Source organism: Paraglaciecola arctica BSs20135 (assembly GCF_000314995.1).
Lineage (GTDB): Bacteria > Pseudomonadota > Gammaproteobacteria > Enterobacterales > Alteromonadaceae > Paraglaciecola > Paraglaciecola arctica.
This window is the reverse complement of the sequence record NZ_BAEO01000062.1, coordinates 57672-173014: the sequence shown is the minus strand read 5'-3', so window position 1 is coordinate 173014 and position 115343 is coordinate 57672. Positions and strand designations below refer to the sequence as shown.

Annotated in this window: 99 protein-coding genes (2 of these 99 cut by a window edge); 35 read left to right on the top strand and 64 right to left on the bottom strand. The window is 40.2% G+C overall.

The genetic code is table 11. The features are described from left to right. The 5 genes from GARC_RS21045 to GARC_RS21025 all read right to left on the bottom strand — a co-directional run. On the bottom strand, window positions 1-370 hold the 5' portion of the coding sequence (locus tag GARC_RS21045) for a DUF1801 domain-containing protein (protein ID WP_007624177.1). 38 nt of this gene lie to the left of the window's left edge; the window shows 370 of its 408 coding nt (coding positions 1-370); its start codon is at window positions 368-370; the stop codon falls past the left edge of the window. A gap of 19 nt (window positions 371-389) precedes the next feature. Next, window positions 390-1586 (bottom strand): FAD-dependent monooxygenase, encoded by a 1197-nt coding sequence (locus tag GARC_RS21040; protein ID WP_007624175.1) that lies wholly within the window; start codon window positions 1584-1586, stop codon window positions 390-392. Between the two features lie 17 nt (window positions 1587-1603). Beyond that, entirely contained in the window at window positions 1604-3718 is a 2115-nt protein-coding gene (gene ovoA, locus GARC_RS21035; protein ID WP_007624170.1) for a 5-histidylcysteine sulfoxide synthase, read from the bottom strand. Between the two features lie 103 nt (window positions 3719-3821). Continuing rightward, entirely contained in the window at window positions 3822-4988 is a 1167-nt protein-coding gene (locus tag GARC_RS21030) for a hypothetical protein (RefSeq protein WP_226989262.1), read from the bottom strand. 12 nt (window positions 4989-5000) lie between these two features. Next, complete coding sequence (locus GARC_RS21025; RefSeq protein ID WP_007624165.1) at window positions 5001-5276, bottom strand: TIGR03643 family protein; 276 nt, start codon at window positions 5274-5276, stop codon at window positions 5001-5003. A gap of 116 nt (window positions 5277-5392) precedes the next feature. Here GARC_RS21025 and GARC_RS21020 point away from each other — a divergent pair, with 116 nt between their 5' ends. The 4 genes from GARC_RS21020 (at window position 5393) to GARC_RS26510 (ending at window position 10220) form a co-directional block, all read left to right on the top strand. After that, window positions 5393-6853, top strand: coding sequence for a cryptochrome/photolyase family protein (locus tag GARC_RS21020; protein WP_007624162.1), 1461 nt, complete (start codon window positions 5393-5395; stop codon window positions 6851-6853). Next, complete coding sequence (locus tag GARC_RS21015) at window positions 6850-8388, top strand: cryptochrome/photolyase family protein (protein WP_007624157.1); 1539 nt, start codon at window positions 6850-6852, stop codon at window positions 8386-8388. Before GARC_RS21020 ends, GARC_RS21015 begins: the two co-directional genes overlap by 4 nt. Then, on the top strand, window positions 8375-8506 hold the full coding sequence (locus GARC_RS26515) for a DUF2256 domain-containing protein (RefSeq protein WP_081587601.1): 132 nt from the start codon (window positions 8375-8377) through the stop codon (window positions 8504-8506). Before GARC_RS21015 ends, GARC_RS26515 begins: the two co-directional genes overlap by 14 nt. 127 nt (window positions 8507-8633) lie before the next feature. Further along, window positions 8634-10220: a substrate-binding periplasmic protein gene (locus tag GARC_RS26510; protein ID WP_153810987.1), complete on the top strand. Its 1587-nt coding sequence runs from the start codon at window positions 8634-8636 to the stop codon at window positions 10218-10220. A gap of 91 nt (window positions 10221-10311) precedes the next feature. Here GARC_RS26510 and GARC_RS21000 read toward each other — a convergent pair whose 3' ends face one another. Next, on the bottom strand, window positions 10312-14313 hold the full coding sequence (locus GARC_RS21000; protein ID WP_007624148.1) for a choice-of-anchor U domain-containing protein: 4002 nt from the start codon (window positions 14311-14313) through the stop codon (window positions 10312-10314). A 65-nt stretch (window positions 14314-14378) separates the two neighbouring features. Then, window positions 14379-14996 (bottom strand): hypothetical protein, encoded by a 618-nt coding sequence (locus tag GARC_RS20995; protein ID WP_039990192.1) that lies wholly within the window; start codon window positions 14994-14996, stop codon window positions 14379-14381. 176 nt (window positions 14997-15172) lie between these two features. Between GARC_RS20995 and GARC_RS20990 the strand changes: the two genes are divergently transcribed. After that, window positions 15173-15403, top strand: a complete 231-nt coding sequence (locus GARC_RS20990) for a DUF2789 domain-containing protein (protein ID WP_007624144.1) — start codon at window positions 15173-15175, stop codon at window positions 15401-15403. Between the two features lie 148 nt (window positions 15404-15551). On the opposite strand, the gene GARC_RS20985 is transcribed toward GARC_RS20990, so the two are convergent. The 9 genes from GARC_RS20985 to GARC_RS20955 all read right to left on the bottom strand — a co-directional run bounded on the left by GARC_RS20985 (window position 15552) and on the right by GARC_RS20955 (window position 26297). After that, complete coding sequence (locus GARC_RS20985) at window positions 15552-18656, bottom strand: efflux RND transporter permease subunit (RefSeq protein ID WP_007624142.1); 3105 nt, start codon at window positions 18654-18656, stop codon at window positions 15552-15554. After that, the gene (locus GARC_RS20980; protein WP_007624139.1) at window positions 18656-19744 is read right to left on the bottom strand and encodes an efflux RND transporter periplasmic adaptor subunit; all 1089 of its coding nucleotides are present in this window, start codon (window positions 19742-19744) and stop codon (window positions 18656-18658) included. The genes GARC_RS20985 and GARC_RS20980 overlap by 1 nt, the downstream gene beginning before the upstream one ends. A gap of 208 nt (window positions 19745-19952) precedes the next feature. Next, window positions 19953-22664, bottom strand: a complete 2712-nt coding sequence (gene acnA / locus GARC_RS20975; RefSeq protein WP_007624138.1) for an aconitate hydratase AcnA — start codon at window positions 22662-22664, stop codon at window positions 19953-19955. An 88-nt stretch (window positions 22665-22752) separates the two neighbouring features. Next, on the bottom strand, window positions 22753-22920 hold the full coding sequence (locus GARC_RS26830) for a hypothetical protein (RefSeq protein ID WP_007624136.1): 168 nt from the start codon (window positions 22918-22920) through the stop codon (window positions 22753-22755). A gap of 47 nt (window positions 22921-22967) precedes the next feature. Next, the gene (locus tag GARC_RS26825) at window positions 22968-23129 is read right to left on the bottom strand and encodes a hypothetical protein (RefSeq protein WP_153810986.1); all 162 of its coding nucleotides are present in this window, start codon (window positions 23127-23129) and stop codon (window positions 22968-22970) included. Next, entirely contained in the window at window positions 23126-23878 is a 753-nt protein-coding gene (locus GARC_RS20970; protein ID WP_007624132.1) for a gamma-glutamyl-gamma-aminobutyrate hydrolase family protein, read from the bottom strand. Before GARC_RS20970 ends, GARC_RS26825 begins: the two co-directional genes overlap by 4 nt. Window positions 23879-23887: 9 nt before the next feature. Next, window positions 23888-24835 carry a formate/nitrite transporter family protein gene (locus GARC_RS20965; protein WP_052151544.1) on the bottom strand — a complete coding sequence of 316 codons (948 nt, stop codon included), beginning with the start codon at window positions 24833-24835 and terminating at the stop codon, window positions 23888-23890. Window positions 24836-24879: 44 nt separating this feature from the next. Then, window positions 24880-25482, bottom strand: a complete 603-nt coding sequence (locus tag GARC_RS20960) for an acyloxyacyl hydrolase (RefSeq protein ID WP_007624128.1) — start codon at window positions 25480-25482, stop codon at window positions 24880-24882. A gap of 365 nt (window positions 25483-25847) precedes the next feature. Further along, window positions 25848-26297: a PA2169 family four-helix-bundle protein gene (locus tag GARC_RS20955; protein WP_007624115.1), complete on the bottom strand. Its 450-nt coding sequence runs from the start codon at window positions 26295-26297 to the stop codon at window positions 25848-25850. 349 nt (window positions 26298-26646) lie between these two features. Between GARC_RS20955 and GARC_RS20950 the strand changes: the two genes are divergently transcribed. From GARC_RS20950 to GARC_RS20930, 5 genes are read left to right on the top strand one after another with little or no spacing between them, the layout of a single operon-like run. Continuing rightward, on the top strand, window positions 26647-27975 hold the full coding sequence (locus tag GARC_RS20950; RefSeq protein WP_007624113.1) for a sigma-54-dependent transcriptional regulator: 1329 nt from the start codon (window positions 26647-26649) through the stop codon (window positions 27973-27975). A gap of 58 nt (window positions 27976-28033) precedes the next feature. After that, window positions 28034-28258 (top strand): hypothetical protein, encoded by a 225-nt coding sequence (locus tag GARC_RS20945; protein WP_007624112.1) that lies wholly within the window; start codon window positions 28034-28036, stop codon window positions 28256-28258. Beyond that, window positions 28251-29753, top strand: a complete 1503-nt coding sequence (locus GARC_RS20940; RefSeq protein WP_007624111.1) for a sensor histidine kinase — start codon at window positions 28251-28253, stop codon at window positions 29751-29753. Before GARC_RS20945 ends, GARC_RS20940 begins: the two co-directional genes overlap by 8 nt. After that, the gene (locus GARC_RS20935) at window positions 29746-30201 is read left to right on the top strand and encodes a response regulator (RefSeq protein ID WP_007624110.1); all 456 of its coding nucleotides are present in this window, start codon (window positions 29746-29748) and stop codon (window positions 30199-30201) included. Before GARC_RS20940 ends, GARC_RS20935 begins: the two co-directional genes overlap by 8 nt. Window positions 30202-30229: 28 nt before the next feature. Then, a complete protein-coding gene (locus GARC_RS20930) occupies window positions 30230-32200 on the top strand; it encodes a response regulator (RefSeq protein WP_007624109.1) in 1971 nt (656 codons plus the stop codon). Window positions 32201-32597: 397 nt separating this feature from the next. Here GARC_RS20930 and GARC_RS20925 read toward each other — a convergent pair whose 3' ends face one another. The 3 genes from GARC_RS20925 to GARC_RS20915 form a co-directional block, all read right to left on the bottom strand. Continuing rightward, complete coding sequence (locus GARC_RS20925; RefSeq protein ID WP_007624107.1) at window positions 32598-33563, bottom strand: GGDEF domain-containing response regulator; 966 nt, start codon at window positions 33561-33563, stop codon at window positions 32598-32600. Window positions 33564-33585: 22 nt separating this feature from the next. Then, window positions 33586-33780 (bottom strand): hypothetical protein, encoded by a 195-nt coding sequence (locus tag GARC_RS20920; protein WP_007624105.1) that lies wholly within the window; start codon window positions 33778-33780, stop codon window positions 33586-33588. Window positions 33781-33857: 77 nt separating this feature from the next. After that, window positions 33858-34424 (bottom strand): BON domain-containing protein, encoded by a 567-nt coding sequence (locus GARC_RS20915; protein ID WP_007624103.1) that lies wholly within the window; start codon window positions 34422-34424, stop codon window positions 33858-33860. Between the two features lie 341 nt (window positions 34425-34765). Between GARC_RS20915 and GARC_RS20910 the strand changes: the two genes are divergently transcribed. Then, window positions 34766-37108 carry a fatty acid cis/trans isomerase gene (locus GARC_RS20910; RefSeq protein ID WP_007624100.1) on the top strand — a complete coding sequence of 781 codons (2343 nt, stop codon included), beginning with the start codon at window positions 34766-34768 and terminating at the stop codon, window positions 37106-37108. A gap of 5 nt (window positions 37109-37113) precedes the next feature. On the opposite strand, the gene GARC_RS20905 is transcribed toward GARC_RS20910, so the two are convergent. The 5 genes from GARC_RS20905 to GARC_RS20885 all read right to left on the bottom strand — a co-directional run bounded on the left by GARC_RS20905 (window position 37114) and on the right by GARC_RS20885 (window position 40109). Next, window positions 37114-37473, bottom strand: coding sequence for a hypothetical protein (locus GARC_RS20905; protein WP_007624098.1), 360 nt, complete (start codon window positions 37471-37473; stop codon window positions 37114-37116). A gap of 402 nt (window positions 37474-37875) precedes the next feature. Continuing rightward, window positions 37876-38115 (bottom strand): hypothetical protein, encoded by a 240-nt coding sequence (locus GARC_RS20900; RefSeq protein ID WP_007624095.1) that lies wholly within the window; start codon window positions 38113-38115, stop codon window positions 37876-37878. A 37-nt stretch (window positions 38116-38152) separates the two neighbouring features. Continuing rightward, window positions 38153-38563: a hypothetical protein gene (locus tag GARC_RS20895; protein WP_039990188.1), complete on the bottom strand. Its 411-nt coding sequence runs from the start codon at window positions 38561-38563 to the stop codon at window positions 38153-38155. A gap of 10 nt (window positions 38564-38573) precedes the next feature. Further along, the gene (locus GARC_RS20890; RefSeq protein WP_007624093.1) at window positions 38574-38876 is read right to left on the bottom strand and encodes a hypothetical protein; all 303 of its coding nucleotides are present in this window, start codon (window positions 38874-38876) and stop codon (window positions 38574-38576) included. Between the two features lie 225 nt (window positions 38877-39101). Continuing rightward, the gene (locus tag GARC_RS20885; protein WP_039990184.1) at window positions 39102-40109 is read right to left on the bottom strand and encodes a mechanosensitive ion channel family protein; all 1008 of its coding nucleotides are present in this window, start codon (window positions 40107-40109) and stop codon (window positions 39102-39104) included. A gap of 162 nt (window positions 40110-40271) precedes the next feature. Between GARC_RS20885 and GARC_RS20880 the strand changes: the two genes are divergently transcribed. Then, a complete protein-coding gene (locus GARC_RS20880; RefSeq protein WP_007624089.1) occupies window positions 40272-41237 on the top strand; it encodes an endonuclease/exonuclease/phosphatase family protein in 966 nt (321 codons plus the stop codon). 1 nt (window position 41238) lies between these two features. Here GARC_RS20880 and GARC_RS20875 read toward each other — a convergent pair whose 3' ends face one another. Both GARC_RS20875 and GARC_RS26505 read right to left on the bottom strand, forming a co-directional pair. Further along, a complete protein-coding gene (locus tag GARC_RS20875; RefSeq protein WP_007624069.1) occupies window positions 41239-42423 on the bottom strand; it encodes a DUF748 domain-containing protein in 1185 nt (394 codons plus the stop codon). Further along, window positions 42423-42581 (bottom strand): YqaE/Pmp3 family membrane protein, encoded by a 159-nt coding sequence (locus GARC_RS26505; protein WP_007624067.1) that lies wholly within the window; start codon window positions 42579-42581, stop codon window positions 42423-42425. Before GARC_RS26505 ends, GARC_RS20875 begins: the two co-directional genes overlap by 1 nt. Window positions 42582-43024: 443 nt before the next feature. Here GARC_RS26505 and GARC_RS20865 point away from each other — a divergent pair, with 443 nt between their 5' ends. The 6 genes from GARC_RS20865 (at window position 43025) to GARC_RS20840 (ending at window position 49387) form a co-directional block, all read left to right on the top strand. Beyond that, entirely contained in the window at window positions 43025-43216 is a 192-nt protein-coding gene (locus GARC_RS20865) for a CsbD family protein (RefSeq protein ID WP_007624065.1), read from the top strand. A 65-nt stretch (window positions 43217-43281) separates the two neighbouring features. Further along, entirely contained in the window at window positions 43282-44268 is a 987-nt protein-coding gene (locus GARC_RS20860; protein WP_007624063.1) for a mechanosensitive ion channel family protein, read from the top strand. Window positions 44269-44410: 142 nt separating this feature from the next. After that, window positions 44411-45346 carry a YihY/virulence factor BrkB family protein gene (locus GARC_RS20855; RefSeq protein ID WP_007624062.1) on the top strand — a complete coding sequence of 312 codons (936 nt, stop codon included), beginning with the start codon at window positions 44411-44413 and terminating at the stop codon, window positions 45344-45346. 220 nt (window positions 45347-45566) lie between these two features. Then, complete coding sequence (locus tag GARC_RS20850) at window positions 45567-46091, top strand: CC0125/CC1285 family lipoprotein (RefSeq protein ID WP_007624061.1); 525 nt, start codon at window positions 45567-45569, stop codon at window positions 46089-46091. 10 nt (window positions 46092-46101) lie between these two features. After that, window positions 46102-46995: an MlaA family lipoprotein gene (locus GARC_RS20845; protein WP_007624060.1), complete on the top strand. Its 894-nt coding sequence runs from the start codon at window positions 46102-46104 to the stop codon at window positions 46993-46995. Then, window positions 46988-49387 (top strand): efflux RND transporter permease subunit, encoded by a 2400-nt coding sequence (locus GARC_RS20840; protein ID WP_007624059.1) that lies wholly within the window; start codon window positions 46988-46990, stop codon window positions 49385-49387. The genes GARC_RS20845 and GARC_RS20840 overlap by 8 nt, the downstream gene beginning before the upstream one ends. 75 nt (window positions 49388-49462) lie before the next feature. Here the strand turns inward: GARC_RS20840 and GARC_RS20835 are convergent, their stop codons facing one another. The 11 genes from GARC_RS20835 to GARC_RS27465 form a co-directional block, all read right to left on the bottom strand. After that, window positions 49463-50047 (bottom strand): DUF502 domain-containing protein, encoded by a 585-nt coding sequence (locus GARC_RS20835; protein ID WP_039990182.1) that lies wholly within the window; start codon window positions 50045-50047, stop codon window positions 49463-49465. Window positions 50048-50163: 116 nt separating this feature from the next. Next, entirely contained in the window at window positions 50164-50724 is a 561-nt protein-coding gene (locus GARC_RS20830) for a dihydrofolate reductase family protein (protein WP_007624055.1), read from the bottom strand. 178 nt (window positions 50725-50902) lie between these two features. Then, the gene (locus tag GARC_RS20825; protein ID WP_007624053.1) at window positions 50903-51283 is read right to left on the bottom strand and encodes a hypothetical protein; all 381 of its coding nucleotides are present in this window, start codon (window positions 51281-51283) and stop codon (window positions 50903-50905) included. 349 nt (window positions 51284-51632) lie between these two features. Continuing rightward, the gene (locus tag GARC_RS20820) at window positions 51633-52058 is read right to left on the bottom strand and encodes a lysozyme inhibitor LprI family protein (protein WP_007624049.1); all 426 of its coding nucleotides are present in this window, start codon (window positions 52056-52058) and stop codon (window positions 51633-51635) included. Between the two features lie 102 nt (window positions 52059-52160). After that, the gene (locus GARC_RS20815; RefSeq protein WP_007624047.1) at window positions 52161-52589 is read right to left on the bottom strand and encodes a hypothetical protein; all 429 of its coding nucleotides are present in this window, start codon (window positions 52587-52589) and stop codon (window positions 52161-52163) included. Then, the gene (locus tag GARC_RS27470; RefSeq protein ID WP_226989260.1) at window positions 52586-52822 is read right to left on the bottom strand and encodes a hypothetical protein; all 237 of its coding nucleotides are present in this window, start codon (window positions 52820-52822) and stop codon (window positions 52586-52588) included. The genes GARC_RS20815 and GARC_RS27470 overlap by 4 nt, the downstream gene beginning before the upstream one ends. A gap of 397 nt (window positions 52823-53219) precedes the next feature. After that, window positions 53220-54545 (bottom strand): DUF2254 domain-containing protein, encoded by a 1326-nt coding sequence (locus tag GARC_RS20810; protein ID WP_081587600.1) that lies wholly within the window; start codon window positions 54543-54545, stop codon window positions 53220-53222. Between the two features lie 395 nt (window positions 54546-54940). Continuing rightward, window positions 54941-55114 (bottom strand): hypothetical protein, encoded by a 174-nt coding sequence (locus GARC_RS27065; RefSeq protein ID WP_007624040.1) that lies wholly within the window; start codon window positions 55112-55114, stop codon window positions 54941-54943. Window positions 55115-55213: 99 nt separating this feature from the next. Beyond that, window positions 55214-55405 carry a hypothetical protein gene (locus GARC_RS20805; protein WP_007624038.1) on the bottom strand — a complete coding sequence of 64 codons (192 nt, stop codon included), beginning with the start codon at window positions 55403-55405 and terminating at the stop codon, window positions 55214-55216. Between the two features lie 56 nt (window positions 55406-55461). Continuing rightward, window positions 55462-55638 carry a DUF1328 domain-containing protein gene (locus tag GARC_RS26495; protein ID WP_007624036.1) on the bottom strand — a complete coding sequence of 59 codons (177 nt, stop codon included), beginning with the start codon at window positions 55636-55638 and terminating at the stop codon, window positions 55462-55464. Window positions 55639-55901: 263 nt separating this feature from the next. Continuing rightward, window positions 55902-56249, bottom strand: coding sequence for a hypothetical protein (locus GARC_RS27465; RefSeq protein WP_226989258.1), 348 nt, complete (start codon window positions 56247-56249; stop codon window positions 55902-55904). A 208-nt stretch (window positions 56250-56457) separates the two neighbouring features. Between GARC_RS27465 and GARC_RS20790 the strand changes: the two genes are divergently transcribed. From GARC_RS20790 to GARC_RS20750, 9 genes are all read left to right on the top strand, one after another. Continuing rightward, window positions 56458-57078, top strand: coding sequence for an MlaC/ttg2D family ABC transporter substrate-binding protein (locus GARC_RS20790; RefSeq protein WP_007624032.1), 621 nt, complete (start codon window positions 56458-56460; stop codon window positions 57076-57078). A 12-nt stretch (window positions 57079-57090) separates the two neighbouring features. Further along, window positions 57091-58071, top strand: a complete 981-nt coding sequence (locus tag GARC_RS20785) for a zinc transporter ZntB (protein WP_007624031.1) — start codon at window positions 57091-57093, stop codon at window positions 58069-58071. Next, entirely contained in the window at window positions 58053-58610 is a 558-nt protein-coding gene (locus GARC_RS20780) for a hypothetical protein (RefSeq protein WP_039990180.1), read from the top strand. Before GARC_RS20785 ends, GARC_RS20780 begins: the two co-directional genes overlap by 19 nt. A gap of 136 nt (window positions 58611-58746) precedes the next feature. Next, complete coding sequence (locus GARC_RS20775; RefSeq protein WP_007624029.1) at window positions 58747-59436, top strand: cupredoxin domain-containing protein; 690 nt, start codon at window positions 58747-58749, stop codon at window positions 59434-59436. After that, complete coding sequence (locus tag GARC_RS20770; protein WP_007624028.1) at window positions 59437-61758, top strand: sensor domain-containing phosphodiesterase; 2322 nt, start codon at window positions 59437-59439, stop codon at window positions 61756-61758. Between the two features lie 65 nt (window positions 61759-61823). After that, the gene (locus tag GARC_RS20765) at window positions 61824-62618 is read left to right on the top strand and encodes a DUF3034 family protein (protein WP_007624026.1); all 795 of its coding nucleotides are present in this window, start codon (window positions 61824-61826) and stop codon (window positions 62616-62618) included. A 4-nt stretch (window positions 62619-62622) separates the two neighbouring features. Further along, complete coding sequence (locus tag GARC_RS20760; RefSeq protein WP_007624025.1) at window positions 62623-63039, top strand: group I truncated hemoglobin; 417 nt, start codon at window positions 62623-62625, stop codon at window positions 63037-63039. A gap of 54 nt (window positions 63040-63093) precedes the next feature. Continuing rightward, entirely contained in the window at window positions 63094-63900 is an 807-nt protein-coding gene (locus tag GARC_RS20755; RefSeq protein ID WP_007624024.1) for an alpha/beta fold hydrolase, read from the top strand. Continuing rightward, the gene (locus GARC_RS20750) at window positions 63893-64816 is read left to right on the top strand and encodes a GGDEF domain-containing protein (protein WP_007624023.1); all 924 of its coding nucleotides are present in this window, start codon (window positions 63893-63895) and stop codon (window positions 64814-64816) included. Before GARC_RS20755 ends, GARC_RS20750 begins: the two co-directional genes overlap by 8 nt. On the opposite strand, the gene GARC_RS20745 is transcribed toward GARC_RS20750, so the two are convergent. The 5 genes from GARC_RS20745 to GARC_RS20725 form a co-directional block, all read right to left on the bottom strand. Continuing rightward, window positions 64817-65815: a phospholipase A gene (locus GARC_RS20745; protein WP_007624022.1), complete on the bottom strand. Its 999-nt coding sequence runs from the start codon at window positions 65813-65815 to the stop codon at window positions 64817-64819. It abuts the gene before it with no gap. A 130-nt stretch (window positions 65816-65945) separates the two neighbouring features. Next, window positions 65946-66974 carry an ACR3 family arsenite efflux transporter gene (gene arsB / locus GARC_RS20740; RefSeq protein WP_007624021.1) on the bottom strand — a complete coding sequence of 343 codons (1029 nt, stop codon included), beginning with the start codon at window positions 66972-66974 and terminating at the stop codon, window positions 65946-65948. Window positions 66975-66997: 23 nt separating this feature from the next. Further along, window positions 66998-67717, bottom strand: coding sequence for an arsenical resistance protein ArsH (gene arsH / locus GARC_RS20735; protein ID WP_007624020.1), 720 nt, complete (start codon window positions 67715-67717; stop codon window positions 66998-67000). Continuing rightward, complete coding sequence (locus GARC_RS20730) at window positions 67717-68187, bottom strand: arsenate reductase ArsC (protein ID WP_007624017.1); 471 nt, start codon at window positions 68185-68187, stop codon at window positions 67717-67719. Before GARC_RS20730 ends, arsH begins: the two co-directional genes overlap by 1 nt. 28 nt (window positions 68188-68215) lie before the next feature. Continuing rightward, entirely contained in the window at window positions 68216-68548 is a 333-nt protein-coding gene (locus tag GARC_RS20725; RefSeq protein WP_007624014.1) for a metalloregulator ArsR/SmtB family transcription factor, read from the bottom strand. Window positions 68549-68677: 129 nt separating this feature from the next. Here GARC_RS20725 and GARC_RS20720 point away from each other — a divergent pair, with 129 nt between their 5' ends. Both GARC_RS20720 and GARC_RS20715 read left to right on the top strand, forming a co-directional pair. After that, the gene (locus GARC_RS20720) at window positions 68678-69196 is read left to right on the top strand and encodes a M48 metallopeptidase family protein (RefSeq protein WP_007624012.1); all 519 of its coding nucleotides are present in this window, start codon (window positions 68678-68680) and stop codon (window positions 69194-69196) included. Window positions 69197-69252: 56 nt separating this feature from the next. After that, a complete protein-coding gene (locus GARC_RS20715; protein ID WP_007624009.1) occupies window positions 69253-69621 on the top strand; it encodes a YacL family protein in 369 nt (122 codons plus the stop codon). Between the two features lie 343 nt (window positions 69622-69964). On the opposite strand, the gene GARC_RS20710 is transcribed toward GARC_RS20715, so the two are convergent. Then, complete coding sequence (locus tag GARC_RS20710; protein ID WP_007624007.1) at window positions 69965-70471, bottom strand: hypothetical protein; 507 nt, start codon at window positions 70469-70471, stop codon at window positions 69965-69967. A 208-nt stretch (window positions 70472-70679) separates the two neighbouring features. On the opposite strand from GARC_RS20710, the gene GARC_RS20705 reads away from it, so the two are divergent. Next, window positions 70680-71336: an OmpW family outer membrane protein gene (locus tag GARC_RS20705; RefSeq protein WP_007624006.1), complete on the top strand. Its 657-nt coding sequence runs from the start codon at window positions 70680-70682 to the stop codon at window positions 71334-71336. A 92-nt stretch (window positions 71337-71428) separates the two neighbouring features. Here the strand turns inward: GARC_RS20705 and gnd are convergent, their stop codons facing one another. From gnd to GARC_RS20645, 12 genes are all read right to left on the bottom strand, one after another. Then, on the bottom strand, window positions 71429-72883 hold the full coding sequence (gene gnd, locus GARC_RS20700) for a decarboxylating NADP(+)-dependent phosphogluconate dehydrogenase (RefSeq protein ID WP_007624005.1): 1455 nt from the start codon (window positions 72881-72883) through the stop codon (window positions 71429-71431). Window positions 72884-73168: 285 nt separating this feature from the next. After that, on the bottom strand, window positions 73169-75610 hold the full coding sequence (locus GARC_RS20695) for an ABC transporter permease (protein WP_007624004.1): 2442 nt from the start codon (window positions 75608-75610) through the stop codon (window positions 73169-73171). Window positions 75611-75649: 39 nt separating this feature from the next. Next, on the bottom strand, window positions 75650-78079 hold the full coding sequence (locus GARC_RS20690; protein ID WP_007624003.1) for an ABC transporter permease: 2430 nt from the start codon (window positions 78077-78079) through the stop codon (window positions 75650-75652). Between the two features lie 38 nt (window positions 78080-78117). Further along, window positions 78118-80532, bottom strand: a complete 2415-nt coding sequence (locus GARC_RS20685; RefSeq protein ID WP_007624002.1) for an ABC transporter permease — start codon at window positions 80530-80532, stop codon at window positions 78118-78120. Between the two features lie 11 nt (window positions 80533-80543). Further along, window positions 80544-82004, bottom strand: a complete 1461-nt coding sequence (locus tag GARC_RS27460; RefSeq protein ID WP_226989256.1) for an ABC transporter permease — start codon at window positions 82002-82004, stop codon at window positions 80544-80546. After that, on the bottom strand, window positions 81952-82974 hold the full coding sequence (locus tag GARC_RS27455) for an ABC transporter permease (RefSeq protein ID WP_039990176.1): 1023 nt from the start codon (window positions 82972-82974) through the stop codon (window positions 81952-81954). The genes GARC_RS27460 and GARC_RS27455 overlap by 53 nt, the downstream gene beginning before the upstream one ends. Next, window positions 82971-83675 carry an ABC transporter ATP-binding protein gene (locus tag GARC_RS20670; protein ID WP_007624000.1) on the bottom strand — a complete coding sequence of 235 codons (705 nt, stop codon included), beginning with the start codon at window positions 83673-83675 and terminating at the stop codon, window positions 82971-82973. Before GARC_RS20670 ends, GARC_RS27455 begins: the two co-directional genes overlap by 4 nt. A gap of 42 nt (window positions 83676-83717) precedes the next feature. Further along, a complete protein-coding gene (locus GARC_RS20665; RefSeq protein ID WP_007623998.1) occupies window positions 83718-84968 on the bottom strand; it encodes an efflux RND transporter periplasmic adaptor subunit in 1251 nt (416 codons plus the stop codon). Between the two features lie 264 nt (window positions 84969-85232). Beyond that, window positions 85233-86510: a sensor histidine kinase gene (locus tag GARC_RS20660; RefSeq protein ID WP_007623996.1), complete on the bottom strand. Its 1278-nt coding sequence runs from the start codon at window positions 86508-86510 to the stop codon at window positions 85233-85235. Further along, entirely contained in the window at window positions 86491-87876 is a 1386-nt protein-coding gene (locus GARC_RS20655; protein WP_007623994.1) for a sigma-54-dependent transcriptional regulator, read from the bottom strand. Before GARC_RS20655 ends, GARC_RS20660 begins: the two co-directional genes overlap by 20 nt. Window positions 87877-87969: 93 nt before the next feature. After that, the gene (locus GARC_RS20650; protein WP_007623991.1) at window positions 87970-89352 is read right to left on the bottom strand and encodes an MATE family efflux transporter; all 1383 of its coding nucleotides are present in this window, start codon (window positions 89350-89352) and stop codon (window positions 87970-87972) included. After that, window positions 89349-89918 (bottom strand): DUF2239 family protein, encoded by a 570-nt coding sequence (locus GARC_RS20645; RefSeq protein ID WP_007623989.1) that lies wholly within the window; start codon window positions 89916-89918, stop codon window positions 89349-89351. Before GARC_RS20645 ends, GARC_RS20650 begins: the two co-directional genes overlap by 4 nt. A gap of 302 nt (window positions 89919-90220) precedes the next feature. Between GARC_RS20645 and GARC_RS20640 the strand changes: the two genes are divergently transcribed. Beyond that, window positions 90221-91762, top strand: coding sequence for a WS/DGAT/MGAT family O-acyltransferase (locus GARC_RS20640; protein ID WP_007623987.1), 1542 nt, complete (start codon window positions 90221-90223; stop codon window positions 91760-91762). Window positions 91763-91836: 74 nt separating this feature from the next. Here the strand turns inward: GARC_RS20640 and GARC_RS20635 are convergent, their stop codons facing one another. The 3 genes from GARC_RS20635 to GARC_RS20625 form a co-directional block, all read right to left on the bottom strand. Further along, window positions 91837-95295 carry a mechanosensitive ion channel domain-containing protein gene (locus GARC_RS20635; protein ID WP_007623985.1) on the bottom strand — a complete coding sequence of 1153 codons (3459 nt, stop codon included), beginning with the start codon at window positions 95293-95295 and terminating at the stop codon, window positions 91837-91839. Between the two features lie 135 nt (window positions 95296-95430). Further along, the gene (locus tag GARC_RS26080; RefSeq protein WP_007623984.1) at window positions 95431-98109 is read right to left on the bottom strand and encodes a response regulator; all 2679 of its coding nucleotides are present in this window, start codon (window positions 98107-98109) and stop codon (window positions 95431-95433) included. Window positions 98110-98116: 7 nt separating this feature from the next. Then, window positions 98117-100486 (bottom strand): TonB-dependent receptor, encoded by a 2370-nt coding sequence (locus GARC_RS20625; protein WP_007623983.1) that lies wholly within the window; start codon window positions 100484-100486, stop codon window positions 98117-98119. A gap of 375 nt (window positions 100487-100861) precedes the next feature. Between GARC_RS20625 and GARC_RS20620 the strand changes: the two genes are divergently transcribed. After that, window positions 100862-104287, top strand: coding sequence for a PAS domain-containing hybrid sensor histidine kinase/response regulator (locus GARC_RS20620; RefSeq protein WP_007623982.1), 3426 nt, complete (start codon window positions 100862-100864; stop codon window positions 104285-104287). A gap of 53 nt (window positions 104288-104340) precedes the next feature. On the opposite strand, the gene GARC_RS20615 is transcribed toward GARC_RS20620, so the two are convergent. Together GARC_RS20615 and acs are read right to left on the bottom strand one after the other, a co-directional pair. Further along, window positions 104341-104991, bottom strand: a complete 651-nt coding sequence (locus GARC_RS20615; protein ID WP_007623981.1) for a response regulator transcription factor — start codon at window positions 104989-104991, stop codon at window positions 104341-104343. A gap of 16 nt (window positions 104992-105007) precedes the next feature. Next, the gene (acs, locus tag GARC_RS20610; protein ID WP_007623980.1) at window positions 105008-106948 is read right to left on the bottom strand and encodes an acetate--CoA ligase; all 1941 of its coding nucleotides are present in this window, start codon (window positions 106946-106948) and stop codon (window positions 105008-105010) included. Window positions 106949-107117: 169 nt separating this feature from the next. Here acs and GARC_RS20605 point away from each other — a divergent pair, with 169 nt between their 5' ends. Beyond that, window positions 107118-108284, top strand: coding sequence for a DcaP family trimeric outer membrane transporter (locus tag GARC_RS20605; RefSeq protein WP_007623979.1), 1167 nt, complete (start codon window positions 107118-107120; stop codon window positions 108282-108284). 192 nt (window positions 108285-108476) lie between these two features. Here the strand turns inward: GARC_RS20605 and GARC_RS20600 are convergent, their stop codons facing one another. The 3 genes from GARC_RS20600 to GARC_RS20590 all read right to left on the bottom strand — a co-directional run bounded on the left by GARC_RS20600 (window position 108477) and on the right by GARC_RS20590 (window position 111931). Then, complete coding sequence (locus GARC_RS20600; RefSeq protein ID WP_007623973.1) at window positions 108477-110117, bottom strand: amidase; 1641 nt, start codon at window positions 110115-110117, stop codon at window positions 108477-108479. Between the two features lie 272 nt (window positions 110118-110389). After that, window positions 110390-111049 (bottom strand): MlaC/ttg2D family ABC transporter substrate-binding protein, encoded by a 660-nt coding sequence (locus GARC_RS20595; protein ID WP_007623967.1) that lies wholly within the window; start codon window positions 111047-111049, stop codon window positions 110390-110392. Window positions 111050-111340: 291 nt separating this feature from the next. Next, window positions 111341-111931: an acyloxyacyl hydrolase gene (locus tag GARC_RS20590; RefSeq protein ID WP_007623964.1), complete on the bottom strand. Its 591-nt coding sequence runs from the start codon at window positions 111929-111931 to the stop codon at window positions 111341-111343. 139 nt (window positions 111932-112070) lie between these two features. Between GARC_RS20590 and GARC_RS20585 the strand changes: the two genes are divergently transcribed. Both GARC_RS20585 and GARC_RS20580 read left to right on the top strand, forming a co-directional pair. Further along, on the top strand, window positions 112071-113042 hold the full coding sequence (locus GARC_RS20585; RefSeq protein ID WP_226989254.1) for a LysR family transcriptional regulator: 972 nt from the start codon (window positions 112071-112073) through the stop codon (window positions 113040-113042). Between the two features lie 460 nt (window positions 113043-113502). Then, window positions 113503-114186 (top strand): haloacid dehalogenase type II, encoded by a 684-nt coding sequence (locus GARC_RS20580; RefSeq protein WP_007623959.1) that lies wholly within the window; start codon window positions 113503-113505, stop codon window positions 114184-114186. Window positions 114187-114483: 297 nt separating this feature from the next. On the opposite strand, the gene tdh is transcribed toward GARC_RS20580, so the two are convergent. Next, on the bottom strand, window positions 114484-115343 hold the 3' portion of the coding sequence (gene tdh, locus GARC_RS20575) for an L-threonine 3-dehydrogenase (RefSeq protein ID WP_007623957.1). 163 nt of this gene lie beyond the right edge of the window; the window shows 860 of its 1023 coding nt (coding positions 164-1023); its start codon lies off the right edge, out of view; the stop codon is at window positions 114484-114486.

Sequence of the window (115343 nt, the reverse complement as noted above, 5' to 3'; positions counted from 1 at the left end):
AAATAAACTGTTTGATTGCATCAGTCTGTAGCGGTTTACTACTATCAAAAATCACCCCGCGATTTTTATCGTATTGGAAATCTGCATACACCTGCCGAAACTCTTCGATTAAGGATGTTTGGCAATGCACAAATAAACCAAATTCCTCAGGATTAGATTTAAGCTGAGATAATCTTAATGTGGTGCCTGATTTAGGTGAAGCAGTAACATAACTAGGTTCGCCCCATTTTAGGCACTCTGCGATTTGACCTATTTGCTCGGTGCTTTTAGCAATCTCAAAAATCCATTGCCTAATGGTTAACAAAGCCTGTTTGGTTTTAGGTTGGCAGTTATCAAATACTTGGCGTATCTCTGAGTTTTGAATGTCCATCACTTATACTCTGTATTTATTAATTTAACTGCTCAACAATATTATAAGCATAAATAGGATCCAGTTTATTCGCGGCCAATCTATCGCTTAGCCCAATACTGGATAATCCCGATAACACCGTTAATTTAGCCTGCTCAATGGGTGAACTCATATGATACAAACTCGCGTTTTTGCGCGCACCTAATTGAATTTCACTAGTGCGACTTAAACGTAGATCTTGATAGGCTTTTAGAGCGGTTGAGGTGTCATTTTCAGTCGCCAAATAATGCGCCAAAGCATAACTATCCTCTATTGCCATAGCAGCACCTTGGGCTAAAAATGGCAACATGGGGTGACAAGCATCTCCCAAAAGTGCGACGTTTTGATCTGTCCATTGATTAAGAGGTGGCCTGTCAAACAAAGCCCATAAAAAACATTGCTCTGATGCGGCTAATAATTCAGTAACTTCAGGATGCCAGCCATCGAAGGTATCTCGCAATTCGTTGATATTACCTGGCTCGTTCCAAGATTCTTTTTGCCAATCAGTGCGTTCTTGCACAGCGACAAAATTTACTAAATCGCCGCCACGTAAGTAATAACTAACAAAATGTTTACCTGGCCCTACCCATAAATTGGCATTGGGTTTAATAAGCCCTTTGGGCAGTTTGTTGGCTGCAACCACTCCGCGCCATGCAACCTGCCCCGTAAATTGAGCTGGTGTTTGCCCTAACATACAGGCTTGCACTTGTGACTTTATACCATCAGCACCTATTAACAAATCAGCGACTAGGCTTGTGCCACTTTCAAGTTGAATTGTGAGGCCTTGTGCATTCTGCTGGTAACCTTGAACGGCTTGATCTAAGTGAATACTTACTTTCTGTTTTTCACATGCATTTAGCAGTATTGAATGTAAATCGGCGCGATGTATATGCAAATAATCAGCAGCATATTTTTGAGTAGCAGTGTCACTCAAAGGCACAGTAAAATAAGTTTTTCCCGTTTGATAATGACGCATCACAGCAGATTTGGGGCGAAACGCCTTAGCTTTAACTTGGTCAGCTACATCCAATGCTTGCAATACATGCATTGCATTGGGGCTGAGTTGTAGGCCAGCGCCCACTTCGCCAAGTTGTGGGCTTTGTTCATAAACAGCCACTTCAAATCCACGTCTAACCAATGCTAACGCGGCACACAAACCACCAATACCTGCACCTGCAATAACAATTTTTTTACTCAAAACAACTATCCAGCGATTTAGTTTCGTTTGCGCCAGATAGTAATATGGTTGTTAGCGGTTTGGCTAGTACGTTGATCCAATTCAAATTGGCTGGTGACTTGGGTTTCTTGTAACAAGTCAAATTCTTCAGACATGATTTCAAACAAATGAGCTTCACTACTAAGGTTTTCACCATTACGTTTAAACCCGCCGATCCAATGTTTATTATCGGTAATAGATGGGTTCCACGTATAACTGCTACCTAAAACCACTAGCCCACCCGCTTTTACTCTTTGGCTAAGTTGTTGTAACAACACTTCTGGGTGATAACTGTATTCGATAACACGATGACAAATTGCTAAGTCGTAATCATTAAACTGCGGTTTTAGGTTATGTCCGTCACCTTGTGCATAATGTAAGTTTTCAGGTGATTGTGCAAAACCCAAATCCTCTAGTGTCACTTCATGAAAATCGAAAATTTCGCCCTGAGTAGGCATAGCGTAACGTAATTGCCCCTGCTCTTTTAAGTTAAGACAATGCTGAATATGTCTTGCAGTAAAATCTATACCATCAACATGACCGGCAGTTTTAGCTAATTCAAACGCCAAACGCCCTGCCCCGCAACCTAAATCGAGTACTTTACTGCTAGATGTCACATAGGGTTGCAGTAAGTTAAGGAGTTGCTGCAAATCATGCTCGGTTTGGTAACTAGCCGCAGCAAAGTGATGATGTAATAAACGGCTAATATCAGTTTGCATCTCACATTTTGTGACTGGAGTAATAGGTACTTCCTGATGTTTACTCGAAACATAACGAAATCCAGCATGTTGGTGAAAATGGCGACGAAACGCATAGCGAGAATCACGGGTGGCTTCGTTGCCTGTGGATATCCAGCTCCCACCCTTGATTAGATTATGCTGCCCATCAAAAGTAGGTGTTGAAAAATCATCATATAGCGGATGTACTTTAAAACCCTCGTAGCCATCTATGGGGCTTTCGGTCCATTGCCATACATTGCCAATCACGTCATAAAATTCAGTTTGTTTGAATTTATTCACTGGGCATGACGAAGCAAAATGTTCTAAATTAATGTTACCTGGGGCTTCTTTCCAATCGGCTAAGTCTGTGTCGAGTTGGTCACGGAGTACTTGCCATTCAGCTTCGGTAGGCAAGCGAACATAATCATCACTAATGCTGTCCTTCCAATTACAAAAAGCCTTGGCTTCAAGGTAATTAACTTCGACAGGCCAATTCAACGGCAGGGGCATTTCTTCAGTAAGATTTCGTTGCCAGTATGCACCGTTTTTACGTCGCCAAAAACGTGGCATCTGTGCTTTAGTAAAATCTAGCCAACTTTGTCCTTCTTCGGTCCAATAGCTAGGTGTGTGATAGCCACCAGCATCAATAAATTGCATAAACTCTTGGTTAGAAACTAGATATTGCGAGGCAGTAAAATCACTCACCTCAAGGTGTAATTGCCCATATTCATTATCCCAGCCATAAGTCGGATTGGAATCTGGCTTACCCAAGACTAATGACTGACCCGCAACGCTTAATAAAGTATTGTTAGGTGCATTGTCTATATCAGGGCAGTTTTTCCATGAGTTAGATGAGGTTAAATAATCGCTATCAAGCATACGCATGATAACCGACGATGTTTCAATGTGAATACGCTCATGCTCACAACCCATAAGGATCACCCAAGCCAAGGAATCTTGAGTAATAGGTAAGCTAAGCGGCATCTTGTCAATCAAATCCAAGATACATGCTTTCACTTGATCGCGATATTCAGATACGGCCTCAACACTTGGCCATTGATAATTATCCGCTGAAAGGTCATCCCAAGACATTTCATCCACACCCACAGCACAAACAGACTCGATTTGGTTATTCACTCGGTTTTGTATAAATTTGCCCAACAGTAACTTATTAATATAAAAAACAGCCGTGTGACCATAATAAAAAATGAGTGGATGACGCAATGATTCTGGACGCAAGTAGAAAGCTTCGTCTTGATTAATTAACGAAAAGAGCGATTCGTAAAGCTCCCACGTTTGCTCAAAATAGGTTTTGAGCTCGACTCTTTTTTGTTCAACATCATTGCCAATTAATAACGGTGGCTTGTCTAATATGAGTGATTTTTGTTTTAGCAAAACGTGCTTTCCTAATTTCTTTTGACTACTTGTCTCAGCCTAAAATATTACTGATACAACTTTTACTAGTGTTTACGGGTCTATAAAGAGTCTTTTACGGTTATTACGTAATAAACGATCTCTGATATTTACTCAGAACCATTTCCTTAATTTTCACACCCAAATTTATTCCACTCAGATTGGGCATATCTTCACAGTAATAATCTATTTTATTTACCAACCACATATCGTTTTTAAATAAAGATAGTGCACCTAAGTTTTGTTGCGCACTTTGATGACTCTCATTTTGGTTGTGCTGTTGATCGTACAACGACACGGGTAATGCTTTATCCACAAAATTTGGTAAGGTTTTGTTAGTTTGCCATTTGCCGATCCCTTCAAGCACATTAATAAGAATAAACAGCATATTCAAATAAGGATCATAATTTTTACTGGTTGCGCCAATTCTATGCTCTACTCGCGCAGTTTTTCGCCAATCACCTGTGTAATGCAATACTGAATTATCAGTAGCAAAAAATAATGGTTCTAAACCCATAACCTGATTGTGTTTGCCTTTTTCTTTGTACAAAGCAATGCTGCCTTGATGGCCACCAGACAATAAAACCGGTGAACTCAACTCTGCGTCCAATCCATAGTCTTGACGTAAAGTTAAACGTTTAAAGGCATCTTCCTCGGGTAAAAACAATAGGCAACAAGCATAACTATTGCTCAACAACTCATACTGGATCCACTCTCCTAATCCTTGTTGCGCAAATAAATTTTCGCCGTGCTGGTTTTCAACACTGACATTCATTTGGATCGCATTAGGAATATGTACAGACCGAGTATCCAATGAAAATATTGCACCCGATCCAAACACATACCTCCCTTTATCCGCTCCCCAAGCAACAGGTACCATCATGACTTTAGATGCCCCATACTGACACATGATTTGGGGTAACAGCTGCATCGCTTTGGCTAGGTTTTGTGCTTCTTTTAATGGTGACTGGCCATTAAATAAGGATACAAATTCCCATTGATTTTTCCAATATTCGGACTTTAATTCACCGTCTATTCCGAGTTGCGCTAATTTTTTATTGATACTTTGATAATCGAGCCTTTGTTGCTTAGCGTGTAATTCACACACACCCTCCAACTCGAAATGCACAAAGGGTTTAAACCCTTTGGCTTCAAGTATATTCAGTAAGTGTTGGATAACATCTTGGATCAACATAAATTTTTGATGGACACTTGGTGAACTGAAATTTTGTTTAGTGTAAGGCTCAAACAACAACAATCAACCTTATTTTCCTCGGCTATGTTTATATTGAGTTTTACAATATCCGCGCAATATACCTTGTGGTCTTAGACTAAGGTGTTTGGTTTGCCTGCCTCGCATACGTTTACGCCAAACCTTGAACGACCCAATTTTCAGCTCATTGCGCATCAAGTCAATTAGCTGATTGGAGTTAATCCCAAACAAGCCTTCAATAGCTTCATAAGGGGTTCTATCCTCCCAATCCATTTCGACAATGCGTGATTTTTCTGCTGTATTAAAAGTGTATTCATTCTTATTCATACTCGGGATTACGAATAAATGAAATAATAGGTTCACTTAATAATTAATATTCATGAATATTAGATCTAGAAACCTCATTTGTTAGTATTACTTAAACTATTTAGTTAATTTTTGGAGTGATTTTTATCACCGACTCAACTTTAGTTTGGTTCCGTCAAGATCTTCGCTTACGAGACAACCCAGCATTAGCCTTTGCCGCAAAGCTAGACTCAGTGATCCCTGTGTTTATTTTTGATACTGCTTGCCCCGAACATTGTGTACCGGGTGGAGCCAGTAAATGGTGGCTACATCAGTCACTAAATGCTTTAAATGATTCATTAGATAATCAATTACACTGCATCAAAGGCGATGCTAGTAAGTTATTAATCGGGTTAATGCAAAAGCATGACATAAAACGCATAGCCTGGAACCGGGCTTATGAGCCATGGCAAATAAAACGCGACACCCAACTGAAACAAACATTAGTTGCAGCTGGAATAGAGGTGCAAAGCTTTAACAGCCATTTATTATGGGAACCTTGGCAAGTATTAAAAAAGGATCAGACCCCATATAAAGTGTTTACGCCTTATTACCGCCGCGGGTGTTTGTCCAAATCATCACCCAGAATGCCTGTTGCGGCCCCCAAAGATCTGCAAATTGAATATTATTCTGAAATTGATAATGGCATAGATTCACTAGAACTCATGCCTGAAATAAGTTGGCATAGCACTATACAAACTATGTGGACGCCGGGTGAAAAAGGCGCAGCTCAACACCTCAGCGAATTTTTACCTGACGGGGCCAAAGAGTATAAAAACAAACGAGATTTTCCCGAACTAGGTGCCACTTCTAAATTATCACCGCACCTACACTTTGGTGAAATATCGCCGAATCAAATTTGGTATGCGGGCATTAATGCCCTTAACGGCAATACCGAAGATATAGGCCTAGATTGTTATTTAAGTGAATTAGGCTGGCGGGAGTTTTCTCATTATTTGTTGTTTCATTTCCCGCACATTCCACAAAAAAACTTCAGCCCTAAGTTTGAACATTTTATTTGGCGCAATGATGAAGATTCACTTAAGGCTTGGCAACTTGGTCAAACCGGCATTCCCATTGTGGACGCAGGTATGCGCGAACTCTGGCAAACAGGCACTATGCATAATCGAGTACGTATGGTGGTCGCTTCGTTTTTAGTTAAAAATCTATTAATCGACTGGCGCAAAGGCGAACGTTGGTTTTGGGATTGTTTGTTAGATGCCGACTTAGCCGCAAACAGTGCAAGCTGGCAATGGGTTGCGGGGACCGGTGCTGATGCTTCTCCTTACTTTAGAATTTTTAACCCAGTAACGCAGGGACAACGTTTTGATGTGCACGGTGACTATGTAAAACGTTACTGTCCTGAGTTGAGTAAAATGCCAGACAAGTTTATTCATAATCCATGGGATGCACCGCAAAATATTCTGGATTATGCAGGGGTAAAACTAGGTGATAACTACCCTAAACCCTTGGTTGATTTAAAAGCCTCACGCTTGCGCGCCCTTGATGCTTTAGCCCAGTCAAAACAACAACCAAACGAAACACCAGCGTCGTCATGAGTACTTTAAGATTAATTTTAGCTGATCAACTCAGCCATGACTTAGCCAGCCTAAAGGATTGCGAATTAGACAACGACTGGCTGTTAATGGTCGAAGTGCGTGAAGAAGCCAACTACGTTAAACATCATAAAAAGAAAATTGCCTTTTTATTCTCGGCCATGCGCCATTTTGCCAATGAATTAACCGGCAAAGGCCATCAACTGGTCTATACAAAATATGACGGTAAAGACAACAAAGGCAGTTTGTTTGGCGAAGTGAAACGGTTGTGTGAACAGAAAAATATCGACAAAATTATACTCACTCACCCAGGTGAGTATCGTGTTTTAGTAGAGATGCAGAGTTGGCAAGAAAAGTTAAACATAGCGGTAGAAATTCGCCAAGACGATCGCTTTTTGGCTAGTCTAGAAGAATTTGCCTCTTGGGCACAAGGGCGTAAACAATTACGCATGGAGTTTTTCTATCGCGAAATGCGCAAAGCATGGCATTTTTTGATGGATGGCGACAAGCCTGTAGGTGATAAATGGAATTTTGATAGCGCTAACCGTAAAGCTTTACCTAAAGAAATGTCACCGCCACAACCCACAAAATTCGAAACCGATGCCATCACCCAAGAAGTGCTGGAGTTAGTAGCAAAAGAATTTGACGATCACTTTGGGCAACTGGAAAACTTTCACTTTGCTGTGACCCGAGAGCAAGCCTTAGTGGTGTTAGATGAATTTATCTCCCAGCGCTTGGTTAACTTTGGCGATTACCAAGACGCTATGGTGCAAGGTCAACCTTGGATGTATCACTCGCACATTAGTTTTTACTTAAACTGCGGTTTGTTAACACCTAAAGAAGTCATTGAACAGGCCGAAAATGCCTACCGAAATGGCGATGCGCCGCTAAACGCAGTGGAAGGTTTTATTCGCCAAGTATTAGGCTGGCGTGAGTATGTTCGCGGTTTGTATTGGCTAAAAATGCCTGACTATAAAAACGAAAATTTTCTCGAAGCCACACGTTCGCTACCTAAATTCTTTTGGGACGCCAACACCAAAATGAACTGCCTACATCAGTGCATCAAAGAAACCTCAGAAAACGCTTATGCCCATCATATCCAGCGCTTAATGATATTAGGTAACTTTGCCTTATTAGCTGGCCTGCATCCTGATGAAGTCAACGAATGGTATTTAATTGTCTACGCCGACGCTTATGAATGGGTCGAAATGCCCAATGTCACCGGCATGATCCTATTTGCTGATGGCGGCCTACTGGCTAGTAAACCTTATGCCGCCAGCGGCAGCTATATCAACAAAATGTCCAATTATTGCAAAAGTTGCCACTACAAAGTCAAAGACAAAAATGGCTCACAAGCCTGTCCTTTCAATTATTTATATTGGGATTTTTTAGACAGAAATAAAGAAAAACTAGGCAACAACCCACGTTTAGGCATGCCCTACCGCACACTCAACAAAATGACTGACGAGAAACGTCAAATTATCCAACGGGACAGCCAAATATTTCTCCAAACTTTAGACACATATGAAAAAGTCTGAGCTTCCCAGTAAGGTATGTTTAATGTGCAACCGCTCGTTTAATTGGCGAAAAAAGTGGGAAAGGAACTGGGATGAAGTAAAACACTGTTCCAAACGTTGTAGCCGCGCGCAAAAATAAAAGAGCTGTTTTAGCATTTTATGCCCTACCCCATCGGCAATGCACTATTCCTATAGTACAATAAATACACATTAAGATGTATTGGCAGGTCAATAGGCGATTTATAGCCGCCCATGGGTAATCTAATTTGAAACATGTAATACAGTCGCTTATTGGATTTAGTCTCTATTTTATTAATGGCTCAATGCCGATTGCTCAAGAGTCATTACCACCAATAGAGTTACTCACTAATCCATCACCTATTTTTAGTGAACTACAAGACGATGGGCGTATGTCAGGTTATTCAGTTGAATATGCCCGAAGCCTTTTTAATTTGGCGGGATACCAGCCAACTGTCAGCCCCTTGCCCTTTTCTCGTTTAATCGAGCAAATGAATAAAAGCAAACTGGCGGTCGCAACAGGCATAGTTCGCACACCAGAACGAGAAGATGATTTCTTTTGGATCGCACCGATGACTGCGAATGTTATTGGTATATTTTCTGTGGTTGATGACTCACAAAAAAATCCCAAAATTGATGGGCTCGACAAATTAAAATCAGTTGGTGTTTTAAGTGGCGATTATCGCGCGGATATTTTGCGTAATCATAGGGTAAAAGACATCGTCGAGTTTAATAGCTGGAAACAGGCCGTCGATGCTGTTTTAAAAGGCAGAATTTCCTCGATATTTTTCTCTGAATTGGGTATTTCTACTACCTGTAAATTGGCCGAGTTTAACTGTGTATCATTAAAGAAAATTTACACTCATGACATCCAATTCAGTTATATGGCAATGCTAAAAACTGACACTAACCGTGAGCATGCAATAAAACTAGCAAATGCTTCAGAGCGTTTTAAAAGGACTAACACATTCGATCAACTTGTAGAGCAGTGGTTACCAAAATTACAACAACTAGAAGCCGATGTCACCATGACAGAAGGCATTATAACATTTGGTGAAATCAATAATAATCAATTGTTTGCGAATAACATTTGGGTGTTAACTCACCTTGAACCACCATTTAGTCAATATGATGAACATGGCAAACCCTCCGGTTACGCTGTTGAATTAGTGCAAGGCATATTAACTGAGGCAGGCATGCAGCAGCAAATTCTAGTTGCTCCTTGGCAGCGTATATTAGTCGAAAGTAAAATGAAGTCTGATGTGTTAGTTTTTGCTTTAGCAAGAACCCAAGACAGAGAGGACAGTTTCCATTGGATATCCCCAATCACACAGAATGCTTATTCTATATTTGGCCGTAAATCTAGCCACCAAAACACCAGTATCGATAATATCGCGCAATTACCGCCACAAAGTGTAATTACTGTACTTGCCGGTGATTTTCGTGAACAAATAATCATTGACGCAGGGCATATCGCCGTGGCCACCCCAACATGGCAAGTGGCAGTGCAGAAAGTGCTAACCGGCGAAGCGGACTATTTATTTTTGTCAGATGGTGGAGTCAACATAATATGCCAAACAATTGAAGAATCCTGCAGTGATCTTACGAGAGTATTTCAGTTTCAGCTTGCGACCAGTTATCTGGCAGTTTCAAAACAAGGTACCTCTCAGAAGTTAATTGAAAAATTAAAGTCTTCAGCAGTCATATTTAAGCAAACGATACAATATCAATCGATGGTTAAACGATGGTTAATGGAATTTAAACAGCGCAATATGTCCAATATGCATGAACACGATGGAATTATTAAACTTTGGGCACAAAGCGAAGACAAATAATAACAAAGTCATATGACTTGTTTGTTAAGGCGATAAACCAGATAAAAACATTTAGCAGTTTTACATCTGGTTTATATACCCCATAAAGTTGTTATTTTAGGTTAATAGAACGACCTATAATACTGCGCCATCCAAACAACATTATTAGCAACCCAAGGTTTAGACTAAACGCACCTCCACTAGTGCTTGTTTCTGGATCAAGGTTTTTGACGATTTCATTTACAGTCTGCACAGCTATGCCACCGGGATCATCAATAGTTCCATTTTCTATGCCGTCAGCATCATTGGGACCACCGTCTTTAATGGTTAAACGCACACAATCATCACCTTGATTCAACCCTGTTGAGTACTTACTGCTATTAGGCGGCGGGCATACATCGTTAACAGATACAGTTGACGCTAAGCTGTTACTCGCATCTTCCACAAAATATTGCCAGCCCTGTGCATCTGTATATTTTCTATAAGTAGCAAACTCAGGAAGACTGTGTTGCAAAGGTAAAACGATATCCACCGAGCTACCTAATGGTAAAATATTATTAATTTCAAAATCGAAATACTCATCTTGATGGCTAAGGTCATCAGCGGCAACCAACCCCGTTGCTTGAATTTCTTGCTCGGACAACATCACACCGTCTGACTGTTGTAATCTTGCATATTTCCCCAGTGATAGTTCTAAACCAGGTTCAGTTTCGACAAACTTAGTAATGGCAGAATTAACATGTTTAGGCTGAATATAACTGACATCTGATGTATCCATAAATGCTGGCAGACCATCTAGGTCCTGGTCCACAAAACCTTCTTCCTTATCGGTTAATCCGTCTCGATCAACATCACTGTTAGTTAATGTAGGTTGAGTCGCCAAGATTGCTATATTGATGATTTTTGTGGTCACTAATGTTCCCTCACCACTGTCGGTAACTTCCACCGACAAAGACAAAATATCACTATTAGTGCTTGGTAAAGTTAAGTTACTAGGGTTAATGACCGCCACCATCTGATTGGCACTAATTTGTGTTTGATACTCTGAAGGAATAGTCCACTCAATAATATGTGTATCATCTGGATTAGAATCGTCAATCTGCAAAGTTAGCTTAATATCACCGTCATCTTTAGCAACATTCGATAACACCACGTTTTGTTGTGTTACCGCCACACTCAAATTAGGCGCTAAATTATCTTCACTTACGGTAATAGTATGAGTTCTCTGCGAGCCCACATTCAACCCATCATCAAATTCAAGAATAAGTAGTTCATCACCTTCAGTTTGAAAATCTTCATTCAATTTAATGTTGATATAACCAATAGTGCCGCTTTCAATCACCACAAATTCATTATCAATGCTGTAGTCAAAAGAGTCGACATTCCCAACTACTGCAACGGGGATCTTAAAAGGATAATTGGGAGCGCTGCCAGATAAGACAACTTTTACCCTTGCTGTGCTCCCCTCTGCAACAGTCTGATCGGCTTCAAAATTAACTAAGGGATAAAGGTTAATTATTTGCTCTTTGTAAGCAATATTGCCAGCATTATCAACAGCACGCCATGTAATCGGATATTGCCCAGACGTTAATACCTGCACACCACTTTCAAAACCGACGGGCCTCAGACTACAACAATCATCTCCATCTAAGCCGTCATTAGCAGAAATATTTGTCGCCGCCACTAAAGCGTCTTCAGTAAGAGTTGTGAAAATATGTTCAGCGTTCAGGTGCAGCGATTGCGGAACATCAATCTCTGGGGGGTAATCATCGATAAAAGGATTACTGCCGTCATGAGCTTCATCAATGTTAATCACACCATCCAAATCACTATCGAGTAAAGCGTCTGCTGGATCCAAGGAATCAAAACCATAAGTGTCTTCATACTCATCACTCATGCCATCATTGTCATCATCGAGATCAATGTTATTACCTATACCATCGTCATCACTGTCTAGTGACTCTAAAGGATCAAGCGGCCTTTCATCCAAATAATCTAGTACGCCGTCGCCGTCATCATCGTTATCCAATACATTGCCAATACCGTCTAAATCCGTGTCGGTAGTTTCAACAGGATCAAGTGGAAAGGCATCATCGGTGTCACTAACGCCATCATTATCATCGTCGCTATCCGCATTGTTCCCCGTTCCATCAGCATCTGAGTCTTGCCACTCAGAACTGTCTAAAGGGAATAAATCCAGATTATCTGTCACTCCGTCGTTATCATCGTCGGTATCCAAATTATTTCCGATGCCATCAAGGTCGGTGTCTAGCCATTCTGATCTATCAAGGGGAAACACATCATCAGCATCTATTGAGCCATCATTATCATCGTCACTATCTGCATTATTACCAATGCCATCAACATCTGTGTCGACTGATTCAGCGTCATTTAGTGGGAATATATCTAATGAGTCTTTAATGCCGTCATTATCATCATCGTTGTCAGCATTATTGCCGACGGTGTCGCCGTCTGTATCTAACCATTCAAATTGGTCTAACGGAAAATCATCATTGATATCAATAAAAGAGTCATTGTCGTCGTCACTATCGGCGTTGTCACCTATACCATCACCGTCGGTATCTTTAGATTCAGTAGAATTAAGTGGAAAAGCATCGATGCTATCGATGGTGCCGTCTCCGTCATCATCAGTGTCTGCGTTATTACCTGTACCGTCATTATCTGTATCAAGCCATTCATTACTATCTAAGGGAAAGGCGTCCGCAGAGTCAGCTATACCATCATTATCATCATCGGCATCACTTAAGTTATTACCTAAGCCATCTCCATCAGTGTCGTCCCATTCATCTTTATTTAAAGGGAAAGCATCAAAGCCATCGGTTACACCATCTCCATCATCATCAGTATCGGTAATGTTGCCGACACCATCCCCATCGGTGTCGGTATCTTCGGCCATATTAAGAGGTTCAGGATCAATACTATCGGCTACGCCATCACCATCGTCGTCGGTGTCTGCATTGTTACCAATACCATCGCCATCTGTATCTAAGTATTCAGTTCTATCAAGTGGAAATTTATCAATACCATCTTCCACTCCATCACCGTCATCATCGGAATCCGCGTTATTACCGGTGCCGTCACCATCAGTATCAATATACTCTGATGGGTCGAGAGGGAATCTGTCATTACTGTCACTTACCCCATCACCGTCATCATCACTGTCGGCATTGTTACCGACACCATCACCATCAGTATCTAAATTTTCAGCAGGGTCGGTCCTAAATGCATCAACACTATCTGCAAAGCCATCATTGTCGTCATCGGTGTCTTCATTATCTCCAATCATGTCACCATCATTATCGAACCATTCATCTGGATCATCTGGCCAGATATCATTGGCGTCAACTACACCATCACCATCGTTGTCAGGATCGGCATTGTCTCCAATACCATCATTATCTGTGTCTAATGTTTCAGTAGCGAGTAACGGAAAAGCATCATCTATATCGTCAACACCATCATTATCATCGTCTTCATCAGTATTATTACCAATGCCATCGTGATCGGTATCGGTTTGTTCATTAGGGTCTGTAGGCAAATCATCATATAAATCAATTACACCATCGTTATCATCATCAGAGTCAGAGTTGTTACCTATCAAATCACTGTCAGTGTCTTCCCACTCAGAGGCATCTAAAGGAAAAGGATCAACGGTATCAGCATAACCATCGTTATCGTCATCCATATCCGCATTGTTACCAAGGCAATCCCCATCAGTGTCTAGCCACTCAAGAGGATCTTCGGGGAAAGGGTCATAGAAATTGATAACAGTGTCGGCATCTAGATTATTGTCATTTATGTCGAGTACACCATCACCATCATCATCATCTTCGTCGTAATTACTGATGCCATCCATGTCATAGTCGTAATGACGAAGAGGATCGGATGGGAAAACATCAATATTGTCGTCGTACCCATCACTATCTGAATCAGTAGTCGTCAAAGGTGGCGGACCTGGGCAGGTGGCAACTTGAGCATAACTTGCATGAGGCCAAGCCAAACCAATCATGACAATTAAGGTAAAACTAAAGAGGTGTAATCTTAGCCAGTTAAGTCGAGGTACAGCGGCGATTTGCGGTTTCGTTTTAAACATAAAAAATCCTCACTTCTGATTTATTCACAGTATTTTGCTAATCCTAAGAATTCAATAAAAAAGAATTAGTTACCATAATACTTTGGTCCAAAATCGAGGTTAACCTTAACTCCCAGAAAAACTGAGCTCATACTTCCGAACTCGAACATATCAGGGAAATGTTTTATTCCCATAATGGCAGAGATATTTGAAGATATTTTATAATGAGTAGAAATCGCAAGAAACACACTGCCATCTCCCTTTTCTGAAAAATATTTTTCTTTATCAAGTGTAGTCCAAGTAAACTTATTTTCTGTTAATGCCGCAGCTACACCTAACTGGTATTCCATACTGAAACCTCTCTTTGCAGGGTTTCGTGAGCCTAATTGATGTCGATAAGATAATGATAACTCGACACTATCCAACGGAAATATCAACTCGCTCTTATTCCATTCTACTAACACATCATCATATCGATGAACCCCTAAATTCCAATAAAGATTGCTTCTACGAGAAAATTTATCAGCAATAAAAAACGAATAACCTTGTGTATCATTTTCTGTCCCTTTGAGACCAGTTACACCAATTTCAAACGCTTGCACAGGCAAACTAACCACTAATAAAGACAAAACTGTAAAAAACACGGCGACGACTTGCCTCTTAGTCGTAACCCAGTACTCATTCAATTTACTATTAAACGGCATAAATCCCTCAACTCAAAATAATCAGATGCGCTATTAGATAGAACAATAGCAAGTATTAAACCAACAATTCTTAACAGAACCAGAAGGTAACAGGTATTTAGAATGAACCTTTTATTGTTATAAGCATCAAGTTATAGACTAACCTTACACATTGATAAACTTTACAGGGTAAAACTATGTACTCCCAAACTCATTCAATTCACTCTTTGTTTGACCAATTAGGTCTAGATAGCTCTGATCAAGGGATCAATGCTTTTGTCGCAGAACATGGAGCACTTGCTGCTAACGTCAAATTGCACCAAGCTGATTTTTGGACTGCAGCTCAAGGGGCTTTTTTACAACAAATGATTGACGAAGATGCCGACTGGGCTGAAATTGTTGATGAACTAGACGCAAGGCTTCGTTGAGCACTCAAAGCCCAAAGTCAGGTTGATGACTTTCAAAAACTAAAGCTAGGTTGATGACTCTCAAAGGCTAAAGCCAGGTTGATGACTCTCAAAGTTTTTTCTTAGAGCTTTCGGTCTAAACCCAACTAAGGCCTCGTTTATATTTTCCCTACAACTGCTTTTGCGCGGCTTCTAACTCAAGGTTTAAGCGGTTTTCTTCATCTGCTTTAGGTTTGCTAAAACGGGCGAAAGCATAATAAAGCACGGGAGTTAAAAATAGGGTAAATACTACTGCCAAACCTAACCCACCAAACACTACCCAACCAATTGAGTTACGTGCTTCTGCACCTGCGCCAGTTGAAAGGATAAGCGGTAGCCCACCTAAGATGGTGGATACCAGTGTCATCATAATTGGCCGTAACCTTACCTTACCTGCTTCAATAATAGCCTCTTTAAAGTCCATGCCAGCATCACGTAATTGATTCGCAAATTCCACCAGCAAAATTGAGTTTTTAGCTATTAAGCCAATCAACATAACCAAGCCGATTTGTGAGTAAATATTGATTGAGGTGCCTGTAAAATAAAGCGCATAGATAGCCGCTGCAATACCAAAGGGCACAGTTAACATCACTACAAAAGCGCTATTAAAACTTTCAAATTGTGCAGCCAAGACCAAAAGCACAATTAAAAATGCCAACAAATAGGTCAACATGACTTGTTGATTGGTTTCTTGAAAGGTAAGTGCTTCACCTAAGAACACCACGCCTATACCGGCTGGTAGTGTGTTGTTGGCTAATTCTCTAATAGAAGTGACTGCTTGCTCAATAGTTAACTCAGCAGGTAAATCCATTTCTAATTCGATGGCACGGCGCTGAGCATGACGCTCTAGTTCGGCTGCAACACCTTCTTCGGTAATAAAGGCCACACTTGAAAGTGGCACTAAACCACCTTTGTTAGAGCTAACAAATAAATTAAGAATGCTTGCCGGATCTAAGGAGTTACGGTTCCTTGCCTGTAAAATTATAGGCACAGCCTGATCGCCTACATTTAAATCTACAATATCATCACCGTTAATTGCAGCTCGCAAAGTGCGAGATACATCATCAAAGGCAACGCCTAACTCTTCGGCGCGGCGTCTATCGATACTCACTCTCAGTTGCGGTTGAGTCGGTTCGTAAGAAATCTTTACGGTTCCTAGTTCCGGAAGGGTATCTTCAATTTGTTTAGAGAAATCTAGGGCCGCTTGATAAATTTCGAGATAATTATCGCCTGTGAGTGCCATTTCAAAACCGCCACCAAACCCTCTTAAATTCAGACTGTTACTACCAAATGCGCGACCTGGTGCACCAGCTACTTGAGATAACATGGGACGTAGTTCGTCAATAATTTCTTGTTGTGAGCGACTTCTATCCGCCCAGTCGGTTAGAGGAACCGTGATAAACAGAATATTAGGATCCCAACGACCAACAACTGTATAAATCGATTCGATCTCGCCTTGGTCGATATTGGGCAAAAGTAACTCTTCCGTTTTTAAGGCTTGTCTGTCCATAAAATTAATACCTGTGCCGTCGGGGCCACGGGCAAATATACGTATCACGCCTCTATCTTCGGGCGGTAGTAACTCATTATCTAATTCATTAAACACAAAATAAGCACCACCACCTATTAATGAGCAAAAGATAACAACAGCAACCGAGAATTTTAAAACAAAATGCAAAGCGCGCTCATAACCATTAACACAGGCTGTGCCAAAACGACTGAGTAGGCCTGGTTGTTTTTGTTTTGAGATATCTATAGCGGGAATTTTTGCTGTCAACGCAGGCACTAACGACAGCGCCACAAAAGATGAAATAATCACACTACCGGCTAAGACGCCGCCAAACTCTCTGAATAATCGCCCTGCAGTGGAGGGTAAAAATGCTATGGGTACAAATACCGCAACTAATACCGCGGTGGTTGCCACTACAGCAAAAAACACTTCCCTGGTGCCTATTACAGCAGCGGCCCTAGCCCCCATCCCCGCCGCTCGGCGTCGCTGAATATTTTCTGAGACCACTATGGCATCGTCCACAATCAACCCAGTGGCTAGTACCAGAGCCAGTAAAGTCAGTATATTAATTGAAAAACCAAACATCCACAGAATAGCTAACGAGCCAATTAATGAAACTGGGATCGCTAAAGCCGGTATTAAGGTTGCTCTAAATTTGCCAATAAATAACCATAAGGTCACTATCACTAAGCCTATTGTAAACATTAGTGATTGCAGTACTTCGTCAACTGAGTCGCGGATAAATTCGGCATCGTCAGAGGTGACAGTCATCTCTAAATCGGGAAAACGTTGGCGTAAGCCATCTATCATAGATAACACTTCATCTGAAATTTCGATAGTGTTAGAACGTGCTTGCCTAATCACGCCTAAGCCAATTACAGGTTTGCCGTCTAGACGTACAATGCTACGAAGATCCGCCGGACCAAAATAAACACTGGCGACGTCGCCTACTTTAACGTCGCCTGCAATCACAATGTCGCGCACGTCTTGTTCGTTTACTGATGTAGCATCAGCACGCACTATTAATTGGTGGTCAGTAGAACGAATACTTCCGGCTGGCACATCAAAGGGGGCGGTACTCAGTGCTCTGGCCACATCAGATATAGACAATTGAAAGCTGGTTAAGCGTAAATTGTCTACGCTTACCCGCAATACACGCTGGCGATCTCCATCCAGACTCACATCAGCCACACCTGGCACATTTAAAAATAGTGGCGCTAAGTCTGTTTCAACTATGTCGGTCAGGGTTTCTAAATCATATTTTTCACTAGAAATGGCTATATTGACTACAGCTTGTGCGTCATTATCTGCTTTAACAATAGATATCTGTTCAACTTCTTCCGGTAACCTTCTCTGAATACGTGCAACCGATTCACGTGTTTCGTTAGCGGCATCTTCAATATCAATGCCGGGGCGAAACTCCACTCGAATTCGGCTATTGCCTTCTTCACTTTGTGCTCGAATGGCTTTTACACCGCTCACTCTAGCTACGGCTCCTTCCAGTCGACTGGTCACTTCAGAGTCTACAGTTTCAGGCGCGGCTCCCGGATAGTTGGCAGAAACAGTAATTATAGGCCGGTCAACGTCTGGTAGTTCACGTACCTCTAGTGCATAAAAGGCGGCAATTCCAGCCGTTACAATGAGTAGGTTCAGCACTAATATCAATACCGGTCTGCGGATTGATAATGAGGGTAAGTCGTCTTTGAAAAGGGTGTTTTTGAACACTAGCCTGCTACCTTGTTGTCAGTTGGTTTCTGACTCATTTTCACGCCAACTTCTTGGGTATTTTGAATTTCTAAAGTTTGGCCATCACGCAACCCTTGGATCCCCTCAACAATTAATGTTTCGCCATCGATTAAATTGCCAGTGACCAGAATTCTGCCTCTTAACCTTTGTTCTACTTGTACATCTACCCGTTTAGCCTTTTCGTTTTCAGCGACCCACACAAAAGCACCGTTAGCCCCCCAAGATAAGGCAGCCTCGGGGATTGCCACGTATAACTCACCACGCACTTCTAAGGTGACACGAAAACTCATACCTGGACGATATTGATCGTTTTGATTATCGAGCAGTGCTCTGGCTTTTATGGTTCTGTCTTGAATGTTGACTCTGGAATCAATCTCAGCGACTTTAGCTGGTAGTAAGGTCATCCTGTCTGTCCAAGGCTGCAATTGAACTGTGGGTTTTTGCATTAAATAGGACACCGCTAATTCAGGTGCAACAAAGTTTACAAAAAGTCCTTTTCTGTCATCTAAAGTAGTAATAGCAGTTTGTGGCGTGATGCGGTCGCCAACCTCAACATCCGTTAATCCAACAATGCCGTCAAAGGGAGCGCGCACTAAGCGGTTTTCTTTATTTTCTTTGGCTTCAAGCAGGGTAACCTTTGCCAACCTAAAGATTGTGTTGGCATCATCCACTTCACGTTCGGTGACTGCGCCTTTTTTAAAGCTATTTATCACTCTATCAAGATTTTTTTGAGCATCTTCTAACTCAATTTCGGCACGCTGCACATTGACATTTTGTAACCTACTATCTAATTCAAGTAAAACAGATCCCTTTTTCACCGCCTGCCCCGGCACAAAATTTAACGCTGTCACCTCGTCCGAGACACTTGAAAAAAGAGTCACAGAGTGTTTTGCCTGCGCGGTACCAACAGCTTCAATTAGTGAGGTCTCGTATTCAAAACTTAGGCGTTCAACCACAACGATGCGCGGACTGTCTGCCCCTCGGTATTGTGCTGAAACAGGAAGCGTCAGCACTAGTACCACTAAAGATACAAACACACTGATAAAGGTGAATAAACGAGATGGCATGTGAGTGAGAATTCCAGAGCTTTTAAACTGATAGCAAGAATATCACAGCAAATAACCCAGAATTGCTCACTTTCTTAGAAAATTTGTTACAAGTAGTTTAGAAGACCTTGAAAGATAAGGAATATATCCGAGCATATTTAATACAAATCAGTGTAAAGAAAAAGTCAGCAGACCTAAATAAACTAGGCTTGCTGACTACTAATTTACCCTAAAGCAGTGATCTGATCACATATTGCAGGATGCCGCCATGGCGAAAATATTCAAACTCATTTGGGGTATCGATACGGATGTCGGTATCAAAACTAACAATGTCGCCATCGGATTTTTGAACCTCAACTTTCACCTGCTTCTGGCCAGCCTCAACAGCCTCAATAGTAAACTGTTCTGTGCCGTCTAAGTTATAAGTGTGAGCCCCTTCGCCTGGCTTAAATTGCAGTGGCAATATGCCCATACCGATAAGATTAGAGCGATGAATTCTCTCATATGTTTCAGCGATAACAGCTTTGACACCCAAGAGTAATGGCCCTTTGGCTGCCCAATCACGAGAACTCCCCGTGCCGTACTCTTTACCAGCAATAACAATAGTAGGTATTTTGCCAGCAATATACTGCTGCGCGGCCTCAAATACAGTCATCTGTTCGCCACTAGGTTGTTTCCGAGTAAAGCCGCCTTCAGTACCGGGTGCAAGTTGATTTTTAAGTCTAACGTTGGCGAAAGTACCACGCATCATGACTTCATGATTACCTCGTCTGGAACCATAAGAATTAAAGTCTTTTGGCTCAACATGGTTATCACGCAAATAATCAGCAGCAGGGGTTTGATTGCCAATGGATCCCGCCGGGGAAATATGGTCAGTAGTGACGCTGTCTGCTAGTTTTAATAAACAACGCGCATTTTGAATGGCCTTGGTTGGTTCAGGTTGTACTGGCATATTTGCAAAAAATGTCGGTTTTTTTACATAAGTACTGTCTGGCCAGTCGTAAATATCGGCATCAACTGTTTCAAGATTTTCCCAAATATCACCGCCGTCATATACAGAGCCATATTTCTCGGTAAACATCGACTTATTAACAACGCGGGTCACAATATCTTGAATTTCTTGCTGACTTGGCCATAAGTCTTTCAAATAAATTGGTTTTCCAGCATTGCTGATGCCAAGTGGTTCTTTAGTAATATCAATTTTCATATTACCTGCCAGCGCATATGCAACCACTAGAGGTGGCGACGCCAAATAGTTGGCTTTGACATCAGAATGTATTCTGCCTTCAAAGTTACGATTACCTGATAATACTGATGTCACTGTTAAATCACCTTTCCTGATCGCCTCAGAAATGGCCTCGGGCAATGGGCCTGAATTACCAATACAAGTAGTACAACCGTAACCTACTAAGTTAAATCCCAGTTTATCCAGTTCTTTAGATAATCCTGCTTTATTCAGATATTCGGTGACCACTTGTGAGCCTGGGGCAAAACTGGTTTTAACCCAAGGTTTAACCGTCAGTCCTAATTCATTGGCTTTTTGCGCTAACAATGCAGCAGCAACCAGCACAGATGGATTCGAAGTGTTGGTACAACTGGTAATCGCAGCGATCACCACGGCCCCCTCATGAAGATCATAGTCTTGTTCATTATGACGGTAAGCCACTGTGGTTTTAGAACCAATATTTTCTGCACCGCCTTCACTATCAAAACGCTCTTCCAGCTTGTCTTCTGGCTTGATTGCCAGTTCCTTTTGCTCAGTTAACCAATCTTGAAAAGAGGTCGCTGCTTGATCCAAATTAATTCTATCCTGCGGTCGTTTCGGCCCAGCAATAGCGGGAACAACAGTGTCCAAATTTAGGGCGAGTGTGGCGTGATACTCTGCATGTTCTTGTGCTTCACTGCCCCACATACCTTGCGCTTTTGAATAAGCTTCAATAATCTCAATTTGTAGCTCACTGCGGCCTGTTAATGTCAGATATTTGGTCGTTTGTTCGTCAATTGGGAACAAACCACAGGTTGCTCCATATTCTGGTGACATATTGGCAAGCGTGGCACGATCGGCCACTGTTAAGTGTTTCACGCCAGCACCAAAAAATTCCACAAACTTACCCACTACACCGAATGCACGTAATTGTTGTGTAACCGCTAACACTAAGTCTGTGGCGGTAGTACCTGGAGGTAACTTACCTTGTAACTCCATCCCAACCACTTCAGGTATTAGCATAGTCACAGGCTGGCCTAACATGGCAGCCTCAGCTTCGATACCTCCAACTCCCCAGCCAAGCACGCCTAAACCATTTATCATAGTGGTGTGTGAGTCAGTGCCTACTAAGGTATCAGGGAAAAGCAGAGGGGTTTCTTGCTGCTCATCAACAAAGGTCACCCGCGCCAAATATTCCAAATTGACTTGGTGCACTATGCCTTTTCCTGGTGGCACTACTTTGAAGTTATCGAATGCACTTTGGCCCCACTTCAAAAACTGATAGCGCTCCTTATTACGCTTAACCTCAATTTCAGTATTGTGCTTAAACGAATCAGCCTGGCCGAACTCGTCTACCATTATTGAATGATCAATGACTAAATCCACAGGCTTAAGAGGATTGATTTTATTAGGGTCGCCGCCTAAATCTAACATTGCATTACGCATAGCGGCTAAATCAACAACAGCTGGCACACCGGTAAAATCTTGAAGTACAACTCTGGAAGGAACAAAAGCTATTTCGGTATCAAAAGAGGAAGTGGTGTCCCATTTAGCTAAGGTTTGAATATCTTCTGGCTGAACATACGGCTCATCACTATGGCGTAATAAGTTCTCTAATAAAATTTTGGCTGTTAGTGGCAGTCGCTTGATATCAACTTGCAAAGTGTTTAGATCAAAGTATTCATACTCTTTTCCTCGCACCGTTAGGGTGGATATATGTTTATTTAATGATGTCATTTTACTCTCCTTTTTGGCCTCAATAGACCTTCTTTAAAGTAAATTCTTTCTTTACTTACATTTATCTATTCTTTATCAGTTTTCTATATCAATCAGTCTGTTGTTTCTTAATAACAAAATAAACAACAAATACAATGGCGGCGGCAATAGACGTTACAGCCAAACCTGAAGGTTCTTTCATAAATTGCAGCGCGCTCTTACCAAAAAATACGGCGCTTAAACCTAAGGTAGCAATACTGATAGTCGAGCCTACCATAAACTTGAAAATATCCAGCTTAAGTGAGCCTCCTACAAAGAAAATACTTAAGAATATAAAAGCGATGCATTATCGGGTACATCGCTAGCTAACTCAGTAATTCTATCTATTTCGAGATAATCACTAATAGGGGTAAAAAAATACAAGGCTATAATCCCAATCACGCCCCCCATGAGTAGGCCTAACTTAATGATATTTGCTTTCTTCACTTTTTCGCTTCCCGTACTAGCCAACTAAAAATTTTTCTGTGTGCTTTCATATAAAATAAATATTCAGGATGCCACTGGACTCCTAATACCTTGTCACTATTTTTGCTTTCAATAACCTGGTTAATACCGGCTTCTTCTTTGGCGGTCACTTTTAAGTCTTCTGCTGGTTGAGCAACAGCTTGTGAGTGTATGGCATTGACTTTCAAAGGGTCATCGCCGGCTATCCGAGATATTAACGAATCGTTAGTCGTATAAAGCACAGTTTTGCGAGGGAAAGGACTACGGATCCTCGCGTCTTTTTCCAAAAGCGGTAAGGTCGATTCATACATTGTGCCGCCTAACTCTGCGTTTAGTAGTTGATGACCTCGACAAATACCTAAAATTGGTAAGTTATTATCCAAGGCGTATTGAATGAATCTGATCTCCATAACGTCTCGGGTTTTGTCGTATCCGGAGGAACTTAAACGGCTCATTAATTCCATGGGATACAAAACACACTCTTTTAGCTTGAGCCACAAAGAGCGTTCCACTGGGGTAGAGTCTTCTTTAATATAGTGATCGGGATGGATATCTGCTCCTCCACCGATAATAATGCCGTCGCAGTCAAATGTACCGTCGAAGGACTCTGGCGTTACTCGAACCGGCTTGCCACCGGCTATGCCTATATTTAAAGCTGTGAAAAACCAAGCTGTGGAGCCTGATATATTAGGTCCCGTTATGGCAATTTTGGGTTTTGAAATCTCTGGCAAAATAATTCCTTAGACTATTTTATTCAATCCGCGTATATGCCCGTAATTCAACAAAGCAACAAATACGCTCCCGCCTATGGCGTTGCCAAGTAAAATCACCGCTATAACGGGTATAATAGTAGTGACCTCGATACTAGGCGACATTAGAAAACCAACAAACAATTCGACAGAGCCAGCAATCGAATGATGCAAGCCACCTATACCTATAAGAAAGGTTGCTAAATATATACATAAAAGCTGGCTGGTAGTTGAATGAGTCGATAAAATCGTCCATGCACCAATTGCCATTAACCATCCAGCTAGGATTGCACTGACAAAAAGACTACTAGCTTGGTACTCTAAAACGTGGTTTGCAATCAATAAGTATCCTTGTTTAGCATGGATCACTGATTCGGCGCTGTTTAACAAGACCGCTATTATGAAGCCCCCACTTAAGTTACCCAGAATGACTACCAACCATAATTTGAGTACCCCAGTCACATTTGTCGCGCCGTCAAGTAATGGATAAACAGCAGTTGCAGTATGTTCAGTAAAAAGTTGCGTTCTACTTAAAATACACAACATAAAACCAAGTGGGTAAACCAAAGCAACCAACACGCGATTGATACCATCAAGGGTACCTAATATGCTCGTCATTACTGCCACGGCAAGCACTGTAAAACCGATGATCATCCCCGCCGCTACTGATGATAAAAGCAAACCTAATATCGGGCGCTCTATCTGGCTTTTTCCCTCATGGATAGCCAATTGTAAAATATCGTCGGCATGCCTGAATGTTTCGTCAATACGTTTTACAATTACTTGCTGGTATTGATCAGTTTCCATCCTTCGCTCTTTACCTCGATCGCTTTCACCTCGTTCTACTGAGTGCTTCTCAATCCTTTCTTTTATTGCTTCTATGCTTTTTGAGCCAGGCTTATGATGATTTTGTGACCTCTGGCGATTTTTATTTAACATGTTTTTATACTCTTAATCATAAAAGTTGCGGTCACAAAACAAGCCTAAAAGCGATAGATATAGGCGAGGCTTAGGAAGTCTAATCCGGGGTTTTTGGTATTTAGCCCACCATTTGAGTAATGAATATAGCGAATCGCAATCTCTGAGTTTTGATTTTTATCTAGACCAATAAGTAATCCCAAACGATCTTCGAACTGATAAACACTACCAATATTAACACCACCAAATTTTTTCTCATGTACATAGGCAACACCTATGCCGAACTCGAGTGTGAGTGGATAATTATTGGATATGTTAGGCAGGGCCTTTGAAAAAACAGGTGATACTGAAAGCCCATAAGTAGCCTCATTACGAGCGCTACCGTGCAAATCAAAAAGATTGAGACTTGCTTCCCACGATAAGCGAGTTGCACCAATTAGTGGGATATCTAAGTCATAGTTAAAGTCAGGTCTGTAGGCGATCCGCATACCATGCATGTCACCTGAGCCTGTCATATATTCGACTGCAACAGCTTGTTTTTCTTTATCCGGCAATTGAACTGCTGCAACTTGAAAACTTAAAAATAGAATAGTGAGCAACAGCGCAGGTTTAACTAATATGATGGTGGGTAATATTGATTTATTGAAAATTGAACTACTGTTTTGCATATGCTTCCTTAATTTAACGAATGATCTAGGTACAAATCTAAATTCACTCGCATTTGGTTAATTCACAGTACGCAGCAATTAGTAAGCCATCGTCAAAAATAAACAAAATAGCCATAAAAAACAAATATTTGTAAAAAATAACAGATAAAAAAAACGCCACTAAAAATCAGTAACGTGTAAAATCTACTCTTACGCTAGTAATATTTTCTTATTCATTCGATATTTTTAGGCGCTGCCAATTAAATGCACAACCAGCAATAATTAAGGTCAGCAATAGCTAGATAACCTGAACTTAGGCTACATATACATATAAAAAAGGCCCAGTACCGCTGAGCGCTACTGGGCCTTTATGCTACTAAAGAGCTTTAGTGTTTCGTTTGCTCCTGAAGGGCTTTCATCTCGTCGTGCATCAATTGTGCATCACCTCGAATATTGGTCAGTATAGTCATCGCATGAACGGGTTGTTCCTCGTTTAATGCGTCGTCTAATACTTTAAGTACCTTGTCTTCAACTTCTTCAAGCTGTTTCACATAGGTATAGTCTCCATCATTTGTGAACATAGTCGCAAATTTGGTGTACATTTTTCGTGACTCTACGGCTATCGAACTACCGTCTTCAGTCTTGCCTTGCTCTTCTAGTGCAAGTGGTTGTAAAGCCAAAATAGCCGCCTCTTTTTTGGACGCCATTTTGATGAAGGTGTTTTTGATAAAGGTATCCTGTACTTGCTCAACCGCATCGTGATAAAAGTCCACACCTGCGCTCATAACTTGAATGACGTCTGTTACTTTCTCTACACTTGTTGTCTGATTTAACATATTAACTCCTGTTTTGATTGTACCACTAGCCATTGCTAGCTTATGATACTAATTGCAAACAACATTCCATTTTTCAACCATCGTAAATCATTGATAATTAATAATAGTTTTATTTGTTTGTTTGTATGTATCGCTTAAAAGCTGTGAACGATTTACAAGGAATGTGAATTTTTTACAAAACTGTTTACAATACTAATCTACTTTCCGAGGTCTATTATTTATGAACGATAGCTTCGAATAATTAAAAGATAGGGCGGAGCCAAACCATTATAATAATGTACACATCTACACTATTTATCGTTCCAAAAATTAATCAGCACTGTGTACCAACTCTGCATGAGGATAACCATTGTTAAACGTATTACTTGTCGATGATGACATCGAATTTACTGATGTTGCAGCTAACATTATTGAATTTTTAGGGCACCAAGTGTCGGTTGCTGGCAACCTAAAAGAAGCCTACGAATGGCTGGATAGCCAACCATTTGAACACATTTTATTAGATTTTATGTTGCCAGATGGTAGTGGCTTACATTTGGTCGATCATCTAAAAAAAATGGGCTCAACTGCACAGGTTACTTTTATTACTGGGCATCCATCAGTAAAAGGTATTCTCGCGGAAATCAGCGGCCCAAAAATGGATTATTTGGTTAAACCTTTGCAGCGCGAAGATATTGAAGGTGCATTATCGGGCAAAACCAAAGTAAAAAAAGTGCCTAAAACCTCAGCCATCAAACGCCACTTTGATTGCCTAATTGGTGAGTCAGCGCCTATGCAAGAATTGTATTTGATGATTGAACGTGTCGCCAAAACAAGTGCCAACGTGATGTTAATGGGTAGCAGTGGTGTAGGTAAAGAAGTAGTAGCCAGCGCTATCCATAAGGCCAGCCAAGCACAAGGTCAACTAGTAACAACAAACTGCGGCGCCTTGTCTAAAGAGTTGATAGGCAGTGAATTATTTGGTCATGAAAAAGGGGCATTTACAGGCGCAATAGCAAAAAAAGACGGCGTATTTGAACGTGCCGAAAATGGTACCTTGTTTTTAGATGAAGTTACCGAAATGCCTATTGATATGCAGCCTAATCTACTACGTGTGTTAGAAAGTAAAAAAGTCATAAAAGTAGGAGGTACCAAAGAAATACCAGTAAATTGTCGAGTAGTTTCGGCCACTAACCGCACTATGGAGTCTATTGCACAGGACAACATTCTGCGTGAAGACGTCTACTTTAGATTAGCGGTATTCCCCATCACCATACCTTCATTACGAGAGCGCAAAGAAGATATTCCTCTTTTGGCCAAAGCTTTTCTGGAAGAGTTAAATACTGAAAACGCCTGCCAATATGTTTGGACAGAAGCACAACTTGAAAGACTCAGCCGTTTTGATTGGCCTGGCAATGTTCGCGAACTCAGGCACAGTGTGCATCGGGCTTTTATTATGAGCGATCCAACTGGCAATGAAATTCAACTACCTAGTACCTTTGAGTCACCTTTTTCACTTTCTCAAAAGCCAAGTAACAACGTCGCTGCCGGTCAAACAATAGAAAATGTAGAAAAAGAGTTGATCCGCATCACCTTAGAAAAAGTAGATGGTAACAAGACTACAGCCGCACAAATGTTAGGTATCAGTACTAAAACGCTTTACAACCGTCTACATGCCTATGGTGATTTTGCTGAATAAGTTGGCACTTTTAGTGCATTCTCAATTTCTATAATGAATACTTTAATGAGTCAACACCATGTCGTCTGAAGAAATTATCACAGTCAATAAGTTAGTCCATGATGCTAGGTCACCACTTAATCGTATTTCTATGAATGCTGAGCTTATAAAACTCATTTTAGAAAACGATATGCCAAAAGAAAAAGGTATACAAGCCATAGATAAAATCATTAGTGCATGTCAGGAATGTAGCAATACCTTGCAAATTCTTAGTTCACAACACGGTGGCAAGCAACATGGTTGAAGAATTAAGAACAAAAAGACTACTTGATAACTCTTTATCCACTTGGTTGCTTATTGCACTTATAGTGCTGTGTTTAATTGCAGGAAATGCATATTTAGCAATTAAAACAATAGGAGATTTATCTACAACACAACATCAGTTATATCAGACATCAGAATCGGTAATAGCGCTGAACAACCTACATATCTCTATTTTGTCTGCAGAAACCGGGCAACGAGGATATTTGTTAACAGAAATTGATGATTATCTGAAACCCTATCGAACAGCCCTCGAAGCGGTGTCCGAACAAATGGATATTGTCAAAGAGCAAACTTTCCAACATTCACAAGCAAAGGAAAAAATCCTTTCGTTACTAGAAATTAGCAACAAAAAAATTAATGAATTAGAAACCACAGTTGGATTGGCATTAGTCAATAATGAAAAACGCGCTATCGGCTTATTGATGACGGGGCGAGGCAGGAATTGGTACACAGATATTTTGTCGCTGTTTAATGAATTGCAACAAGCTGAAATAGCTTTCAGAGATAAACAATATGAAGAGCTCCTTAAAATTCAAAAGGAAGCAAAAATAACCTTCCTCATTTCCGGCATCATTAGTGCCTTGTTACTACTTGTGATGTTAGTTTTAGCGCGATTAAATATTAGCAATGAAAGCAAGCTGCGACAGTCTCTTGAACAACAAAATGACAAATTAGTCGAACAAGTCAAGATTAGAACCAAAGAATTAACCGTCTACTCAGAGGAGCTTTCACGGAGTAACCGAGAGTTGGAAGACTTTGCCTTTGTTGCTTCCCATGACTTGCAAGAGCCGTTGCGTAAGATTAGAGCATTCGGTGACAGGTTTATGAGCACCTATGGAGAAGAACTAGAAGACAAAGGTGTCGACTATATTAAACGTATGAAAACAGCTGCAGAGCGTATGTCTAATCTAATAAACGACTTGCTAGAATTTTCAAGAGTAACCACTCGCGGAAAAGAATTTAGTGAAGTACGCCTAGATAAAGTAATGGCAGATATTATTAGTGACCTAGCAATTGCGATCCAAGAAAGCGATAGCCAGATAAAGATTGACGAGCTACCTACAATTCAGGGTGATAAAGCTCAAATGTATCAACTGTTTCTTAATCTGCTATCAAATGCCATTAAATTTCGAAAAGTAGACGTTGCGCCACAAATATCCATAACATACCAGCAAACAGAAACTCGTGATGCAATCACCGGAACAGCCATCCAATGGCATTTAATTACGGTGAGCGATAATGGAATTGGTTTTGAACAAGAATTTGCAGATAAAATTTTTGTACCTTTCCAGCGTTTACATGGTCGCTCTGAATATAAAGGCACAGGAATTGGGCTTGCCGTGTGTTTACGCATAGTCGAACGACATGGTGGTAAAATAAGCGCGGTCAGTGAACCAGGAGCGGGGGCTGTGTTTACCGTGAAAATTCCTGTTGAAGCCGTACTTTTTGAAAATAATGGACAAAATAATGATTGAACTAATTAAAAAGCCAGTGACTATCTTAATGGCTGATGATGATGAAGACGACCGCCTATTAACCAAAGAAGCGTTGCAAGAAAGTAGAGTTTTAAATGACCTACACTGCGTAGAAGATGGAGTTGAGCTAATCAATTATCTAAAACGCCAAGGAAAATATAGCGATGAGGATAAATATCCTTGGCCAAGTCTTATTTTGCTAGATTTAAACATGCCTCGTAAAGATGGTAGAGAAGCGTTAAAAGAAATCAAAGACGATCCTGAGCTAAAAGCTATCCCTGTGGTTATTCTCACTACCTCGCAGCAAGAAGAAGACATGATAAAAGGTTACGATCTTGGTGCTGCGTCCTTTATTACTAAACCCGTTAATTTCGAAGGTTTAGTCAATTTAATGAAAGCCTTAGGAAAATATTGGATCGAGTTCGTTGAATTACCCAATCGAAAGTAACTATGACTAAGTTCGATCTGAGAAACCTATGCTAACAAAAAGCGCCCGTATTCTGCTTGTTGAAGACGATGAAGATGACTACATCATTGCCAGAGATTATCTAGAAGAACTTAACGAGTATAATTTCGAAATTGATTGGGTATCAACCCCAGACGCTGCACTCGAACAACTTGAATCTAACCAACACGATATTTGTTTACTGGATTACCAATTAGGCGCGCAAACAGGTTTAACTGTTTTAGAGAAAGCCACAGTAATGCAATGCCGAGTGCCTATCATCATGTTAACGGGCCAGTCTGACAACGTACTAGACAAAGCCGCGTTAGATGCAGGTGCAGTTGATTTTATCGTTAAGAGCGAACTTGATAGCCCAAGGTTTGCCCGCGCGATCCGTTACGCCATAGCGCGACAAGAAGTCCAGCAAGAGCGTTTAGAGCGGATTAACGTTGAAACACAGAGTCGTTCTAAAGATAGATTTTTAGCGCATCTCAGTCATGAACTGCGTACACCACTCACTTCTATTTTAGGCTATACAGAATTATTACTCTCAAGTGAAAAAGCTAAACCTGTTACCAATGAACTCAATATCATCTTAAACAATGGTAAACATCTACTCAGTCTGCTTAACGATGTTTTAGACTTGTCGAAAATTGCCGCCAAAAAACTCGAGTTAGCGCTATCTACTTTCAACCTAAATAGTTTTCTAGTTGATATTTATACACTGATGCAAGTATCTGCAAATGATAAAGGCATTGAGCTTACGTTAACATCAAGTACTCCTTTGCCCGAAGAAATACATTGTGATCCTACCCGACTGAGACAGATCCTAATTAATCTCATCCACAATGGCATAAAATTTACTGACCACGGAAAAGTCAGTGTGTCTGTAAAGGCTAAGATAGAAGGTGAAATATGCGTCTTGTATTTTTATGTAGAGGACACCGGAAAAGGCATTCCTGTGCTAGAAATCGATAAGATTTTTCAACCTTTTGAACAAATCGAAGATACAATTTCCCGAAAAGAAACAGGTTCAGGATTGGGACTCGCAATTTCATCAGAGTTGGCAAAAAAACTCGGCGGCGGAATAACCGCAAAATCCATAGAAGGAGAAGGAAGTTGTTTTACGTTGAGCATTTCATGTCAAAACGTTAAAGATACAGCATTGTCCAATTTGTCATTAGAAAGGAAAGTGATAGGTGAAAACAACACTTCACTTAAACCACTTACTGGCAGGGTTTTAGTGGTAGATGATGTAGCTGATATTAGAATGTTAATAGGTCATATAGTTGGAACTTTCGGTTTAAATGTAGACTTTGCAGAAAACGGTAAACAAGCAGTCAAAAAAGCAGTGACCAGTATTGAAAAAGGCACCCCCTATAATGCCATCCTAATGGATATTCATATGCCAGAAATGGATGGCAAAGAAGCCGTGGTTGAAATACGTAAGCAAGGCGTAGAACAACCAATATTGGCCTTAACAGCTGCCAACATGAAAGGCGTTAAAGAAAATTTGCAGACCCTAGGTTTCGATGATGTTATCTCTAAACCCGTTGACAAGATGCTGCTACATAGATACCTAGCCACCGTTATTAATTCCAATGTACAAACTAAGCCTAAAGAAAATGATTTGAGCAGTATCATTCAAACTACGAACCAAGATAAATATTTCATGCTAGTAGAAGACGATATGGATGCCGCCGAAATCACCAAATTATTACTAGAATCCATGGGCGTTATAGTCGATGTGGCTCACTCTGGTCGAGCCTGCAGACAATTGCTTCATACTCGCCCAAAATGGCATAAAATTTTACTAGATGTGCATTTACCAGACGAAAATGGATTAGTGTTGGCGAAGTACATAGCATCACAAGGCAATACGACCGAGATAGTCATCATCAGTGGTGCTGAGATTGGTGCAGCGGAAATTAAAAGTAGCGGTAGCAGTCGCGCCCTAATGAAACCCTTGAACAAACAAAAACTACAGGATTTAATAGCTTGAAGTGCAAGCCGTAAAAACACTAAGTTGTAGTAAAGTTAACACCACGGGATTTTGTTTAATGGTGCCTGCGCACCAATCCTCGTCATTCCAGGATCCTTTTATAGTGGGATCACTCAGTGTTTAAAAGCAAAAAGAATTTGAACCACAGAGGGGCACAGAGATCACGGAGGAAAATATTTTTAGGGTTTTATCAATCTAATCGCTTTTCTCTGTGCAGCGAAGCGCTCTGTGTTCTCTGTGGTAAGAAGCTTTAGTCTTTTTCTTTTACTTCTTTTCGCTCATTTAAGTCTGTCAGATTACCAAAAAAGCTCCAACGGCTATATAGTTACGACAACATCGCTCGGCAATTTCCCTTAGTAATGACACTAATCCAGCTAAGTTTAAATATTCTGAGATATTAAAGGCAATACTGATTACGGCCATTCTGTTTGGCTTTATACATATTTTTATCCGCTTCTTCCAAAAGCCAGCTTGGTTCGATACCTTGAGCATCAATGTCGTGAGGCTGACAGCTACTTACGCCAATACTCACACTTAAGAATTTATGTTGTTTGCTCGCGCTGGGGATTTTTAAAGCAACTATTTTAGTCAGTAAGGTTTGTGCTATTTTTTCCGCTCCTGATTTTTCAGTACAAGGTAGTAAAATAACAAACTCTTCTCCACCAAAACGAGCAGCAAAGTCAGAGTCCCTGCCAGTCACATGTTTGATCACCTCTGCTACGGATTTTAAACATTCATCCCCTTCTAAATGCCCGTATGCATCGTTGAATAATTTAAAATGATCTACATCAATCATTAATGCACAGAGTGGGCGTTTACTTCTTCTCATCCTATGCCACTCACTCAATAAAGTAGTATCCAACTGCATCTTGTTAGCCAAACCCGTTAAACCGTCAGTGCTGGAGACCAGTTCAAGTTCCCGCACATTTTTCATTAACTTCATGTAGTTTGAAATTTTAGCCGTGAGTAGAAACGGGTTGACGGGTTTAAGTAAACAATCCAAAGCACCAAGTTCCAATGCCGTGAGTTGTTCATAGACAGAGTTTTTCTCGCTAAGAACAATGACAGGGATCAAGTTTAGCAACGAACTTGATCTGATATATCGAAGAGATTCAATCCACAGTTCGTTATCACCAGCAGTATCGACAAGTATTAGGTCAATATTTTCGCTACCTAACGCTTTGAAAATATCTTGGGTATTGCTAGCCGTTACTACATTGAAGGTTTTCTCAAATGTTACTGACAAGTTTTGAGTTGATTGACTTGTACCTACCAACATTAAGGTTTGATCGATATCAGTGAAGACTCTATTTAGGTATGCGGATTCTTCTGTCTGTAATAGATTGCTAGATTTAGGCATCATTTGGGGCTCATCCTTTAGGCGATCAAAGGTTAACTTGTTGTCCTGACGCAGAAATTATTTTAGAAACATCTTGGGGATTATCAGTCTGGTTAGATACATCATAACGAGCAAACCAATTGAAGTGGCTGACAGATTTACAAACTGCCACATCAATGCTGATGTGAGTGGATGAAGCATAAAACTTTGGCAGTCTTAGAGCCGAAAACTTCATAGCCATTATTCTCCTAGCTAATTGAAAAACTAATTGAAAAAACCGCGCCAATATAGGCGCGGCAAGGGGCTGCTGAATAAAACTTAGTTACTTGCCACTATCTCTTTAAGTTCAAGTTTGTTGACGACACTTTTTACATCATTAGTATTCTTGGCTATGGCAACGGCGAGATCTCGTTCTGCACTTGATTTTACTTTACCTACAAGTGTCACTACACCGTTTTCAACCTCTACTTCTATATCTAATCCACTGACTTGTGATTCAAATAACAATCTTGTTTTGACTACAGTTTCAACTTTAGAATCTTTAAGGCCTTGCATCACCTTATCGTCATGTTCTTCAGACTTGCCATCAACAACAGATAATCTATTGTCTACTTTTGTTACGCCTTCAAGAGAGGCGACAAGTTCTTCGGCTAAGGCTTTATCTACTGAGTTTTTGACCTTACCAGTTAAGATGACAGTACCGTTTTTAACGTCGGTATTGATATCAAAAGAATTCAGATTACTGTTGAAAAGAAGTGTTGATTCGGCTTTGCCATCAATCCAAGCGTCTTTAGCGCCATCTTTCCAAGTGTTTTCGGCACTTACGTTTAAAGAAGCTGTACTAATAGCAGTCGCGATAATTACTGAAAGAATTGTAAGTTTCATAATTGTTCTCCGGTTAAAGTTCACAAACACTAATGCCAGTTCGATGCCAAATCTTAACTAATTGAAATATATAGATATTTAATGATGCCCGAATAAAAGCAGCAAAAAAGAACTGTAACTTTTACCTACGAATAAGAAATAATTACACATATTAAGTGCCAGATTAAAAACCATGAAAACTAAAGAAATAAAGCTCCTAGACTAGCCGCAATGAATAATTCGTCTATCAGTAGTCAAACGAGTAATATTCAACCACATAATATTGCTATAGTTTACTTGCTGTTTTTTTGGCACATGTCGAGAAACGCCATGATCCACTTTTATTGTCAGGGTATTTAAGAATGAAGTTACGTTTGATTTTTATAACAATTATTGTGTTGTTAACATTGGTTATTAGCATCACTGTTAGTTTAGCTCCATCCAAACAGGTAATTAGTCTTAGCGATATTTCATTGGATCCAAGTCTTTCACAACTTGATTATTCTGAAGATATTCGCCCCATCCTTGAACACAGATGTGTTGTTTGCCATGCTTGTTACGATGCCCCTTGTCAACTAAAGTTAGGTTCGTCTGAAGGTATTACTCGCGGCGCAAATAAAGAACGAGTTTATGATGGCAAGAGATTAGTCCAAGCAAACTTAACCCGACTGTTTGAAGACGGACACACTACTAATGAATGGCGAGACAAAGATTTTTTTGCTGTTGTAGCAGATAAAGCCACATCACCTGAAGAAAACGTAAACGCCAGTGTATTAGCAAAAATATTGCTACAAAAACAACACTTTCCTCTTCCTAATCAAACACTATTACCCGAAACACTTGAACTAGATTTAAAGCGCGACTCGCAATGCCCAAGCAACGATGAATTTGATGCTTACCAAGCAGATTTTCCGCTCTGGGGTATGCCTTATGGTTTACCCAAACTTTCCAGTACCGAACAGCAAAAACTGCTTAATTGGGTAGCCTATGGTGGCAAGGTTGAAACTCCGACACTTTTGAACGAAGTTACAAAAGATACTATTGACGATTGGGAAACTTTTTTTAACCAAGACAGTAAAAAAGCACAACTAATGAGTCGTTATTTGTTTGAACATTTATTTTTGGTCAATCTGTATTTTGATGATACACAACCAGGGCAGTTTTTCAGGATGGTGAGATCATCCACTAAGCCAGGCGAAGAGATTAAGGGAATTTTCACTCGTAGACCCTTTGATGACCCAAAAGTGAATCGTGTATATTACCGTTTGCAAGCTGTCACACAAAGCATTGCACATAAATCGCACATGCCAGTAAAACTCGATAAACAAAGAAAAAAACGCTGGTTACAATGGTTTATAGAAGCAGATTACGACGTTGATGTTCTCCCCACCTATCAACCTAAAGAAGCATCTAATCCTTTTATCACTTTTGCACAGATCCCAGTGAAATCCCGATATCGTTATATGTTGGATGAGTCGCAAAATACTATTATGCAATTTATCAAAGGACCGGTATGCAGAGGGCAATTGGCCCTTAATGTCATTAACGATCATTTTTGGGTGCTCTTTGCGGATCCCGATCTGACAATAGTAGAGAATAGCAATCAATTTATGCAGCAAGCTCGGCAAAAAATTGTACTTCCTGCTGAGGCACAAAGTAATGCATTACCTACCTCTTGGATGGCTTACGCTGCCATGGAAAAAGAATACTTAAAAACAAAATCGGCTTTTATTGATGAGCATATAAAAGATAAGGTCAAATTGGACTTAGATCTGCTTTGGGACGGCGACGGTAACAATGACAATCTAGCATTAACGGTATTTCGACACGACGATGCCTCTACTGTAGTAAAAGGACTTATTGGTGATACTCCACAAACAGCATGGATCCTTACCTATCCATTATTTGAGCGAATTCATTATCTTCTTGTTGCTGGTTACGACGTATACGGTAATGTGGGGCACCAACTTAACAGCAGAATGTATATGGACTTTCTACGTATGGAAGGTGAGTTTAATTTTCTCAACTTACTGCCTATTTCTACTAGAAAAAAGGTAAGAAATAAATGGTACAGAGGCTCAGTAAGCGAAGTAGAAAAATTCGTTTATGATGCTAATCAGGCGTCACTTGAAACAGATGTGAAATATGAAAGCAGCGATCACTTAAGCGAATTGTATACAAAAATTCGCCAGCGTGTCGCTAATGTTTCTAGCCAAAAATATGCATTGGAAAATGGCAACCCAGATAACACTGTGATTGAGGCTTTAAAGAGGATCAATCGAATGGCGGGTAGCGGAGTGTCACAATTACCTAACTCATCAATAGTACGAATTGTCGATAAAGATAGCCAACAATCCTATTTCTATACTTTGCTGCGCCATAATGCACATAGCAATATTTCTCATCTATTCGGTGAACAAAACCGACGCTTACCCGAAGAAGACACAGTAAGTATTGCACCAAATTTAATGACTTCTCATCCGAACGCTTTTTTCAGTGTCTCATCAGAACAAATAGACGAATTTGCCACGCAATTAACCAATCTTGCATCTGAGCAGGATTATCGAAAGTTCAAAGATACGTTCGGCGTACGCAGAACATCTGAAAACTTTTGGTCTTACGCTGACATGATGCATGCTTATTTTAGACGATCTGAGCAAGCCGAGTATGGTGTTCTTGACTTTAATCGTCTGGAAAACAAGTAGAATTATTATTCAACTAAACTCGCTTTTTGCGCAGTTACAAGCTCTGGGCGGTAAAAGCCGGGTTGTGCAACGGTTCGCTGGTGAAGTTCGACAAGTAAGGTCCCACGGTGCACATAATCCGTTGCTTTTGCAGTCCAACCAGCGTGATGGTATTTAATTGCATTGTGGTAATAAAATTCAGCTCTCTCTAAACGTAAAACGCTGTTCCTATCCTTTTTGCTTCGGTCGACATTGGCCAGTGCCCGTTCAAGCAGAATAAAATTTTGTGGTATAGGCTTTACAGCGTATTGCTCTGTAGTTTGTGCAACTAGGGTTGCAGAGCCGACTAATGTAATAAAGAAAAATGTGGTGATAAATAATTTCATTGCCTTGCTCCTATTGCTTGGCTTCTAAGATAATAATGTTTGTCCAACGATCGCTAAAATGCAGGAAAGATACCAATCCATGACGTGACTGTTAATAAACGTAATAATTAATTGAGGCCTTGTTTTTACTGGTCTAACAATGACATCCATAAAGAAAATAGAATTATCTGAAATGAAAAAACACAGGGATTCAATAGACCTTTAATTCAAAAAAAGTAACTTTTTCAAATGCCATAGGTAAATAATACACAGTGTTCTAATTAGACTACTGTGGCTCTTATTTGATGCCCTTAGCGAAGAATTGGTTACAACAATTTAAAGCAAAGTTTGAAGGGAATAAAAAAAGCCCAAAACTGGCTGATGTATTAGCAGAATTGAGCCAAAACGAGGAACTACGTGAAGTTAAAACAGTTTTAGTAGCAGTGAAACAATAACTGATGATATCGGTTTTGGAACGTCCGAAGTTGCGCCATTAATTGACCCAGCGACAAACATACCTGCGATGCCAGTCGGAGAAGATATAAACGACTTACTAGAATATTTAGCCTTCTCAAATTGTCGTTGAGAGTACTTTTTTGCCAGTTCAGCATTAATCTTAGCTTGCTGTACCTTAGCCTTCTCTTTTTTCAGTGGGTCAAACATAATATGCCCTCTAAGCTATATATTACTGGGACTGGTCTCAATCAGCATTAAAAAGTAATTTAGCGGAAGTTTTCATTTCCACTGAGTTCAGAGCTGAAGTTAGAATTTTCTTGGTTATTATCAAAGCGCTGATATTCAGCACAAGCACCAGCAAAAAACTCCACAGCCAGTGAAAACCGATAGCCGTCAAACCATAAGTTAAACCCGCTAACAAAGTTACCCAAACAACAAGTCCCAAACCAACTAATGTGAAAATACAAATAAAAACGACTACAACTGCCTTGATAGAAAGACGAAAATCCGAGGCAACTAAAGTTGCGTTGGTACGTAAGCGAACCTGCAAACTTTTAAATACTTTGTCCCAGGCCGTTAAAACGTCGGAAATCGCTGCGTCATCGCTCGGGACTGCCCCGTGCTCATTAGCTATTTTTTGCTCTGTTGTAGTCATAATAAATGGACTATTTTCTTCTAAGGAAAGTAGTCAGTAACATGCCTGCTGCAAAGGCGATACCCGCAGTAGCTACTGGGTTTTCTTTAGTATATTTACCTACTGCAGATTGATCCCAATATTGTCTCGCTTGTAGCTGCTTCTCACCCATAGTTTCTGCTGATGCAGCTGCAGTATTGCGAATTTTTTCTTCTGCTGTCGCCGCGTGTTCAGATAAAGTATCCACTGAATGATGAAGGGTCTCCGTTACCTTGTCTGAAATAGGAGTACCTGAAGTGCTTGTTAGGTTTTTTGAATTTGTTGAAGTTGTCATAATTCTCTCCAGTTAATTTAAGTGAATCTAGTGCGTTGTATTCCGCATTAGTCACCTTAACAGAGCAACCTCTATGCCATATCACCAAGTAATTTTAATTTGATACAAATCAATATCTTATGGTGATTTTGCAGAACCATGAATCTGCAAAGCTATCAATTAATGTAAATAATTCCTAGTCATTTGCAATAATTACGTTATTTCCAAAAATGACTCTTAGGCTAATTACAAAATATTCTCACCTTCCTCTGGATCTCTTGCTTGCGCCGCCTGCTCTCTTATTTCATCGTGATCACTGCTAGTATCATCATTTGTCGACTCGCTCGACGCTTTGTTAGTATTTATCTCTGAATTAGATTGGCTTTTTTTGATGTTAGGAACAACTGGTTTTTTTAATGTTTCAGGGTTCAAAATAATCCGTTCGCGAGCATCGTCAGGCATAGCAATATCTTCAACCAAAAACGTCTCAACCACTCGTTTCATTAATACCGATGATACCTTTAGCGAACTATTAACTTCACTATTGACCCAAAAATACAGCCGTAAATTACAGGTCGAGGCACCTAAAGAGTCCACTAACGCTTGAGGCGCAGGATCGTCCAGTACTGCAGGATGAGAAAGCATAATGTCCAAGGCTAAAGACTGAGCATGATCAAAATCAGCATCATACCCAACCCCAATATCAATAGTACTTCGCATAAAAGGATTGGCAGTAAGGTTACGTATCGCATTTTTATAAATTGTGGCGTTAGGAAGTTGAACATGGTCGCCATTAAAATCCACCAATGTGGTGGCTCTAGAAGTCATTTTTTGCACTACACCTAAATATCCTTCAACCTCTATAATATCTCCCAATTTAAAAGGTCTCTGAACACTTAGTAGTAAACTGGATAAAAAGTTTTCGGCAATATCTTTAAAGGCAAATCCTATAATTAAACCCAGAACCCCCGTGCCGCTTAGCAGCGCAACAGCAAATTGCGTGAGGCCAACTAAGCGTAATAAAATGTACAGCCCGAACAGCACAACCAATATACTCATAGTCCTACGGATTACCATTTGGATCAGTTTGCTGGTGGTAGCTTTTGCTAATGGTTTGGTCAAAAAGTTAGCAATAGGTCTTGATAGCCAGAAAAAAATTACGAATATTAATACTCCTAAGAAAATAGAAGGTAACTTTTCCACAACAAGTTGGGTAAACTGACTCAGATCATCGAGTACCAATTGGGTTTGCATATAATTGACCTTTTCATTGTAATTAACGGTGTATTTTTCAGATTGCTTACTTAAGCCTAATGTTAATATTTACCAGCAAATTTAATGCCGTAAATTACAGCGTTACTTATCGAAGGTAAGTAGACATATTTTTCATAATAATACTAAGAAAGGGTAAAAATATTGGAAGCTTTGATAATAATTCTTACCATCACTATGCTATGCGTAACATTGGCACCATTGCTGCCATCAAACCACTGGCTTTGCCGAGTATGGGAATTTCCTAGAGTACAAATTGCTGTTATTACAATTTGTTTATTAGTAGCAAGTTTATTTATTGCCTCGCCAATTACACAAATTGCTTTAGTGATAACTAATGGCTTAGTCTCGATTTATCAACTTGCCTGGATATTTCCTTACACACGACTTTACCCGATAAAAGTGCCTAAAGCACAGGCATCAAACCATGCTCAGTCTATTAAAATATTAACCAGTAACGTATTGATGCCAAACCATTCTGCTGAAAAGTTAATTGAGTTGGTTTTGTTGCATCAACCGGATGTTATTGTCACTCTCGAAACGGATACTTGGTGGCAAGAGGCCATGGAACCTATCCATATCGATTATCCCCACAGAGTTAATCAACCTTTGGACAACTTGTATGGCATGCATCTTTACAGTAAATATGCATTAGAAGATGTGAAAGTACGGGATCTGATTGAAGACGGCGTACCATCGATTCATTGTTATTTAATGTTAAAAAATGAACTTAGGGTCAAGTGTCACTTCCTGCATCCAGCCCCTCCCAGTCCGACTGAAAATGAGCGTTCTACACCTAGAGATAGAGAATTACTCTTAATAGCACGAGAGGTGGCGGATAAAACTGAACCTACTATTGTCACTGGAGATTTAAATGATGTAGCTTGGTCACCAACAACCCGAGCTTTTAGACGCATTAGTGGTTTAAAGGACCCTAGAATGGGCCGAGGTATGTTTAACACTTTCCATGCAGATTATCCTTTTTTGAGGTGGCCTCTAGACCATATTTTCCATAGCGACCACTTTACCTTAGGTACAATCCAGAGAATGCCATCCATTGATTCTGACCACTTCCCTCTACTTAGCGAGCTAGTTTACGAAGAAGATTAAGCTATGACTCAACCTCTGCCTTAGCTTTAGGAGACTCTTTATTGTCGCTAAGAGGCTCTTCCAATCCACTAACAGAGTCTTCTACTTTCAGGCTATAGGCTTCAATAAATGCGTTTTTAAGTATTCCTAAAAGCGCATCAAAGGTAGATACATCAGGATCATCAAGTGACCCTTCAATGGATACACGTGTTGCGATTAAATATTTATCACCACTCTCTAACAGACTAGCTAGCGCCCCGCCTATCATGTCGAAAATTAATTGAATGGGATTGTCACCATCCTCAACCACATCTTCATGCCAAGAGAAAACATCCAATTTGTAGATCCCTGCCTGAACATCACCGGTGACTTTACCATTTACAGACTTTAACTCGCTAGCCAATTCAATTTGCCCTGCTTCTAGATCAAAAGGGGCGTAGAATTTCATTAAAGAATCAATGTAGGAAACGGGTAACCTTTCCATCTCAATATTGATGTCAAAGGTGGGCTTGTTGGTATTTGGATCAAAATTCGCAGATAACTTTAGTTGTGCCTGATTTTGAATGTCACCTGTCATCTTAGCTATAGCAACAGTGTCAGTAACGCTTGCATTGGCAATATTTGTCACTATCAGCTGGATGTTTTGCACACTAAATTCTGAACGCTTAAGTTGCGCCTGGGCATCCATAATAAAAGTGCCATTTTCAACAGTTAATTTATCGATGGCAAAAGGAGTGAGATCACGGACTAAACCAATCCATGTTTTTTCGTCGGTTATCGCACTGTCTTCAAATACTTTATCGTCTGGCCTGTCATAAAGGCCTATAGTTGGCTTAATAACAGTTATTTCAGTTACCAATTCGCCCCAGAATAATTCGCTCCAAAGTATCGATACATTCACGCGATCAGCTATGAAAAGCGGAAAGGTTTCCTTGTCCCCGAGTTGTCGAATATTCACGCCCTTGATACTGTAATTACCTGCTATCAACGCCAAGTCAACATCATCTACAGAGCCTACAATAGCCGGGGTTCGCTCGATAGCCCGGTTAGCATACCAAGTGATAATGGTAGGCGCAGTTAGTCTGAGGGCAATGAACACTACAAGCACAGTAAGCAGAGTCACAACAGAGAGTTTTCCAAAGCTATTATTACTGATACCTAAGGCCGTTTTCTTAACGGCTTTTTGCTGTGTATTTTGGTCAAACATTAGCGTTTAGCTATTATCCAAACGGCATGAATAATACCCGGTATATAACCAAGCAGCGTCAACAATATGTTAAGAAAAAAAGCCCCAGAAAACCCAACTTGTAAAAATACGCCTACGGGAGGTAACAAAAGCGCGAAAATAATACGAATAATATCCATTGGTTAATCCTTAAAAATAATAAGTGAGTTGAGCTGGATTAGTTTGATGAACTACATAGGATTTATAATCTTGTTCATCATCTAATCTTGCTCATGAAATCTTGCTCATCAACAGTGCAGCAAACCTTATACCACTGACTAACCTAAACCAATAAAACTCCCTAACCAACTGATTATATTGAATTTTATAATGTAGTTATAAAAAATGTGATGATAAACAACTCGACAAAAAACTGATGACTCAGACAAAAATTCTCGGTTCCTGTAAAAATTACACAATAAGTTCGCTATATTTTTTCGATTATTTATTTTTTAGCATATTAATCAATAAGTTAAGACGTTGGCATAGGACTTGATATGTGTAGGGTGAAAATATATTTAATGCGCCCGTTATAGCGCGTTCTTTTTTAACCAACTGTTAACTAATTTAGGAGCATAACATTATGAATAACGACATCATTAAAGGTAAGTGGAAACAAGTATCAGGTTCATTGAAGGCTAGTTGGGGTAAATTAAGCGACGATGACTTACAGGAAATCGACGGTAATCTTGAAAAGTTTCAAGGCAAGATGCAAGAAAAGTACGGAATGGCTAAAGATGAAGCAAAAAAGGAATTCGAGAAATTACAATCTTAAGTGTTAAGTAAAAACGGCGCCATTTTATATGGCGCCTGTCAAAACAATAACCACTAGGGTGCATCATGGAATTTTTAAAAATTGACAAGTTTTGGAGTTTAATTGACGAGAAACTTACAACTTGGCTTGAAGCCGCTATTAAACATCTCCCGAATATTGTTGTTGCATTACTTATAGCTGTCGTCTTTTCAATTATCGCCAGAATCGCTGGCAAAACGATAACAAAAGTTTTGCATAGAACGCTAGATTCAATCCAAATTGCCAACCTTTTAGCATCAATATTTAAAATGTGTATATTGATTGCAGGTGTTTTTATTGCCTTAGATTTCCTAGGGTTAACTGGCACTGTTACATCCCTACTGGCCGGTGCAGGGATCGTTGGTTTAGCTATTGGCTTCGCATTTCAAGATATGACAGAAAATCTGATTGCGGGCATAGCTATGGGTATTCGAAAGCCATTTCAAATAGGCGACGTAGTAGCAGCAGACAAAGTATTCGGCACAGTTAAAACCATAAACCTTCGAAATACTCTGGTTGAAACGTTTTTTGGTCAGTTAGAAGTGATCCCAAACAAGATATTATTTAGAAACGTTTTAACCAACTACTCCAGCAATGGAGTAAGACGCGTCGAAGTGCCCGTTGGTATCTCTTATGCAGATGACCCTGAAAAAGCGGCTGAAGTGATTGTAGAGCAAATTAACCAATACGATTTTGTCATCAAAAAACAAGAAACAGCCGTTTTTGCTAAGGACTTCGGTGATAGTAGCGTTAACTTATTACTTTGGTTCTGGATTGATTATCCTGGAGAGACTGGGTTTATGCAGGCTCGGCACCAAGCCGTAGTTGGCGTCAAAAAAGCCCTTGAGAATGCAGATATTTTGATCCCTTTTCCCATTCGTACTTTGGACTTTGGTGCCAAAGGCGGCGAAAAATTAAATAGCATGCTTAAACCCAATAAAACGCTTGAAGACGTAGACAATAGCAAAAATAGCAGTCGTGCAGATGAAAAGAATGATTCTGATTACACTGAGTCTGACCAAGGCGCAGATTAAATCAGTGATTTCATTAATAACGCGACTTGTCCCTTTAGGTTCTTATTACAGTAACATCAATATAAAAGTGAACTAATTTCGTCGTATCTTTGTATTCTGATTTAATTAAAAAATAATGTTAGCAAGAAAAAGGTTAAGTGACATGAGTTCAGATAATGATGCTAGCCACCCCCAAGAGTTTTCGCTAGCTAATTGGTGGCAGATATCTAAGCGCGTGGTGCAGAAAGTCCAGCAAGATAATATGTCGCTTATCGCAGCTGGAGTGGCGTTTTATTTCCTACTGGCGATTTTTCCCTTATTAGCGGCATTAGTATCCATGTATGGACTTTTTGTCGATCACGAAACTCTTAATCAACATATCAACCTCTTGGTGGGCGTTATCCCCGAGCAAAGTAGAGCAATATTGGAAGCTCAGATTAAAAACCTATTGTCGACTGATAATAGAGCGTTAAGCCTAGGCTTTATTTTTAGTTTTCTATTAACATTATGGAGTGGTGGCAAAGGTTCGGTTGCGTTAATTACTGCCTGTAACATCACCTACCAAGAAGGTAAAAACAGGTCTTTTTTCAAAATGATAGTAATACGTGTATTACTGACCCTAGCGACAGTATTAATCATGTTACTAATGTTATTGCTGATTGTAGGTATTCCATTAGTGCTTAGTTCGGTAAGCGAAATCAACCAATCTCTAGTAGATTGGATCACATGGCCAACTTTATTACTTTTATTCAACTTATCTCTTGCCAGTTTATATAAATATGCACCTCATCGTGAATCAGCAAAATGGCGCTGGGTCACTCCTGGCGCTGTGCTGGCCACTTTGTTTTGGTTAGTTGGGTCATATTTTTTCAACCTTTATATCAGTGAGTACGCCAGTTACAACGAAACATATGGCTCCATGGGCTCAGTAGTTATTCTGCTGATGTGGTTTTATGTCACCGCATACACTATTTTGCTTGGGGCTGAGATAAATGCAGCATCGGAATTGCAAACACTTAAAGACACCACCACAGGGGATGAAAAACCACGAGGTGAAAGAGGAGCCTATGTGGCTAATAATGGCCCAGAAACTAAATAACCTGAACTATGGATATATAACCGATCACAACTGGTACTGTATTGGCTATGAAATATCTACTTCATAGCTCTGTAGAAATTGCTCTAATAGTTTAGTAAAGACTGAATAACTTTATAAATACCCATACATTACAATGAGTTATAGTCTTGCTTAATTCTTGATAGGTATTCCTTGAAAGAGTGTCAGTCTGGCATTCATGTAAAGTACACTGGAGAATATTATGCGTTATCTTACTGGTTTTTCCATGAGTTGCTTATTGCTTTTAGTGGGTTGTGCAGCGCCTCAACCTACCCTCTATCAAGAATCATCTACAAAAAATGAATATGGTTACACCGAAACAAAATTAACCGATACTCAGTATAGAATTGATTTTGTTGGTAATCGTTTTACCGAAAAATCACGTATCAAAGATTACGCCATGTTACGTGCTGCAGAGTTAACCAGCAAAAATGGTTACGACTGGTTTACTATAATGGATAGTGAAACAGAGCAAGAGACTAAGACTCACCAACAAATGGCTATGTCGGGTTCAACAGGCAATAAAGTGATACGTAAATGTGGTTTGTTAGGGTGTTCGACTTATGTAACCCCAGATTACTCTGGAGTTAGAATCGAAACCTACGAAGTAGAAGGCAAAGTATCCACCAGCTTGCAAATTGCTATGGGAAGTGGCGAAGCTAAAAACCCAAATACGGTGTTTAATGCACAAGAACTAGCAAAAAATATGCGTAATAATCTTAAATAGAGGAAAAAAGATGACTTTCAATGACGTTAAAAGGTCAACCTCAGTGCTGATGCTGGTATCCATGCTCGCAGGTTGCGCAAGCAAAAATGAGCTTGAACAGCGTCAAAGTCAACTATTTCAAACGGGAATAGCTCAGAGCCAGTCCGCTATTAAGAGTGAGGACTCGATTGAGATACAGACAACAAAAGGAGTTGTGGCTATTGCCCCAACAGTAGTGGGCTATGAGCCTGCTCAGATTGAGGATCCGTTTGAATCAATTAATCGCCCCATATTCGCCTTTAATCATGTGGTTTATACCTGGGTAATGAATCCACTTTCCAAAGGTTACACTGCTATTATGCCCGACCCTGCAGAAGTAGCAGTGAGTCAGTTTTTTAGTAATTTGCGCGAGCCTTTAAACGCTATTAATCACCTTTTACAAGCTAACGGCACTAAAACAGGCAGTAGTTTAGGGCGCTTTTTAATCAATAGCACCATTGGAGTACTGGGGATATTTGACCCTGCCGATGCCTGGTTTGATATTAAACCCCATAGGGCGACGTTAAACGATACTTTGACGACTTGGGATGTGAGTTATGGGGCTTTCATTGTGCTTCCTATACTTGGACAAAGTGATATTAGAAATGGTTTATCTACTCTGACAGAAACCACATTTGCTCCTGTTACTTACGTATCAAATCCGCCACAAACCCAATATATTCAAACTTATGACGGCTTTCATGAGTTTTCTCCTAGGGCATCGAGTTATGAAACCCTATATAAAGAAAGTGAAGATCCTTACGCATTTTTCCGCAATATGTATATGCAATCGTTGTTGAGAGATAAAGAATACCAAGATCAAGAGGATGGATCGCCAGTGCCACCTAAAGCAACAGTGACAGTTGAAGGTCAATCGAATGACTGAACAACGCACAGTTTGGCTAACCCAAAAACCACTGATAACAGTAGTATCTGTATTGGTTTTAACTCTCTGCCTAGGTTGGTTTGTACAGTATTTTAAAATAGATGCCTCAGCCGAAACATTACTGGTGAAAAACAACAAACTGTACATTCAAAGTCAGATAATGAATGAAAGATTTTCACCAGATGAATTCATCTTATTAGCATATGAACCCAAACAAAATGATGTATTTAGTGACAAAACCTTTGAAGATATCCAAGTTTTAACTCAAAAATTAGAAACCTTACCAAGAGTAAAATCTGTCACCAATATATTAAATGTGCCTTTGTTATCGCAAATGAGTGAGCTAGATCCCAAACTTAAGCCTGAACAGTGGACTTGGCAAAGCAAACAATTTAGTTATGAAAAAATGCGACAAATATTCGATCACCATCCTATTTTTACCGACTTATTGGTTAATCAAAAAATATCGGCGACCTCCATTCAGATTGTGTTTAAACAAGATGCTAAATTAAGCGAAATTGAATCAAACATTATTAAGCTTGATAAAAAACGCTTAAGCAACCAATTTACCGATGACGATGCAACCGAGATCGAGCACCTTAAAGCCCAAGCCGACCCTATTAAGCAAAAATTAAACAAAGAGCGTGAGCAAGAGATAGAACAAATCTATGCCTTCGCCGATACGGTCAAAGACAACGCCAATGTGTATTTGGGTGGCTCCTACGTTTTAGGTCACCAACTGATCAATATTATCCGTGCAGATCTCAAGTTATTTGGTAGCGCCATAGGCCTAGCCATTTGTATTATGTTGTTTATTTTGTTTAGAAGCTGGCGTTGGGTGATTATCCCTATCGCCTGTTGTGCTATCAGTGTGATCATGACCATGGGGCTATTTGGCATTTTTGATTTGCGCACAACTGTTATTTCTTCCAACTTCATCGCCTTACAATTAATTCTTACTCTGGCCATTTGTGTGCACCTCATAGTGCAATATAGGCAACTAGCCAATGACGACGCCCAAGCCACACAAGCAGAATTAGTGAGCGCTACATTAAGGGAGAAAATCAAACCCTGCTTTTACGCTGGCATCACTACTTCGGTAGGCTTTGGCTCACTTATTTTTAGTGGCATTCAGCCAGTGGTGAGTTTTGGTTGGATGATGATCATTGCCATGTTTGTGTCGATTGCACTTTCATTGATATTTTTACCGGCATTATTGTGTTTATTTCCCCGCAGTCAAAAAGCAGCTCCCAACAAACTAAGCCAACAATTTATTCAAGGGATATCTGCTATCACCCTAAATCACTCAGCTAAAGTGATAGGTTTGTTTGTGGTTGTGACTGTGATTGCTATTTTAGGTTTATTCCGACTCAGCGTAGAAAACAGTTTTTTGAACTACTTTGCCGAAGATACCCAAGCTCATCAAGAATTAACCTTTATTGACCAACAATTTGGTGGCTCAACTCCCTTCGATATTATTATTGATATTCCGCCAGACATGCAGAAAACTGATCTCGCCTTAAGTGCCAAAAGTATTCAACAACTGCAAGTCGCGCAAACAATACTCAAACAATATCCAGCTAGTGGCAACACCACCTCAGTGGTTAACTTTACTGAATTAGCCATGAAGTTAAACCAAGGTCGGCCGCTGACTGAATACGAACTCACCGCTATTTACCGCTTAGTCGATGATAATTTACGAGAAACTTTATTGGGCAGTTATTTTTCACTAGAAAACCAGCAATTACGTCTAAGCAGTAGAGTAAAAGACAGCACTGAAGGATTTAATCGCAAAGAATATCTAGAAAACTTGCGAGCCGATCTAAAAACCAATGGTATTACTGAAGATCAATATCAATTTACTAATTTATTTGTGCTCTATCAGGACATATTGCAGCGTCTATTTAACTCACAGATTTTGACTTTGGGTATAGTCTATATCGCCTTGCTACTGGTGATGTGGGTATTATTTAAAAGACTATCAGTGGCGATAGTAGCACTAGTGCCAAACGTGATTTGTACTCTAGTGATATTGGCTGTAATGGGTTATGCGAATATTCCCTTAGACTTGATGACTATCACTATTGCCGCCATAGCCATGGGTATAGCGGTGGACGATACCATTCATTTTGTACACCATTATCTGCACGGCGACTCAACACCCAATGAAGCGGTTAAACAGGCCTATTTTAGTGTGGGTTATGCAATGTTGTTCACCACAGTCATCATTTGTGTCGGTTTTGCATTATTAGCATTTTCCGATTTTGTACCTAGCATGCTGTTTGGTTTACTCACTGCGTTGGCAATGATAGTCGCCCTAGTCACAGACTTAACCCTATTGCCTGCTCTGCTAACCCGTTTTATAACTCCTGCGGTAGCGAAGAAAAGCTAGAGAAGTCTTTGACTACAGTGGCAAGCGCAGCACTTAGCTGCGCTTTTTAAATTTAACTAGAAGCAACTAGATACTTTATTTTGCAGCCGCTTTGGCATTGGCTACACTGCCACCAGTAAGGGCAATTCGCATGGCTTTTTCTACGTCTATATCAAGGGGCGTCAATTGATCGCTGTCGATATATAAGGTGTAGCCACCGATTTGATAACTAAGAGGGATATAAACGCCAAGCTTCTCGTTATTTTTGAATAAAATTTTGGCGCTTTCATGGCTAGTAACAAAACCGATTAAGTGAATACTTTCGGTTATTTTTACCGACACCACACTTTGCATTTTTTGGCGCTTACCAATATTGATGAGATTAACTGCATCCTGGATTGCGCCATAAATTGTTTTAATAATCGGAATACGTTCAAATAATTTGCCGCTCCAAGCAATAATTGAACTGATGACATAGGCGTTGACCGCTATACCAACCACTAACAAAAAAACCAAGCCTAATAATAATCCCAAGCCCGGAAAATAAAACTCTGGCGGAATAAGAGGCGTCAAACTGGTTTCTATGGTTGTCACCAACCACACCAAAAAATACACAGTTAGGGTTATAGGTAGAAGCGCTAAAAGCCCTTGCACCATTAATATAGATATTTTTTTTAGCACTGAGTGTCCAGAATTAAAATACGAATAATCAAGCCGGTATTAAAACACTTGGTCATGCTTTTAGCTAAACATTATAGCTAACCGAGTCAAGAGTAGCCGTCGTCTTGAGTGACTTATTAGGGATAATTAACACTGTACTTAACTTGGACAAAATCATTTGGAAATGTCAAAGCCTGTGCGTTTTCAAGCTTTACACTGTTATCTATTTTTCCAAAAAGTGGGATCCCTGCACCTAACAGAACCGGAGCTTTGGTAATGGTCATTTCGTTAATCAATTCGAGGTTAATAAAAGAGGTAATGGTTGAACCTCCATCGATGTACGCATGTTTAAAACCGCTTTTATCTAACCTTAAAATTAGGTCTTGAATGTCGCCTGAGTAGAGTTCAATTTTCCCAGTTAGATTTTCGGGCGGCTCTTTTACTGTCTTACTTAACACAACAATAGGCATATCAACGTAAGGCCATTGTTCAGGGGTTAGATTCATACTGGCAATCATTTCCATACAATTACGTCCCATAATCATACAATCTACAGAGTCCATATAAGACTGAAACCCCATATCTTCAGAACCCATATCTGCTTCCAAGTTACCTGCGCTATGCAGCCAGTCAACACCGCCATCCGTTGTAGCAATATATCCATCTGCACTTGTTGCTATATATACAGAACATTTCATTTTTCTATTCCTTTACATAGTAGATTACTAATATCACCGAATTAAACCTCGCAACTTATTTATGTGGTTTGTAATACTCTGCGCGAAGCGCTGGCACAAACACCTTAAATGGCAGGGGTTACAGTGAGCCTATTGTTGCGAACGGGGTTAAATATTTTTGTTAGGCAAGCGCGCCATACTACTCACACCCAACGGGCAACTTAATATTAAGATCCGACTCTTTACCTCTTATTAGAATATTTAGTCCTGTTCGTGTTACGTGCTCCTTAGAAAACCAATAATTATTAGGCTCATAGACAACCAACTCCATTAGAGGGAGCTCATTGTTTTTGTAAAACACACTTCCACTTTCAGGGCCATCAGGAAAACAGCTTTGATTAATAATAAACAGTTTTGCTGCACAGTTTGGCCACTCTATTTGTATAGGATCACTTTCAGAGCACAAGAAACTTCCATGTTCAATTTTAATAAGAACAACCGCAAGCTGCCCCCAAACAACCAAAACTAATGCCACTATAGCAATCGCTTTATACCAACGGCGGATATTCAATAAGCGCACAACAAGGTAAGTACCCAATATAAATGTTATTGCGATATAAGCTAAGAGTATTAAGGAGTAGAGGCTTCTCCAATCGGGTATGGGTGTTAAAAACAGAGTCCCAAAAAGTAATAGCTGAATGACTACTATTAATATACCTATTGTTTTAATAAAAGTTCTCCATCAGTTAATACTGGCCTTACCTAGAAATTATGGAACCAAGATTATATTATTTTTGCTAGGAGTATTATTGCGACTAGCTGTGCAAATTTCTGGGTGTCATCGCCAAATGTCTGTAGTTGGCGCATTTTGAGAAGCCGACTAAAGAGGTCGCAAAGCTATACTTGTTAAGGTGCTTTTTTAAGTAATTTCACTGTGGTTCTGGCAACATCGCTGGATTTGGATCCGGATCCATAGAAGCGAGATAATCACTCCATATGTTATGGGTGCGCTGCTTCGTTAATTGCAACATACAAGCACCGAACATAACTCCTCGAATTGTGCCACCAGACCAGATTTCGTATATTGCATCGCAATGTGACTCGCGATAACCAAGCCAAGCTTGTTGTGACTTATCAAGCGCTGCAACTACCCCCGACTCCGACGAATACTTTTCTTTAACCGCGGCTATATATTTTGCCAACTCGATGTTTGCGTTTTCCATCTCTGTGGCAGCACAAATATTCATAGCGTATGTGGTCATGGCGTTCTCGCAGTCGACGTCACTCGCTTGAACAAAAATGGGTAACAAAAAAATGGCAAAAAATAGTGCTTTTACAGTAATGTAGGATTTCATATATTCACTTAAAGTTTGCTAAACGACTAACGTTAACGAGTCCAATGGATCCCGAATTTGGAACGGTATTATCTGTAAACAACTTGGATGGATAATCACTTGTTATAATGGTGCTGCTGCTGATTCATATTGATAGACACCAATGTTTGGCATATGAATTTGAATCATATATTTACTCTGATCATATGTGTTTGTTGCTTCTAGGGATACCGAACTACAGCGGCTTTCAGCAATACACTCAGGCAAACCAAATGAATATTCAGGCGTGTCATTGAGCTCCTTAATAGAAACCGATTTCAATAATATCGGCTTGTCATAATCAGTACCAACTGTCAGCCATTGCACATAGAGCTTAGTTTTATAATGCTCAATTCCGCCACCGCGCACGATAAATCGATAAACACCATCTTGATCACCATAGCTCCAATAGCCGCCACTCCACACCTCACGTACATCGGTATCGATGGAGGATTCGTTACCAGCGACGGCAGTGAACGGAAAAAATAAAATAAAAACCAATACTCGTATCATGTTCTTTCCTTATAACTAGGGTGTAGAAAAGCTCGTAACTTAAAACTTAAAGTAGTTGAAAAAGCGGTAGTATGCCTTGCCCCATTAGTGACTCTGAACTTGAGAACTGTATCCTTAGCCGACTGAGCAACAATTTTCTCTGCTAACTGTTTAGCTCCTGCGACCATATCTTCTTTATCACCAAACTCCGGTCGTTTTACGCTAGCAACACATAAACATACTTTAATCGGCAAATTGGACTTAGTGATATTTATAAGAAGTCGAGTTGCCCAAGAGGTGATTTAAAAACTATACCATGCATCCGTTAAATAAATTACAGGATAATTTTTATCTCTATTTGATTCTTTTGAACGAGGTGTTTTTATTAATAATGGATAACCCTCTCGGTTGAGGGGTCGGTCAATTCAACAGTTTTACTTCGCGGTATTTCAAAATTATCATTAGCGAACACTAATTTTGTCGTCTAATCAAAGTATGGCTTGTATTCTATTAGCCCACTATCAAAATTGATTGAACAAAAACGACAGTTTTAACTTAAATAGCAAAAGAAACAGCATAAGTCGTTCCACTTTATTAGATTTATCAAAGCCTAACTGCACCGTTATACCAATTATATAATTTAGATTGTCTCTATTTAAATGCTGAATAAATCAAGGCAACTTTGCTGTTAATGACTTGTGTATCGTCTTTGGCTAGCGGTTGCTTATTTTGTTGCTCTTCAATCTTTTTAGTTTGGCTAATAATGAAGTGTTGTTGCTCGTCATTTTGGGCAAACATCATTAAGTTATGTAATGACTCGAGTAGTCTTATTGTGACGGCAACATTATTATTGGCTTGTTGCCTGATTTGTTCAAAAGCAGCGCTGGCGATATCTGTAAAGGTTAAAACCTTACACACTAACCGCAACATGCCAGCTTGGTCATAATGCTCCTTAGCCGGAAATACCCTGTTAGTGAGTCCGCACAATACTGAATTGAGTTTATCTATGCATGTTATTGCAGAATAAGGGTCGTTAATACCAGGTGAAAGCGCACGTAAAGCAATTTCGACCAACTGATGAATAGCAAACTCAGGATCTTGCACAGGTGTTCTGTATGCCCCTAATACAAATAGAGCTGATGTTTGTTTGACTACTTTTTCATTCACTAAATTATCTGAATGAACAACCGCTATAACAGAGTCTTGAACAACAAAATCTCCAGGGCTAAAGCGACACTCAATCAGCACCTCGTTTGCAGCAGCAAGCGTTAACAGAGCTTGGTGATCAATAGTCTCAATATAGCCACTACACTTTGCAGATACGTTTACATGATTGATCCGCTGCGTAAAATCAATTGGATCATTAATTTTTGCAGGGTCTTGCTGCTTTTCAACTGAGGGAAAGAGGTTTTCAATACCACTTTGTAACTCTTGGTAAACATCGTCGATAACCACATCTGCTTGAATTGACTTAGCTACATGATGAATAAAGTAGATCAAAACTCCGACGCTTAAACAAGTCATCATCACAGCAATAATCACAGTCAATCCAGGTTTAAAAGTATAGGGTTCTTGAAAGCTAATGGCACAAAATACCAGAATACAATATAAAAAATTCGAGATAAAAGAACCCAGCACAACTTGCGTCCCCGTATCCATCATAAAGTTACGCAATAAACGTGGACCAAATTGGGAGGAAGCTAAGGTTAAAGCAACAATAGTGATAGAAAACGCAATACTGGTGACCGTAATCATAGCCCCTGCAATAGTCGCCAACAAAGTTCGAATAGCATCAATATCTATTCCATAAATAAATGGAATTTTGAGTTCAAAATTATCAATAATCAAAGCATCGATGTAGACCGCACAACCAGCCAGAACCATAGAAGCGAACACCATAAAGCTAGGGACAAACCAAAAACTAGTGCGAGCTTTTTCTATTATGGGTGCATACTTGATGATATTAAATTGCATCATATCTCCTTGTTTTAATAACGTGATAACAATAAAAAGCCGACTATGCCTTCCTTCACCGTTGAACAATTAGGATAAGTTCAACTGTTTGACGATTTTCGCCGTCTATCATTTACTGTAGACTTGAATTAGCAGATATTCGAATTTATACCCATCCCATTAGAGAAATGACTTCTTAGCGAGATTTAAAAATCTTAATCAAAATCCGTGAAAAGTTTTAACTTTCCTTGTGTTAAAACAAAAGTTTTAACCTTCCTTGCGCTAAAAAAAGTGGGAAATGGCGCGAATACCATAGTGATTATAAAAAGAATATAATTGTCATATTTTTCCTGAATATTTCAGGCCGCGCATCAACAATTGATACAACAGACAGAGCAAATAATTTCTTACAATCGAAGCTACTTTTGTTTATTTTTATTGACCAAGATAACCAGCGCAATTAAACCGATCACACTGAAAAGTCCAAACGCCATTAAAAATGTGGTTAAAAACCCACCATCACCAAGACTTGTAGCGCTGATCAAAAACCCTACTGTTACAATTACAATTATCATTAATACTTTTAATAACATCTGCTTATCCTCGTGTTATAAACTTCTATAGCTCGATCTCGATTGAACTACAGCCATAAAAAAAGGGCACGAAGCCCTTTTTCTTAATTGCTTTAGCGATTAACAGTCTTTGTTTTCCGCTTTAGCCGCTTCTTTTAAATCTTCACATGCATCTTCAACTGCATTGCCTGCGTCTGTTGCCATTTCGTCAAGTTTTTCACCTGCATTTTCTGCTCCATCATCACAAGCAGATAAAGCAAATACAGCAGTTAAGGCAAGTAAAGTCGTTGTAAAATATTTTAAGTTTTTCATGGTTCTCTCCGTTTATTTAAAATTAAAATGAAAACATTTGTTAAGGTTTGTGACCGCTAAATTTTCGGCGATTTTCCTCTTAGTGCGTTTGAGATAAGTGATAACACCAACAACACTATAAAGATAAAAAATATGATTTTAGCAATGCCGGTTGCGGCGCCTGCTATACCACCAAAACCAAATACTGCCGCTATGATTGCGATGATAAAAAAAGTTAATGCCCAGCCCAACATAGTGGTTTCCTCTCGTTTGTTAAAATGAATAATGTTACGCATTTAACTATGCGACATCTGTGCCAAACATAAAAACAAAGTTAACTAATTGTTTTTATTGGTCTTTTTTAAAATAAGTAATTTTTTACCGACGACGTTAAAATCATAATGTGAAAAATTTACACACTAAGTAAGAATATGTTTCATTATTTGTCAGAGCTATTATAGAAGGAGTTCTAAGGAAATAAAAAAAGATCGGTAAATGAGAATTTTAGATTTGTTCGTTACAAAGGTATCGCCTGCACTATCAAATCACCAAATCCCCAAACTAAAGTGCCGCTAATTAACAATGACATTTCAAGCACACCTATAGACAAGCGCAGGTCCTGTATGGCTAAACTAAGGCGCTGGTCGTGATCAGCATTAACCTGATCAATACCCAGCGCAATTTCTGAATCATCTAATAATCTAGCCTTCAGTTGTCTGAGTTCTTTATTACGTATCCAGTTTGCGCGACGAGAGATAATCTTTTCATGAAAAACCACACCAATACTTGACCATATACCCAGTACCACTACAAGACATCCGGAACGAGAAAACCATTCTGCCTGTAACCATGAAATTTGGCTCAAATACAGACCTGATAAAAAACATACTAAGGCCAAAACCCAATATACAAAACTGCCAAAATTATTGTTTTTACTTAGGTTGATTAGAGGCAATTACAATTCTCACTCATTGAAGGGGCATTTGTTTCCCTTTTAGATTCCAGTCAGGGCAAACCAATAGTACAATGTCGGGTAATATAAATACTAGGGAATACCCTTGGAGATTTACTCAATGTTCAAATCGATTAAGCTAGCCATTCTAATTATGACAATTAGTTTTGCTGCTTCAGCAAACCAATCAGACGACCCCTATGTGTTTGTTAAAGATGTAGCGTCTGTCACTTTTGCTAAAATGAAACAAGATCAAACCTTAATAAAAAATGATCCTGAAGCATTGAGAAATATTGTAGAACAACAGTTAATGCCTCACGTAGATCACGTTTATGCGGCACTTAGTGTTTTGGGCACTCAGGCAAAAGATATTCCACGTGAAAAGTTAGAGCTATATTTTGAGCAATTTAGATTGTATTTGTTAACCACTTACTCTAATTCTTTAAGTAGTTACACTAATCAAACTGTAGAGTTCGAACCCTCTCGTCCTACCGAAAACAAGAAAACCGTATCTGTTAAAGCCCTAATAAAAGATGCAGGTAAACCAGATATCAGCATCACTTTTCAAGTGCGTCGTAATAAGGAAGGCCAGTGGAAAGCCTTTGACTTAGTAGCTGAAGGCATAAGCCTAGTGCAATCAAAGCGGGCCGAATTCGCACCAATGATCCGTCAGAAAGGCATTGATTCGGTTATCGATTTTATGCGAGAAAAAAGTGCTAAACACCCTAAAACTGCAAAGTAGCCAGAAGACTAAATGAACCAAACAGACCAAACATCTAAAGCTATGTTGTGGGCGCTTAATATCGACACAAAAGTAACGGCTATATCACCGACAATTAAGCCGCTTGATGATGGTACGGTTGCTTCTGGCTTTAATTGGCTTCATATTCAATCGGATGCACCAGACTCAAAAGAATGTTTACAAGGCTTGGGGTTACAAACCGAAATTATAGACGCGCTGTGTACCGCTGAAACCCGCCCGAAAGCAATGCAGTTTGGTGATGGTATGTTGGTGTATTTACGTGGCATTAATCGTAATCCTGATGCCGATCCGGAAGATATGGTGTCATTACGATTATGGATCGGCGAACACACTTTGATTTCTGCAAGGCGTAAAGATCGTAAATTATTATCTGTGCAAGACGTCAGAGAAGATTTAGAAAAAGGCTATATCGCTTCATCTCCAATGGATTTAACCTTAAAAATCATCACCAAAATTGCCGATAGGATCAGCGAAACTGTTGATGTCCTAGATGAAGATCTAACTGAATTCGAAGCTTTAGATAAATCAGCAAAACAAGACAGAATTAAACTCTCTATGATACGCAGACAAGCCGCCGCAATGCGTCGTTATTTAGCGCCGCAACGTGATGCACTGGACGCAATGTATCGTTTCAATAAATCCCTAAACCAACAACAAGCTTTTGAGTTGCGGGATCAAACTGACCGTATGACTCGCTACGTCGAAGATCTAGACTTAGCTAAAGAACGCGCCATGGTATTACAAGATGAGTTGCGCAATCGTATTGCTGAGCAACAAGGTATGCGTATGTATGTGTTATCTTTAGTCACCGCCATATTTTTACCCTTATCTTTTTTAACTGGAATATTTGGTATGAATGTAGCGGGTTTACCCGGAACTGTAGAGCCTAAAGCATTTTTCTACTTATCTTCAGCTATGGTTATATTAGCCATAATGTCGCTGATAGGTATGTTGTGGAAAAAGTGGTTTTAATAGGAGTAAAGCGCGTGATTAAACAACTAATTTTAGTTCTTGGACTTTGTATTCTGTGGAACTGTTCAGCGTATTCTCAAGTAGAAAGATCAGTGCAACTGGTAAAAGCTAAAACGATCAATAGAAATTTAGCACTGCAGTTCCCCATTGATAAGTCTTTTCAAGGCAGCAAAGCCACTTTTTCCGATGCCAAGATACTCATTGACACATTAGATCAATCAATTAAGTTACAAATGACGGTATCGGCCCAGGATGATCAACAACATTTTGTTGCGACACTGGTATTTATTGGTGACATGAAATATCACGATTTTTCTGAATCATATATTTTTGATAACTTAAAACTGGACAGATTTAAAGTGGAGAAAGATTCCTACACCGACTCCCAACACATTGCAAAGTCCATTAAACAAAGCCTGATAAATGATTTTGACGAGTTAGTTTTATTTAACCTAGCAGAAATAAATAGCCTTTCCTTTAGACGTCCGGCTGATGAAATAGAGATTTCGAAAGAGCAACTGCGTTTTATTTGGAATTAACGTTGTTTTAAATTTTAGCTACAAAAGCATTGTTTAAGAATAAGCAAAAAAATTCTGCTAAGTTACTCCAAAGAAAAACATTTATATGGGATTAAACGGTCTTATATAAAGCGCAAAACAAGAAGTATTGAGCACCATGAAAACACCAATATTTGGCAGCAATTGCAACTTTATTACTCAGCGAATAGATATCTGTAGCTTTCTGATTTTTTTATTATTGTGGTGTTTTAATGTCTCGGCTGAGTCAATACGTGTAGTCGATCAGTTTGGTAACCCAGTCGAAAATGTTGTGGTGAGTTTTAATGGAGATGCACCCAGTACTCTTAATATTACAGACGTAGCAATAATGGATCAGGTCAATTTGCAGTTTTTGCCACAAGTATTGATTATCCAAAAAAATCAAAGTGTCGCATTTCCCAATAGTGACAACACACGTCATCATATTTATAGCTTTTCTAAACCAAAACCATTCGAAATAAAAATGTTCAATGGGGGTGAGTCGAAACAATTGACCTTTGAACAATCAGGTATTGTGGTGCTTGGATGTAATATTCACGATCAAATGGTTGGCTATATCTACGTCGCTGAAAACAACTACACATCAATTACCAACGCACAAGGCATAGCCGAAGTGCCCACAGCCGGTATAGCCGTGAAGCTGTGGCATCCCAAATTGTCTGCTAACAAATCAGACAGAAAAGACATCCTGTTACCCAGTGAATTTACACAGAGCCCATTTGTTATCGAATTGACCTTACTCGAAGAGATAGTCCCTGCGACTCAACGTACCTTTAAATCGAAAAAATTTGCTCGAGGAAATAAATAGTTGACTCAAACTCCCCTTAATCAAAGCATCTTTAGGCTAGTGGTTGGCCTAGTTTTGTTAACTGCCATCACAACATTTATCAACGTGTGGATAGCAACTGACGAACAAACTCGAGAAAGATTAAACCGAGACTTCTCAATAGCAGAAAACGTATTGCAACGGGTATTACATAACCGTGAAGAGCTACTATACGTATCAGCCTCTGTGCTAACTGCAGATTTTGGCTTTAAGCAAGCGGTTGCTTCTGGTGATAAAGGCACAATTGACAGTGCCCTATTTAATCATGGGCAACGTATTGAGGCTGACTTGATGGCGCTAGTGTCATTAAAAGGTAATTCCATCACCAGCGTTCCAGCTGTGCTTAAAGTAGATCAAAACTTTCCTTACCCTGAAGTAATAGACACAATTATTAAAGAAGGTGGGTACTCATCGCTGATGATGCTTAACAACCAGCTTTATCAGGTTATTATGTTGACGATTGACGCACCAACACCTATTGCAATCGCTCTGGTAGGTTTCAAATTAGGTGATCCTATACTTGCGCTATTAAAAGAAATTACCCAGCTAGAAACAACCTTACAAGTATATAGTCAGCAAAACGAAATATTTAAAATCAGTACTTTGCCTGCTCCCCTTGCCGCTCAAGCATTAGCTCAGATAAACGAACGACCTTCTTGGTTATCTATAACCGTAACAAAAGACACCCCTTACGTATCTCAACAATTCACCTTGAGTGATGCTTTAGAGCACCAAACCGTTATAACCTTATCTGAGGATGCGGAACAATTATTTGCTGACTTTACATCGCTACAATTTAATATTACCGCATTAGGTGTCATTGTTATTTTACTGGCTGCATTGTTAGCGGCTTTATTTTCGCGAAGAATATCCAAACCACTAGTAGTTTTGGCAGATATAGCGAAAAGGATCGCCATTGGAGATTACAGTACAGATGCCAATGTGCCCACAAAAACCAAGGAAGTCAGTCTATTATCTGAAGCTTTCGGCACCATGCAGAATAACATTCAGGCCCGTGAAGAAGAAATCATCTATCGAGTAAGACATGATGCATTAACGACTCTGTTTAACCGACAACATGTCAAATCTTTGCTTGAGCAAAGGTTTTTAGATAATGCCCAATTTCTAGCCATCGGCATTAACATTTTTGGTTTTCGCGGCATTAACGATATTTTTGGTTATCACAATGGCGATCGCTGTTTAAAGGAGTTGGCACTGCGCCTCTCTCAATTCGATGGAGTAGCGGCTAGGCTGACTGGCGGTGAATTACTATGGCTGCCAACGGATGAACCCTCAGAAGAATTTATTCAATCCTTAAAAACTGTCTTAGAAGAGCCCTTCGATACCGGGAAGGTTATTATAAATATCAAAGTCGCTATGGGCTTAATTTATTGCCCTAAAGATGCAAACAACGCAGAAGAAGTGTTTAAGCGCTTGAATATAGTGTTGGATGAAGCACAAATCACTCGAAAGTTTGTGTTGCCATTTAGTCCTGAACTTGAAGAACGCTACTCAAGACGCCTTGCTATTATTACCGAGCTCAAAAACACTCTTGAACATGCCATTGGTGAATTGAGTCTTAACTATCAGCCGAAGTTGGATTTGCAAAAAGGCAAAGTCACCCATGTCGAAGCTTTAATAAGGTGGACCAATGCTCGTTTGGGGTTTGTTTCACCTGAGGTCTTTATTGGGATTGCTGAACAAGCGGGTTTTATTGAAAATATAACTAGTTGGGTCATCAATAGAGCAATCGATGATGCAGCTAAATTCAGAGATGCCAAGGTAGATGTATCAGTTGCGATTAACCTTTCGGCCAAAGATATTATGGATCCTGCGCTACTACCTCGTGTGTTGGGATTACTCAAAGCAAAAAACTTAAGCACTGAATGTTTATCATTTGAAATAACCGAAGGTGACTTAGTTAAAGACCATGATAAAGCCATTTCCCATCTGCAAGCGTTTAGAGATCAGGGGTTTGAAATTGCTATAGATGACTTTGGCACAGGTTATTCATCTATGGCCTATCTGCAAAATCTACCGGTGAATACTTTAAAGGTAGATAAAAGTTTTGTACTTAAGTTACACCAACAAGACGGCGATCAAAAAATTGTTAAAACCGTCATCAGCCTAGCTCATAGCTTTGATATGAATGTGGTGGCTGAAGGCGTAGAGACCATTGAAGCCTTAACATTGTTGGCTGAATGGGGCTGTGAATTGGCGCAAGGGTATTACATTTGCAAACCAACCCCTGCAGATAATTTCATCACATGGTACAACGAGAATCTAAACACAAAATGGTTATAGAAAAAGTAAATAATATGCACTCTTGTTGGTATAAAGCTTTATTTTTTTCTCTTAGCTTCATATCAATGCTTACCCAAGCTAGCGATGGCAAATTAATTGGCACTGCAGGTCTCAATCAGATTGAAGGCAGCGGTGGTGGCGGTATTGTGCCTTGGGCCACATTAGCTGGTTATGATAGTAGGGAGCAAATATCAGTTAATGCTTTTACGACTCAAGTTGACATTGATGACTATCGTTTAAATGTATTGGGAGTCAGTGCTTCTTTTTACGACCGAGTTGAACTCAGTGTTGCTCAGCACCGTTTCGATTTAAAAACCCTTGGCGGTGACATTAAACAAAATGTATATGGTATTAAATATCGAATATACGGTGATGTAGTGTATTCAGTATGGCCACAACTAAGTGTTGGGATTCAGCATAAAGAGTTAGATGATGGCAGTATTGCAAGGGCAGTTGGAGCTGCAAATAACAATAGTGGAACCGATATTTATTTGGCCGCCACCAAAGTGCATTTGGGTGCCATTGCAGGTTTTAACGCGGTCTGGAGTCTAACGGCTAGAGCCACTAAAGCCAATCAACTCGGGTTACTTGGTTTTGGTGGGGTAAATAATGATAGTTACCAAATTATGGCAGAAGCATCAGCGGGGGTGTTATTCAGTCGGCATCTAGCGATAGGTGTTGAATACCGCCAAAAACCAGATAATTTGGGCTTAGGCGAAGAAGATTGGGTTGATGTCTTTGTCACTTATATCCCAAGTAAAAATCTAAGTTTTACACTAGCTTGGGCTGAGTTGGGTAGCATTGCAGGTGCAAAAGACCAATCAGGCATATACCTCTCCCTTAACGGACAACTTTGGTAACATCATGAAAAATATGATTTTAATACTTATGAGCTGTTTCTTATTAAATGCCTGTGCTAGTCAAAATTCCAGCACTTATCAGCAATTAGGTGGGCAACCCAAAGTGGAAGAAATTGTAGATAATTTTATTACTGAAATTGAGTTTGACTCTGAGATGTTTGAATTTTTCAAAGACTCTGATATCGATCGTTTCAGAGAAAAACTCATTGAACATCTGTGTTTACTCACTGGTGGACCTTGCCAATACACAGGCGATAGCATGGAACAAGTGCATGGCGGCATGAATATTACCGAGTCTACGTTTAATCATGGTGTAGACTTATTTATCAATGCTATGACCAAAGCAGATATCCCCCATCCGATTCAAAACAAGATATTGGCTGTGATGATACACACCCGAGACCAGATAATTTACCACTAATAAGTGTAACTTAGTGGTAGGGTGTTCAATAAGTGCAATAAATGAGTAAACCGCATGCCATTTGCTAACGAAATAATCAAAAGAAACAATGTAACTATCTTAGGCTCGGGTGAAAAAACCCTACTCTTAGCACATGGTTTTGGTTGTGATCAAAATATGTGGCGCTTTATGTTACCCGCCCTAACCGCGCAATATAAAGTGGTGTTATTTGATTATGTAGGCTCAGGACATTCAGAAATAGCCCATTATGACCAAGTACGTTACAGCTCACTAGAGGGTTACGCACAAGATGTGCTAGATATTTGTGAAGCGCTAGATTTGCAGGATGTTATTTTTGTGGGTCATTCAGTTAGCAGTACCATTGGTCTAATCGCTTCTATCCAAAAACCCAATGCTTTCAGCCAATTGATTATGATTTGCCCTTCTCCTTGTTTCTTAAATGTTAAACCTGACTACATGGGTGGCTTTGAAAAGTCGGATCTAGAAGAACTCATTGATTTAATGGATAAAAATTACATTGGCTGGGCTAACTACCTTGCCCCCCTTGTGATGGGTGCAAACAATTCTGAGAAACTAGTGGGTGAGTTATCGGGCAGCTTTTGTTCAACCGACCCATTAATAGCCAAAACCTTTGCCAAAGCGACATTCTTTTCCGATTACCGTCATTTGTTAAAAGAGGCTAAACATCCAGTGTTAATTTTTCAAAGTAGCCAAGATGCGCTAGCCTCAACTGAGGTTGGAGATTATATGCTTAAGCAGTTGCCAGAAGCAGAATTACAACTTATCAAAGCCGAAGGGCATTGTTTGCATATGACTCACCCAGACATTATCAACCAAGCTTTAAGAGCTTACATTGACTAACAAGATAACTAATACCAAGCTCGAAGCTCCTGGACTAGATGCGTTTCAGTGTGGCGCATTGATAACAAATAAACATCGAAATATTATTTATGCCAATGCATATTTTTCAAATGAGCTAAATTGGCAAGTTGAAAAACTCATAGGTAAAAGCTCAGACGATTTATTTACCTTTTCATCTAAAATATTTATCGAAAGTTATTTAATGCCTTTGTTATTACATGAAAAAAAATGTGACGAGATACAGTTAGCTTTGTTAGATGGTAAAAACAACCGAATTTCGATAATAGTCAACGCAAAAATGGATGACCAAGGGCATATTTATTGGAGTTTGTTCAACGCGACCAAGCGCGACAAACTTTATGAAGAACTCATAGAAACACGTAATAAACTAGAAGCCCAAGCAAAAATACTACAATCCATGTCAGTAACCGATGAGCTGACTGGGCTGATGAATCGTCGAGAAATAAATTTGCGGGCACCGGAACTGCTTAATCAAGCAAAACGCTATGTCCATACTGTTGCTTTATTAATGATTGATATTGACCACTTTAAAGAAGTTAACGATTCTTATGGACATTTGGAAGGCGATCGCGTTTTAAAGGAGTTAGGTCTGCGATTGAAAACATTTGGTCGTCAAACTGACTTGATCGCTCGTTTTGGTGGTGAAGAGTTTATCATGCTACTTCCTGATACTGATGCATCTGATGCTCGCTTGTTTGCTGAGCGACTACATAAATTAGTGTCTGAAATACATGTTAACTGCACACCAGTAACTGTCAGCATAGGCATCACTATGAGTGATGGCAGTCACAGCCTAGAGGATTTAACTAAACAAGCTGATACAGCTTTATATAAAGCCAAAAGCAATGGCCGAAATAGAACCGAGTTCGACCAAACCTCTATATATACAGGATAACTACAACCAATTGGTCAGTTTAAATCCAATGCCTAACCTTTGCGTGTGTTGATTATAATAAATTAAACTTTCACCATAGCCGTTAAAATACTCTATATATCCTTGGATCCTATCGTTAATTGGGAACGACCAACCCAGTTGAATAGCGCCTTTATTTTGGCTACGTAAGTTGTTTCTAAACATAAACTCTAAAGAATTTTTATCTGAAATACTCCACAACCCGCCTAACTCGCCATAGCCCATATATTTTTCCATATCGGGGTTGTCGTCTCCCGAGGGATCTAGTGCTGAGATTTTTTCGCTTTCAGGTAATCTATACCAAGTCCTAAAACCCCATAACACATTGTCAGTGGCTGCAAAGGCAACCCCTAAAATGATCCTGTTCCAACTCCGCGATAGTTGCCCAGTTTGCCCATTTGATTGATGGTTGAACGACAATGAAGTTTGTTCAACAGGCAAACCAAATAAATTCCAAGAATGGTGATAATTAAATATCACTTCTGGTTCGTAATTTGTCTCCCGAAAAGGTGCCGAAATATCACTATTGTAGGCTTGCCACCAACTCGTAGTAGTAAATGCAAATTGTAGGTCAAGATCTCTAAATATCAGATCTTGCATAAACAAATATTTTAACGAAACTTGAAATTTAATTTCTACATCATCTAACTCAGAAGCGACCGAAGTATCCATATAGGGCTCCTGATTAATACTGGTCACGCTAGCGGGTAACACAAAGTTGGGTTTATGGGGAATAATCGCAAAACGGTTATTAGATGCTTGTTTTTCTAACTTAACGCGTTGTTTGAATAAAGTGGGCACATTGTCTAAACAGCTTTCCCGTAATTCAGCCACAGTTTGCTCAGGTGTTGCTTGTTTAAGCCTATTTAATAAACACTTATCGACATCGTCAAGCTCATCTAATTGAGACTCAGCAGCAATTGCTCTTTTTACACTACTTACACTAAGCACCGCGGCCAATAAAATAACTACAACTTTCATAACCCAGCACTTTCCTGATATTTTTACTGCAATTGAATAATTTTGACAGCACAAGACTCGAATGCAAACATTATTCGTAGTTTGTTTTCCTTACTGCGTTTCGCTCGCAGCTATTAGCTCAAGGCTGCTTCTAATCAAACCAATGCTGAGTTTTATTCGCAAAATACACCAAAGACAACATCACAGGCACTTCAACCAACACACCTACCACAGTGGCTAAAGCCGCACCTGAATGTAAACCAAACAGTGAAATAGCCACAGCAACCGCCAACTCAAAAAAGTTAGAGGTGCCAATCATACTAGCGGGCGCTGCAATATTGTAGGGTAGTTTAAGGCGCTTTGCCAAAAAATAGGCAATGGCAAAAATGCCGTAGGTTTGGATAATTAGCGGTATGGCAATCAACACTATTGTCTGGGGTTCAGCCAAAATAGTTTGCGCTTGAAAACCAAACAATAACACTACAGTGCCCAGCAAACCCACTATCGACCACGGCTTGAGTTTGGCGACAAAATTATCAAGGTTATGATGTTCTGCTGATCCATCTGCCTTTTTATCCAACAAAGAACGCGTCAATGCTCCGGCAACCAAAGGCAATAACACATAGAGCAACACTGAAATGAGTAAGGTATTCCAGGGCACTTGAATATCACTGACTCCCAGCAAAAGTGCAGTCAAAGGCGCAAAGGCAAAGATCATAATGATGTCGTTAATCGATACTTGTACCAAAGTGTAATTAGCATCACCTTTGGTCATTTGGCTCCATACAAATACCATAGCAGTACAAGGTGCGACGCCCAGTAAAATCATGCCAGCTATATATTCATTGGCAGATTGTGGATCGACCCAATCAGCAAAAAAACCTTTAAAAAACAGCCATCCTAAAGCGGCCATAGTAAAAGGTTTGATTAACCAATTAATGACCAGAGTCAAAGCTAAACCCTTAGGTTTTTTACCCACATCTTTGATGGATGAAAAATCGATTTGGATCATCATGGGGTACACCATTAACCAGATCAGTACCGCCACCACTATATTCACGTGGGCATATTCTAGACTTGCCACTAACGCAAAAGAGTCTGGGATAATACTGCCCAAAGTCACCCCCACTATAATACTGATGCCAACCCAAACGGATAAATAACGCTCAAACAATCCCATACTTTTGTTCCTCTATATTGAATTTATATTGAACGCTGATTAACGCGCTGAGTAACTTGTTCAGCAGATTCCACTCGCTCTGAATAACGATCAACCAAATAGTCACTGTTGTCTCTGGTTAACAAAGTGAATTTCATCAACTCTTCCAATACATCTACAATACGATTGTAATAGGGCGAAGGTTTCATACGGTCGTTATCGTCAAATTCCATAAATGCTTTGGCGACAGAAGACTGGTTAGGGATAGTCAACATCCGCATCCAACGACCTAAAATACGCATTTGATTCACAGCGTTAAATGATTGCGAACCGCCAGAAACTTGCATCACAGCCAGTGTTTTTCCTTGAGTGGGGCGCACCGCACCTATACTAAGTGGCACCCAATCAATCTGACTCTTCATAATGCCGGTCATTGCACCATGTCGCTCAGGGGAGCACCATACTTGGCCTTCAGACCACATCATCAGTTCACGCAGTTCCACCACTTTTTTATGGGTGGCATCGTCACCATCTGGTAAAGGTAAACCTGTTGGATCAAAGATCCGTGTTTCGGCTCCCATAACATTTAACAAACGTGCTGACTCTTCAACCACCAAGCGGCTAAATGAACGCGCTCGCAACGACCCATACAGTAAGAGTATTTTGGGTTTATGTTCTGCGTTTTTTTTGGTAAAACTTTCTGCTTGAGGAGAGCGAAATTGAGTGATATCTAGATTAGGCATAATTGCTTTAGTATCAGACATTAAGCGGCTCCCAAATCAGCAAGTGCAGCTTTAAAAGCGACCTTGTCATTTACATCAACGTTAAGATTAAGCAACTGTTGTACTCTTTGTTTGATTTGTTCAATAGTTGCTCGAAATGCATCGGCGATTTGAGCTTCGGATCCTTGTAGTTTAGATGGGTCAGCTAATCCCCAATGCACTTTTAAGCTTTTACCAAACCATAAAGGACAGCTTTCTCCGGCGGCCGAGTCGCAAACTGTTACCACTAAATCAGGTTCGAATGCTTCAAATTCATCCCAAGACTGACTACACAAACCATCAATCGAAATACCCGCCTCTTGTAAATATTTGATAGACAATGGATGTACTTCTCCTGCAGGTTGACTACCGGCACTTTTTGCTACTATTTTACCATTCGAAAATTGATTGGTAATGGCTTCAGACAAAATGCTACGGCAGCGGTTATGGGTACAAATGTATAATACTTTCATTCAATAATTTTCCTTTGGTGCAATAGGCTTAACAGCAGTTATCAAGTTGCTTGGCGGCATCTAGGTTATGTAAACAGTCGTTCAAATAAACTTGGTTGTCTTTTGAGGTAAGCGCTAGCACCTCAAGCGCCCATTTAGGCAAGCCGTGATTAAGTTCATAAAACACCCACTTTCCCCTTCTGTTATCCGCCAAAATTCCACACTTTCTTAATTCAGCTAAATGCCGCGACACTTTGGGCTGACTTAACTGCAGTGCACTAATTAAATCACAGACACACAACTCACCTTTGAGGGTGATCAATAACAAACACTTCAAACGTGTGTCTTCAGATAAACATTTATAAAAAGCGACTGGATTCATTAAAAGATGGGCTCAACTTCAATACATATGAAATATCATATATATGTTATTTCATATGTCAATGTAAATAAAGGGGAATAATCCTTTATATAAACGTAGAATAATGACCTTACGATTAAGGTTTAATAAATGTCCCAAGAGCTACCCTATCTAGCCCACTACCCAGTTCATCTGCAGAACAAAATTAGTCAATTGATTGATGCTAATCAACTCGGTGACTGGTTGCGTGGCCGTTACCCGACAACCCACAAAGTAGCTAATGACAGCGACTTACGTGACTACACTATGTCATTAAAAAATAACTATTTGAAAAAAACATCGCCACTGAGCAAAGTCATATTCGACAGCAAAATTCATATAGTTAACCATGCTTTAGGTTTACACAGCTATGTGTCTAGGGTACAAGGCGGTAAGTTAAAAAGTAAAAATGAACTGCGGGTCAGCACTTTGTTCAAAAACACCCCTGATGCGTTTTTAAACATGATAGTGGTGCATGAACTAGCCCACTTAAAAGAAAAACAACATGGCAAGGCATTTTATCAACTATGCCAACATATGCTGCCTGACTATCATCAAATTGAATTTGATGTGAGGGTATATTTGACCGAACTAGAACGTTCAGGATGGGTATTTAAAAGCACTCACTAACTGCAACTGATTTAGCGTATAATAGCTGGCCACATTTCTATAATCTGTGACATCTAATGGACTATCAATTTTCTCATGATATTTTGGGGCATCCCATCGCCACATGTGAGCTTGAGTGTGAAGCTTTTGGTGATTGGCTAAGTAATGATATCGCCCAAGACTTTACACAAATAACTCTATTACTCGACACTGTCCACCAGTTGCAAAATAATCAACTTATTAATTATCAACATAATGGTAAGGAATACCATTTGCTGCTTGATAAAGACGAAGTTGAACTTTTGCTAAATAACAATCACATCCAAAACATGGCACCGTCAGAAGATGATGAAAGCCAAGAATTAGCTGATTTACATATTCAATCAGGTTGTGGTTTAGCTGATTTTTATAAGTTACTTAAAGCTTGGCAGAAATTTGTTAGTTAGAACTGACCATTAGGTCTAGCGCACTATTTTGGTGATTTTATGGCTATGCTTCACAAAGACTGTGCAGCCATCTGCCATTCAAGCTGCCATAAATCATATAACACCTTGTTTTTATTACATAAAAAATATTGGCCTAATACCTGCAAAATATGAATTCACGAGGGATCTGTCTTCGAGAGGTAGGGACTAATCAAGGTGTTCAGACAACCCTTTGATTGCCAAAAATAACAACTAATAGTTATACAGGCAGAAGACAGATTGACTCAAAAAGCAGAAGCGCCGAATCATAGCAATATGAATCGGCGCTTTTTGTTTTTAAGCTTTTTGTTAATAATAATTACTATTAAAGCTCACTTAGCTTCATCACAACCCAACCGTTGATAAAGATATTTCTAGGCCTAACAGCGGCATAAATAGCATCAGACTCGAACAACTCAGTTATGCGAGTCGGGCTTAATTCCAGAGTACCTGTGCGGTAAAAGTTTTTATGCATGGCTCTGTCTGCCTTGACATGTTTGGTTGGTGATAACTTAGTACGCTGGCCAACATTACCCACTTTAAATACTATTGAGCCATCTTTAACTTCTAGCACTCTCATTGGCACATAACGATACTTTGCATCAGAATCATCATCAATTGCAAAATAGTCCACGAAGAAAAAATCATTACGCTGTGGCTGCTCAACCACCATTTTAGTTACTCTGTCGTTATGCCAAGACGAAAGCATAAGTCCCGCACACAACACCACAACTAGTACCCATTCGAAGTTTTCGCCATTCCATTCAACAAAACGTTTAATCTGACTGAAGCTAGGCGGGGTTAAATACCCTCCTTGAATATTGGCCAACATACATGATCCTTATAAGTTGCTTAACACTTATATTCCCATGGCATTCAAAAAGTATCAATTTTTTGTTTGAAAATCACGCAGCTAACCTAAACTCAGCTTCTTTTCTCACAAACATCCGTACAACAAAGACAAACCTTGTTTTAGATCAGTCTTGAGCTCGGCGCGTAATTTAAAATTGGTTTATTCATTAATAGCAAACGAGAAACATATGAAAAAATTAATTTTATCAGTAGCGATAACAAGTGCTTTATTAGGTGCAATTACTCCGGCTTACGCTTACGAGCAAGGTGATTGGGTAGTACGTGTTGGAATGGCTAATGTGGCGCCTGAAGATTCAAGCAGCAATGTTAATGTGGGTGGGTCAGATTTAGGTATAGGAGTGAATGTTGATAGTAATACTCAACTTGGTTTCAATTTTGTTTATTTCTTTAGCCCACAACTAGCCGTCGAAGTATTGGCTGCGACTCCCTTTAGTCACGATATTGGTTTAGATACAGTAGGTGCTTTGGGTAACACCAAACACTTACCACCAACTGTGAGTGCTAACTACTATTTTGCAGATCCCAGCGCCAAATTCCAGCCTTATGTGGGCGCTGGAATTAACTACACCATATTTTTTGATGAAAAGTTCACCAGCGCCAATACCAGCGCAGGATTCAGCAATCTCGATTTGGACAACTCCTTTGGTTTGGCCGCTCAAGTGGGAATTGATTATATACTTGATGAAAAGTGGCTGGTCAATGCATCTGTGCGCTGGATAGATATAGATACCGAAGCAAGCTTTGACCTAAACGGTGCAGCTGGAAGCGTAGATGTAGACATTGATCCTTTGGTGTATTCTATTACTGCTGGCTATCGTTTCTGATTTTAAACTAATACCAATCCGTATAATGTAATGAACACAAAAAGGCCGTAACTTGCGCGCAAGTTACGGCCTTTTATATTTCATAGAACAACTTAAGCGTTATAAGTTGACGAAGACGTATTACCACCACGTCCTGTCCAATTTGTATGGAAGAACTCACCTCTTGGCTTATCTGTACGTTCGTATGTGTGAGCACCAAAATAATCACGTTGCGCTTGTAACAAGTTAGCCGGTAAACGCGCAGTGCGGTAGCCATCGAAATAATTAAGCGCAGCGGTTAAACATGGAGCAGGTACACCTGTTGTAATAGCATTGACTGCTACCCGTCTCCAACCTTCTTGAGCACCTACCACTGTGTCTCTAAAGTAGTCATCTAATAATAGATTGTTTAACTCAGGATTTTTATCATAGGCCTCTTTGATTTTGCCTAAGAAAGCAGAACGAATAATACAACCACCACGCCACATCAATGCGATGCCGCCGTAGTTTAAGTTCCAGTTATATTCTTTGGCTGCTTCACGCATTAAGGTGTAACCCTGTGCGTAAGAAACAATTTTAGCAGCCAGCACAGCTTGGCGTAAATCTTCAATAAAAGCGGCTTTGTCACCATCGAATGTTTTAGCTGGACCAGTCATCACTTTAGACGCCTCAACACGTTCATCTTTAAGTGCAGAGATACAACGAGCAAATACCGATTCAGCAATCAGAGTTAATGGCACACCTAAGTCTAGGGCAACAATTCCTGTCCATTTACCTGTGCCTTTTTGGCCTGCAGTATCAAGAATTTTTTCTACGAGAGGACCACCGTCTTCATCTTTAAAGGCTAAGATATCGCGAGTGATTTCCACTAAATAACTATCTAATTCTGTAGTGTTCCATTCTTTGAAAACTTCATGCATTTCATCGGCAGACATACCAAGTGTGTCTTTCATAATTTGGTAGGCTTCACACAATAATTGCATATCACCATATTCAATACCGTTATGTACCATTTTAACAAAGTGACCAGCACCGTTTTCACCAACATAATCACAACAAGGTGATCCATCATCTACCTTGGCAGAGATGTCTTGAAAGATAGGTTTCACAGCTGCCCATGCTTCAGCCGAACCACCAGGCATAATTGAAGGCCCTTTAAGCGCGCCTTCTTCACCACCAGATACACCGGCACCAACAAAGTGAATACCTTTTTCAGCACAGTATTTTTCACGGCGAATAGTGTCAGGAAAATGGGTATTACCACCATCAATAATAATGTCGCCTTTGTCTAACAAAGGTAGAAGCTGGTCGATAGTGGCATCCACAGGGGCGCCTGATTTGACCATAATCATAATTTTACGAGGAATGGCGAGGGATTGAACTAACTCTTCTACTGAATAAGCACCGCGAATACTTTCGCCTTTTGCTCGGCCATTAATAAAGTTTTCAACCTTATCGGTAGAGCGATTATAAGCAGTAACGGTATAACCTTTACTTGCCATATTCAGAATGAGGTTTTCACCCATTACAGCAAGGCCGATTAAGCCAATATCAGATAGTGTTTTCATAAAATTCCAATGTTTGTTTTAATTAATAATGCTTGCTTAGCCATTCAACGTTATACGTCAAACGCCTGAGTATAGTCCAAAGGTGTAGGGCCAATCGAACCAAGCAAATTAGGGTATTAGGACGTACAACTTTTCCATATGCCCTTATATACTAACCACTTAAATGAAACTTAACACTTCATAAATGCATAAATAAATAACGCATTGGAATATGAAATATTGTTCACCCCATTTTACAAAGGCAAACTAATCAAATAAATCACAATTTACACACTCAAAAAACGCTTAATCACTACCACGCAATGAATGCGCAACAGGTTGATTGATGTATTTTCGTAATGGCCAGTAACAGGCAAATAGTGACAACAAAGAAATAGCGCAAAGGGTAAGTGCAAACACTCCCAGCAATTCCATACCAATATAAGTACTAAGTTGCTCTTGATAAGCAACATATAGTAACAGCATGACGACCATGCTGGTCGCCATGCCTATAACAATTACCCATGCATTGTCTTTTAGAATAAGGCCGATAAGATGTTTGCGTTTAGCGCCCAGCGCCATACGGGTGCCCAACTCAAATCTGCGCATTTGGGTGCTGTAACTCAAAATTCCGTATATTCCGATACCTGCTAGAAACAAAACAAGAAATGCTAAAACTGTGGTTGTGACTGCAGTGGTGATTTCTACAAATAGCCTTTTGGTAAGAGATTCTGACGCTATAATGTAATCAAAAACAGAATACCTTTTGTCCACTTCTCCAATAGCTTTAGCCAGTTCTTCACGGCTTAAATCTTGCCCTGGCTTCAGTTTCAGAATAAAGGTCTGCTCACTCAATGAGTTTGGTGCGTACATTCGTGGAACTCTAGCATCGCCACTTCCAATTGCTGTTTCTCCTGGAATATTGATATCTTCTACAATTCCAATTATTTGAAAGTCAGGTTCATTTATAGACGCTAAGCGCATTCCAACGACATCTCCGTCTGCTTCAAGTTGATTAGCAAATGCTTGGTTAACTAACATTGAGCGACTGTTATCTCTGCGATCAACTATAGTGAGGTTATCTCCTTGCAATAATCGCTGTTCTAACAAGGTGAAATAATTCTCATCTATCATCTTACGGTATGGCGTAAACTGCTCATTATTAACAGTCAGTGCTTTGAAACTAAATCCATCCAGCGGCGTGCTTCCTTGAGCTACCGACTCTACCTGTTGCAATGACCCTAGCCTTTCTAATATATCTGCCATTATAGGTATCGCTTCTTCTTGAGTAGGGTAATGTGGTGCATTAAAGTTCAGAATCAAGGTTGCCAAGTTTTCTGTATTAAAACCGACTGGCGAATTAATTGTTTTTAGAGAATCCTTAAATAAGGTAACGTTGGCGAAAACCAGAACTGTTGCAAGTGCGATTTGACTTGCAACTAACGCTTGGCGGTATTTTTTGGATACTTGTATACCACTCCCTTTACCACTACTCTGCAGCGGCCTTTTCAAAGCGCTATAGTTAACCAAGCTTGTAGACAGTTTGGAAAAAATCAGAGCTAACATCACACACAAAATTATCGCCACCCCAAACGTAACCATGTTTAATGATAGTTCTTCAATGCGGGGCAATACTGTATTCAAATGCTGCTGCATAACATTAAAACCGACTTGAGAAACAGCGAGGGCAAGAAATATTGACATAAACATTAATATGTTAATTTCGACGAATATTGCTTTGAATAAATGTCGCTTAGTCGCTCCGAGAGTAGCTTGAATAGCCAATTGGCGTTGTTTTTCCGCTATGCGAGCCATAAACAAATTAGAAATATTTAAGCAGGCTATTAGCGCTAATCCAATTACACCAATTAATATCATGATTGATATTGAGCTGCTGTTCCCTAGAACTACATCCTTTAGTTGTCTCACTTCAACTTTCACTGACCAATTCTTGAAAAAATCCATATGTGAAACGCCCTGTTGCCAACGATCGCTCACTAAAGGCGTTAACAACATCTCAGCTTGTTCCTTATCAAAGCCTTTTTTCAAAAGCCCAACATATCGATAATTCTCAGTAATATTAGTAAAACTTTCCTTATTTTTACTGGCTGCATGGTTAAAGTCCCAAGGCAACCAAACATGCGTTTTCCTACCAATAGTATATAGTTCTGGCTCGACAAACTTCTTAGCCAAAACGCCTACAATACGATAACTAACACCACCTATTGTAATTTTATGCGCCAGAATATCCTTGCGGCCAGCAAATTCTCTTTGCCAGGTATTGTAATTTAATATCGCCACTGGGTTGTCGCTATCCAGCCCCTCGGACTCATCGAAGACTCGTCCAATTGCCATTGACGACGCAAGAAATTGATGTATTTCTGGTGTCGTAAAAGTGACATTAACCAAAGGTTGCTGTTCATTAGATGTAATGACATCTTGCGCGAAGTACATCATAGCCGATTGTTCAAAGGCTTCTTTGCTCTTATATAAATGCACTAAACCAGCGTAACTAAAAGCAACTTTTTTTGTTGTTTGTTCAGCATCCACAATTCGATGATCTACTACAACGATCCGCTCTTGCTCAGGGTAAGTGAGAGGCTCAACCAATAACAAGTAGTTAAGTGTTACTGCACATAGTAATGCACCTAAAGTTGTGCCCATAGTAGAGACAACTACAACTACAAAACTCGGCTTTTGTTTCAGGCTCGCCCAAGCTTGTTTAATCAGATACAAGTAATGATTCATGATATTTTCTTCCTTAAGACCTAGCATGGGAGAGTGTGACTAATCACTACCACGCAAAGAATGCACAACAGGTTGATTGATATATTTTCGTAATGGCCAGTAGCAGGCGAATAGTGAGAGTAGAGCAATAGGGACAAGGGTCAAAACAAACACAAAAACAAGATTGTTACTTAGATAAGCGTTTAAGTTATCGTTAAATCCTAAGTACAAGGCTAGCAAAACCAACACGCTGGTCAGCATGCCAAGTAAGATCATCGCGGCATTATCTTTAACAATTAGTTTGATGACATCACTACGTTTGGCACCAATTGCTAGTCTGGTACCGATTTCAAATCGCCGCATTTGGGTGCTGTAACTTAATATTCCGTACAGGCCAACACCTGCCAAAAATAAGGTAATAAAAGTCAATGCCGAAGTAGTGATTGCTGAGGTATATTGAGTAAACAACCTTCTTTGCTTAACTTCAGTGAGAGTTTGCAAACTAAAAAGTGCGTACAAGTTACTGACGCCCTTAATAGCAGACACCACCTGCTCTCTGGTAATACTTTGTCCTTCTTGTAACTTCAGCGTCATTTGTGTAGGTGCTAGGTTTAAGGGCGTATAAACTCGCATTGGAATGTCCGTCTGGGCGGGCATTTTTACGCCTTTCACCACACCTACGATGGTTAATCGGTCACGGCTTGAAGGTGGAGAAACTTGTAAACCAAGAGCACTGCCATCAGGGCTAAGCTGTTTAGCAAACACGTCGTTAACAATGATGACTTGGGTGCCGTCTTTGATATCTGTGTCACTAAAATAGTCTCCCTCAAGTAAAGGTTGCGCCATCATTTGGAAATAATTATTGCTGACATGTTTACTTTCGAGTGTAAAACTTTCGCCTGAAGTTACAGCGATTAAAGCTCTAAGGCCGAATCGGTCTAATACAGAGACTGATTGTGAAATACTCTCTACTTGGGGTAATTCAAGTAGTTTCTTTTTCAATTCAGTCATCACAGCCGACACTTCTTCTGGTGGAGGCACCTGTGAAGCAGAAACAGCTAGACTAATTTGTGACATATTTTCCACACTAAAATCAGTGGGTTCAGTGATAGTGCCAATCGCCTGTTTAAATAAACTGATATTCACGAAAACAAGCACAGTTGCGATGGCTACTTGGCTGACAATTAAGCTTTGCCTGAATAATTTAGAAACCTGCACACCTGTGCCTTTACCACTGGATTGCAGCATTGAGTTGAGGGTTTGATAATTGATTGCTCTGCGACTTAAAAAAGCGAACAAAAATGCGAAAAGAACAGCACAAAAAACAGCGGCCACCAAAGTAATGGTATTCATCCTTAACTCATCCACTCTTGGCAATACAGAAGACATGTAAGACTGCAATAAGGAGAATCCCAAAGAGGCAATAACCAAAGCGAGCAACACTGACAACAACATCAACAATCCCGATTCGGCCAATAACTCCCGAAACAATTGAGATTTTGTAGCTCCCAATGCAGCACGTATAGCCAACGGCCTTCGTTGCTCGGCAGTACGCGATATAAACAAATTAGCAATATTGGCAAAGGCGATTAACACCAAACCCAATACCCCAGCTAACAACAAAAAAGCAGTATTTTTGCTCTCTCCCATAACAACAGTTTGGAAAGGCTCTAATTCAATTTTAATAGACCAACCACTAAAAAACGGGATAGAAGCGACATGTTCAGCCCAAGTATCGTTTACCAAAGGTGTAAGTCTTTGCTGTGCATTGCTTGCAGAGACGCCAACTTTCAATTTACCTACAAAGATCGATGCCGGACTCATGTATCCCCAGCTCTCTTTTAAGGGAACATCGAAATTATAATCCCAAGGAAACCATATACCGACGTCCTTACCCACTTGATTAATTTGAGGCTCGACAAACTCTTTACTTAAGACCCCTACCACACGATAAGTCACACCGCTAAACGACACTTTTTTATCTAACATATCTGGTGCAGAAGCAAACTCTTGGCGCCACGTTTTATAACTGATAATCGCCACAGGATTAAACGTATCTAAAGCTTCAGTCTGCTCAAATAGTCGCCCCATTTTAAGTGTCGCTCCAAGTAATTCAAACCACTGGGGAGTAACATAACCAGTATTTAACGTGGGTTGATTGGGTAACGATGTCAATATATCCTCGGCATATTGGAGAAGCGCTGTTTTTTCAAAAAGTTGCTGGTTTTTATAAAGGTGAATAAGCCCAGGATAGGTAAAAGCTTTTGGGGGCGCCTCTTTAGACTTATCACCCATGGCATGAGTAACGTTATAGAGTCGGTCCTGCTCAGGATAAGGCAACGGCTGTAAAACCAATAGATACGCTAAAGTCAAAACACATAGCAACACCCCTAATGTGGTGCCCATTGTGACGACAACTGTTACCAAAAAACCAGGCTTTTGTCTCAAGCTTCCCCACGCTTGTTTAAGCAAAAAAAAGTAATGATTCATATGGTTTCCTTCCTTACAAACTTAGTATGAGAGAGTGGTTATTCACTACCACGCAAAGAATGCACGACAGGTTGATTGATGTATTTTCGTAATGGCCAGTAGCAGGCGAATAGTGAGAGTAAAGCAATAGAGGCAACAGTTAGAACAAATGCAAGAGTCATATTTCCACTTAGATAATCAGTTAAGCTATCCCTAAATCCTAAATACAATGTTAGCAACACCAACACGCTAGTCAGCATTCCAAGCAAGATCATCGCCGCATTATCTTTAACAATAAGTAGTATTATTTCTTTACGTTTGGCACCAATTGCTAGTCTGGTGCCTATTTCAAATCGCCGCATTTGGGTGCTGTAACTTAATATTCCGTACAGGCCAACTCCAGCTAACAAAAAGGTTATTACCGCAAGTGTTCCACTGGTAACGGCTGTGGTGTATTGGGCAAACAAACGTTCAACACGGCGGGACTCTAATGTAGACAAACTAAAGAGTTTTATCTCACTAGAAACTTGAAGCAAAACATTCACTACTTGCTCACGGGTGATTACTTGGCCCGCTTTGGTTTTGACTAAAAACATATTTCTGGCGGGTGATGCGGGGAAATAGAAACGTGGTTCAATAGTGGTTTGACCGGGTAAAAGTATGCCTTTAACAACCCCCACAACAGTTGCACCATTATCAAATATCAAACCAAGGGCATTGCCATTTGGCGCGAGTTGTTTCGCGAATACGTCATTGATTATCATGACTTTATTTTTGTCTTTGATATCAGCTTCGCTGAAATAATTACCGCCAAGTAATGGTTGTTCAATCAAATCGAAATAAGCGTGATCAACATCTTTAGCTCGCATTGAATAACGTTCTTCGCCACCCAAGCGACTCAATGCAAGCGTAAAAAAGGGCATAGGAGCCATAGACTGACTGACGCCTTCTACCTGTGGCAATGTGGCTAATTTATTTCTCACTTCAGACACATTTGCAACCAATCCATCCTGATTTGTTTCATTAACTGCAGGCAAAGAGATCACTAAGAAGGAAATATCTTCAGTTGCAAACCCGGAGGGGCGATTAATTGTAGTGACAGCTTCATTGAACAACACAATATTGATAAAAACTAACACTGTCACTATAGCGATTTGACACAAAACTAAGCCCTGCCTGACTTTCTTCGACACTTGTATGCCCGTTCCTTTACCTCCGCTTTGCATCGATTGATTTAAGCTGCGGTAATCAATCATGCGCATACTTAAATAGGCAAATAACCATGCAAAAACCACCACCAACATCAAGGCACAAGCAAGGGTAATAAAATGTAGAGACAACTCATCAATTCTTGGAAGATAGTGGTTTAAAAACAACTGCATGCCTTTGAACCCTAAAGAGGCAATATAAATAGCAATAAAGGTAGCTAGCCCCACTAACAATGTTGATTCTGCTAACAACATTTTAAATACCTGGCGGCGGGACGCACCTATTGCTGCACAGATGGCAATTTGTCGACTGCGTTCAACTGTGCGAGACATAAACAAATTAGCGATATTGGTACTGGCAATCAGCACTAAACCAACTACCCCTGCAATCAATAAATACACTGTGCTTTGGCTACTTGCCATAATAACCGACTCCAACGAATGTAATTTAATGCCAATGCTCCAGCCATTAAAAAATTGATGCCCTGCCACCTGTTGTTGCCAGTTATCACTTACTAACGTAGCAAGTTGTTGTTCAATCTGAGCTGTGGAATGACCCGACTGCAATTTTCCAAGCATCATCAAACCACCGTCATCATTACCCCATTTTTTGCGCTCACTTGGGCTGACAGAGTTGTAATCCCAAGGTAAAAACACTTGGGATTTATTACCCACACCATAGATTTGCGGCTCAACAAATTTTTCGCTCAGTACCCCAATAATGCGATAACTCACTTCACCAAACTGTACCTTTTTTGACAAGATATCTGCCTCAAGAGCGAATTCATCTTTCCAAGTTTGGTAACTCAATACTGCAACGGGATTGTAGGTGTTTAGCGCTTCTGTCGCTTCAAAGCTTCGACCCATTGCCATTTCAGCACCCAACAGTGAAAACCACTCTGGGGTAATAAAGGAAATTGGAAGGGTGGGATGTGATGGCTTAGACACAAGCACATCAGCATCGTAGTACATCATCGCCAATTCATTAAAAACGCTCTGTTTACTGTATAAATGCATCAGATTAGGATAGGTAAAGGCTGTACCATCAACCCCACCATTTTTATCAATAAGGTTATGCTCGACCGTATATAAGTTGCCACTTTCAGGGTAAGGAAGGGGTGATACTAGTAATAAATACGCCAAGGTAAGCACACATAAAAGTGCCCCCAAAGTTAGGCTCATTGTAGTGACAACAGCTGCAACAAAACCAGGTTTACTTTTAAGGCTAGCCCAAGCTTGTTTCAGCAAATATAGGGATTGATCCATAGCTTTATTACCTAATCACTGCCACGCAATGAATGTATTGCTGGGCGATTGATGTACTGTCGTAGCGGCCAATAACATGCAAAAAGTGACAACAATGTTATAGACAATACCGTAGACAAAAACATTGGCAATAAATCAACATTGACATAAGCCGACAATGCTTCTTTGTAACCGATATATACCCCTAACATAACCACTAAGCTAGAAGCTACGCCTAGCACAATCACCCAAGCATTCTCTTTAACAATCAGGCCTATCAAATCTTTGCGTTTGGCACCAATTGCCATACGCGTACCCAACTCAAACCTACGCATTTGTGTGCCGTAGCTTAAGATGCCATACAAACCCACACTGGCTAAAAACAAGGTAATTATCGCCAGTACTGATGTAGTGGTTGCAGTGGTATATTGCGTAAATAACCGTCTCTGCTTTTGGTCTTCTAAGGTAACCAACTCAAATAACGCATATAAACTGCTCACATCACTAATAGCCGCTACTATTTGTTCACGACTCACACTTTGCTGATCCCGCAGTTTCATAGTCATTTGCGTCGTGCTTAAAGATGATGGCGTATAAACACGCATTGGGATCTCAGTTTGAGCGGGCATTTTTACACCTTTGACAATACCGATAATGGTAAAAGGTTCATCACTTGGATTAGAGGAAATCTGGAAGCCTAATGCACTACCATCAGGATTAAGTCGCTTGGCAAACACATCGTTGACTATCATTACCCGTGCGCGGTCTTTGACATCAGCTTCACTAAAATAATCACCCTCTAGTAGTTCTTGGTTAATCATTTGAAAGAAGTTATGACTTGCACCTTTACTTTCGGGTGTGAAGTTTTCACTTGAAGCAACCGCTGTTAAGGCCCATAAACCAAAACCGTCCAAAACAGAAGCTGATTGGGAAATACTCTCTACTGCCGGTAATTCTAATAGTTTTTTCTTGAGTTCGGTCATAGTGGCTGCAACTTCTTCCGCAGGGGGAAACTCTGGCGCTGAAACTGACAAACTAAAATGCTGCATATTCTCGACACTGTAACCTGTGGGTTGGTTGATAGTACTTACCGCCTCTTTAAACAAGGTGATGTTTGCAAAAACCAATACGGTTGCGATAGCCACTTGGCTCACAATCAAAGCTTGTCTAAACCGCTTAGAAACCTGCACCCCCGTGCCTTTACCACTGGCTTGAAGCATAGAGTTTAATGCACGGTAATTGATCATCTTGCTACTAAGAAATGCGAATAAAAGTGCGAATGCAAGTGCCAGGATTATCGAAGCAAAAAAAGTAATATAATTCACCCCGAGTTCATTAATGCGGGGTAATTCAGATGCTAGGTTGGCTTTTAAAATAGAGAACCCCAAAGACGCGACCACTAGCGCAACCAATAACGAAAGCGCCATCAACAATCCAGACTCAGCCAGTAAGCCACGAAACAGGTGGGATTTTTTTTGCGCCAAGCGCGGCATAAATAGCTAATTGTCTTTGTTGCTCGGCCGTACGCGACATAAACAAATTGGCGATATTAGCAAACGCAATTAATACCAATCCAAACACACCAGCTAACAATTTGTATACGGTATTTTGGCTGTCGCCCACAATAGCAGTTTGCAGTGATTCAAGCTCCACATTAACAGACCAACCACTAAAGAAGGGGATTGAGGCTACATTCTCCACCCAAGTGTCACTCACTAAGGGGGTGAGGATTTGTTCTGCTTGCGCTGCGGTCAAGCTCTCTTTGAGTTTACCCACAAAGGTCAACGCACCGCTGATATTACCCCAGCGCTCTTTCATACGTACATCAAGGTTGTAATCCCAAGGAAACCACATCCCGACATCACGCCCCGTTTGCTTAATTTGCGGCTCAACAAAATTTTCACCCAGCACCCCAATGACGCGAAAACTCACACCACTAAAAGACACTTTTTTATCAAGCATATCAGTAGCAGATGCAAATTCGTCTTGCCAAGTTTTGTAACTAATGACGGCGACAGGATTAAAAGTATCTAAGGCCTCAGTCTCTTCAAAAGAACGGCCCATCTGCATTTTTGCACCCAAGAGTGCAAACCACTCTGGCGTAACATAACCTGTACTTAGGGTCGGTTGGCTTGGCAAAGACGTGAGGACATCTTCACCATATTGGATCAGTGCGGTTTTATCAAACACCTGTTGATTTTTGTATAGGTGGATTAGGCCTGGATAGGTAAATGCGGTGGCATTTGTTTCCCCGGATTTATCTCCGATGGCATGATTTACTTTATATAGTTTTTCTTGCTCAGGATAAGGCAAGGGTTCAACAATCAATAAATAACCTAAGGTTAATATACAAAGCAAAGCCCCCAAAGTTGTGCCCATAGTAATTACAACAGTAGATACAAAGCCCACTTTTTTCTTGAGGCTCATCCATGCTTGTTTTTGTTGGTAAAGAAGCTGGCTCATACCGCCTCCTGCAACTCTGGAGTAGTTAAAATTGAACCATCTAATAATTTAAGCTGAATGTTGGCCATATCTGCATAACGTGGATCATGAGTCACCATACAAATGGTGGTGCCACACTCGTTGAGTTTTTCCAGTACGTCCATCACTTGATCGCCACTTTTAGAGTCCAAGTTACCTGTTGGCTCATCCACCAGCAAAATGGCAGGATTAGCAACCAAGGCACGAGCAATGGCGATACGTTGTTGTTGCCCACCAGAAAGTTGATTGGGTTTGTGGCTAGTACGGTGACTCATATCGACTAATTCTAGGCATTCATGAACACGGTCCGAGATCTCTTTTTCACTAGGCACTTTGGTTTTGTAACGCAACGGCAAGGCCACATTGTCGAATACTGATAATTCATCAATCAAGTTAAATGACTGGAAGATAAAACCAATTTTGCTGTTACGGATTTCTGCAGCTTCATCAAGGGACAAATCGGTCACGTTTGTGCCTTCGATAAAATATTCGCCGCCTGAAGGCATATCCAACAAGCCTAAAATAGACAACAAAGTCGACTTACCACAACCAGAAGGGCCTGAAATAGACACATAGTCTCCTGAATTGATGGTGATATTGATATTCTTTAAGGCGTGAGTTTCAAGCTCATCTGTTTCAAAAACCTTAGAGATGTTTTTCATTTGAATTTTAATATCGCTCATAAGTGTTTTCCTTTAATTCTCTTTATGTTGATTAATTGGGATCTAATTAATGTTGATGGTTTGACTGGTCTGTTGAATATTCGACAAGTCTGAAATAATGAATTGTTCGCCTACCGATGCACCTGACAAAATTTGCATAAATTGTCCTGCTTGCACCCCAAAACGTATGTCTTGTGAGCTGGCATTATCTTGGCCATTTAATCGATATAGTGAAGCGCTAGCATCTGACTTAGCACCTGCTGGGCGTTTGATGTACACCACATTTTTCAAAGTGTCAGCAATAATTACACCATCAACACTAAGTTGTGGTCTGGCACTAGCGGGTAATGAGGCAGGCAAGGCGATTTCAATTTCCACTGTATTGTTATCAACAACAGGGTCGATACGGCTGACAACACCTTCAATCTTGTCACGGCGGGTGTCAATGATAGCCATTTTACCAACAGTAATTAGCTGTGCTTGACTTTGCGGTACGCGGATCAACGCAATCAGATCAGTCACGCTGCCTATTAAGGCGACTTCTTGACCCGCTGCTAGGCTTTGCCCAAGCTCGACTGATAAACGTTGTAAAACTCCATCAAAACCAGCTCTGACGGTCAACTTATCCAAGCGAGATTCGGCGATATTTAAGCGGCCTTGTTGCTGTTTGACCCGTTCAAGTTGGATATTAACCGACTCGTCATGAACCAATTTAAGCTGATCGATACGTTGCTTTAAAATAGCAATACGTTGTTTGAGTTGTTTTTCATCTAAGGCAGACTGTTGAAATGTCAGTTGCGACACTATGCCTTGCTTAACCAACTTTTCTTCGGCAGAACGTTTTAGAGCAGCGGTATCAAAACGTGCGGTAATTTCAGCTAAATTTGCCGACTCATTGAGAATTTCACGCTGATTATTGAGTTTCAATTGACGCAAATTGGCCTGCACTTGGATCAATTCCTGTGCAGCGTTTTCAACTTGCAAAACTAATTCTGGATTTTCCAAACGCACAATCACACTATTAGCACTCACATGTGCGCCTGGCTTGAGCACAATTTCCATCACTGTAGCGGCTGAAAACGAGGTGATCAGTTGTTGTTTATCTGACGTTAAGGTGCCGTAGCCCTCAATAATCACTTCTAAGTCACCTTGCTGAACCGACTCAATCAACAAGCTTTCTCTATCAACTGACACGGCGCCATTTTTGCCAACCGCAAAATAAATCAGCACCCCAATCACAACAATCAAACCCAGCAACATATTGCCTTTAGTGGGTTTAAACGAAGATGTTTTTTTGGTTTTTACTACGTCCATTTTATTCACAACTCGATTATTTTCGGCTTTAATAACCTAGCTATTACAAGAGTTGTGCCAAACAATAAAACTCATATTATTCATAAACTTAAGGTTTTAAATGAACAAATTGAAAAGCTAACAGTCCGATATCGGACTGATTTAGTCCGAAAACGCAATCGCTAGGTTGCAGTACAGCCAACCAGCTAAGGTGTGAAATGTTTGATTATTTATTTTAGAAAAGCGCTTAGGCGGGGTTAATTGAAAAGAGCCTAACTAGAGAAGTTAGGCGTGTGTTAACGGCAAGGTTATAGTCACTGTCATACCCTTTTGTGTTCTTGGATTATTCTTAATCTCGATGGAACCACCATGCTGTTCAATAATATTACGACAGAAAGTGAGACCTATGCCCTGCCCTTGTTGTTTTGTGGTAAATAACGGCACAAAGAGATTGTCGGTATTGGCTAAACCATGACCGTTATCAACCACCTTAATCAAGGATTGTTGAGCTTTTTCTTTAATGTCAATTTTGACTTCTGTGGCTTGCGCTTCGAAAGCATTCTTTAATAGATTGATAAAAACTTGTTCAATAAAGGTGGGATCTGCCCATAACCACTGGGCCTTACTGGTAAACGTCAGATTGTTTTGCGAAAACAAAGCCTTGAGCCGCTCTGCAAATATAGCGATATTAATTTGTTGTAAGTCCAAGGCCAGAGTTTGTGACAAAGAAGAGTATCGATTTACAAAGTCCTGTAAATGATGGCAACGCTCTGAAATCACCGCTAAAGCTTGTTGTTCTCTAGCTGAGACAGATTTACTGGCGAGGCTTTCAGCCAAAGAAGACACTGGCGTCAGCGAGTTTCGGATTTCATGACCCATAACACGAATGATTTGTTGCCATGCATTCAGTTGGCTGGCGCGAATGGCCGAGTCAATATTGGTAAATACCAGTAGTTGATGACGTTCGCCGCTATCAATAAACTCACTTTGACTAACATGCCACTGCTGATCTTTACTGGGTAAATGCCAGCCTTTGTCGGTATAAATTAACCCTAGCAATTTAGGCGAAGCGAGGCGGTACATTTGCCAAGGTTGTCCAAACAAGGTCGAAAATGCGGCATTTGCGTAGCTGAGTTTTTGCTTTTGGTTAAACACCAACATAGGTGTGTCGAGTTGATCAATCAGTTGATATAACAGTAAAGCATGTTGATCATATTGTGATTTATGGGTCTGCATTTGTTCACTGAGCATGGTCAGCTCATTGTGAAAGTGTGCCGTTACCCCTTCTTTAAATTCAGACTTTGCATATTGATTATAGTCTTCCACTTTTACCGCTTCGATATGTAAAAGGGCACGGTCGAAGGAAGAAATCACCTTATGTTTAAAACGCATAATCGCGATTAATAAAAACAAAGCAACTACTACTAAGGTCAAACCTATATTCCACGCCTGCCAATCTGCGGCAACTAAAATCCAGCATATTGCCAATAAAAGCAACACAGCAAAACACGCCAAAACACTAAAAATGTAGGCGCTTAAGCTTTTACTTTTGAAGATCGGCATATTTTTCTAATCTGCGATAAAGTGACGATTTGGTTAGACCTAACAACTTGGCTGCCTTAGGTACATGTTGGTTAACAAGATTAAGTGCCTGGGTGATAAGTTGTTTTTCAGCACTTTCTAGGGTCATCATAGGTAAATTGCCACTGGACGAAGTGAGATCTTGACTAGGTCTAATATTAAGATCTCTTACAGACAAGATGTCATCTCTACACAGTAAAACAGCTCTTTCCATCAGATGACTCAACTCACGAATATTGCCTGGCCAGTGATAGTCTTTCAAAGCAGCACAGGCCTCGGAGCTGAGGTTAATAGGCGATTTTGCATACTTCCTACAATACAACCCAATAAAGTGTTCAGCTAAAGGGACTATGTCTAAAGTGCGCTCTTTTAGAGATGGCACTCTAAATTCGATGGTGTTGATCCGATAAAATAAATCTTCTCGAAATAATTCTTTTTCAATCAACTCTTTAAAGTTGCCGTTGGTCGCGCTAATCATACGTATAGAGGTGAACTGAGTTTGGCTAGAGCCTAACACCTCGTATTCACCGGTTTCTAATACACGAAGTAATTTTGCTTGTTGTGATAAGGGAATATTGGCAATTTCATCCAAAAACAAAGTACCATTTTTGGCTAGTTCAAAACGGCCGATACGGCTAGATTTAGCATCTGTGAACGCGCCTTTAATGTGCCCAAACATTTCACTTTCAAATAGAGACTCTGAAATAGCGCCCATGTTTACCGCTATAAATGGCCCACTATTAACTTGTGATTGTGCATGAATGTAACCCGCCAATTGGCTTTTACCTGTGCCGTTATCGCCGGTAAGTAATATTGCGACATTAGCACTGGCGACACTATTAATTTGCTGCATCAACTCATGCATACATGGCGAAAGCCATTGATAATCACCTTTTTCTATCTCGGTATTATCTAATCGTTGCTGCAGTTTTTGATTTTGTTTTTTAAGTCCACTCACCTTGATTTGTTGCGCCACTACTTGCAAAAAACGCTGATTTTTCCAAGGCTTTTCTAGAAAGTCCCCGGCCCCCAACTGCATGGCTTTGACGGCTAGCTCAACGTTAGACCAAGCGGTCATGGCGATGGCGGGAATACCTAAATCCGCTTTATTTAACCAAGCCAACAATTCCAAACCTTCTTCACCAGAAGTGGTATCCCGGGAATAATTCATATCAAGCAACACCAAATCAATCTGATGTAATTTGATCAGCTCTTTGGCCATAACCGGACTTTCAGCTTCAACGACTTGATAGTGATTGTCTTCAAGTACAAAACGCGCACTGATACGTACATCAGCTCGGTCGTCAACCACTAACACATTGAGTTTACTTGAACTTACTTCAGGCATCTGTCGACCTTTTATCTAAACGTTACGGCATAGTGAGTAAATCATACAGATGTCCACGGATAAACATAAGGCTTAGTGCTTTAGACTAATCTGTTAGTTTTCTTTAAAAAACAATCCAAAAGCAGTGTTATGGCTTCTACTGCGTAGACTTAACACTAATATTGTCAGAAACAATGCTAGAAACTCAGTAGTCGCAGCTGCGTACCATATACCCCATTCAGAAAAGAAAAATGGCAGGATAAAAATCAAAGGCAAAGAAAAGGCATAGGTCTTCATAATCCCCAAAATACCCGCCCGCTTAGCATCACCAATCGCCTGAAAAAACATACTAACCATCATCTGTGGCCCAACAAGAAAAAGGGCTAAGGTAGTAAAAGGTAAAATTCGTACTACTTCTTTAATTACAACCTGATCGCTTACAAACAAGGCACCTAAATCCTTTCTAAAAATAAAGGCAATCAACTGCAAAGAGACACAGTAAATAAAGGAAATAGATAATGCGATTTTGATACTAACATTCACTCGCCCAAATTCTTTTGCACCAAAGTTATTACCAACAATAGCTTGAAAAGCCATGCTCAGCCCTAACAAGGGCAAAAATATGAATGTCATTAGTCGAGTAATAATGCCGTAGGCACCCACAGTGGTAATATAATTTTCGGCATCCCAAGTTTGCAAACTATATAAAATGGCCCCTGACGATAAGGCTAAACCTATATAATTTAGACTAGACGGCGCACCTAATGACAAGAAAGTTAACCAATGTTGCCGTGATCTAGAAAATCGAACAACCTGCAGTCCAAGATCGCTCTTGTTATACTTACGATAGAAAAAGATAATCACCAGCGAGATACCTTGAGCCATTACAGTTCCATAAGCCGAACCTTCCACTCCCCAATTCAAACCCACAATCAGCAAATAATTAAACAGCCCATTTAAGAACACTGAAAGTAGAGAAATGAATGCCATAAAGGCAACTTGGCCTTCACAGCGCAAGCTGTCACCGTTTATGGTTAAAATAAACATTAAGGGAGAAAAGAACACCAAAATAGAAATGTAGCTATAGCTCATATTCGCAATCAGACTTGAGCCATTACTAACCGATGTAACTAAAGCATTGCCACCAAGAATAAACAAGGCAATCAAAAAGCAGCACACCACTAACGACAAACTTATCGCTTGAGAGAAAATTTCTACTGATTTAGTGCGATCACCCGCCCCTAAATGTCTCGCCATCAAACTAGCAAAACCGTTGGAGACTAATGTAGAAAGAGCAACAATCATTATAAATGCAGGAAACATCGAGGTAACGGCTGTTAATGCGTCCGCTCCCACAAAAACCCCAAGAAAATAAGCATCTACCAGTGAAAATGAGCCGTTTACCAACATAATCAAAATGATCGGCGCAGCCGTTTTAAAAAAAACTAAAGGTAAAGGAGCATTTAGGAAAGAATTGCTTTTAGGTGAGTCTGTCATGCAGACATCACCCCACTATGTAAATCTGATATCTCCATAAATTTGCTCATGACAAAGTCTTTAATGTCGGCTGGCCAAGATTTAATAGCCGCCTCAAAACTCACTTTACTATTGCGGTATAAAGCACGGCTTGCCTCTTCAAAGCCAGGGTCATCCCCTAAAAATGCCAGCATAAATTTATCTAATTGCTGTTGTTTGCCACATATAACATCTTCAGTTGAAGCATTTTTTTGGGCCTCATCAACTAATCGTCTTAATGCCGACGAAGCCCCGCCTTTTTGAGTAGATAACCACTCCCAGTGACGAGGTAAAAGTGTTACCTCTTTTGCTTTAACCCCAAGTTTTGGTCGGCCGCGTTTGCTACTTTGAGAGTTATCAGTAGACGCATTTGCTAACACTGTTGCTCCATCACCGTACCAACTAAAGTCAATCCTCCTGCAAGTCTCCACCTCAAACACCATAGGTTCGATATTGCTATTAAAGACCTTTACTTGATGAATAATATCTTCAAGAGAACCTCGAGAGATTATCTCTTTATGATAAATGGCTAAATATTGAGTGTTCATCACATCTTCTTATCGTCTAAAAATTAACACAGACATATTACCCGGGTAAAAATAAAATAACAATAACCCCATGGTAAAATTATTTATTTGGGATATAAATGCTAATTCTCTTGCAGGAAAGGAGACAGAAATATGCTGGGTGACGCCAGAAGTTCACAAAAATAAGCGTTCCAAAGCTAATTTGTGTCATTTTTAGGCATTTATGTCGAAAAAGACAATTAATATAAAAGCACAAATGGGGTAAGGTAAAGCTAGTCACGTTAATCAATATTTCAATTTGTCAATAATCTAAAGGAAACGCAATGGATCATCTCAGCGGCTTAGATGCGGCCTTTTTACACTTGGAATCACCAGAAACACCTATGCATGTTGGCGGCCTGAGCATAATGGAGCTTCCTGCCGATTATTCAGGTGACTTTATGGAAGATGTGCGAACCCATATTCAAAACCGCATGCACATGGCACCCATTTTTCAGCGTAAGCTCATCAATATGCCATTTGATATCGCCAACCCCATTTGGGTGATGGATGAGGCTCTGGATATTGATTATCACATTCGACACGTGATTGTGCCGCCCCCAGCAACACGAGCGACAGTTGATAAACTCGTCGCACGATTACATTCAAGCTTGCTTGATCGCAGTCGCCCTTTATGGGAAATGCACATACTCGACGGATTACCCGTACCCGCAGATTTACCAGAGGGCACCCGTTATGTAGGACTCTATTCTAAAATGCATCACGCAGCGCTCGATGGTATGGGCGGCCAAGTATTAATGGAAGCCATAATGGATGTGTCGGCAGTGCCTCGCGCCGCAAAAAAACGCTTGCGCCGCAGAGAATCTGCTAGAGCTGACAACTATGGCATTGCCGAATTAACAGTGTCAGGGGTAATGCACAACGTTAGCCAATCTATAAAACTAACTAAAAACTTACCGAAACTAACACTCAAAGCTTTTGACATGTTCAAACCGGCCAAAAATCCTGACGGTCACAATGTCGAAAAAATGAACTGGCTTGCGCCCAAAACACCGCTCAACGCTGCCATCACTAATCAACGCAGCTTTGCGCGCTTTTCTATTCCTTACGCCGATAGTAAAAAAATCGCCAAACTCAATAATGTCAGTCTTAATGATGTTGTAATGGCCATCTCAGCAGAAGGCATGCTCCGCTATTTTAAAGATGAAGGCTTTTTCCCTGACGCCCCTTTGTTGGCGGCTATTCCAGTTAGTGTACGTCCTGAAGGCAATACTGAGCTGAGTAACCAAGTGTCCATAGCCCGAATGAGTCTTGCGACAACCATCAAAGATCCACTGGAGCGGCTCCAAGCAATCAATGCCTCATCCTCACATACGAAATCATTGATGTCTGGGGTAAAAGCCATAATGCCCACCGACTTCCCCTCAATCGGTGCTCCATGGCTAATGAGTAGTTTAGCTTCAACACTAACCAGGACTAGAGTTGTAAACGCTGTACCCCCCTTTGCTAACGTCCTTATCTCTAACGTTCCCGGTCCTAACATTACCCTGTACTTTGCAGGTGCCAAACAGATCAGCACCTTCCCAGTTTCTATCCCTTATCACGGTATGGGGCTGAATATTACCTTGCAGAGTTACAATGGCTGGCTCGACTTTGGTTTAATCTCATGTCAAAAACTAATGCCCGATATACATGAATTAGCGCAACATATGACAGATGCCCACAAGGAACTGCTCGCCCTCAGCGAAAGCGCTCATCCTGGAACCACTGAAAAAGTGACTGAAAAGGTACCTGAGAATGTAACTGAAATAGTAGCTAAAAAAGCACCTAAAACAGCGACGAAAACAGCAACTAACAAAAACTAAAACAAAGCAGTGATTTCTGGATAGAAGTCACTGCTTTCAGAGATTTTAACGGTATTGGATGAGCAATCTAGCGTCTATTTGTCTTGATTATCTTCTCGTTGCGATCCTTGCCCATCATCCTCTTTGATTTCTGCCTTAAGTATTGCTGCTCCATCACTAGGATGATTGGATATAATATGCAGATCTCGTTGCGGGAAAGGTATTGAAATATCATGTTCAGCCAATGCTTGATTGATGGTTGTATTTATTGCATGGGTCAAAGGAAGACGATTTTCAGGACGACTTACAAAGGCACGAATTTCAAAATTGAGGGAGCTGTCACCATGCTCCAAAAAGAATACTTGTGGAGCAGGCTGTTGAAGTACATCACTTTTATTTTCAACAACTTGCATAAGCAAATCACGAACTTGCTGGATGTCAGATCCATAAGCGACACCGATTTTAACTACTATACGCGTCACCGAATCATGGAGTGTCCAGTTTGTCACATTTTCGGTGATGATAGATTTATTCGGTAACAACACCTCACGATTGTCGAAATCCTTTATAGTAGTGGCGCGTATTTTAATATTGCTGACTGTACCGCTCAAATTACCAATAGTAACAAAGTCGCCTACCCGTATCGGACGCTCAAATAAAATGATCAGCCCAGAAACAAAATTCGCTACAATCTCTTGTAAACCAAAGCCCAGACCAACACCCAGTGCAGCGATAATCCATTGCAGTTTTGACCAATCGATGCCGAGCTGCGAAAACCCAATGACGATGCCCGTTCCTACCAGTAGATAACCTAAAATAGACATAGTTGCATAACGAGCGCCGTAGTCCATTTCGAATCGTTCAAAAAATCCAATTTCCATCACACCACGGATATTCTTAGCCGCAATCACGCCGCCAATTACAAATCCCAATGACAAAATAATATTCCATAGGGTAACACCGCTGGACAACTCAACCCCGTCGACTACCTTAACTTGCTGCCATAGTACAATGTCATCAACAATCCCCAATGCAGGTAATAAAGGTTTCCAAACCAACCAAAGACCAGCCAAAAACAACAATGCAGTTACCCACAACATAATAGAACGACTTTGACGCATCACCTCTTTCTCATCAATTCTCTTTTCTTCGAATTTTTCAGGGCCCGCTTCACCACTGGCTTCCATTGAAGTTTGATTTTGTTTCTCTTTGGCCTGAATGGCTTCTACTTTAGCTTTTTTGACCATGTATCGACGAAAAGTCACCAGAAAAACCCTTAACATGATCCCGTACACAACAGCAGCGAATACTAATAAAATTCCAGATAAGAATAGTTTTGACTGCAACTCTACTGCGGTATCAAAAAAACCAAACAAGGGTAATAACCCTATTGCTAATAGTGCCAACACCACAATAGGGAACAACAGTAAAGTAATTGGACTGGCGGGGGTTTCACCAACAATACTGGTGGCAACGCCATTTTTAGGTTGGAAGAACAAATAACTAAAAAGTGCGATACCGATAGAAGCGACAATAAAAGCAATAATTGCGATGCCATATCGCAGCTCAGTATTACCACTTGCGATAGCGCTGGCAAAAATAAAAGTGGTAATAGATTGCAACCAAACAAACCAAGTTAACATTTTTCGCAACTTTTCACGGGCGAGATCACTCCACCCAAAATGTTCTTCAAACACGCCACCCTTGCGGCACATAGAACGGAAAAATAGTAGCGCCAAACTTAAGGTCGAAACAGAAGCAAGTCCAGCAGCTATAGCGATGGAAAAACTGGCTGGTTGTGATCCTTTAAAAATCATTCCGGCAATAGTAAATAAACAAATTGGCAGGGGTAATGCCAGAATGAAGGTGTAAATAAGTGCTAAAGGAGTAGTGAAGTAGGTATCTTGGTCAACCTTGCCTATACGATCGATCAAAGTCCATAAACTGCGCTTAATTACGCTCCTTAAAGCTAAAATCAGTAACGGAAAGATTAACAATATCAGTGGCAAAATTGGCGCTGCCTTTGCGCCTTTAAACATATCATTCAATAACGTCCACCAAGCTCTTGGCGACGCATACCACTCAACACTTTCTCTTAAGTTGATAGCTAAGTTGCCAGCCCTGCCCGAATTTGACGGTAGCCAAATTAAACGTCTTTCCAATAGCTCTCTTAAATCCGAACTGGCTGTCAAAAGTTGATTGATGATTAATTTTTCTTCAATGATCCTATCAGATTGAGAGTTAGACACTTCAATCAAATCAGCTAATAAAACTCGTCGAGACTCGACCAATTGTTGGGCTTTTTCGAGCTTTTGTGGACTAAATCGCGGTTCATCAACATTGTCTAATTCGACCGGTTGATTTTTTATATTGGGATCTTTCTCTATTAGAAAACGCTCTGCTGTAGCAGGTATATCCACCATGTCACGCAATCTTTCTTGCCATAAAATCACATCTAGCTGTTGGCGAACTACATCTTCTTCTATTGTCGCTTTGCGTTGCTCAATCATCGATTTGCTAGGTAGTCCAGCGCGTAATTTACGTAGTAGCTCTCCTAACTCATCAGTTACTCGGCCGGTAGCCAACACCCGCTCTACTGTTTCTGAAGAATGTTTAACCTCTAGTAGTTGCCTGCGTAAAGCTCCCATGTCTACCTCATTTTGGGATGAGCTTTGTTGCATGCGCTCTAATAGATTTGCAAATGACAGGTTTTCTCGAGCAATGGATGCAAGCACAGGTTGCTGTTCCAATTGATTTAAAGTTTCACTACTTTGTTTAACGGTTTTTTGTATTTGATTACTGCGACTTTGTGCCAAAAAAGATTGCAACTCTATGATTAACTTTTCACCAAATTCGGTTTGCACGCTAAGTAGGATCAATTCTGCGTCAACTAAAGATTGCCGTGCTGGAATAGTGGAAATTTCACGTTCAAGCATATTAATTGTGGCCGAAATTTTCTCGGAAGCGGCCTGTTTTTTTAGATAGTTTGTTTGATCAATAAGGCTTAGATTGGCATCTGATTGATTGGCTAGCGCGTCATCGATAGTAGTTTGATCTGTGCGGGCAACGCTTAACTGCTTAGCTATATCATTGGCTCGTAAGCTAAGGTCAGTTTGCTGATTTTGTTTTTTGCCAAGGGCAGACAATTGACTGTTTTGTGCAGAAATAGCTAGCAGAAGCTGATTTTCTAGTTTTTCAGCAGATAGACTTTTATCTATCCGCACTGACTTTTTACCAACTTGCTGAGTCTTTTTCTGAATTTCAATGATTCTTTGTGATGCTGTTGTGGCTTGCTGTTCGTAACTATCTGCTAAATTGCGCTGTTCCTTAGCTATAGCTAGCATATTTTCGGCGTCTTTAAGGTTAGTTAGTCCTTGCTTTTTTTGCTCTTCTGAAAGATCGGTGTTTTGCTCTAAACGCTCAGAGAATTGATTAATTCCGTTTTCTAGGTTTGATTGTTGGGCTATTGCTTGAGGTACGAGCTGACATAAACAAATACACATCAGCACAACAAAACCCAAGTTAACCAGACTATATCTTGATCTTTCTTGCATCGTAAAAACTACTCCAGAAACGCTATTATTTATATAGTCATCTAGGACGCCTAAATGATCTCAATTGTTTATAAGAAGCCACTATAAAATAAATGGCAAAATGATCGGACTATATTGAGTCGCTCAGACTGAGCGTTACTGTATCTCTAACAAAGGTAATATAGTTTTTAGCAACTCTTCTATATCTACAGGTTTAGCTCCATGGGCATTCATACCAGCCTCAATGTAACTAGCTACATGCTTTTCAAGTACATTAGCTGACAATGCCACAATAGGAATTTGCGCAATTTTTGGGTCTTCATTCGCTCTAATAATTTTCGTAGCCTGAATACCGTCCATTTCTGGCATATGAATATCCATTAAAACAACTTGAAAATCGTTTGCTTGATCGAGCAAATCAATGGCTTCTTTACCGTGGTTGGCAATGGTGACTATAGCTCCTTCCTCGGTTAATAAATGATTAATCACCATCTGATTTATTTCATTGTCTTCAACTACTAAGACGTTAACATTTATCAACCTATTTTCTAGAGGTTTTGCGGTACTTTGGGAGTTTGTATTATTAAGGCAATGCTCTATGGTCATAAATAGCACGTCAGTAGGACAAGGTTTACTTAACACATAATCTATCGGCAGTTGACCTTTAGTATTTTCGATTATTGAGGTGTCGTAAGCTGACATAATAATGACTTTAGGAAGGACGACTAGCCCCAACTGATTCACTTCTGTGATAAAACTTGCACCATCCATTATGGGCATAGTCCAATCAGAAATAATCACTTTTATGTCATGATTTTTGTTTTGAAGCGCCAACAAGCCTTCTTGAGCAGATTGCACAGCTATTGGTCTAATCCCAATATTCATTAGGAAATTAGTTAATATTTGTAGTGCAATAGGATTATCATCAACAACAAGAATATCAATATTGCCTGCGATAAAATGTTTATCACTACTATCGATAAGTACATCATTATTTAGCTCTAGACGCATAGTTGCCGTAAAGCTACTGCCCTGACTTTTATTACTAACAACTTTAATGTCCCCGCCCATTGTATGACAAAGTTTTTGACTAATGATTAACCCGAGACCTGTGCCTCCATATTTTCGAGTGGTTGAGGAGTCGGCTTGGCTAAATTTATTGAATAACTTACTGATTTCTTTCTCATCCATACCCACACCGGTATCAGATACTTTAAAATGCACGCAGAATTGATTGTCAGAGCCTATATCCTTAGTCATGGAAATAATCAGGTCTACACTGCCCGTTTCAGTAAACTTGATGGCGTTGCCACAGAGGTTAATTAATACTTGATTGATCCTAAATACATCGCCCATTAAATCAGGATAGAAATCGCCTTCTATTATTATATTAAATCTAATATTTTTGGCTTTAACTTCCTCATCAAACAACACCTTAAGATTGTCTATTACGCTATGAATTGAAAATGCCTTTTGCTCTAAAGTGATGTTGCCAGACTCAATTTTAGAAAAATCTAAAATGTCATTAATGACAGTTAATAGGTGTTTACCAGAAAACGTTAACTTGTCTAAATATTCCCGCTGTAGGTTATCCAGTTTTGTTTGTGTTAATAATCCAGTTAACCCTATGACGCCATTTAATGGTGTTCTTATTTCATGACTCATATTAGCCAAAAACTCAGCTTTGGCGTTTTCAGAAACCTTAGCTTCTTCAACCGCTTTTGCTAATTGTTGATTCTTAGTATTTAGTTGATTTTTTTGTGTAACAAGCTCGGACGTTTTACGTTCAACCTCCTTAGATAAGTCACTTTGTTTCGATAACAACGAGCGCGTAATAAAAGCAAGCGCTGAGGTTAGTAAAATACCAGCGATAAATAATTCAAATAATAAGCTATCTGGGTTTTCAAGTTTTTGGTTTACAGGCGAAATGACTAATTCGAAACTATTATTCACTAGCTGAATGGGAAAGGTGAACTTTATATTCGTATGATCGTTCCCCCCTCGGTTGATGAGTTGATTTTTAGGGTATTGGTAGTGATTGTCATTTTTATCTATGAGTACGTAATTATAATTATCAGCATCTTTATTACTCACATTACTAATAAATAGACTTGAGATTAATTGGCTAGATAGGATTAAACCAACGACCTCTGGGTCAGGTGAACTCTCAGTTTTTTTGGTCAATATAGGGAATATATATAGAAAAAAAGCCTCATCCCGAATACCTTCTATAGGTTTAGATAAGTCAGAAATTAAGGGTAATTGATTATGAATAACAGGATAAATTAATGGACCTATAGGCGATTGTGGTGAAATATTTCGACCGATAAATGATTGTCGTTTCATGTCGGGAAAAGTGTAACTTAAAACCGAATAATAACCGTCGGTGGGAGTAGCAAGAGTAACTTGATTTGGAGGAGTAAAATCAAAAATATCAAAATGGCTAAATTGAGGTTCAGGATTTGCTCTAATCTTACTAATTATTTCCTTGGCTTTCTGGGGAGGAAATCGATTTATGGTAGTTATTCTTCTTTTTTCTGGGAAGTTAGGGACCACTCTTTTAACAAAACCTACAAATTCAGAGTAACTAACCCAACTGGAAGAAGAAAAAAGGTTTGCTACTGACGATACTTCAAAGAATGAACGCTTAAATTCTGCCTCAATATCTTTGGCGTGGATTTCTGCTCGTTGTTGATGTTTAGTATAGGTTTCATTACGTTCTTTCGTTATCGCAGATTGGTACAGATAGCCTGAACATATAATGCCAATCACCAATACTAACAATGCATAATAATTGGATTTTTTAACTAGTATGTTCTTTAGGTATGTTTTCATATATTCACTAAAATATTATTTTCCCAGTTATTCCTAGCAATTTAGATCCACCTTGCGAACATAATCGAATGTTTTCTGACGACGAGCCTGGAGCAATAGCTCGTTCGCTGCAGTATTGTTCATCAGTCAAATTTTTGGCCCAAAGTGAAATTTGATATTCTCGGTCTTCACCAAATGAATATAAGCCGTTGACTGTTAATATGCCCGTAGAAGCCTCGGAAAAATTCTTAATCCAAGTTTTGCTATTATCACCCGCTAACTGATGATTATGTTCACCTAAATAAGAATAATGAAAACTAATCTCTATATCACTTTCAGTGAATTCGTAACTCTTATAAGCAGAAACAGTATATGTCCATTCAGGTGCATTGGTAAGTGAATTGCCTTTTATTGCTTGGTTTTGAAAGTTTGCTTTATTTTGTTCAGGAATACCTTTGGTATCTAAAGTGCCATCCGTGACTTGACTATCTAGCCAACCAACTCCCAATTTAAAGCGTAATGACGACGATATTTGCCAAGCGATATCTAGTTCAGCACCTATAGATTCGGCCTCAGGTAAATTGACCAAAGAGGCGAATAAATCAGCTGGGTTACCAGAGTTATAAACTAAGAAAAATTGATAATCTTGCCACTGGTTTTGAAAAAAAGCGCCGTTAATACGCAGTGAATTATTAAATAAATCAGTTTTGAAACCAAATTCGGCAGTTATCAAAGTTTCGGGTTTAACTACTCTATTCAGTAAACTTTGAAATGCAGCCGTTGTTGGATTTGAGTTTACCGCGCCCATTTTGAAACCACGAGACAAAGAACTATAAATCATCAGTTGTGTGGATACATGATAATCTAATGCTAACTTCCCTCCCCATTCTTTAAACTCTTGGTTGATTTTTGCTGAAGCAGGAAAACCACCATTTGCATCTAAAAAACGATTGGCTCTGTCAAAACCTATATAATCGGAAAAACGATTAAAATCATTATTACCTAAGCTAAGCCAGCCTAAACTGCCTAATGGGTATTCCTGACCTGGAAGATCCATCATCATTCCCACCGAATTAACAATTGGAGTTAAATCTTGTTTTGTCCATCTGATCCCAAAAGTGAAATTTAGTTTTTGTGTAAGCTCGTAGGTAAACTGCGAATATGCTGAGATAGTGCGACTTTTATGTTCGACCCATGCACCTCTGTCAAACATTGGACCAATACCGGCATCCAGTATGTCATCGTCAGGTCGCCCAGCTCCACCGGGGTCAATCAATGAGGTTTGTAATAAATCACCTTGCTCATCATTGTAAAGCAAGCCTGCTATCCACTGTAATGGACTCTGTGAATTTGATTGCCACTGAAATTCTTGTGAGATAGATGCGGTGTCTGTGGAATTATAGGTTGTTGACTGGTACACAGTAGAAGTTAAGTGCTGGCTTCCCCAATCATCCATTCGCCTAGACTCTACTTTTTCAAAAGACGTTATACTATTAAAACTATAATTATCTGCCTGTAAATTAATTTTAAAAAACCCACCTAAAGCGTCGATATCATTTGGCGGATTAATTAATGAAGAATGGTTTTTAGATAAGTCATGATCATCTAAATTAATAATACCCTCATTACCTATCGGGTAAATTGCGCTTTTGACTTCCGCTATTTGGTTTTGTTTACCGCCATATAAATTACCAGTTAACTTAATATCATCAGTTAATTGATAAACTAATTGTAATCGAGTTCCATACTGGTCTACATCATTATATTCAGTGTCATTATCCGCTATTCCACTGCTAACCAAGCCATCTCGCTGATGAGAAAAAGCAGCAAGTCTTACACTGAGTTGTTCGCTTAATTTGGTGGTAAATGCGCCTTTTAAAAAAAGTTGTTTGTGGTTACCCAAAGTCACCTCGCCATAACCACTACTCATATCATCGTTGTCAGGCTGGTTAGAAATAAAATTAATGGCTCCGCCAGTGGTATTTTTTCCATAAAGTGTATTTTGTGGTCCTTTAAGTACCTCAACTCTAGCAATATCGTACAAAGCAAAATTAGCTAACATTGGATTAATAATGGCTACATCATCCAAATAGAGACCCACTGCAGGAACAGAAGAAAGATTAAAGCCGTCCATTCCTACACCACGAATAAAGTAATTAGTGATGCCACTTATTGAACGTGTTGTATTAACATTAGGGATCAAAGTAGCAATTTCGGATGCCTGTTTAATGCTAGCTGAATCTAAATTGTCGGCAGAAAGTGCGGTGATAGAAATGGGAATATCTTGTACTGATTGAATACGCTTTTGAGCGGTGACTTCAATAACCTCAAGAGAATCTCCAGATACTTTATTGGCAGAAATAACAAATGTATTAAAACAAACGCAATAAATGCACATAAGCATTCTTACTTTTGATATTTGACTAATTCTAAAAACAAATCACTCCTTAATACTAATTGGGTGTATTGGGTTATGGTGGAGCTGAGATTTTTAAACATGAGCCAGCTTAAATTATACTGTTTATTTAAACGAATAGATCACTTCTATCCATCAAATATTCACTCTTTGCCAAAGTCCCGCGAGAGTATAGTACATCTGCAAATATTGAATGATTGTATTCATGTCAAAAGAAACTTTTTAATTGATATTTTTCGATGACTGAAGGTCGCTTACTGACACTCAGTTATCTGGCATATGTTTGTAGTACTCTCAAGTAGTATTAAGACTGTGTTACATTGGAAAATATGCCCTTAACTGCATAAGGTAAAACGAATGGGATTAGCCTGGGTTGTATTAGCTTTTATATATTTGGCAGGTCTTTTTTGGATAGCTCGTTGGGGCGACGGTCATTCAACCACGGCCAAGAAACTGACTTCACATCCGGCTACCTACTCACTTGCTCTGGCGATTTATTGTACTGCTTGGACTTTTTTTGGCTCAGTTGGTGAGGCCACTCGTAACTCTTGGAATTACCTGCCCATTTTGCTCGGCCCAATGTTGTTATATTTATTTGGCTACCGCTTTTTATTAAAACTGACCAGAGTCAGTAAAAAACAACATATCACTACTATTGCCGATTTTATCTCATCACGTTATGGCAAACGCCAAACTGTGGCCTTATTAGTCACTATAATTGCACTGCTTGCCATTATCCCTTATATCGCACTACAACTAAAAGCCATCGGCTCCGCTTTTTTATTGGTTTCTGGGCAAAACAATCCCACTACTGTGGTGCTTCTGGCCAGTATATTTATAGGTATATTTTCTATTTATTTTGGTACTCAACGCACTGACGTTACTGAGTATAGACGTGGTTTGATATTGGCAATTTCCTTTGAGTCCATCATTAAACTCTGCACCCTTATTATAGTTGCATGGGTTGGATATATAATTTGGAAGGAAGATAACCAAGGCATGATCCTGTCCAGTTTTTTAACCACTGAAGCATTGAGTACATTCCATTCAGGGGTATTTATTACCCAAACGCTTATGGCTGGCGCTGCAGTAATATGTCTACCCAGACAATTTCATGTGGCAGTAATAGATAACCTCAACTTGGGTCATTTAAAAACGGCTCGCTGGTTGTTCCCTCTATACCTAGGCTTGATTGCTATGGTTATTCCGATAATTGCAGTCGCTGGTCAGGCAATATTTGGTGTCAGTAGTGGCAGCGTTGAACCAGATAACTACGTGATGGCCTTGGCCATTTTTTCTGATTCTTTGGCGCTACAGATGTTAGTGTTTGTAGGTGGGTTATCGGCTGCTACAGCTATGATCATTGTGGCTACCCTGACTCTGAGCACTATGTTAACCAACGACGTCATTCTGCCAAAATTATTAGCTTATCGTGCTGAACAACCAAGCACTTCTGATTACACCAAAATTATTTTAATCATCAGGCGCTTAGTGATAGCGCTGGTGTTAATGCTGGGGTATCTGTACCAACAACAAATGACCGATAGCCATTCGCTTGCTTCTATCGGATTAGTTGCTTTTTCATTGGTTATTCAGTTACTTCCGGCGATCGTGGGAGGCTTATACTGGAGACGTGGTCACGCTCATGGCGTATATGCCGGACTGATTCTGGGATTGGGTACTTGGGTAATGTGGTTGATTTTTCCGCTTATCGATAACAACAGTATACAAGGTCTGCAAAATGCTGCGATTAGTGAAGGAGCGCTCTATAGTCTTGCCGCCAATATACTTGCCTACCTAGTTTTTTCTTATTTTAGTCAGCCACGACTGATAGATCGCATTCAAGCAGAAGCTTTTGTCACCTCAATTGACTCTCGTGGCGAACATTATGACAAACCAGCCTTAAACACCAGTGTGCGGGATTTAGTCACCTTATTATCGACTTTTTTAGGAGAAATCCGCAGCCATAGTTTAATTGAGCAATATCAACAGCGCCAAAAGATGCAACTTAAATTAGATGATACTCCGCAAAAAGACTTTGTTATTTTTAGTGAGCGGGCCCTTGGTGGTGTTATTGGCGCTTCCAGTGCAAAAGTATTAGTTGGCAGTGCTTTAAGCGGTAAAAGTCTCAATTTTGAAGAAGTGGTTAACTTTTTTGATGATACAACTCAGGCCATAAAATTTAATACCAGCGCACTTTTTACTTCATTGGAAAGTCTGGAACAAGGGATCAGCGTAGTAGATAAACAACTTAACTTAGTGGCATGGAATAAGAGTTATCTGGCCTTATTTAATTATCCACAGGGTATGATCAATGTAGGTACTCCGATAGAAACCTTGGTTAGGTATAACGCCCAAAGAGGCGAATGTGGTGTCGGTGAAATAGAAAGTTTAGTGCAGCGACGTCTAGATCATATGCGCGCCGGCACCACACATAGATTTTTGCGCCAAAGAGCGGATGGCAGAGTAATAGAAATGGTAGGAACGCCTCTGCCAGGCGGTGGTTTTGTTACCAGTTTCAGCGATGTGACTAGCCATATCGAAACTCAGAAAGCACTCAAAGAAGCCAATATAGATCTAGAAAAACGGGTCCAAAAACGTAGTGACGAAGTACACACTATTAACGCTGAGTTACACCAAGAAATAGCTCGCCGTAGCGCAGCAGAGCAAGAGACGAATAACGCCCGAAAGGCAGCGGAACAAGCCAATGCCAGTAAGACTAAATTTTTAGCCTTAGCCAGCCATGACATTTTACAACCTTTAAACGCGGCAAAGTTATATCTGTCTGCATTAAACGAAACTAAGCTGCCGCCGACAGTGGAAAGCATAGTCAATAAACTAACCGACAGCGTCAGTGCCAGTGAAATTTTGATCGCCACTTTATTGGACATTGCTCGTTTAGATCAGGGGGAATTAAATCCCCATAAAGAGGCCCATCACCTATTAACTATTCTCTCACCTTTAGTAGAGGACTTTAGCATGAAGGCTAACAATAAAGGCCTGAACCTGCGTAGTCATTTATTGGATGTTTGGGTCAAAACTGACCGTACTTACTTACATCGTATCATGCAAAATTTACTGTCAAATGCAGTGAAATATACACAAACAGGGAAGATATTACTTAGTACTAGAAAACGTGGCGAGCAATTATTAATCCAAGTCAGAGACACTGGCATGGGCATAAAAGCGGATCAACAGGAGAAAATATTTAACGACTTTTATCGCACAAAAAATCATCGCCAACAAGGAGTCGGGTTGGGGTTAAGCATTGTTATGCGTCTTTCGCAACAACTTGGCAATCCTATTAATGTGGTATCTCAGGAAGGCAAAGGCAGTTGTTTTTCTATACTCGTGCCTCTTTGCGAAGCCCCAGTAACACCCGTCAGCAAAGCCTCCAATAAACATACGGGTTTACAAAACCTAAGAGTTCTGTGTATTGATGACTTACAAGAGAACCTAGACGCGCTTAGTACCTTATTGGACAAATGGTCGGTCAGTGCTGAGCATGCCAGTAACTGGGAACAAGCATTACTAATGGCTATGCAGCAATTACCCCAAGTATTATTAGTAGATTATCACCTTGCTCATGAGGAAAATGGCCTTGAGCTCATTCAAGCCATTCGTGAACAACAGGGTATGAATATAGCTGCGGTATTAATTACAGCTAATCAGGAAGAGTCCATAGTTCAGCAATGTATTGCTCTTGATGTAGCTTATTTAAGTAAACCTATTAAACCGGCCAAACTCAGAGTGTTGTTACAAAGTATGCAACAAGCAGAATAATTCCAATTTAGTCGTTATTAGGATAATTAATAAAAAAGACGCTTGTGACAAACTTAGTGTTCTGGTGGTAGTTGCAATTCTAGTTGCGATGCAATTAATACCGCCTGAGTACGATTATTGATGCCTAATTTACGGAACATGGCGGTGATATGAGCTTTAACTGTCGCTGTGGCAATATCAAGGTTATAGGCTATTTGCTTATTTAACAAACCGTCTCGTAAATAACACAACACCTTATATTGAGCTGGTGTTAGGCTAGCGACTTTGTCGGTCAGAACAGAAAAGTTCGGGTCTATTGGATCCAGTTCAGTACCATAATTGTCAGGTAACCAAATATCTCCCGCCAACATAGCCACCACAGCTTCAGCTATTTGCCCAGCACTGGTAGTTTTAGGCACAAAACCCATGGCTCCAATATTGATAATTTTTGCTACTACCTGCCTGTCATCCACTCCTGACACTACAGCTATGGGCAAGTCCGGAAATAATTTACGAATGTGAATGAGACCAAATAAGTCACAACTGCCAGGCATATTGAGGTCAAGTAATAACAGGTCGATATCCTGATTGGTTTGCAAAATATCGACTGTTTGCTGCAAATCACTGGCTTCGATCCAATTCAGATCAGGCAAAGACAAGGACAATGCCCCGCGCAGTGCATCACGATATAAAGGATGATCATCAGCAATGAGCAGGTTTAGCATAAATATCCTAGAAAGTTTATATATTCAGTCTATATTCTATCAGAACTTCAACCACAGCAGGATCAGCTAATGTGGACGTATCTCCCAACTGATGATGTTCATTGGCAGCGATTTTACGCAAGATCCTCCGCATAATTTTACCCGATCTAGTCTTGGGTAAGCCAGTTGTCCATTGGATCAAATCAGGTGTGGCAATGGGGCTAATTTCCTGACGTACCCAACTGCGTAAATCGGCAGTCAAAGCTTCATCACACACTATCCCCTCACAAGCAGTCACATAGACATAAATGCCCTGCCCTTTTAGATCATGGGGATAACCTACTACCGCGGCTTCGGCTACAGCATGGTGAGCCACTAAAGCACTTTCAATTTCAGCGGTTCCTAAACGATGTCCAGAGACATTTAATACATCATCGACCCGACCCGTTATCCAATAATAGCCGTCTTCATCTCTTCTGGCTCCGTCTCCAGTAAAATAAGTGCCTTTGTAGGTACTAAAGTAGGTTTGTACAAAACGTTCATGATCACCATATATGGTTCGTGCTTGTCCAGGCCAGCTGTCTTTGATGATCAAATTACCTTCAGCTACACCCTCGAGTTCAACACCTTCACTATCAACTAATGCTGGTTGGATCCCAAACAATGGAAAGGTCGCAGAACCGGGTTTTAAATCGATAACACTGGGAAGTGGAGAAATCATCATTCCGCCGGTTTCAGTTTGCCACCAAGTATCGACTATGGGACAACGTCCTTTGCCTATAACCTTGTGATACCACTCCCAAGCTTCAGGATTGATCGGTTCACCAACTGAGCCTAATAAACGTAAGGACGCTCCGCTAACTCCTTCAGCAGGAAAATCACCATGAGCCATCAATGCTCGAATTGCAGTAGGCGCAGTGTAGAGTATATTGACCTTGTGTTTATCAACAGTTTGCCCAATGCGGCGTACATCAGGATAAGTAGGTATGCCCTCAAACAATAAGGTCGTGGCTCCATTGGCCAAAGGTGCGTACACCATATAGCTGTGACCGGTTATCCAACCCACATCCGCGGCGCACCAGAATATTTCACCATCATGATAATCAAACACATATTTAAACGTTTGAGCAACGTACAATAAATAACCTGCTGTAGTATGTACCACACCTTTAGGTTGACCCGTTGAACCTGAGGTATACAAAATGAACATTGGATCTTCAGCGTTCATGATTTCTGGTTGACACTCAGTAGGTAAGTCGGCCACCAGCTCATGCCACCACAAGTCGGTTTTATTCCAATTAATCTCCCCACCAGTATGCTGACAAACAATACTGTGCTCGATGCTTGGACATTTGTTGTCTGCTAGAGCTAAATCGACATTCGCTTTTAAGGGTACAACCTGCCCACCTCTAAGTCCTTGGTCGGCAGTTATAACCACTTTAGCGCTGCTGTCATTTATTCTGTCGGCAATAGCGTGAGGAGAGAAACCACCAAAAATCACCGAATGAATAGCACCAATGCGGGTACAAGCCAACATTGCATAAGTAGCTTGTGGGATCATCGGCATATAAATCGCCACACGATCGCCTTTAGTTACGCCTAACTTCCGTAAACCATTGGCAATTTTACACACTTCATCATGCAATTCCTGATAGCTAATCTCTTGCTGCACATCGGGAGAATCACCTTCCCAGATGATAGCGGTTTGTTGCGCGCGCTTGGCTAAATGACGATCAATACAATTGACACTAACGTTAAGTTCGCCGTCCTCAAACCATTTAATCGACACTTCATCGGGTCCAAAAGAGGTATTTTTAATAACTGTAGGCTGCTTATACCAAGTTAAGGCCTTTGCCTGCTCGGCCCAAAATACATCGGGCTGTTGCACCGACTGAGTATAAAGTCGTTGATGCTCTTCAACGGTGAGATGGGTTTGTTTTTTAGCTTGCTCGGGCACAGGGTAAAGATTGGCTGGCATGATAGTCTCCGACAAAAATTTAGTGTCTATTTATTACATATTCTGCACTCTACCCCATAGACAGTAAAGCGGAATGAGACTTTGGTCGTATAGACCATGAGCTAATAGGCAAAGTTAAATTACCAGTCCACAGTTAGCCCAGTTAATTACGACTAATCAGGACGGACTTATGAAAAATAAATTGGCTACAGTTTTAATCATCGCATTATCTGGTACATCATTTAGTCATACCAGTCACGCCGATGTGTTAGATAAAACCTCGTTTAAATTCTCTGGTTTTATAAAAGTTGACGGTATCTTGAGTCAATACAGTGACGGCACAATTGCCTCAGGCAATATTGGTCGAGATTTTTACATTCCCAGCCTAACCCCTGTAGGTGGCGAAGAAGAGGGAGCACAACTTGATGCCCATGCGCGCCAGTCTCGTTTTCGTTTTAGTACAGATACCAAACTTGGTAATGGCGATACGGTTAGCGGTGTTCTGGAATTTGATTTTCAGGCCACTCCTAACGGCGATGAGCGTATTTCCAATTCCTACACTCCCCGTGTACGTCACGCCTTTTTAAAATACAAAAACTGGTTAGTAGGTCAAACCTGGTCAACCTTCCAAGACGTCAGAACGCTGCCTGAATCTCTGGACTTTATTGGTGCCACTGACGGCACTGTGTTCGCGCGCCAAGCATTGATCCGCTATAGCCAAGGTGGTTTTGACATATCACTGGAAAACCCTGAAACCACTATTACACCTTTTGGAGGAGGCAGTCGCATAGTAGCCGATGACAATGCCGTACCCGATTTAGCCCTGCGCTACACCTTCAAACAAGATTGGGGACACATTGCCATCGCCGGTTTAGTGCGTCAATTAAGCTATGAGAACAAACAAGGTGGTAGCGATATAGATACCAGTACTACCTCCACCGGTATAAGTGTTACCAGCAAAATCAAATTTGGGCAGGATGATTTAAGGTTAATGGCGACAACCGGCAAAGGTTTAGGACGATATCTTGCTCTCAATGCTGTCAACGGTGCGGTTCTGGACGTCAACAACGAGCTGCAATCCATAGATTCCTATGCCATATCTGCAGCCTATCGTCACTTATGGGACAGCCAATGGCGCTCTACTTTGGGTTATTCAATCTTTAGCGCTGACAATGACATAACATTAACAGGCGGTTCAGTGGCTAAGGAAACCTACAGCGTACGAGCCAATTTGCTCTATTCACCTAGTCCAGAACTGACCTTCGGCGGCGAATATTCTTATGCCAAACAAACTAAAGAAAATGACCTAGACGGTGACATGAGCCGCCTGCAATTTTCCGCAAAATACGCATTTTAGGCCTGTAATACCAATCCGTAGAAAGCAAAACGCCAACGACACTAATGTGTCATTGGCATTTTTGTAACCTGTCGTTGCCGACAACTAAAGCGGATTTTTTATGGGTGAATAATTAACTTTACAGATTAACGCTAATCGAACACCTTAATAATTCAATTTAATAACCTCACGCTTTACAGAAATCCAAAACAACTATTGCGCAGCACTACTATATGCATTCATCGCCTCAGCAATATCAGGAATAGACTGTGCGTTTTTAAGATACTGCGGCTCTAGTCTACGTAAAGAATGCTGTTCGTAGCCATAAGCATAAGAGAGCATATTAGCATCACTATTTTTAGTACCAATAAATGACAGACCAACCGAAAGAGCATGTACGCCTCCCATGGGCACACTAACATGCGGATATCCAGCTCGTGCTGCATGTCCACCATAACCCGGCCAATTGTTAGGCCAAATATCACCATTAATGGGATCGATTCTTGGCACAACTGGACCAGAAGGTGCCACAAGCACTTGCACATTAAATTGTTCTATTAATTTATCTATGCCGTCTTCCCTCGTTGCTTTTTGTACTGTTTCAAGTGCTGTTTTGTAGCCCTCATTTTCAAGAGAGTCCATAGCTTGTGATGCAATAAAGATACTTTGGTCAAACAAGGAAAGCTCAATCTCTTTATGCTGCTGATTAAAAGCAATCAGCTGTTGCAAAGAGCGGGTGGTCACTTGTTCAGGAGATGTGGAGGCCAGATAGGTATTCAACCCATCTTTAAATTCATATTTGAGAAGGTCATAGCTCATTTGCCCCAAATTATCGGGCGCTGCTGGGCGCTCATCTATGTTAACCAAAATGGCGCCTGCAGCCTCAAGATCAAGCAACGCCGCTTTGAATAAATCCAATATTGGTTTTGACTCGCCTTTGGCAAAATTTAACACCCCTACTCTCACACCTTCTAACGCACCTTTTGTAAGCCCTGCGGTATAGTCGGTATTGGGCGTAGTGGTTGCCATGGCATTCATCATCAAGGCAGCCCCCATAACAGTTTTAGTCATCGGCCCTGCGGTATCTTGAGTGACTGAAATAGGAATAATATACTGCTGTGGCACAAGGCCTACTGTAGGTTTAAATCCTACAATACCATTGGCGTTTGACGGGCAGATAACCGAACCATTGGTTTCCGTTCCAACTGTCGCAGCAGCAAGAGAGGCGGCGGTGGCCGAACCTGATCCTGAACTAGATCCACAAGGATTACGATCCAACATATGGGGATTTTTCACTTGCCCACCTAATGCACTCCAACCACTCATTGAACCTTCAGAGCGAAAATTAGCCCATTGACTCAAGTTAGTTTTACCTAAAATTATCGCACCTTGAGCACGTAAACCAGCGACAAGAGGACTATCACGCCCAGTGATATTATCTTTGAGTGCAAGGGATCCAGCTGTGGTAGCAACGCGATCTTTCGACTCGATATTATCTTTAAGTAGCACAGGCACACCATGTAAAGGCCCAAGAATTTCACCAGATTCACGCAATTGGTCTAACTCTTTTGCCCTTGACAACGCATCTGGATTAAGGGCTAAAACAGCCTGTAGCTGAGGGCCATTTTTGTCTATTTTTTCAATTCTTTGCAGGTATAACTTCACTAGATCTTCTGAGCTTATTTCACCGCTATTCAGCGCCTCAATAACCTCAGGCAAAGAGCCTGCGATAATACCGGTAGCACGGAAATCAGTAGCAACCGATATCGGTTGTTTTGTCACAGAACGTTCTGCTGTTTGCGAACAAGCAGAAATACAAATACCAGCCGCTAAGGCATAAAATAATACATGCATCTTGGGATCTCTTTAGTAGAATGATAATGAGGTTAGCTCAAACTAATAAAGCGGGCTACTTATTGCAAGTAAATACTACTTAACCAGAGTTCAGGTTATTTAGGAGAAGCTCAACTGTCAGCCCCATAGAGGCCAAAAGTTGAAAATAACACTTTAAAAACACAGTCTAGCTTTGATCTAGTCAACTTCCCTGTTAACTAAAGTGGGTTGATTTTTCATGGGGTGGGATAAAAACCCACCCAACTGTTTTACAGACCTAGAATTTGTTTAACCTAGTTGCCATTTGAGGCGATGTTCAAAGGTTTGTTATTTTTGCTTCTCATCTCGTCGATGACAGCCTGTATTCCTTCTTGGCGGATCATAGATGCAAATTCATTACGTTTACTCGACAACAAACTGATCCCTTCTGCCACTAGATCATAAGTTTTCCATTCTTGTGTTTTTTTATTTTTACGTAATTTAAAACTAACACGTATATCAGGGGTACCCGCTTTTCTAATGATGGCTTTAATGGTCATATCGTTTTGATTTCCAGCGTCTTTGACAGGTTCAAACACCAGCTCCTGTCCACCATAGTTCGCTAAAACAACAGCAAAACTAGAAACCAAATACTCCTTAAACTCGTCCACATACTCTGGAATTTTGTCTTTAGGAACGGATCTAAATTGGCTCCCTAACACCTTGAATGCAGCAAATTTATGATCAATATACGGCATCAATTCTTGTTCGATAATAACGCGTAGGTGATCGGGATTAGATTGAATACTTGGTTGCTCTAATTCGATTCGTTCAAATGTAGCCTTAGTGACTTTTTCTAACAATACCTGAGGATTAACCGTCTCTGCATAACTCGAGTTTGCAAGCACAGTTACCAGTATGAGTAGTACAGATTGGCTGAGTTCTCTTATAATTTTAAAAAATTTTGTATTCATGAGTGAGCGCTCCTTGTGAGCTATAAAATAATTAACATTTAACAATTCTATAAAGGAGAAATTACAATCTCATTTATAAATAAATAGGGTGTAGCAGCAATGATATGCATCACAATGACAAAAATGCAGCATTGGGATTTACATAAACACTACAAGCGGTTTTGGTCCTTTCAAACTTGTAGTTGTGAGTCCAGATACAACCGTTGAACAATTGGATCTACCTGCCCACTTAACAATTTGGTTTTAGGCGAGTCATTCATGCTTTAAGGACCAACATAATCAAAAACAATTTCAAAACTCCCGTGCATATGACAGATTCAGAAAATCTAAACCAGGATTATGATCATTCAAGCCGCCATTTGAATAATGCATATAACGAACAGCCAAAGATTTTTCTAGTTGCTCGCCAAACTCCATTATCAAACCTAGACGGTCTTCAAACTGATAGTGCGAACCTATATCTTTACCAGCAAAACTAGTATTAGTTATCAGTGAGACTCCGATACCAAATTCCCACTTAAGGGGATATTTGTTATATAAAGTATCGAATTGCTTCGAAAACACTGGAGATAATGCAATTGCATAATTTACTTCATGTTGATTATCTTCCCCGAATTCCCAAAAATTCATACTGACCTCCCAATACACATCAAGATCGCCTAACAATTCAAATGTGGTGAGCTGAGTATAATAAGGACGATAAGCCAGACGAACTCCATTTAAGTTGCCTTCACCATGTAAATAATCGATTGCAACCGCTTGCTCCCTGGCCTGCACATTTAGGCTAGGGAGTAGAATAGAAGACATAGCCAATAACAAGAGTAACCAATGGCAATTTCTTACTGTTTGAATTAATTCTATTAAACTTTTTTTGACGCTCATTTGCTTAGCTCCTCTATTCACTATTTTGAGGATGCGGAGTATGAGCGCGCTAAAAAACTAAGTATAATTATATATTCATATGTGACACATTATATTTTGTGATGTATTGTAGCGCCATGGTTATTGCAATGAATAAAATATGCGTCCACAAGAACTAAACCTTTTAATGGTATTTGATGCCATCATGACCGAGCGTTCCATTACTCGCGCAGCTAATCGACTATCCATGACACAACCCGCGGTATCTAACGCGGTAAGCAGAATGCGAGTGGCTTGGAAAGATGAACTATTTGTCAAGGATGGCCGCAATATTCAGCCTACTTTGCATGCGCAAAATTTGTGGAATCAAGTCCGCGCCCCGCTGCTTTCACTTACCGAAGCGGTAGACCCCAAGAGTTTTGACCCTGCAACTGCCAAACGGACATTCCGCGTGGCACTAAATGACATAGTAGTGGATATGGCCTGGGCAGAACTACGATGTACCTTCGAGAAGGAAGCGCCGGGCGTTAATATCCATGCTGTCCCCTATACCATAATTAATACGGATCAGGTTTTGGAAGATGCAGAAGTTGATATGGTGATTGGCACTACAGGCGTTATTTCAAATACATTTAGAGCCGAATATTTGTTTTCACCTACTTATGTTTGCATTATGAATCATGATCATCCATTGGCAAAAGCTGACCTAAGTTTGGAAGAATTTGCAGCGGCGGATCATCTTCTGGTGTCATTGTCGGGCGATATCACCGGATATACCGATCAGGTTTTGCTACAACACGGATTATCCAGACGGGTTGCTGTTAGCGTTAATCATTTTTCCTCAGTTGCCAATTTAATAAAGCGCAGTGACCTGATATGCGTGATCCCAATTTCTGCGGTAGCCAAAGAGATAATTGCTGGAGAAATTTCAGCCACCAAACCACCTATAGAATTAATGCCCCAACAAGTTTCCACAATTTGGCACAAACGACAAGATAGAGACCAAGGGTTAATATGGCTAAGGGAGCATTTTAAACGGATTATTAGCCGAAATGTGGAGCTTGAAACGGCACAGGTAATGGATAGTTTATGTAAAAACAATCCATCAATGTGTGAAAAAAGTCAAAAATAGAGTTTCATTTTTTATCTTCATTAAATAGGAGGCTTTCACCTTATTAATTATTGTGATTTCAAGTGAATAGCAATGGATATATTGTTAATTGAAGCACTTGTCTTCGCTTTATTCAAAGCAAAACCTGTGCGTCACATTCAGGGTATCCATATAGGTAAATAAATATTTGTTGTAATCAATTTCAACTTACACGGTCTGTTGCATTGCCTAATGTAAATTTAATTATGACAGGTTAAAAAGCCTGCTAGTATTTTTCAGCCTGTAAACCTGTCATTTTCAACTACAACATATGCTAGCTTTGATAAATATAAAGCTGCCATAACCTAACAGCATTAATATCCGTATTAGCTGCCAAAGAATGTTTATTTTAACTACCAACGAGAGACCCATGCACTTTATAAAACGAAATCGTTTTTTAACTATTACTAGTATTATTATTTTTTTATTTGGAGCACAATTTATGACTCAAGCCGCACCAAAACCTAAGGTAATCGTTTTTGACGTAAACGAAACCTTATTAGACCTGGACACCATGCGCAGCTCTATCGGTAAAACCTTAAATGGCAATGAAGATCTTACAGCCTTATGGTTTTCTACTATGCTGCATCATTCTTTGGTCACCACAGTAACAGGCGACTATCAAGATTTTGGTAAAATTGGCGTCGCAGCGCTGATGATGGTTGCCCAAAATGAGGGAATAAAGATCACTCAGGAACAAGCAGTCACAGCTATTAAAACACCGCTGTTATCACTTCCTGCTCATCCAGATGTTAAGCCAGCGTTGTCAGCCTTAAAAACCTTAGGATATAAAGTAGTTAGCTTAACTAACTCATCTAACGCAGGCGTGAAAACCCAGTTTGCCAACGCAGGGTTAACTGAATATTTTGATGAACGAATGAGCATTGAAGATATAAAAGTATATAAACCCGACCTACGAGCCTATGAGTGGGCTTTAAAAAAACTCGGAGTTAAACCAGAAGAAGCTCTAATGGTCGCTGCACACGGTTGGGATATTGCTGGGGCTAAAGCTGCCGGTATGCAAACCGCTTTTATTGCCCGCCCAGGGAAAGCCCTGTATCCACTTGCCCCTAAGCCTGACTATTTAGTTAAAGACTTAAATGAATTAGTGGCTATTTTAAAGTAATTAACCTGAACTCTGCTTAAGACTGCCGCTTTCCTTATAATAATTGTAATAGTCTGTTAAAGAGTAATAGATGTATTGCCAATACATGGAACACATCCAGTGCTGCTATTATTACGTTTATTATGACGACCTATGCAGTCACCCTACAGTAAGGGCGACTGCAGCAATATTGGTAAGCACCTTCAAGATAGCAGATAGCTGAGTTATGAGAAAATAGCGTCGTCATCTTAGCGATTATGATTAACTTGAACGCTGCTTAATTGGAGACTTTTGCTCAATATTATCCAACCTTAGCATCTACCAATTAAGAATAACCTTACCTGATTGCCCTGACCCCATGGTTTCAAAACCTTGTTGAAATTCGTCTATCGAAAACTGATGAGTAATAATCGGATTTAAATCCAAACCACTTTGCACCAAGCTGGCCATTTTATACCAAGTTTCAAACATTTCACGACCATAAATACCTTTTATTGTTAAGCCTTTAAAAATCACTTTAGTCCAATCAATGGCGACGTCACCAGCAGGAATGCCTAACATCGCAATTTTACCACCATTGTTCATATGGGCGAGCATATCCCTCAAGGCGGAAGGTACACCAGACATTTCCAAACCGACATCAAAACCTTCGGTCATACCGAGGTCGTTCATCACTTCTTTCAAGCTTGTTTGATTGGCATTAATGGCTCGGGTTACACCCATCTTTCTTGCAAGTGTTAAGCGAAATTCGTTTACATCAGTGATGACAACATTACGAGCTCCAACATGTTTAGCGACGGCGGCGGCCATAATACCAATGGGACCAGCACCTGTGATCAGCACATCTTCACCAACTAAATCAAAGGATAAGGCAGTATGTACAGCATTACCAAAGGGATCAAAAATAGCCGCTAAATCACTGGATATATTATGGGGTATTTTGAAAGCATTAAAGGCCGGAATAACCAAATATTCTGCAAATGCACCTTGACGATTTACACCAACCCCAGTGGTGTTTCGGCACAAATGTCTACGTCCCGCACGGCAGTTACGGCAATAACCACAAGTTATGTGTCCTTCACCCGATACGCGATCACCAATAGTAAAACCTCTTACTTCTTGACCCAAGTCAACCACTTCTCCAACATATTCATGGCCAATGACCATAGGCACGGGAA

What these genes read in the sequence shown, in the direction of transcription:
- GARC_RS21025 (WP_007624165.1), bottom strand. Translation starts at nt 5,276, where the DNA reads ATGAATAAGAATGAATACACTTTTAATACAGCAGAAAAATCACGCATT.
- GARC_RS21015 (WP_007624157.1), top strand. Translation starts at nt 6,850, where the DNA reads ATGAGTACTTTAAGATTAATTTTAGCTGATCAACTCAGCCATGACTTA.
- GARC_RS26515 (WP_081587601.1), top strand. Translation starts at nt 8,375, where the DNA reads ATGAAAAAGTCTGAGCTTCCCAGTAAGGTATGTTTAATGTGCAACCGC.
- GARC_RS21000 (WP_007624148.1), bottom strand. Translation starts at nt 14,313, where the DNA reads ATGTTTAAAACGAAACCGCAAATCGCCGCTGTACCTCGACTTAACTGG.
- GARC_RS20995 (WP_039990192.1), bottom strand. Translation starts at nt 14,996, where the DNA reads ATGCCGTTTAATAGTAAATTGAATGAGTACTGGGTTACGACTAAGAGG.
- GARC_RS20990 (WP_007624144.1), top strand. Translation starts at nt 15,173, where the DNA reads ATGTACTCCCAAACTCATTCAATTCACTCTTTGTTTGACCAATTAGGT.
- GARC_RS20980 (WP_007624139.1), bottom strand. Translation starts at nt 19,744, where the DNA reads ATGCCATCTCGTTTATTCACCTTTATCAGTGTGTTTGTATCTTTAGTG.
- acnA (WP_007624138.1), bottom strand. Translation starts at nt 22,664, where the DNA reads ATGACATCATTAAATAAACATATATCCACCCTAACGGTGCGAGGAAAA.
- GARC_RS26830 (WP_007624136.1), bottom strand. Translation starts at nt 22,920, where the DNA reads ATGGTAGGCTCGACTATCAGTATTGCTACCTTAGGTTTAAGCGCCGTA.
- GARC_RS20965 (WP_052151544.1), bottom strand. Translation starts at nt 24,835, where the DNA reads ATGTTAAATAAAAATCGCCAGAGGTCACAAAATCATCATAAGCCTGGC.
- GARC_RS20960 (WP_007624128.1), bottom strand. Translation starts at nt 25,482, where the DNA reads ATGCAAAACAGTAGTTCAATTTTCAATAAATCAATATTACCCACCATC.
- GARC_RS20955 (WP_007624115.1), bottom strand. Translation starts at nt 26,297, where the DNA reads ATGTTAAATCAGACAACAAGTGTAGAGAAAGTAACAGACGTCATTCAA.
- GARC_RS20945 (WP_007624112.1), top strand. Translation starts at nt 28,034, where the DNA reads ATGTCGTCTGAAGAAATTATCACAGTCAATAAGTTAGTCCATGATGCT.
- GARC_RS20940 (WP_007624111.1), top strand. Translation starts at nt 28,251, where the DNA reads ATGGTTGAAGAATTAAGAACAAAAAGACTACTTGATAACTCTTTATCC.
- GARC_RS20935 (WP_007624110.1), top strand. Translation starts at nt 29,746, where the DNA reads ATGATTGAACTAATTAAAAAGCCAGTGACTATCTTAATGGCTGATGAT.
- GARC_RS20930 (WP_007624109.1), top strand. Translation starts at nt 30,230, where the DNA reads ATGCTAACAAAAAGCGCCCGTATTCTGCTTGTTGAAGACGATGAAGAT.
- GARC_RS20925 (WP_007624107.1), bottom strand. Translation starts at nt 33,563, where the DNA reads ATGATGCCTAAATCTAGCAATCTATTACAGACAGAAGAATCCGCATAC.
- GARC_RS20920 (WP_007624105.1), bottom strand. Translation starts at nt 33,780, where the DNA reads ATGGCTATGAAGTTTTCGGCTCTAAGACTGCCAAAGTTTTATGCTTCA.
- GARC_RS20915 (WP_007624103.1), bottom strand. Translation starts at nt 34,424, where the DNA reads ATGAAACTTACAATTCTTTCAGTAATTATCGCGACTGCTATTAGTACA.
- GARC_RS20910 (WP_007624100.1), top strand. Translation starts at nt 34,766, where the DNA reads ATGAAGTTACGTTTGATTTTTATAACAATTATTGTGTTGTTAACATTG.
- GARC_RS20905 (WP_007624098.1), bottom strand. Translation starts at nt 37,473, where the DNA reads ATGAAATTATTTATCACCACATTTTTCTTTATTACATTAGTCGGCTCT.
- GARC_RS20900 (WP_007624095.1), bottom strand. Translation starts at nt 38,115, where the DNA reads ATGTTTGACCCACTGAAAAAAGAGAAGGCTAAGGTACAGCAAGCTAAG.
- GARC_RS20895 (WP_039990188.1), bottom strand. Translation starts at nt 38,563, where the DNA reads ATGACTACAACAGAGCAAAAAATAGCTAATGAGCACGGGGCAGTCCCG.
- GARC_RS20890 (WP_007624093.1), bottom strand. Translation starts at nt 38,876, where the DNA reads ATGACAACTTCAACAAATTCAAAAAACCTAACAAGCACTTCAGGTACT.
- GARC_RS20885 (WP_039990184.1), bottom strand. Translation starts at nt 40,109, where the DNA reads ATGCAAACCCAATTGGTACTCGATGATCTGAGTCAGTTTACCCAACTT.
- GARC_RS20875 (WP_007624069.1), bottom strand. Translation starts at nt 42,423, where the DNA reads ATGTTTGACCAAAATACACAGCAAAAAGCCGTTAAGAAAACGGCCTTA.
- GARC_RS26505 (WP_007624067.1), bottom strand. Translation starts at nt 42,581, where the DNA reads ATGGATATTATTCGTATTATTTTCGCGCTTTTGTTACCTCCCGTAGGC.
- GARC_RS20865 (WP_007624065.1), top strand. Translation starts at nt 43,025, where the DNA reads ATGAATAACGACATCATTAAAGGTAAGTGGAAACAAGTATCAGGTTCA.
- GARC_RS20860 (WP_007624063.1), top strand. Translation starts at nt 43,282, where the DNA reads ATGGAATTTTTAAAAATTGACAAGTTTTGGAGTTTAATTGACGAGAAA.
- GARC_RS20855 (WP_007624062.1), top strand. Translation starts at nt 44,411, where the DNA reads ATGAGTTCAGATAATGATGCTAGCCACCCCCAAGAGTTTTCGCTAGCT.
- GARC_RS20850 (WP_007624061.1), top strand. Translation starts at nt 45,567, where the DNA reads ATGCGTTATCTTACTGGTTTTTCCATGAGTTGCTTATTGCTTTTAGTG.
- GARC_RS20845 (WP_007624060.1), top strand. Translation starts at nt 46,102, where the DNA reads ATGACTTTCAATGACGTTAAAAGGTCAACCTCAGTGCTGATGCTGGTA.
- GARC_RS20840 (WP_007624059.1), top strand. Translation starts at nt 46,988, where the DNA reads ATGACTGAACAACGCACAGTTTGGCTAACCCAAAAACCACTGATAACA.
- GARC_RS20830 (WP_007624055.1), bottom strand. Translation starts at nt 50,724, where the DNA reads ATGAAATGTTCTGTATATATAGCAACAAGTGCAGATGGATATATTGCT.
- GARC_RS20820 (WP_007624049.1), bottom strand. Translation starts at nt 52,058, where the DNA reads ATGAAATCCTACATTACTGTAAAAGCACTATTTTTTGCCATTTTTTTG.
- GARC_RS20815 (WP_007624047.1), bottom strand. Translation starts at nt 52,589, where the DNA reads ATGATACGAGTATTGGTTTTTATTTTATTTTTTCCGTTCACTGCCGTC.
- GARC_RS20810 (WP_081587600.1), bottom strand. Translation starts at nt 54,545, where the DNA reads ATGATGCAATTTAATATCATCAAGTATGCACCCATAATAGAAAAAGCT.
- GARC_RS27065 (WP_007624040.1), bottom strand. Translation starts at nt 55,114, where the DNA reads ATGTTATTAAAAGTATTAATGATAATTGTAATTGTAACAGTAGGGTTT.
- GARC_RS20805 (WP_007624038.1), bottom strand. Translation starts at nt 55,405, where the DNA reads ATGAAAAACTTAAAATATTTTACAACGACTTTACTTGCCTTAACTGCT.
- GARC_RS26495 (WP_007624036.1), bottom strand. Translation starts at nt 55,638, where the DNA reads ATGTTGGGCTGGGCATTAACTTTTTTTATCATCGCAATCATAGCGGCA.
- GARC_RS20790 (WP_007624032.1), top strand. Translation starts at nt 56,458, where the DNA reads ATGTTCAAATCGATTAAGCTAGCCATTCTAATTATGACAATTAGTTTT.
- GARC_RS20785 (WP_007624031.1), top strand. Translation starts at nt 57,091, where the DNA reads ATGAACCAAACAGACCAAACATCTAAAGCTATGTTGTGGGCGCTTAAT.
- GARC_RS20775 (WP_007624029.1), top strand. Translation starts at nt 58,747, where the DNA reads ATGAAAACACCAATATTTGGCAGCAATTGCAACTTTATTACTCAGCGA.
- GARC_RS20765 (WP_007624026.1), top strand. Translation starts at nt 61,824, where the DNA reads ATGCTTACCCAAGCTAGCGATGGCAAATTAATTGGCACTGCAGGTCTC.
- GARC_RS20760 (WP_007624025.1), top strand. Translation starts at nt 62,623, where the DNA reads ATGAAAAATATGATTTTAATACTTATGAGCTGTTTCTTATTAAATGCC.
- GARC_RS20755 (WP_007624024.1), top strand. Translation starts at nt 63,094, where the DNA reads ATGCCATTTGCTAACGAAATAATCAAAAGAAACAATGTAACTATCTTA.
- GARC_RS20745 (WP_007624022.1), bottom strand. Translation starts at nt 65,815, where the DNA reads ATGAAAGTTGTAGTTATTTTATTGGCCGCGGTGCTTAGTGTAAGTAGT.
- arsB (WP_007624021.1), bottom strand. Translation starts at nt 66,974, where the DNA reads ATGGGATTGTTTGAGCGTTATTTATCCGTTTGGGTTGGCATCAGTATT.
- arsH (WP_007624020.1), bottom strand. Translation starts at nt 67,717, where the DNA reads ATGTCTGATACTAAAGCAATTATGCCTAATCTAGATATCACTCAATTT.
- GARC_RS20730 (WP_007624017.1), bottom strand. Translation starts at nt 68,187, where the DNA reads ATGAAAGTATTATACATTTGTACCCATAACCGCTGCCGTAGCATTTTG.
- GARC_RS20725 (WP_007624014.1), bottom strand. Translation starts at nt 68,548, where the DNA reads ATGAATCCAGTCGCTTTTTATAAATGTTTATCTGAAGACACACGTTTG.
- GARC_RS20720 (WP_007624012.1), top strand. Translation starts at nt 68,678, where the DNA reads ATGTCCCAAGAGCTACCCTATCTAGCCCACTACCCAGTTCATCTGCAG.
- GARC_RS20715 (WP_007624009.1), top strand. Translation starts at nt 69,253, where the DNA reads ATGGACTATCAATTTTCTCATGATATTTTGGGGCATCCCATCGCCACA.
- GARC_RS20710 (WP_007624007.1), bottom strand. Translation starts at nt 70,471, where the DNA reads ATGTTGGCCAATATTCAAGGAGGGTATTTAACCCCGCCTAGCTTCAGT.
- GARC_RS20705 (WP_007624006.1), top strand. Translation starts at nt 70,680, where the DNA reads ATGAAAAAATTAATTTTATCAGTAGCGATAACAAGTGCTTTATTAGGT.
- gnd (WP_007624005.1), bottom strand. Translation starts at nt 72,883, where the DNA reads ATGAAAACACTATCTGATATTGGCTTAATCGGCCTTGCTGTAATGGGT.
- GARC_RS20695 (WP_007624004.1), bottom strand. Translation starts at nt 75,610, where the DNA reads ATGAATCATTACTTGTATCTGATTAAACAAGCTTGGGCGAGCCTGAAA.
- GARC_RS20690 (WP_007624003.1), bottom strand. Translation starts at nt 78,079, where the DNA reads ATGAATCATTACTTTTTTTTGCTTAAACAAGCGTGGGGAAGCTTGAGA.
- GARC_RS20685 (WP_007624002.1), bottom strand. Translation starts at nt 80,532, where the DNA reads ATGGATCAATCCCTATATTTGCTGAAACAAGCTTGGGCTAGCCTTAAA.
- GARC_RS27460 (WP_226989256.1), bottom strand. Translation starts at nt 82,004, where the DNA reads ATGCCGCGCTTGGCGCAAAAAAAATCCCACCTGTTTCGTGGCTTACTG.
- GARC_RS27455 (WP_039990176.1), bottom strand. Translation starts at nt 82,974, where the DNA reads ATGAGCCAGCTTCTTTACCAACAAAAACAAGCATGGATGAGCCTCAAG.
- GARC_RS20670 (WP_007624000.1), bottom strand. Translation starts at nt 83,675, where the DNA reads ATGAGCGATATTAAAATTCAAATGAAAAACATCTCTAAGGTTTTTGAA.
- GARC_RS20665 (WP_007623998.1), bottom strand. Translation starts at nt 84,968, where the DNA reads ATGGACGTAGTAAAAACCAAAAAAACATCTTCGTTTAAACCCACTAAA.
- GARC_RS20660 (WP_007623996.1), bottom strand. Translation starts at nt 86,510, where the DNA reads ATGCCGATCTTCAAAAGTAAAAGCTTAAGCGCCTACATTTTTAGTGTT.
- GARC_RS20655 (WP_007623994.1), bottom strand. Translation starts at nt 87,876, where the DNA reads ATGCCTGAAGTAAGTTCAAGTAAACTCAATGTGTTAGTGGTTGACGAC.
- GARC_RS20650 (WP_007623991.1), bottom strand. Translation starts at nt 89,352, where the DNA reads ATGACAGACTCACCTAAAAGCAATTCTTTCCTAAATGCTCCTTTACCT.
- GARC_RS20645 (WP_007623989.1), bottom strand. Translation starts at nt 89,918, where the DNA reads ATGAACACTCAATATTTAGCCATTTATCATAAAGAGATAATCTCTCGA.
- GARC_RS20640 (WP_007623987.1), top strand. Translation starts at nt 90,221, where the DNA reads ATGGATCATCTCAGCGGCTTAGATGCGGCCTTTTTACACTTGGAATCA.
- GARC_RS20635 (WP_007623985.1), bottom strand. Translation starts at nt 95,295, where the DNA reads ATGCAAGAAAGATCAAGATATAGTCTGGTTAACTTGGGTTTTGTTGTG.
- GARC_RS26080 (WP_007623984.1), bottom strand. Translation starts at nt 98,109, where the DNA reads ATGAAAACATACCTAAAGAACATACTAGTTAAAAAATCCAATTATTAT.
- GARC_RS20625 (WP_007623983.1), bottom strand. Translation starts at nt 100,486, where the DNA reads ATGTGCATTTATTGCGTTTGTTTTAATACATTTGTTATTTCTGCCAAT.
- GARC_RS20620 (WP_007623982.1), top strand. Translation starts at nt 100,862, where the DNA reads ATGGGATTAGCCTGGGTTGTATTAGCTTTTATATATTTGGCAGGTCTT.
- GARC_RS20615 (WP_007623981.1), bottom strand. Translation starts at nt 104,991, where the DNA reads ATGCTAAACCTGCTCATTGCTGATGATCATCCTTTATATCGTGATGCA.
- acs (WP_007623980.1), bottom strand. Translation starts at nt 106,948, where the DNA reads ATGCCAGCCAATCTTTACCCTGTGCCCGAGCAAGCTAAAAAACAAACC.
- GARC_RS20605 (WP_007623979.1), top strand. Translation starts at nt 107,118, where the DNA reads ATGAAAAATAAATTGGCTACAGTTTTAATCATCGCATTATCTGGTACA.
- GARC_RS20600 (WP_007623973.1), bottom strand. Translation starts at nt 110,117, where the DNA reads ATGCATGTATTATTTTATGCCTTAGCGGCTGGTATTTGTATTTCTGCT.
- GARC_RS20595 (WP_007623967.1), bottom strand. Translation starts at nt 111,049, where the DNA reads ATGAATACAAAATTTTTTAAAATTATAAGAGAACTCAGCCAATCTGTA.
- GARC_RS20590 (WP_007623964.1), bottom strand. Translation starts at nt 111,931, where the DNA reads ATGAGCGTCAAAAAAAGTTTAATAGAATTAATTCAAACAGTAAGAAAT.
- GARC_RS20585 (WP_226989254.1), top strand. Translation starts at nt 112,071, where the DNA reads ATGCGTCCACAAGAACTAAACCTTTTAATGGTATTTGATGCCATCATG.
- GARC_RS20580 (WP_007623959.1), top strand. Translation starts at nt 113,503, where the DNA reads ATGACTCAAGCCGCACCAAAACCTAAGGTAATCGTTTTTGACGTAAAC.